This window comes from Nonomuraea roseoviolacea subsp. carminata (assembly GCF_024172185.1).
Classification (GTDB): domain Bacteria; phylum Actinomycetota; class Actinomycetes; order Streptosporangiales; family Streptosporangiaceae; genus Nonomuraea; species Nonomuraea roseoviolacea.
In genome coordinates, this window is the sequence record NZ_JAMZEC010000001.1 from 5,271,163 (window position 1) to 5,384,508 (window position 113,346).

Consider the following 113,346-nt stretch of genomic DNA (forward strand, 5'->3'; position numbering starts at 1 on the left):
GCGAGGTCATCGGCCTGGTGTCGGTCGGCGTGCTGCAGACCACCGTCACCGGCCAGCTCGCCGACGCGCTGCCGCCGCTGCTGTGGACCGCGCTGGCCGTCCTGGTGTCGGGGCTGGCCGCCGCCGCGCTGATCACCGCGCGGGTGCGCAGGCAGACGTTCGGGCTGGAGCCGGGGGAGATCGCCGCGCTGCTGGAGCAGCGCGAGGGCGTACTGCACGGCGTGAAGGAGGGCGTGCTCGCCCTCGACCTCGCGGGCCGGGTGACACTGGTCAACGACGCCGCCCGCGAGCTGCTCGACCTCGCGGGCGACGACCTCGTGGGCGCGGACCTGACCCGCCTGCCGGTCTCCGGCCGCATGCGCGACGTGCTCGGCGGCGCCGACCCGGGCGAGGACCGGATCGTGCTGCACGGCGACCGCGTGCTGGTGCTCAACCGCACTCCCGTGTCCGTACGCGGCCAGCACCGCGGCTGGGTGGTGACCCTGCGCGACCGCACCGAGCTGGTACGCCTGGCCCGCGAGCTGGACGACACCAGCAGCGCGACCGAGGCGCTGCGGGCCCAGGCGCACGAGTTCGCCAACCGCATGCACACGGTCGTCGGGCTGCTGGAGCTGGGGGAGCACGACGCCGCGATCGGCTTCATCACCCGCGGCACCGGCACCGCGTATGCCGCCGACCTGCGCGAACGGGTCCAGGAGCCGACGCTCGCCGCGCTGCTGCTGGCCAAGTCCGCCGAGGCGGCCGAGCGCAGCGCCCGGCTGGTCCTGGCCGACGACTCCGCCGTGCCCGAGGGCTCGCTCGGCGACCCGCGCGACGCCGTCCTCGTGGTCGGCAACCTGGTGGCCAACGCGATCGACGCGCTGGACGGCGCGCCCGGCACGATCGAGGTGTCCGTACGGGCCGGCGCGGACGGGCTGCGGGTGCGGGTGGGCGACTCCGGCCCCGGCATCGCGCCGGACCTGGTGGAGGAGGTGTTCCGGGAGGGGTTCACCACCAAGGCCGCCCATTCGGGGCCGCGCGGGCTCGGCCTGGCGCTGACCCGGCAGGCGTGCCTGCGCCGGGGCGGCTGGGTGAAGGTGCGCAACGAGCGGGGCGCGGTCTTCACGGCCCTGCTGCCGCCCCCGGCCGAGGCGGTGGCGGCCCGATGACGCGCGACCCGGAGGCCACAGTGCCGCCCGTGTCACCGGCGCCTCCCGTGCCGCCCGCGTGGGACGAGCGGACCGAGATCCGGGTGCTCGTCGTGGACGACGACTTCATGGTGGCGCGCATCCACAGCGGGTACGTGGCCCGCGTCCCCGGCTTCCGGGTGGTCGCGACGGCGCACACCGGGGCCGACGCGCTCGCCGAGGCGGCCCGGCACCGGCCCGACCTCGTCCTGCTCGACATCTACCTGCCCGACATGTCGGGTCTCGACGTGCTGAAGGACCTGCGCGACACCGACGCCCTGGTGATCAGCGCGGCCCGCGACGTGCCCACGGTCCGGGAGTCCATGCGGCGCGGCGCCGTCAACTACCTGATCAAGCCGTTCACCGCCGACGCCCTGGCCGAGCGGCTCCGCCAGTACGCCGAGACCAGGAGGCAGCTCACCTCCATCGGCCCCGAGGCCCGGCAGGACGAGGTGGACCGGCTGTTCGGCACGCCTTCCTCGGCCGCGTCCCTGCCCAAGGGCCTGTCGCCGGCCACCTGCGCGCTGGTCGCCGAGACGCTGCGCGAGGCGGGCGGCGACCTGTCGGCGGCGGAGACGGCCGAGCTGGCCGGCCTGTCGCGGGTCAGCGCCCGCCGGTACCTGGAGTACCTGTGCGCGGAGGGCCGGGCCGAGCTGAGGCCCAGGTACGGCACGGCGGGACGTCCCGAACATCGCTACCAGTGGAGAGGTTGACACCCATCCGTAGCCGTATTCCGTGACATATCCAGATGCGCGTGCCTTACTGTTGCCTGAAGATGTGGCAGCGTAGCGGGAGGAGATTGAGGCGTGCGTAACGCCGGGCCGATCGACTCGCCGACAGACCCCTTCTCCTCGGTCCCCCTGCCCAGCTCGGGCACCACGAGCAGGAGGCCGCGGATCGAGGGCCTGCCTCCCGGCGTGTCACCCGACATCTTCGGCCCCCCGGCGCCGCAACCGCGCCCCGCGCCGCCCCCCGGACAGGGCGGCCCCGCGAACGGCTCCCAGAACGGCGGCGCCCCGGACGGCGCCGACGACGGCCCGGCCGGCGGCCCCGGCAAGAGCGCGCTGCCCCCGATGGCGGCCCCCGTGCAGCCATGGCCGGTGAGCCGGCCCCGGGCCGAGACCTCCCGCGCCGCCACCTTCGGCCTTCCCGAGCAGCCCGACCCGTCGCCCGTCCTCCTCGAACCCGAGCCCTCGCGCCGCGGCCGCCTGCTGCCCGCCGTGCTGGTGGTCGTCGTGGTGCTGGCCCTGCTCGCGTACCTGGTGCCGGCCGTGCTGATGGCGGGATCGGTGTTACGCGGCACCCGCGTCGGCGGCGTGGACATCGGCGGTCTGACGGTCACCCAGGCGGCCGACAAGCTCCGTGACAAGCTGGGCGTCAAGCTCAACAAGCCCGTCACCGTGGACATCGGCGGCCAGAAGGAGATCATCCAGGCCGAGGACGCCGGGCTGGAGCTCGACGTGGTCGGCACGATCGGCCAGGCCCGCAGCGGCTTCCCCGGCCCCATGGAGGTGTGGCGCGGGCTGACCGGCACCACCGACCTGGAGCCGAAGGTCACCCTCGACCTCTCCCAGCTCACCCGCACCGTCGAAGGGCTCGCCGAGAGCCACGACAAGGTCCCGCGCGAGGGCAGGGTGGCCTTCGCGGGACTGCGCCCGGTCGTGACCGAGCCGCGCGACGGCGTGCTGCTCGACCGCGACGACGCGGTCCGCGCCATCGACGCCGCCTTCCGCGCCGGCCGCAATTCGGTCGTCCTCGCCCTGCGGCCCGCCCACCCCGAGAGCACCCCCGCGACCGTCGCCAAGGCCAGGGCCCTGGCCGAGCGGGCCGTCGCGGCCCCCATCACGCTGGCGCTCGGCGGCAGGCAGGCCCAGATCCCGCCCGCCACGATCGCCGCCAGCCTCACCTTCACCGCCGGCGAGGACGGCGAGCTCGTGCCGCGCTTCGACGCCGAGAAGGCTCTGGCCACGGTGGAGAAGGGCCTCATCGACGAGGCGCAGGCCCCCCGCGACGCCACGTACGACATCGTCAACGGCAGGCCCGTCCTCGTCCCCGCCCGCGCCGGCCGGGGCGTGGACCCCGAGCGGCTCGCCGACGACGTGGCCAAGGTGGTCGCCGGGCAGGGCAGCCGGGTCATCCCCGTGAAGCTGGCCACGGTCAAGCCGGCGGTCGCGACCAGCCAGGTGAGCGGCCTCGGCATCAAGGAGAACGTGGGGGAGTTCACCACCACGTTCGAGTGCTGCCAGCCGCGCGCCACCAACATCCAGCGGATGGCCGCCGACCTCGACGGCGTCGTGGTGCGGCCGGGCCAGACGTTCTCCCTGAACGACGCCACCGGCGAGCGCACCCGCGAGGGCGGCTACGTCGAGGCCGGGCAGATCGTCGGCGGCCGGCTCGTCAACATCGTCGGCGGCGGCGTCTCCCAGTTCGCCACCACCCTCTACAACGCGGCCTACTTCGCCGGGTTCGAGGAGGTCGAGCGCACGCCCATGGACTACTACGCCGTCCGCTACCCGGCCGGCCGCGACGCGGCGCTCCTCTACCCGGACCGCGACCTGAAGTGGCGCAACGACTCCGACTACGGGGTGCTCATCAAGACCGCCGCCACCGGCACGTCGGTGACGGTCACCCTGTGGAGCACCCGGCGCTACGACAAGGTCCAGGCGGTCGAGTCCGAGAAGCGGGACTTCACCCCGTTCCGCACCCAGACCAGCAGCCAGCCGGGATGCGTGCCCACCGCCGGGGCGCAGGGCTTCACGATCGACGTCACCCGGGTGTTCGTCAACGACGGCAAAGAGGTCAAACGCGACCGCAAGCAGACCACCAAGTACCGCCCGCAGGCCCAGGTGATCTGCGCCGCCGAGTAGGGCGCTACGGGGTGCGCAGCGGCACCGACAGGATGCGGTCGTCGCCCGCGCGGGGTGAGCCGCGCCCGTCCTTGTTGCTGGTCGACACCCACAGCGTCCCGTCGGGCGCCGCCGCCACGCCGCGCAGCCGGCCGTAGACGTCCGTGAAGCGGGCCACGGGACGTCCCACCCGCCCGTTCGCGTCCAGCGGGATCTGCCACAGCCGCCGGCCGCGCAGCGCGCCCATCCACAGCGACCCGCCCGCGTAGGCCAGGCCCGACGGCGACGCCTCGGAGGTGTGCCAGGTCAGCACGGGGTTGGTGAAGCGCGGGTCGTCGCCGCGGCCCTCGACCTCCGGCCAGCCGTAGTTGGCGCCCGGCCTGATGAGGTTGAGCTCGTCCCAGGCGTTCTGGCCGAACTCCGAGGCGTACAGGCGGCCCGACGGGTCCCAGGCCAGGCCCTGCACGTTGCGGTGGCCGAGGCTGTACACGAGCGTGCCGAACGGGTTGCCGGGCGCGGGCGCGCCGTCCGTGGTCATGCGCAGGATCTTGCCGCCCAGGGAGTCACGCCGCTGGGCGAGCTGGTCGTGGCCGGTCTCGCCCGTGGTGGCGTACAGGTAGCCGTCGGGACCGAACGCGAGCCGGCCGCCGTTGTGGATGCCGCCCTTGGGGATGCCCCGCACGATCACCCTGGGCGCGCCCAGCCGGCCGCCGGCGAACGGGTAGCGCACGATCCGGTTGTCCTCGGCGGCCGTGAAGTAGAGGAACACCTCCTCGCCCTTCACCGCCACGCCCATCAGCCCGCCCTCGCCGTGGGGCTCCACTCCGTCCACGGTCGCCACCTCGGTGACGCGCCCCCGGGGCGTGACCCGCAGCAGCCGCGCCGTGTCGCGCTCGGTCACCAGGGCGTCGCCGCCCGGCAGGAACGCCATCGCCCAGGGCACCGCCAGGTCGCGGGCGACGGTGCGCGGCTCGCCCGGCTGCGCGATGTCGCGCGGCGGGGAGCCCCTGCCCGGGTCATCCGCCGCCGTCGAGGGCTGATCAGCGGGGGGCGGCGCCGTCGCGGCCTCGCCGCTCGCCGTTCCGCCCGTGGCCGAGCACGCCCCCACGGCCACCGCCAGCCCCGCCACCAGAAGGATCTTCCTGAGCTTCCGCATATGGTTCATACTTCCCCGCAGGTCGTAAGGTTCTCGGCATGAGGATCTGGGTTCCTTCCGACGCGGTGGCCGATGTCCTGTCCGACCTCCCCGGCGTGGAGTGCGTGGTCTACGACGGCTCCGGGCCTCTGCCCGAGGGCGTCGAGGAGGTCGAGGTCTGGATCCCGCCGCTCGTCACGGTGCCCGACGTGCCGGGCATCCTGGCCCGGATGACCTCGCTGCGCCTGCTGCAGACGGTGACGGCCGGCGTGGAGCCGTACCGGCCGTACGTGCCGCACGGCGCGGTGCTGTGCAACGCCCGCGGCGTCCACGACGCGGGCACGGCCGAGTGGGCGGTCGGCGCCATGATCGCGGTGCTGCGGGAGTTCCCCGGGTTCGTGGACGCGCAGCGGCGCGGCGAGTGGACCTACCACCACACCGGCGTGCTGGCCGACGCCACCGTGCTGATCGTCGGCTACGGCTCCATCGGCGCCGCGCTGGAGCGGCGGCTCGACGGCTTCGAGGTCGAGGTCGTCCGCGTGGCGCGCACGGCCCGCGACGGCGAGCACGGCCGGGTCCACGGCATGGACGAGCTGCCCGCGCTGCTGCCCGAGGCCGACGTAGTCGTCCTGCTCGTGCCCGCCACGGCCGACACGGCCGGCATGGCCGACGCGGCGTTCCTGTCCCGGATGAAGGACGGCGCGGTGCTGGTCAACGCCGCCCGCGGCGGGATCGTCGACACCGACGCGCTGGTCGCCGAGCTGAAGACCGGGCGGCTGCGCGCCGCCCTCGACGTGACCGCGCCGGAGCCGCTGCCCGCCGGGCACCCGCTGTGGAGCGCCCCCGGCGTGCTGATCACGCCGCACGTCGCCGGCAGCACCCCCGCCTCCGGCCGCCGGCTGCTGCGGCTGGTCCGCTCGCAGCTCCTGCGCCACCTCGCGGGAGAGCCGCTCAACAACGTCATCACGGACGCGTACTGACCCCCGGAGCGGGCATAGGCCGACAAGCAGCGGCGACGCGTACTGAGAGGATTCCGGAAAGTGGCTGCACCGTGACCTTCGGTGCGTACGGTTGCTTCTACCAACGATTCCTGACTCACTGTCAAGATAGTTCTCGGAGCAGATTGGTCCGCGCGGTTATCAGATCGGTGACGACATAGGCGTTGTCACCACCCGGGCCCGCGCGACCGCACACACTGGCGATGTGGCCGACGGCCTTCGGCGGTCACTGAGCGAGTTCGAGACGGGATGGGCGACGACTGTGATCCGCTGGCGTGATCCACGTGCACCGCTGACCGCCGCCGCGGCGACCGGTGTGGCTGGGTTCGCGGCTGCGCTCCTCGTGGGCGGTCAGACCTCGGTCACCGGCGCGGTCGCCGGCGTCCTCGCGGCGCTGCTCGCCGCCGTCTCCCTGCTCACCACCTCCGCGCGGCTGGGCGACCACCGCGCGACGGCGACGGGCACCCGCTGGATGGGCGGCGGCGCCGTCGTCTGGGCCGGCGGCGTGGCCCTGCGGCCGGTCGCCGAGAACACCGGCCTCATGGTGAGCTTCGCCGACCTGCTCGTCCTGGTCGGCACTGTCCTGCTGGCCGGCGGCGCGCTCATCGCGAGCGGCCGTTCCCTGTCGGGCACCGCCGTTTTACGGCTCGTCACGGACTCCTACCTGTGCGCGGTCTCGCTGTTCCTGATCGGCTGGGTGGTGGCGCTGCGCCGGGTGTACGAGCAGGCGGACCCGGCGACGTTCACCTTCACCATGCTCCCGCCGATGCTGGCGCTGCTCGTGACCTGCGCGGCGGTGCCGTCGGCCGTCAGGGGGCGCGCGGCGCCGCCGGCCGTGGCCGGGGTGGGGGTGCTGGCCACCACCACGGTCGCCGGGATCGCCGAGGCCGTCGCCCGGCTGACCGACACCGTGCCGCCGGTGTGGAGCGTCATGCTCGCGCCGATGGCGTTCCTGCTGCTGGCCGCCGTGCCGTGGGCGGTGCGCGAGTCCGGTCCGCCGTCCGGCGGGACGTCGGTCGGCAACGTGATCGCGCTCGTGCCGCTGGTGCTCGTGGGCGTGGCCACCGTCACGCTGCTCGTCCACCTGGCGGGCATGCGGGCCTTCCAGCCGGTCACCGGCGTGGTGCTGCTGGCGGGCTCGGCGGTCCTGCTGCTGCTGTTCCGGGTGTTCGTGCTGTCGGGCGCCAACGTCCGGCTGCGCCGCCTGGTCGCGCTCGGCGACCGGCAGCTGCGCGAGCTGGCCGAGAGCACCGGCGACGTGGTCCTGCTCTGTGACTACGAGGGCATCGTGCGCGAGATCGGCGCCGGCGTCGAGGTCACCTACGGCTACCGCCCCGACGACCTGGTCGGTGGCACGATCTTCGAGTACATCCATCCCGAGGACGTGCCGGGCATCCAGGCGGCGCTGCGCGCGATGGGCTTCGACGACGAGGGCGGCAGCCCCGGCGCCTGCATGATCGCCTGCCGGGTGCGGGCCGCCGACGGCACCTGGCGGCCGACCGAGTCGGTCGCCACCCGCCACGTGGGCGGCGAGGACCTGCTGCTCGTCACCACGCGCGACGTGAGCGACGAGGAGGCCCTGCGCAACCAGGTGGCCCACCTGACCTTCCACGACGGCGTCACCGGCCTGCCCAACCGCGCCTACTTCGAGGAGCGCACCCGCGAGGTGCTCTCCGGCCGCGCCGGCCAGGTCGCGGTCATCTTCCTCGACCTCGACGGGTTCACCTCGGTCAACGACTCCGTGGGCCACGCCAGCGGCGACTACCTGCTCGGGCAGGCCGCCCGCCGGCTGCGCGGCGCCGTACGAGCCGACGACACGCTCGCCCGGTGGGGCGGCGACGAGTTCGCGGTGCTCGTGGAGACCGGGGGAGAGGCGCAGATCGCCGTCGACATGGCCGAGCGGCTGCTGCGGGCGGTCTCGCAGGAGCCGTTCCGGGTGGCCGACCGCGACGTGGCGCTGACCGCCAGCGTGGGCGTCGCCTTCGCCGAGGACGAGCTGCCCGCCGGCGACCTCATCCGCAACGCCGACGTGGCCATGGCCCGGGCCAAGGAGCTCGGCGGGCGCCGGGTCGAGGTGTTCGCCGCGCAGATGCACGCCGACGTGGTGCGCCGCCTGGAGCTGGCCGCCGACCTGCAGCGGGCGTTGATCGAGCAGCAGTTCGCCATCGAGTACCAGCCGGTCGTGGACCTGGCCACCTCCCGCGTGACCGCCGTCGAGGCGCTGGTGCGCTGGTGGCGCGGGTCGGTGTTCGTACCGCCGGAGCAGTTCCTCGGCCCGGCCGAGGACACCGGGCTCATCGTGCCGCTGAGCGAGTGGATCCTGCGCGAGGCGTGCCGCGAGGTGGCCGCCTGGCGGGCCTCCTCCTGGGACATCGGCCTGTCGGTCAACCTGTCGGCCCGGCAGATCACCGCGCCGCGCTTCGTCGAGACGGTCGAGGAGGCGCTGAGCGAGAGCGGGCTGCCCGCCTCGGCGCTCACCCTGGAAGTGATCGAGGAGATGCTCGTCGAGGACGCCGAGGAGACCATCCGGCGCCTGTCGGAGCTGCGCGCCCTCGGCGTGCGGCTGGCGATCGACGACTTCGGCACCGGGTACGCCTCGCTGGCGTTCCTGCGGCAGCTCCCCGTCGACATGATCAAGATAGACCCGTCGTTCGTGTCCGGGCTGGGCCGCGACGACACCCTCACCCTGCTCACCCGGACCATCGTCCGGCTCGGCCACGACCTCGGGCTCATCGTGGTCGCCGAGGGGATCGAGCGGCCCGAGCAGCTCGAACTCCTCCGTGAGATGGGCTGCACCCGAGGCCAGGGCTTCCTCGTGGCCAGGCCGATGGCGGCCCGCGGAGTGGACTCGCTGATGAGGACTAGTCTCACGGTGTGAGACACGTGTCCCATCAAGTTGACACCCACCCGCGGCGAGGGACTATGGTGAGGCCATGCTTCGCATGCAGATCCTCGTAGTACTTCGCCGGCGCGCAGGCCGATAGCGAAGCACTTCGACCTGCGCGCCGCCCCTTGGTCCCGCCTCTCCGGTGGGGCAGGGGCATTTTTTATGTCCTCACGAGACAGCCACGCAAGGAAACGAGCCGATGACCGAACGGATGACAGGTGCACAGGCCCTCGTCAGGGCTCTGGAGCACGTCGGAGTCGACACCGTGTTCGGGATCCCGGGCGGCGCCATCCTCCCGGCCTACGATCCCCTCTACGACTCGACCAAGGTCCGGCACGTGCTCGTACGGCACGAGCAGGGCGCGGGCCACGCGGCCGAGGGCTACGCCCAGGCGACCGGCCGGGTCGGCGTCTGCATGGCGACCAGCGGCCCCGGCGCCACCAACCTGGTGACGCCGCTGGCCGACGCCTACATGGACTCCGTGCCGATCGTGGCGATCACGGGACAGGTGGCCAGCAAGGCGATCGGCACCGACGCCTTCCAGGAAGCGGACATCTCCGGCATCACGATGCCGATCACCAAGCACAACTTCCTGGTCACCGACCCGGCCGACATCGCCCGCACGATCATGGAGGCGTTCCACATCGCCTCCACCGGCCGCCCCGGCCCCGTGCTCGTGGACATCTCCAAGGACGCCCTCCAGGCCGAGACGACCTTCTCCTGGCCGCCGGTCATGCAGCTGCCCGGCTACCGTCCCGTCACCCGGCCCCACTCCAAGCAGATCCGCGAGGCCGCCAAGCTGATCGCCGAGGCGCGGCGCCCGGTCCTGTACGTCGGCGGCGGCGTCAACAAGGCCGGCGCGGCCCCCGAGCTGCGCCGCCTGGCCGAGCTGACCGAGATCCCCGTGGTCACCACGCTGATGGCGCGCGGCACGTTCCCCGACAGCCACCCCCAGCACCTGGGCATGCCCGGCATGCACGGCACCGTGGCCGCGGTCGGCGCGCTGCAGAAGGCCGACCTGCTCATCGGCCTGGGCGTGCGCTTCGACGACCGGGTGACCGGCGACCTGGAGACGTTCGCGCCGTACGCGAAGGTGGTCCACGCCGACATCGACCCGGCCGAGATCTCCAAGAACCGCCACGCCGACGTGCCGATCGTGGGCGACTGCAAGGAGGTCATCGGCGACCTCATCGCCGCCATCGAGGGCTCCGACCAGCGGGGCGACTACTCCGCCTGGTGGACGCTGCTCAACGGCTACAAGGAGACCTATCCGCTGGGCTACGACGACTACGACGACGGCTCGCTGGCGCCGCAGTACGTCATCGAGCGGCTGGGCGCGATCGTCGGCCCCGACGCCTTCTACGTGGCGGGCGTCGGCCAGCACCAGATGTGGGCCTCGCAGTTCGTCAAGTACGAGAGGCCGGGCTCGTTCATCAACTCGGGCGGCGCCGGCACCATGGGCTTCGCGGTCCCGGCCGCGATGGGCGCCAAGATGGGCCGGCCCGAGTCCACGGTGTGGGCCATCGACGGCGACGGCTGCTTCCAGATGACCAACCAGGAGCTGGCCACCTGCGCCCTGGAGGGCGTGCCGGTCAAGGTCGCCATCATCAACAACGGCAACCTGGGCATGGTCCGCCAGTGGCAGACGCTGTTCTACGACCAGCGTTACTCCAACACCGACCTGCAGTCCGTGCGCCGGATCCCCGACTTCGTCAAGCTGGCGGAGGCCTATGGTTGTGTGGGGCTGCGGTGCGAGCGTCCGGAGGACGTCGACGCCATCATCGAGAAGGCCATGGAGATCAACGACGTGCCCGTCGTGATCGACTTCGTCGTCCACGCGGACGCGATGGTGTGGCCGATGGTGGCGGCGGGCACCAGCAACGACGACATCAAGATCGCCCGTGACATGGCGCCGACGTGGGAGAACGAGGATGAGTAGGCACACGCTGTCCGTGCTTGTGGAGAACAAGCCCGGTGTGCTCGCCAGGGTGTCCGCGCTGTTCAGCCGGCGCGGGTTCAACATCGACTCGCTGGCGGTCGGGCAGACCGAGCACGACGACATCTCCCGCATGACCATCGTGGTCAACGTCGAGGAGCTGCCGCTGGAGCAGGTCACCAAGCAGCTCAACAAGCTGGTGAACGTCCTCAAGATCGTCGAGCTCGACCCGGCGCAGTGCGTCCAGCGCGAGCTGATGCTGATCAAGGTCAAGGCCGACGCCGAGAACCGTTCCAGCGTGCTGGAGCTCGTCCAGCTCTTCCGCGCCCGCTGCGTCGACGTGGCGGCCGACGCCGTGACCATCGAGGTCACCGGCACCACCGACAAGCTCGACGCCTTCGTGAAGGTCCTCGAGCCGTTCGGGATCAAGGAGCTCGTCCAGTCGGGCATGGTGGCCATCGGCCGCGGCGCCCGTTCCATCACCGACCGGTCCCTCAGGGCACTGGACCGTACCGCCTGAAAGGTTTAATGCAAGTGACCGAGATCTTCTACGACGATCAGGCCGACCTGTCGATCATCCAGGGGCGTCACGTGGCCGTGCTGGGGTACGGCAGCCAGGGCCACGCCCACGCGCTCTCCCTGCGTGACTCCGGCGTCGACGTGCGCGTCGGTCTTCCCGAGGGCTCCAAGAGCCGCGAGAAGGCGGAGAACGACGGCCTGCGCGTCCTCACGCCGTCGGAGGCGGTCGAGGAGGCCGACCTCACGATGATCCTGGCGCCGGACCACATCCAGCGCCACCTGTACGCCGAGCACGTCGCGCCCAACCTCGTCGAGGGTGACGCGCTGTTCTTCGGCCACGGCCTCAACATCCGCTACGGCCTCATCGAGGCGCCCGAGGGCGTCGACGTCTGCATGGTGGCCCCGAAGGGCCCCGGCCACCTCGTGCGCCGTCAGTTCGAGGCGGGCCGCGGCGTCCCGTGTCTCGTCGCCGTCGAGAAGGACGCCTCCGGCAAGGCGCTCGACCTCGCCCTGTCGTACGCCAAGGGCATCGGCGGCACCCGCGCCGGCGCGCTCAAGACGACCTTCACCGAGGAGACCGAGACCGACCTGTTCGGCGAGCAGGCCGTGCTGTGCGGCGGCGTGTCCGAGCTGATCAAGGCGGGCTTCGAGACCCTGATCGAGGCCGGCTACCAGCCGGAGGTCGCCTACTTCGAGTGCCTGCACGAGATGAAGCTCATCGTCGACCTGATGTACGAGGGCGGCATCTCGAAGATGTACTGGTCGGTGTCCGACACCGCCGAGTACGGCGGCTACACCCGCGGCCCGCGCGTCATCACCGACGAGACCCGTCAGGAGATGCGCCGCATCCTCGGCGAGATCCAGGACGGCACCTTCGCCCGGCAGCTCGTCGAGGAGTTCGACGGCGGCCAGAAGGAGTTCCAGCGCCACCGCGAGGAGCTCGCGGGCAACCCGATCGAGAAGACGGGCGCCAAGCTGCGTCCGATGATGAGCTGGCTGAAGGCCTAGTCGGCCGCCCGCCGACGCGGGGCCCGCATAGGGTCCCGCGCCGGCGTACGCGCGCCGGGCCCTACGGGCTTTCGCGCCGATGTACGCGCGGCGCGAAGCTCAGGACGAGGCGTCCACCGGGACGAACGACGCCTCGAACGAGTTGCGGGCGATCCGGTCGAGCTGCTCGTCCGTCATGCCGAGCTCGTCGCGCAACGCCCGGTAGTTGTCCTCCACGTACCCGCCGAAATAGGCCGGGTCGTCGGAGTTGACCGTCACCATCAGCCCCTCGTCCAGCATCGCGGGCAGGATGTGCTCGCGCAGCGTGGGCACGACCCGCAGCCGCACGTTCGACAGCGGGCACACCGTCAGCGGGATCCGCTCCTCGCGCAGCCGCGCCACGAGCTCGGGGTCCTCCATCGAGCGGATGCCGTGGTCGACCCGCTCGACCTTGAGCACGTCCAGCGCCTCCCACACGTAGTCGGGGCCGCCCTCCTCGCCGGCGTGGGCGACCCGCCGCAGCCCCTCTCCGGCGGCGATGTCGAACACGCGCCGGAACAGCGACGGCGGGTGCCCCACCTCCGCCGAGTCCAGCCCCACGCCGATGAACTGCTCACGGAACGGCAGCGCCGCGCGCAGCACGGCCTCGGCCTCCTCGGCGCCCCGGTCGCGCAGGAAGCACAGGATGAGCGCGGACGACACCGGGCTGTCGCCGAGTGCCGCGCTCAGCCCGGAGAAGACCGCCTCCAGCGGGACACCGCGCGTCAGGTGCGCCTGCGGGTCGAAGAAGATCTCCGCGTGGCGCACGCCCTGCTCCTCGGCGCGGCGCAGGTAGGCGGCGGCGAGGTCGTGGAAATCCTGCTCGGTGCGGAGCACCGCCATGTTGTCGTAGTAGACGTCCAGGAACGACTGAAGGTCGGCGAAGTCGTAGCGGGCCCGGATCTCCTCGGTGTCGAAGGTGGGCAGCTCGACCCCGTTGCGCCGGGCGAGCTCGACGACGAGCTCCGGCTCAAGGGTGCCTTCGATGTGCAGGTGGAGTTCCGCTTTGGGCCGCATGGAACCGAGTAAACCGGACCGGGGGCTGCGGCGATATCGTGCGAACCTCTAAATTGCCGCCCCCTGACCTGGCACAACGCCAAATTTCGGGAAATCGGAAAGGCAAAGGCCTTCACGAGGGAGTCCGATGGGGGGCGCCCAGCGCATTCGCCAGGGAGACCCACTCCCGCACCCGCGTGGCGCAGACCGGCCTTGCGAAACCGACCGGTGTTGGCGGCACCGCGCCGACGATGAGCCCCGGCCCGTTCTGACATCACTGTCCGAAAAGCCGGATAAATCCCTGACGCCTTCCCTAAGATCATCTCCATGAAGAAGACGATCATGGCCGTGATGACGGCCGCGACCGTGGGGATCCTCGTTCCCGCCGCCCCCGGCACAGCCTCTGCCGAACCGGTCCCGTCCGGGTGCCACAGCGGTTGGTACTACCAGAACTACAAGACGTGGGCCAGCTGCGACAGGGGCTCCGGGTACGTGCGAGCCGTCGCCACGTGTCCCACCAGCTCGGGCTCCAAGAAGGTATACGGCCCGTGGCGCGTGGTGCAGCCGGGCATCGACGGCCAGTCGGTCGCCGTCTGCCCGGACCACAACCGCAAGGCCCTCGCCCACGACTGGGACATCAAGAAGTACTGACAGAACCCCGAAGCAAGGTCTTCACGAGGGGGCGCGCTTCGCGCGATTCGACGTTCAGGCGTGCTCCCCAGGGGGCTTCGCCCCCTTCGACCCCCAGGCGGGGGCCTGCCGGCCCCCGCACCCCCGCGACGCCGGCCGCTCAGCGGAACCCGATGGGGAGCGCCCGGCGCATCCGGCGGGAAGACCCACTCCGGCACGCGTTGTGCCCACCGATCCTGGCGAAGCCGACCGGCGTTGGGGGCCGGCGTTGGGGGAAGCCGACCGGCCTTGGCCAAGCCGACCGGCCTTGGCCAAGCCGACCGGCCTTGGCGAAGCTGACCGGCCTTGGCGAAGCCGACCGGTGTCGGGGGAAGCTGCCGGGCTTGGGCAAGCGGGGCCAGGGAGCCGGTACGACCAGGACGCGCTTCCAGGGCTTCCGTCGCTGGTGACGGCACCGCGATGACGATGAACATCGCCCGTTCTGCCGGTGCGGGCGGGTCAGCGGACGACGGCGCGGGCGAGGAGGCGTTGGAGAGTGTCCTGCTCCTCGGGGGCGAGCGGGGCCAGTGGGGAGTCCTCGGAGAGCAGGCCCAGGAGGCGTTCGCGCAGCTCGGCACCCGCGGGCGTCAGGACGAGCTGCTTGGCGCGGCGGTTGCCGGGGTGCGGGTGGCGTTCGAGGTAGCCCTGCTCTTCCAGGCGGTCGGCGACGAAGGTGGCGTTGGAGGGCTCGCAACTCATCCGTTCGGCGAGCTCGCGCAAGGTCATGGGGCCGGTCAGCTCGCGCAGCGCGACGCCCTGTGAGGCGGTCAGGCCCAGGGTGGCCGCGCGGGACCGGACGTGCGCCTCGATCTGTTTGGCCAGGCCGTTGATCAGTCCGCAAAGCTCGCGATCGGCCTGGGACTGAGTCTCGCGCACATCGGTCATGACCCGAGTCTACTGCAACTCGAATGATTGCAATTAGAACCGTTCTAGTTGTAACGTCCTGCTCGTGCCGCCGTCCCGGCGGCGTCCATGACGCATGAGGCAGGAATCATGACCACCACCACGACTCCTTTCGACCGCGCCCGACTGAGCCGCGCCCCGCGCGTCCGCTCGCTCCACCTGGGCGACCTGACGCTCACCTACGTCCCGGACGGGCTGGTCCGGCTCAAGCCGTACGGCTGGCTGCCGGCCGCCACCGCCGCCGACTGGTCGAGCCACCGCGAGCACCTCGACGACGACGGCTTCCTGGTCGCGGGGATCGGTGGGCTGCTGGTCGAGCGAGGCGACCGGGCGCTGCTCATCGACGCCGGATTCGGACCCGAGTCCCATCCCGACGACCCGGCCAACCCGCTGCTCGGCCGGTTGTACGGCGGTGAGCTGCTGGACAGCCTGCGGCGGCTGGGCCGTACGCCGGAGCAGATCGAGGCCGTCGCCATCACCCACCTGCACAGTGACCACCTGGGCTGGGCCTGGAGCGCCGCGCCCGGTGACGACGCGCCGCCCTTCGCGCACGCCGCCCATCTGGTCGCGGCGCCCGAGTGGGAGGGGCGAGACCTCGCCGCCGAGCCGCGGCTCGCCGTCATGGAATCCCGGGTACGCGCGATCGGGGACGGCGAGGAGATCTTCCCCGGTGTCCGGGCCTCGTTCGCGCCCGGTCACACCGTCGGCCACACCACGTACACCATCACCGGCGGCGGCAGGCGGCTCATCGCGTTCGGCGACGCCCTGCACGCGCCGATCCAGGTCACCCACCCCGAATGGTCCTGCGGGATCGACCACGACCCGGCCGAGTCCGCCGAGCACCGCCGCCGCCTGGTCGAGGAACTGAGCCACCCCGACACCATCGGCTACGGCGGCCACTTCGCCGACGTGGTCTTCGGGCGGGCCGAACCGCAGGCCGGCGGCGGGTTCACGTGGATCCCCGTCGCCTGACCGCCTGCCACCGGCGGTGCGGTTTCAGAGCGGACCGCGCTCCCGTGTGCCGAAGGAGATGATCTTTTCACCGCCCGCCGCGCCCGGCAGAAGCACGGTGTCACTGCGCGTACCGATGGCTGGGACGGGCGGTCCCCGCTCGATGGTGGGCAGCGGGGCGGCGGACCGGGCACGGGTGCGCCGTGTGCCGGTTCGGGCAGCAGATCATCGCGATGCTCGCGAACCGTCCGCCCGTCAGCCACTCGCCCCACACCACGTCCACCCCGCGCGGCAACGCGTCGGCCGCACCGTCGAGCCGTGCCCGCAATCCCACCCGGTCCGGCAGCGGGAACGACCTCTCGACCCGGCGGTACTGGCCCGACAGCCACTCCAGCGCGTGGCCGGGCTCGTCGAAGGTCGCGGCGACGCGGGAGGCGGGCCGGGCCAGCCAGTCGCCGGTCAGCATGGGCGGCAGGTCGGACGCGCCGAACTCCGGCGAGCCGGGGCGCCGCTCGTCCTCGCGCTCGCGGTCCTCGCCGTTCCCGACCCAGACGTAGGCATGCCAGTGCACCGGCCACCCCCAACGGTCATGGCTCTCACCAGAGGTTCTTCCCGCCCGGGCCGCTCATGTCCCACCCCGTCACAGGGGAGGTGGCGGGCCCGGTCGCGAGTCCGTGTGCGGGGGGAGTCGCGGCCGGGCCCGCCGGGGAGGGGAGCGCCGTGGCGGGCGGTGGGAACCGGCGCGGTGGCGCGCTCGGCGAAGGCCAGGCGCTCCCTGGCTCGGCGGCCCGACGCCCGATCCGCCGGAGAGCAGCGGAGAGGGAACGGGGCGGGAGTGGAAGGAGAGGAGCGGTGAGGAGACGGGGCGAGAGGAGCGGTGAGGAGACGGGGCAGGAGGAGCGGGCGGACCAGCGGACCGGAGTGGGGCCGGCTGCTGGGGCGGGGGCGGGTGGGGTCAGTGGGTGGCGAAGTCCTGGGTCCAGTACGGGCCCTTCGCCGCGTGACCGACGCCGATGTGGGTGAACGAGCAGTTCATGATGTTGGCCCGGTGCCCCGGACTGTCGAGCCAGCCCTGGACGACCTGGGCGGCGGTCCGCTGTCCCATGGCGATGTTCTCGCCCCACGCCCGGACCGGGGTGAATCCGGCCGCCCGGATGCGGTCGCCGGGGTCGGTGCCGTCCGGGGCGGTGTGGTCGAAGAAGCCTTGGGCGGCCATGGCGGCCGAGTGGCGTTCGGCGGCGAGGTGGAGCTTGGGATCGTGGGTGAGGGGGCGGCAGCCGTTCCCGGTCCTCGCCTTGTTGGTCAGCGCGACCACCTCCTCCTCGACGGTGGAGGCGCCGCCGCCGGTGGTGGTGGGCGGGGTCACGCGGGCACAGGACAGGCCGACCGTGCGGGATCGGCTGGTCCGGCCGCCCTCCTCGACCGCGACCACGTAATAGCGGGCCGGGGTGCGGACGCAGCGCAGGCCGGCCGCGATCGTGCCGTTGGCGAGGACGCGCGAGCCGCTCTTGACGACGCGGTCCGGGCCGGGCGTGACCTTGGTGATCCGTACCCGGAGGCGGGTGTGGTCGCCGCAGCCGGACCTGGTGGCCGCTCCCCGGATCATGCCCTGGGCGTCGACGAGCGGCTTGGCGGCCACGACGCGGCACGCGGCCGCACCGGAGACGCCGGCCGCACCGGAGACGCCGGCCGCTCCGGCGGCGGAGGAGGAGACGGCGGTGTCCGCTGCGGCCGGGACGGGGAAGCTCAATGCCGCGAGACTTCCGAGGCAGGCCAATGCCTGGAGTGGTCTGCGCACGATGTCCTCCGATGGGGGGTTAGACACTGCGTCGAACCCGCATTCTGGTGGGTGCGCATCGGGCATGTCATGAAAAATGAGGCCATACCTGGAGCTCCAGGTGTCCCAATCGTGATCGAAAGCTGTGCGACCTCGGTAAACCACGGCGACGGACAAGGCGTCTGGAAACGCCTCAGCCCGAGCCCCGTCCACGCGGGAGGGCTCGGGCTGAGCGGGTCACGACGAACCAGGCCGGATCAGCACTCGGCGGGCTTGAGCCAGGAGCACTCGAGGTCGGGGGCGTCCGTCGCGGCCTGGCGGAGCTGCGGGACGGCGTCCACCGTGGCGGTGCGGGAGAACTGCGCCAGGCGGATCGCGATCTTGTCCTCGATGTCCTTCGGCGAGCCCGACAGGAACTGGTTCAGCATGATCGAGAAGATCAGCGGCTCGCCCTCCGCGCTGGTGACGTACCCCGACAGCGAGGTCACGCCGGTCAGCGAGCCCGTCTTGGCGTGGACGTTCCCGGCGGCCGGCGTGTTGCGCATCCGGCTGCGCAGCGTGCCGCCGACGAAGCGCTCGGCGTTGCCGGCGACGGGCAGGGCCTCGTACCAGGTCTTGAACCACGGCTTGCCGCGGACGGCGGTCAGGAGCTGCGCGATCGAGCCGGGGGAGAAGCCGTCGCGGCGCGACAGACCCGAGCCGTCCCGCATGTTGATCACCTGGACGCCGTTCGCCTTGGCGAAGTCCGTGGCCACCTTGAGGCCGGCCGCCCAGGTGCCCTGGCCGGAGACCTTGCGGCCCATCGCCTTGGTGAGGATCTCGGCGTGGATGTTGTTGCTCAGCTTCAGGAACGGCACCAGCAGCTCGCTCAGCGGCATCGACTCGTGCTTGGCCAGCTCGGCCGCGCCCGACGGGGCGGCGCCGGTCACGGTCGGGCCGAGCACGCGGACGCCGTGCTTGTCCAGCGCCTTGCGGAACAGCGAGGAGGCGTAGGCGGTGGCGTCGTCCACGGCGACCCACTCCTGGTACGGGTCGGCCACGGTGCCGGTGATGACGACGGTCCGGCTGTTGTGCTGGCGCTCGATGAGCACGTCGGTGGACGAGCCGACCGTCGCCTTGTTGACGATCTTCAGGTAGTCGGTCTCCGGGGTGGTCGAGACCTTGACCTTGTCGCCGTCGGCCGCCACCGAGACGATCACCGATCCGGCGTCGTAGTCGCGGTCGGGCGCGGCGGTCAGCGCCGAGATGGGCGCCGCGTAGTACGCCGTCTCGTCGTCCCACGCCCAGTCGCTGCCGAGCCGGGTGGAGTCGAACCAGGTGTCGTCCGCGACCAGCTTGCCCGTGACGAGCTTGACGCCCGCCGCGGCGACCTTGGCGGCCAGCGCGTCGTAGTCCTCGGCCAGCATGGTCGGGTCACCGGTGCCGCGCAGCACCAGGTCGCCGGTCAGCGCCGAGCCGATCTTGCGGCCGGCCGACAGGACCGTGGTGGGGAAGCGGTAGTCGAGGCCGAGCGTCTCGGCGGCGGCGGCCGAGGTGAAGAGCTTGGTGTTGGAGGCCGGGATCAGCTGCTTGCCGGCGTCGGTGGAGTAGAGCTCCTCGCCGGTGGCGGCGCTCTTGACGACCACGCCGGCCCGGGCGATCGTGAGCCGCGAGTCGGAGAGGATCTTGTTGATGTCCTGGGTCAGGTCGGCCACGCCGGCCGACGGTTCGAGCGCGATCGCGGATGTCGAGGGGCTGGACGCCCACGCGACGGCCGCGACGAGCGCGCCCGCGACGAGGGAGGCTGAGGTGCGCCGCATGGAGTCTCCAAAGAGCTGGGGGTCTCGCCCTGGATCATCAGGCAGCGCGTACGCGGTGTAATCCGCAAATATCCGTATCTTTCGGCGTTCCGGCGAGAGCCATGGACGAAAGCGCCCCCGGAAGGCGGCGAGCCGGAAGGCGATGCGGGCTCGCCGTTCGCTGGGCAGGTCCACTACTTCGTGCTACTGTGTAGTGGTACTCGGTACTACAAAGTACCAGGAGATCGAAGAGGACCCACGATGGACGACCTGACGGAGATGCTGAAGGGCACGCTCGAGGGCTGCGTGCTGGAGATCATCGGCGGCGAGGAGACCTACGGGTACGCCATCACGCGTCGGCTGAACGAGCTCGGCTTCACCGACGTCGTCGAAGGGACGGTTTACACCATCCTGCTGCGGCTGGAGAAGAACGGGCTCGTCCAGGTGACGAAACGACCGTCCGGGATGGGCCCGCCGCGCAAGTTCTACGCCCTCAACGACGCGGGGCGCGAAGAGCTCGCAACGTTCTGGGCGAAGTGGGAGTACCTCTCATCGCGGATCAACAACCTCAGGGAGGGTGGGCGATGAAGTTCTGGGAGACCATGACAGGCAGTGATCTCACCAGGGAATGGAAGGCGTTCGAAGCGCGGGCCCAGGCGTTGCCGGCCGACCATCGGGCGGCGTGGGAGGAGATCAAGGCGCACCTTTCCCTCTACGCGGACTTCACCGGCCGAAACCTGATGCCGATTCTCGACAATGCTCTGGCGCTGCTCGAAGAGACGGCATCCGATGGGCAGAGCATTCACGAGGTGCTGGGCGACGACGTCAAGGGCTTCTGCGCGGCACTGGCCGGCGGAGAAGGGGCCCGGGGCTATCGCGACCGGTGGCGCGAGCAGTTGAACAGGAACGTCGCGAGGAAACTGGGCCGGCTGGGAGGCTGACGTGGGCATCCGGGACATCATCGAGGGCAAGAAGCAGTGGCGGGCGCACATGGCGCGGGTCAGGGCGCTCCCGCCGGACTATCAGATCGTCTACAAGGAGATGCAGAAGTACCTGTTCAAGGTCGGACCGATCGACTTGGTCGACGGGTCGCTGCTCTCGGGGATCCTCGACTTCTTCGAGGAGGGCGTCGCGGCGGGCAGGGGAGTCCTGGAACTCGTCGGCGATGACGTCGCCGCCTTCTGCGACGACCTGATCAAGGACTCGCACACCTACGCGGACATCTACCAGGAGTCCGTCAGCGGGAAGCCCGGCACGACCGAGAAGTGACACCCGCCGACCGGTGCCGGCGAAGAAGAGCACCGGATCCCCGGCCGTCGACGGCCTGCTCGCCGCCGCGCGCCGAGACGCGCCGGTGGCCTCCCGCCGGTGGTCTCCCGCCGGTGGCCTCCGGCCGGTGGTCTCCCGCCGGTGGCCTCCGGCCGGTGGTCTCCCGCCGGTGGCCTCCGGCCGGTGGTCTCCCGCCGGTGGCCTCCGGCCGGTGGTCTCCCGCCGGTGGCCTCCGGCCGGTGGTCTCCCACCGAAGCCGTCGTCGCAGTGGCCCACGACGCTCGGCTGACGGGTCAGCCGAGCGCGCCTGGCCCGGCCCCCACCCACCCACCCACCCCTGAGGCGACCTGCCGCGACGCCCGCGAGCGAAAAACCACGCGCGCGGCTTCCGCGAGCGGGGCGCCGTCCGCTTGGGCGGCCCTCGGGAGGGTGCCGGGCCACCCCTTCCGAGACCGCGCCCGCCGCGGCGGAGCACGGCCGACGCACCCCGATCCGCGAGGCGAGCAGCCTGCTGCCGGGTCGTGTCGGCGGCCGTGTCAGCACGGCGACAGGCCGGTATCAGCGCTTCCGGTGATGGTGGATGCCATGAGCGGTTCGGCGCTCAGGTCACCCGTCCCCCCACGCTCAAGCCTCCGCCGGCACCGGGCCCGCCGACGCGACCGCTTCGCCCGCGCCGCCGGCGCCACCACCCCCACCACAGGACAGGACAGAGTGATGACGACCCAGCAAGCCCCGGCGATCCAGGTGCACGGCCTGGAGAAGTCGTACAAGGAACTGCACGTGCTGCGCGGCGTGGACTTCGAGGTGGCGCGGGGCAGCATCTTCGCCCTGCTCGGCTCCAACGGAGCGGGCAAGACCACCGCCGTGAAGATCCTGTCCACGCTGCTCAAGCCCGACGCGGGCACGGCCCGCGTGAACGGCTTCGACGTCGCCACGCAGGCCGCGAACGTGCGGGAGTCGATCAGCCTCACCGGGCAGTTCGCCGCCGTGGACGAGATCCTCAGCGGGCGGGAGAACCTGGTGCTGGTCGCCCGGCTGCGGCACCTCAAGAACCCGGGCAGGATCGCCGACGAGCTGCTGGAGCGGTTCTCGCTGACCGACGCGGGCGGCCGGAAGGCGGCGACGTACTCGGGCGGCATGCGCCGCCGCCTCGACATCGCGATGAGCCTGATCGGCGACCCGCCGATCATCTTCCTCGACGAGCCGACGACCGGGCTCGACCCCCAGGCGCGCATCGAGGTGTGGCAGGCCGTCAGAGAGCTCGCCGACCGGGGCACGACGGTGCTGCTCACCACGCAGTACCTGGACGAGGCCGAACAGCTCGCCGACCGGATCGCGATCCTCCACGAGGGCCGGATCATCGTGAACGGCACCCTCGACGAGCTCAAGCAACTGCTCCCGCCCGCCAAGGTCGAATACGTCGAGAAGCAGCCGACCCTCGAGGACGTCTTCCTCACCCTCGTCGGCACGAAGGCATAAGGAACAAACGATGAGCAAGCATTTCTTCGGCGACACCACCGTCCTGCTGGGACGCTCCCTGCGTCACATCACGCGCAGCCCGGACACCATCATCACGACCGCGATCATGCCGATCGCCATGATGCTGATGTTCGTGTACGTGTTCGGCGGCGCGATCAGGACAGGGTCGGACTCCTCGTACGTGAACTACATGCTGCCCGGCATCCTGCTCATCACGGTCGCCTCGGGCATCGCCTACACCGCGTACCGGCTGTTCATGGACATGAAGGGCGGCATCTTCGAGCGCTTCCAGTCGATGCCGACCGCCCGGTCGTCGGTGCTGTGGGCGCACGTGCTGACCTCGCTGGTCGCCAACCTGATCTCGCTCGTGGTCGTGGTGCTCGTGGCCCTGCTCATGGGCTTCCGCTCGGGGGCGGGAGTGCCGGCCTGGCTGGCGGTCGCCGGCATCCTGATCCTGTTCACCCTGGCGCTGACCTGGATCGCCGTCATCCCCGGCCTGTCCGCCAAGACCATGGAAGGTGCGAGCGCGTTCTCCTACCCGCTCATCTTCCTGCCCTTCCTCAGCTCGGCGTTCGTGCCCACCGCCAGCATGCCCGGCCCGGTGCGCTTCTTCGCCGAGCACCAGCCGGTGACCTCGATCGTCAACGCCATCCGCGCCCTGTTCACCGGGCAGCCGGTCGGCACCGACATCTGGGTCGCCCTGGCGTGGTGCGTCGGCATCCTCGTCGTCGCGTACGCCTTCGCCATGAGGACCTACCGCCGCAAGATCTCCTAGTCCCGCGCCCCAAGCCGACCTCCTCGCCGTGTCCGCGAGGAGGTCGGTCCGCGTTCGGAGGCCGGGGGCATCCGCGGGGTGAAGAGGCTCGCGGTCAGGTGGAGGGCAGCCCCGAGCTGAGCAGGAAGCCGCAGTCGCCGAACGAGATCTCGTCGCCCGACTTGACCCGGGCCGGCCCGACGAGCCGCCAGCCGTTGAGCCGGGTGCCGTTGAGCGAGCCGAGATCGACCAGCATCCAGCCGCCGTCGGCCTCGCGGCGCAGCTCGGCGTGGACGCGCGAGACGGTGAGGTCGGACAGGACGAGGTCGCACGCCGCGCCCCGCCCCACCACGTAACGGAGGCGGTCGTCGTCGGGCAGCGCCAGCCGGGGCAGGCGCGGCCGGCGCCAGGCCGCGCGCAGGCCGGTGGTGAAGTCGGAGGCCGAGGCCACCACGTCGGTCACCCGCTGCCGGAACGTCCTGCGGCGCGGCAGGTCGGCCACCAGGCGGTCGAGCTCGTCGCGACTGCGGGCCCGCAGGGCCTGGTCCACCCGGCCGACGAAGGTGTCGTGGGAGATGCGGCCCTCCACGGCCCGGTCGCGCAGCTCGCCGATCGCACGATCACGTTCTCCGTCGGAGGCGCGAAACGGAGGATGCGTCGAGCTCATGTCCCGAGTATCGGGCCAGTGCGCGTTCTCTGTCCAGAAACCGCGCATTCCGCGGGCGTTCGGGCGTCCGGCTTGCGGCGACCATACCGAGTATGCATACTCAGTATTCATGTCGATCAGACACGGACTCCTCGCCCTGCTGAGCAAGGGGCCGCGGTACGGCTATCAGCTCCGGGTGGAATTCGAGGCGTCGACGGGGGCGACCTGGCCGCTCAACATCGGCCAGGTCTACACGACGCTCTCGCGGATGGAGCGCGACGGCCTGGTCGCCCCTGGCGGCACCGACGACCAGGGCCGGGCGGTCTACACGATCACCGAGGCCGGCCGGGACGAACTGGGGCGATGGTTCAGCACCCCCGTCGACCAGGCCGGCCGGCCTCGGGACGAGCTGGTCATCAAGGTGGCCATGGCCGTCGCCATGGGGGGCGTGGACGTCCAGGCCGTCATCCTGGCCCAGCGCATGGCCGCCATGCGGACGCTCCAGGACCTCACGCGGGCCAAGCGGGCCGCCTCGGGCGAGCCGGCCGAACGGCTCGTCCTCGATTCGTTGATCTTCAAGGCCGAGGCGGAACAGCGCTGGCTGGACCACTGCGAGGCCGTTCTCAGGGAGAAGCGCTCATGACTGTGGTGAAGCTGCGGGACGTGACACGCGTCCACGGCGACGTACACGCCCTGAAGGGGGTGAGCCTCGACGTCGCGCGCGGCGAGCTGGTCGCCGTGATGGGACCGTCCGGCTCGGGCAAGTCCACGCTGCTGAACGTGGCGGGCGGCCTGGACCGCCCCACCTCGGGCAGCGTGACCATCGGCGACACCGACGTGGCCACCGTCAAGGACCTGTCGGCGCTGCGCCGCCGCGAGGTCGGTTACGTCTTCCAGGACCTCAACCTCATCCCGTCCCTCACGGCGGCCGAGAACGTCATGCTGCCCCGGGAGCTCGACGGGGTGCGAACGGGCCGGGCACGGACCGAGGCGCTGGACGCCCTGACCGAGGTCGGGGTGCGGGAGGTCGCCGACCGCTTCCCCGAGGAGCTGTCCGGAGGACAGCGGCAGCGGGTCGCCATCGCGCGGGCGCTCGCGGGGGAGCGCCGGCTGCTGCTGGCCGACGAGCCGACCGGCGCGCTCGACACGGCGACCGGCGACGACATCATGCGGCTGCTGCGCGAGCGCTGCGACGCGGGCGCGGCGGTGCTGCTGGTCACCCACGAGCCCCGGTACGCGGCCTGGGCCGACCGGGTCGTCTACCTGCGCGACGGCGAGATCGCCGACGCCGCCGCGGTCCGCCTGGAGAGCGCCCGATGAGCGCCCTGACCGCCGCGCTGCGCCTCTCCCGCAGGGACGCCCGGCGCTTCAAGGGACGCAGCGCCCTGATCGTGGTGATGATCGGCTTACCGGTGCTCGTCTTCACCGCCCTGTTCACCGGGTACCGCACGCTGGAGGTGAGCCCGCTCGAAGGGTTGACGACCCAGCTCGGCGCGGCGGACGCGCGGATCTTCCCCGTGGGCTCCGGCGCCACCCCCATCCGCCAGGACTCCTCCGGCGACATCTGGGAGCTCCGGTCGGACCCGGGCCCGCGCGAGCCACGACCGTGGACGACGGACAGGCTTCGCGCCTCCCTCCCGGGCGCCCGGCTCCTCCCGCTCTGGAGCACCGAGGTGGAGGCGCGCCTGGCCGGCGGCTACGACCGGCTGCGCCTGCTGGAGGGCGATCTGCGCGATCCGATCGCCCGAGGGGTCCGCCGGCTCACCCAGGGCAGGTTCGCCGCCACACAGGACGAGATCGCCATCACGCCGGCGCTGGCGGACGCGGGCGTTCGCATGGGTGAGGTGCTCAAGGTCACCCGGTGGGACCGTCCCCGGAAGGTGGTCGGCATCGCCGTGGACCCGAACCGGCCCGGCGAGATGGAGATCATCGCCCTGCCCGGCTCGATCCTGAAGGATGAGAGCCTCGCCCCCTCCTGGCTCGCCGACACGCCCGCCGCACTCCAGTGGGACGACGTGCGCAGGTTGAACGCCGTGGGCCTGCGGGTCGCCTCCCGCGCCGTCATCGAGGCCCCCGAACCGCCCAGGGACTCCTTCCTCCGGAACGAGCGGCTGGACAGGGAAGCGCTGCTCTGGATCGCCACCATCGTGATCCTCGTCGTCATGGAGACCGTGCTGCTGGCCGGGCCGGCCTTCGCCGTGGGCCTGCGGCGGCGCCGGCGCGAGCTGGCCATGATCGCGGCTCAGGGCGGCTCGGCCGCCCATCTCAGGGCGATCGTGCTGGCGGACGGCCTGGTGCTCGGGGGCGCCGCCGTCCTGCTGGGCGTCCCGCTGGGGATCGGCGGCGCCTGGCTCGCGGCGCCGATCATCGCGCGCTGGGGAACGCCGCTCGGACCACTGGACGTGCCGTGGGGGCAGGTGCTCGGCGTGGCCGCGCTGGGCCTGGTCAGCGGCCTGGTGGCGGCCGTCGTGCCGGCGGTGCAGGCCGCACGGCAGAGCCCGGCCCAGGTGCTGGCGGGCCGCGAGGGCGAGGTCGGTGAGATCCGCGCCAGCGGCGGCCGGCCCGTCCTGGGGCTCGTCCTGGTGCTGCTCGGCCTGGGGGCCACGGCGGCGGGAATGTTCCTGAGCCGCGGCAACACGCTGCCCATCGTCATGGCCTCGGTCATGGTCGTGCTCGGGCTGGTCGCGCTGATGCCGTGGCTGGTCCGGTTCCTGGGGCGGCTGGCCCCCCGGCTGCCCCTGCCGGCCCGGCTGTCCGTGCGCGACGCCGTGCGGCACCGCGTCCGTACGGCGTCGGCCGCGGCGGCGGTCATGGCCGCCACGATGGCGGCGGTCGCGATGGGCGTCGCCGCCGCCAGCGAGAACGCGACCTCCGAGGCGCGTTACCGGCCGCACATGCCCGTCGGCTCCACCAGGGTGATCGCGACGAGCCCGATCGACGACGCGGCCTGGGCCAGGGTGCGGGACGCCGTCCGCCTGCGGCTCCCGGGCGTGGACGTGGCCGCCGGTCAGCGGCTTCGTGACGCCAAGGGGCGGGACGCCTCGGCGATGATCGTGAATGTCGCGCCCGGGTGCCCCCATGAGTGCAGCATCGAAGAGGTGATGATCGGTGACACGCGCCTGCTCGCCTTCCAGCAAGGTCGGCGCGACGACCGCGCCGCGGCAGCCTTGGCGCAGGGCAAGGCCGTCGTCTTCGACCGGACCCTCCTGCGCGAGGGCATGCTCGTGGTGGAAGTGGACGGCGAGGGACAGGACCGCCGCAGGCTCCGGATCCCCGCCGTGACGGCTCAGGGCGCCGACCCGAGACAGCGCGGCGCGGTCGTCTCTCCCACGGTGTTCACCCGGGCGGGCTACACGACGGCCGAGCAGGAGCTGTACGTCCGCTATCGCCCCGCCGACTGGGATCAGTTCGAACGCGACATCAGCGCGGTCGACCGCAGGACGACGTCCGTCACCGAGTTCGGCCGCGACCGCGGCGTCGACCCGATGACGCTGGCGGCCTTCGGGCTGGCCCTGGTCCTCGGACTCGGCGGCACCCTCGCCGCCACCGGCCTGGCCGCCGCCGACATGCGCCGTGACCTCGACACGCTCTCGGCCGTCGGCGCCGCCCGGCGGACCCGCCGGCTCGTCGTGACCGCGCAGGCAGGGTTCGTCGCGGGCGCGGGAGCGCTCGTGGGGCTGGTCGGCGGGTTGGCCGTCGGTGTCGCGCTGGCCTTCCCCGTCGTCCGCACCATCGGGTCAGACGGCGAGTCCCCGACCGACTCCCCCGTCTTCGCGGTCCCGTGGCTCCCCGTCGCCGCCATCGTGCTCGGCCTGCCCCTGCTGGCGGCCCTGGTGGCGGGCGTGTTCACCCGGACGCGCTGGACACCGGCGCGCCGCCTGGCCTGAGCCGGTACTTCAGCGTCATCAGCACCGCCAGGAGCAGCACCAGCGCCGGGATCGCGGTCTCTCCGACGAGGACCGCGGTCACGGCGCTGTCCGGTTGCGCCACCGGCCGGCCGGCGTCCGACTCCACGAACCCGCCCAGCGTCAGCACCCCGCCGAAGATCAACGCACCGAACGAGCTGACCCCGCTCTCGATCGCCGTCCACAGCCCGGTGAACACCCCGGCCCGCCGCCTGCCGGTCGTCTCGGCGTCCACGGCGATCACGTCGGCCAGCATCGAGAACTCCAGGAGCTGGACGCCCGCGTAGCCGAGGCCCACGACCAGCAGCATCGTGTGCGCGTACCAGGAGCCGAACAGCGGCGTGGCGAGGTTGGCCAGCGTGCCGCCGCCGAACAGCAGCCCGGCCAGGATCATCGCGCCGCGCTTGTCGTAGCGCCTGGCCAGCCACACCCAGGCCGGCATGGCCAGCAGCATCGGCCCCACGAACACCGCGAACAGCGTGCTGGTGGTCTTCGGGTCGTCCAGGATGTACGCGGCGAAGTACGGCGCCCCGGCCAGCAGCATGCTGACCGCCATCATCTGCAGGCAGCTCAGCGCGAGCAGCCAGACGAACGCCGCGTTGCCCCGGGCGGCGGCGAACTGCTCGCGCAGGCTCCCCGGGTCGGGCTCGGGCGCGCCGGTCATGGGGGCGCGGGCCGTGCCGAAGAACGAGCCGAGCATCGAGGCCAGCAGCACCGACGCGACGGTCACCGCCATGAGCCGGTAGCTGTCCAGGGTGCCGGCGTGGCCGTCGCTGTTGACGATCGCCGGCGCGACGATGCCGCTGATGACGGTGGCGGCCCCGATGAAGACCATCCGCCACTGCAGCAGCGAGGTCCGCTCGTGGTAGTCGCCGGTCATCTCGGCGGGCATCGCCTTGTAGGGCACCTCGAACAGCGCGTACCCGGTGGCGGCGGCCATGAAGCAGGCCCCGACGTACAGGGCGGCGGGCACACCGGTCAGCGGCGGCCCGGCGAAGACCAGCACGAACGCGACGGGTAACGTGCACGCCCCGGCCAGCAGCCACGGCCGCCGGGGGCCGAGCCGCGAGGTGGTGCGGTCCGACCAGCGGCCGACCAGAGGGTTGATCACCAGGTCCCACACCTTGGGGGCGGCGACCACGGCCCCGGCCAGCCACGCGGGCACCGCCAGGAAGTTGGTCATGTAGTACAGCAGCAGCAGGCCGGGCACGGCGTTGAAGGTGGCCGTGCAGAACGACCCGACGCCATACCCGAGGCGCACGCCCCTGGACACGGTGGGGACGCCGGTGGGCGTTGCGATCATGCCCCTCATCTAAACCGAGCGAGGGCTTGTTCGGTAGGGCCCACTTCCGGCGGACCCGCCCGGCCTGCCGCGAACGCCCGTCCTGCTGCGCAGGCCGGGCCTGCCGCGTACGTCCGGCTAGTCGATCACGTTCGCGCACACCACGTGCGCGCCGATCTCGATCATGCGGCGCTCGCTGCGCGCGTCGGCCACCCGCGCCATCAGGATCGGCGCCCCGCTGGCCGCGAACTGCGGCAGCCGGGCGCGCACCCCGCGGTGCAGGTCGCGCACCACGTCCTCGGCCGCCGACATGTGCACCTTGACGTGCAGCATGATGCCGGGGACGCCGGAGGCGGTGCGGGCCTCGGAGATCCAGACGTGGTGGACCAGCGGGAAGTCCGCCAGCAGGTGCGCGATGGCGCGCCGCAGGGCGGGCAGGATCGGGTGCGTGCAGCGCCGGTAGCCCGGATCGACCTGCTGCATCGGGCCCGACAGGTGCGGGCGCGGCGCGGGGATCCACGGCATGGGCGGGGACTCGGGGGCCGGCGGGGCCACCTGGGCGAGCGCGGGCGCGCCGCGCGACACCGTGGCCATGGCGCCGGTCGCGTACGCGGCGGGGGCGGCGCCCGACAGGACGGGCGTCGGCCCGCTGCGCGTCGAGGTCAGGAACCGCTGCAGGTCGTCGATCGGCACGGCGGCCGCGGCGGGGCCGGCCGCGTCGATGACGATCTCACGCACGCCCGTGACGCGCTGGATGTCGAGAATGGTGTCGGCGTCGCAGGCCGACAGGGAATGGCACCCGCGGTGCCGGGCGTAGGAGCCCGGTCCGGTGTAACCGAGCAGAACCCGATCGCCGGCCTGCGTGGTACCCAGGACGACGGACCGGTCGGGCCGCACGGCCACCAGGACTCCGCCGTCGGCCAGGGCCGCGAGCAGGCGGTGCGGGGTGCCGTGCTGAGCGAGCACGTCGGCGAGCGCAGGATTCCCGATGCTCATATGACGAACCATAGGTAGTGGGCCACGGCTTATCAGGCTAATGGCGAAGAAAACTCCTGAGCAAGACAAAGATGGGCGCGACGTGGATGACCTTGGAGCGGGGCGGGTAGGGCGGCGTCCGTCTCACATTCCGGGTCCCTCGTGAACGCGTTCACAAGCGCGGATAGACTCTGTGGGACTCCGAGGGGCTCGCCGACGTGCCCCTCCAGCCCGCCGCTCGCCGTAAGGATCCACCCGTGACAAAGCCTGTCGTCCTGGTAGCAGAGGAGTTGTCCGAGGCCGGCCTCGCCGTGCTCGGCGCCGACTTCGAGGTCCGCCACACCGACGGCGCCGACCGCTCCCAGCTTCTGCCCGCGCTCGCGGACGTGGACGCGCTGATCGTCCGCTCCGCCACGCAGGTGGACGCCGAGGCGATCGCCGCCGCGCCCAAGCTGCGCGTGGTGGCCCGCGCCGGCGTGGGCCTCGACAACGTCGACGTCGAGGCGGCCACCAAGGCCGGTGTGATGGTCGTCAACGCGCCCACCTCCAACATCACCAGCGCCGCCGAGCAGACCGTCGCCCTCATCCTGGCCAGCGCCCGCAACACGGCGCAGGCCCACGCCGCGCTCAAGAACGGCGAGTGGAAGCGCTCGAAGTACACCGGTGTCGAGCTCGATGAGAAGGTCATCGGCATCCTCGGCCTCGGCAAGATCGGCCAGCTCGTGGCCCAGCGCCTCCAGCCGTTCGGCGTCGAGCTGATCGCCTACGACCCCTACCTGCCGCCGGCCCGCGCCGCGCAGATGGGCGTCAAGCTGGTGAGCCTCGAAGAGGTCATCAAGCAGGCCGACTTCATCACGGTCCACCTGCCCAAGTCCAAGGAGACCCTCGGCCTCATCGGCGACAAGGAGCTGCACGAGGTCAAGCCGTCGGTGCGGATCATCAACGTGGCCCGCGGCGGCATCGTGGACGAGGCGGCGCTCTACTCGGCGATCAAGGAGGGCCGCGTCGCGGGCGCCGGCCTCGACGTCTTCGCCAAGGAGCCCTGCACCGACAGCCCGCTGTTCGAGCTGGACCAGGTCGTCGTGACGCCGCACCTCGGCGCCTCCACCCACGAGGCCCAGGAGAAGGCCGGCACCCAGGTGGCGCGCAGCGTGAAGCTGGCGCTGGCGGGCGAGTTCGTGCCCGACGCGGTCAACGTCCAGGGTGGCGCGGTCGCCGAGGACGTCAAGCCGGGCCTGCCGCTGGCCGAGAAGCTCGGCCGCGTCTTCACCGCGCTGGCCGGCGAGGTGGCCACCAAGCTGGACGTCGAGGTGCGTGGCGAGATCGCCGCGCAGGACGTGCGGGTGCTGGAGCTGGCCGCGCTCAAGGGCGTCTTCACCGACGTGGTCGAGGACTCCGTGACGTACGTCAACGCGCCGCTGCTGGCCAAGGACCGCGGGGTCACGGTCGAGCTGGTGACCAGCTCCGAGAGCCCCGACTGGCGCAACGTGGTGACCGTGCGCGGCGTGCTGGCCGACGGCCGGCAGGTCTCCGTGTCCGGCACGCTGTCCGGTCCGCGGCAGATCACGAAGATCGTCGAGGTCAACGGCTACGAGATGGAGATCGAGCCGACCGAGCACCTGTCGTTCTTCACCTACACCGACCGGCCCGGCGTCGTCGGCGTCGTCGGCCGCCTGCTCGGCGAGCACGGCATCAACATCGCCTCGATGCAGGTGGCCCGTGACGTCAAGGGCGGCAAGGCGCTCATCGCGCTGACCGTCGACTCGGCCATCCCGGCCGACGTGGTCGAGCAGATCGTCGCCGAGATCGGCGCCGACAGCGGCCGCTCGGTGGACCTCGAGGGCTGACGTCCCGAACCGATCCAGAACGGCCGCCGCCGGACCTCATGTGTCCGGCGGCGGTCGTTTTTCGTCTCACGATGCGAGATATTAGGACGTCCAACGAGACAGCCCGATGGCCGGAAGGTACATTGGCTGTCAATGCGCCAGGTTCTCGTACTCATTACCTGCCGCGGCGGGGCCTGTTAGGGCAGGCCGGCGACCCGCCGCGGTGCGTGGCGTTGCGTCGGCCGTCAGTCCCATCGCCCGGTCCGTGATCCGGACCGCGCGCCGCAGGCCCGGGTCGGGTTCGCGACCGGGGTCCGGCCTCCGTCCGTACGACGCCCCGCGAAATGAGATGAGCCACATGTATGAGATGTACGCCTGGAACGGCGCTGAAGAGCACGACGACGAGGCCGCCGAGGCCCTGCAGACCGCGCTGGACCGCCGCGACAACGGCGGCGCCCCGGTGAGCGCCGACTACCGCTAACTGCCGCTGACCATCGCTGACCCGAGCGCCCCGGCCGGGGACCGCCCGCACGGTCCCCGGTCATCCGGTGCGCCCTCCGGCCGGAGGCGCGGTCAGAAGGCCAGCCGGTAGAAGACGGCCATGCTCCGCAGGGTGCGCGACACCCTGGCCAGCGCCGCCGACAGCCGGTGCGACAGCGACAGCCCGGCGAACCCCTCCACGTCGAACGCGCTGAGCGCGGTCACGCACCGGAGCCGTGGACTGATCGACAGCAGGTCCGCGGGGCCCTCGATGCCCCAGCGCATCGTCGCGCCCGCCTTCCGCACGGGCCGGTTGACCACCTGCAGCGCGATGCCGCGGCGGTTGAGGGCGTCGAAGACGAGCTGTCCGGAGGGGAACCCCTCGGCGACGGCCCGCACGAGCGCGCGCCCCTTCTCCCGGTCGAGGTAGTAGAGCAGCCCCTCGGCCACGACCAGCACGGGCCGGTCGCGCGGGACCCGCTCCAGCCAGCCGAGGTCGGTCACCGACGTGCCGATCGTCGTGCAGCCGGGCGGTTCGGGGTAGAGCCGCCGGCGCAGTTCGACGACGTCGGGATAGTCGACGTCGAACCACCGCACGCCGGCGGGCGGCCCGAGCCGGTGCACCCGGGTGTCGAGGCCGCAGCCGAGGTGCAGCACGGTCGCCTCGGGCGTCGTGGCGAGGAACTCCCGCGCCCAGTCGTCGATGAGGCGCGCCCGCAGGGCCACGGACGCGGCCGTGCGCGGGCCCACGCCGACGCGGCGGAAGTCGTGGTCGATCCTGGTGACGGTCTCGGCGGCCATGGTGTCGCCGAGGATCGGCCGGGGCGAGCGGGCGTCCAGCGCCCTGCCGTACAGGGTGGCGAGCAGGGTCGCCTTCTCCTCGCTGAGACGCACCTTTTCGGCAGCCATACGGATCACGCTACGCCCGCGCCGCCGTGCGGGCGGGCCGGCCGCGTTCGAGTGCCGCCCGAACGCGGCCGGCCCGCCGGGCGTGGGTTACAGGATCGTGGCGATGGGCATGGCCGGGGCGGGCTCCTCGGTCGTCGCCTTCCTGGCGGCCCAGGCCTTGACGCCCTTCGGGTCGGGGCGGACGGCGCCGACGAAGGAGGAGCGGCGCCAGGCCGACAGGCGCTCGACCTTGACGACGTCGCCGGTGTGCGGGGAGTGGACCATGTACCCGGGCTTGGAGATCATCCCGACGTGCCCGAGGCCGTGGAAGAAGACGAGATCGCCGGGCTTGAGGTTCTTCCAGGAGATCTTCCGGGAGAACGCGTTGTACTGCTGCGCCGCGGTGCGCGGGAGGGTGATGCCGGCGTGCTGGTAGGCGCGCAGCATCAGGCCGGAGCAGTCGTAGCCGGCGGGGGAGGCGCCGCCCCAGACGTACGGGGTGCCGCGCTTGTCGAGTGCGTACTTGAGCGCCCGTTTCCAGGCGGGGAGGGGGGTCTTCTTCTTGTCGCGGGCGGCCTTGACGTCCGCGCCGGTGAGGGTGACGACCGGCGAGGTCAGCCGGGCGGTGGAGGTGTCCTCCTGCGAGCTTCCGGGGACGGAGGACGAGGCGTTCTGGAACGTTCCATGTGGGGGGAGGAGGGGGGCGCTGGGTCGCGTGGAGGCGAGGGAGACACCGGCCGGGGCGGCGATGGCGATCCCGGCGGTCGCGACGGCGGCGAGCATGGCGAAGCGAGACACGAAGGTCCTTCCATACGGCCTACCGGGTTAGCTGACGGGCTCGGGCCTGGAAGCGGCCCTACGGCGGTGACATGCCGATTCGCCCCATGAGGGGAATGGGTCCCCGGCTCCACGCAACCGCTGCGTGGATTCGGCCCGAGGGACTCTAACGAAACGGTCAAATCAGCGCAATCCCCCTCAAAACGGATGTCCGGTGAGTGAGATGGTGTGTTCGGCAGCCGAGACGACCCGGTAAGGTACCGGCCATGGATTCGCGCGACATTCGCCTGGCAGTGATCCCCGGTGACGGCATCGGCACCGAGGTCGTGGCAGAGGCGCTCAAGGTGCTCGAAGCCGTCGGCACGAAGATCGAGGCCACTCACTACGATCTCGGCGCCGCGCGCTACCACCGCACCGGCGAGACCCTGCCCGACTCCGTTCTGGAGGAGCTGCGCGGCTACGACGCGATCCTGCTCGGCGCGGTCGGCGACCCCAGCGTCCCGCCGGGCATCCTGGAGCGCGACCTGCTGCTGCGTCTGCGCTTCACCTTCGACCACTACGTCAACCTGCGCCCGGTCAAGCTCTACCCGGGCGTCGAGACGCCGCTGGCCGACACCCGCCCCGAGGACATCGACATGATCGTGATCCGCGAGGGCACCGAGGGCCTCTACGCCGGCACGGGCGGCGTCATGCGCGCCGGCACCCCGCACGAGATCGCCACGCAGGAGTCGCTCAACACCGCCCACGGCGTCGAGCGCGTGGTGCGCTACGCCTTCGCCAAAGCGCAGTCAAGGCCGCGCAAGAAGCTCACGCTCATCCACAAGACCAACGTGCTGACCTACGCCGGAGACCTCTGGCAGCGCACGGTCAACCGGGTGGCCGAGGAGTTCCCCGAGGTCACCACCGACTACGCGCACATCGACGCGGCGTCGATGTACTTCGTCAGCCAGCCCGAGCGCTTCGACGTGATCGTCACCGACAACCTCTTCGGCGACATCATCACCGACCTCGGCGCGGCCATCGCGGGCGGCATCGGCCTGGCCGCCAGCGGCAACATCAACCCCGACCGCACCGCGCCCAGCATGTTCGAGCCGGTCCACGGCAGCGCGCCCGACATCGCGGGCCAGGGCAAGGCCGACCCGACCGCCACGATCCTGTCCGCCGCCATGCTCCTCGACCACCTCGGCCGGCACACCGAGGCCGCCCGGATCGAGCAGGCCGTCTCCGAGGACATCCTGGAGCGGCTGAGCGGGTGGGCGAGCCGCACGACCCACGAGATCGGCGACGACATCACCGCGCGAGTATCGAGCTAGGGCCGCCCTAGCTTCACCAGCGCCTGGCGGTCCGACCACGGACCCGCCAGGCGCTTTTCGCATGTTCGGCGGCATAACCACCCCGCTGCCCCCTTGCCATCCCAAATAGCGAGACAATAGGAAGTACGGACTGCCGTCGCGCAGTGCCGCCGGCACCACCCCGTCGTAGAGAGAAGGACCATCGTCATGACCATCGCTCAGAAGCTCAGCTTCGACGTGCAGCTGTCCGACCATGCGCGCACCGCGGCGGAGCGCGAGCAGGTACTGGCGAACCCGGGCTTCGGCGCGACCTTCACCGACCACCTGGTCTCCATCGACTACACCGAGGGCAGGGGCTGGCACGACGCCCGTCTCCAGGCGTACGAGCCGCTCACCCTCGACCCCGCCACGGCGGTCTTCCACTACGCGCAGGAGCTGTTCGAGGGCCTGAAGGCGTACCGGCAGATCAACGGCTCGGTCGTGACGTTCCGCCCGTACGCCAACGCCGCCCGCTTCAACCAGTCGGCGGCCCGCATGGCGATGCCGGAGCTGCCCGAGGAGACGTTCGTCGAGTCGCTGGAGCAGCTCGTGCAGGCCGACCGCGACTGGGTGCCGACCACCGAGGGGCACAGCCTCTACCTGCGCCCGTTCATGATCGCCACCCAGGTGGGGCTGGGCGTCAACTACCCGTCGCGCACCTACAAGTACATGGTGATCGCCTCGCCGGCGGCCTCGTACTTCAGCGGCGGCGTCAAGCCCGTCTCGGTGTGGCTGTCCACCGAGTACACCCGCGCCGCGCCCGGCGGCACGGGCTTCGCCAAGTGCGGCGGCAACTACGCCGCCGCCTTCGTCGCCCAGCGCCAGGCCGTCGAGAACGGCTGCGACCAGGTGGTGTGGCTCGACGCGGCGCAGCACGCGTACGTCGAGGAGATGGGCGGGATGAACCTGTTCTTCGTCATCGGCGGCAAGCTCGTCACCCCCGCGCTGACCGGCACGCTGCTGCCCGGCATCACCCGCGACTCGATCCTCGCGCTCGCCGGCGACCTCGGCCTGGAGGCCGAGGAGCGGCTGATCAGCGTCGAGGAGTGGGCGGACGGCTGCGCGTCCGGCGAGATCACCGAGGTCTTCGCCTGCGGCACGGCCGCGGTCGTCACCCCGGTCGGCTCGGTCAAGGGCGCCGACCGGTCCTGGACGATCGCCGACGGCACGCCCGGCCCGGTCACCCTGCGGGTGCGCGAGGAGCTGCTCGGCATCCAGTACGGCGCCCGCCCCGACATGCGCGGCTGGATCCACAAGGTCCTCTGACCACGTCACCGCCGGCCATCACTGCCGGCCATGTCACCGCGCGACCGGCCCTGGCCCCGGGCCGGTCGCGCCATGCACGCCATGCGCACCATGCACGAAGGCGGATGCCCGATTCAGGGGATTCTCAGGTGATTCCGGTAGGGTCGCGGCGATCGGATCAAGGGACGGGGCGAATGACGAAGAGGGTGGCGGCCGTGCTGGCCGCCTTGGCGGTGCTGGCCGCGCTCGTGGTGTTGCAGACCGTGGCGGGCGACGGGCCGTCGCGGGGCGTGCGGCTGCTGAGGCAGCCCGACGGCAGCATGGTGCTCGCCGACACCGGCGCCAGCGCGCCGGTGCTGGACCTGTACGAGGACTTCGACTGCCCAATCTGCAAGGACCTGCACACGCGGGTGGACGCCACGATCCGCCGCCTGGCCACGGAGGGCAAGGTCAAGGTCGTCTACCACCCGGTCACGATCTTCCAGGACGAGCCCATGCACTCGAACTCCGTCCGCGCCGCCGCCGCGGCCCGCTGCGTCCCCGAGGACAACTGGCTGGCCTTCCGCGACGAGCTGTACAGCATGCAGCCCGCCCCCCACGGCGTGGCCTCCGGCTTCACGCTGGAGGAGCTGGCCAGGGCGGCCCGCCAGGCCGGCGCGTCGGTCGACCAGTGCGTCACCTCCCAGACCTACGCCGAGGACCACCTGAAGCAGAGCGCCAGGATCCGCCTCGAAGGCACCCCCACGGTCGTGCTCGACGGGCAACTGCTCGGCGACGAGGCGTTCGACCCGAAGGCCCTGGAAGCGGCCATCACCGGGGGCTCCGGCGTCACGGTGTGACACCGGGTGTCCAAACCCTGAGACCGATGTGCCGAATGCTGAGTCGGTATGGCAGACTGCTGAGCACCATGTTCTACGGTCTGCTCATTATCGGCAGGCGCGCTGGCTGACACAGGGACATAGCCAGCGCGCAGACCTCTCACGTCCGTGAGGGGTCTTTTTGTTTTCCAGGGAGAGGACACCATGGCCGACGACCGGTTCCACGTCTATGACACGACGCTGCGTGACGGCGCACAGCAGGAGGGGCTCAACCTCACCGTCGCCGACAAGCTCGCTGTCGCGCGCCATCTGGACGGGCTGGGCGTCGGCTTCATCGAAGGGGGCTGGCCCGGCGCCAACCCCAAGGACACAGAGTTCTTCCGGCGGGCTCGGACCGAGCTCGACCTGAAGCACGCGCAGCTAGCCGCGTTCGGCGCGACCCGCCGGGCCGGTGTGAAGGCAGCCGACGACCCATTGGTGGCCGCTCTGCGCGAATCCGGCGCGCCGGTCGTGACCCTTGTCGCCAAGAGCCACGACCGGCACGTGGAGCTGGCCCTCCGCACGACCCTCGAGGAGAACCTCGCGATGATCCGCGACACGGTCTCCCACCTCCGTGCGGAGGGACAGCGAGTCTTCCTGGACGCCGAGCACTTCTTCGACGGCTACAAGTCCAACCCAGCGTACGCCCTCGAAGTGCTCAGGACCGCAGCCGAGGCGGGCGCCGACGTCGTCGCCCTGTGCGACACCAACGGCGGCATGCTGCCCGACGAGCTGGCCGACGTGGTCCACGCGGCCGCGCTGACCGGCGCCCGCGTCGGCATCCACTGCCACGACGACACGGGCTGCGCGGTCGCCAACACCCTGGCCGCGGTCAAGGCCGGCGCCACCCACGTGCAGGGCTGCGCCAACGGCTACGGCGAGCGCTCCGGCAACGCCAACCTGTTCACCGTGGTCGCCAACCTCCAGCTCAAGCGCGGCTTCGACCTCGTGCCGCCGCAGGCGCTGGCCGACATGACCCGCATCGCCCACGCGATCACCGAGGTCACCAACGTCACGCCCAACTCCCACGCCCCGTACGTCGGCGCGTCGGCCTTCGCCCACAAGGCCGGCCTGCACGCCAGCGCCATCAAGGTCGACCCCAACCTCTACCAGCACATCGACCCTGCCCAGGTGGGCAACGACATGCGCATGCTGGTCTCCGACATGGCGGGCCGCGCCTCGGTCGAGCTGAAGGGCCGCGAGCTGGGCTACGAGCTGACCCCCGAGCACACCAAGACCCTGGTCGAGCGGGTCAAGGACCTGGAGTCCCAGGGCTTCACCTTCGAGGCGGCCGACGCCTCCTTCGAGCTGCTGCTGCGCGACACCGTCCACGGCGAGCGGCGCCGCCACTTCGAGGTCGAGTCGTGGCGCGTGATCGTCGAGCGCACCAAGGGCGGCGAGCTGGTCAGCGAGGCCACGGTCAAGCTGCACGCCAAGGGCGAGCGCATCGTCGCCACGGGCGAGGGCAACGGCCCCGTCAACGCGCTGGACAAGGCGGTGCGCCTCGGGCTGGAGAAGCTCTACCCCGAGCTGGCCAGGCTGGAGCTCATCGACTACAAGGTGCGCATCCTGGAGGGCACGCACGGCACGGGCGCGGTCATCCGCGTGCTCATCACCTCCAGCGACGACACGGCCGAGTGGGCCACGGTCGGCGTCGCCGAGAACATCATCGACGCCTCCTGGCAGGCGCTGGAGCAGGCGGTCACCTACGGCCTGCTGCGCGCGGGCCGCGAGCCCGACTGACACCGGCTTCAGACTGGGCAAGCTCAGGGGCGAAAAGCACGGTCCTCCGCAGGGGGCGCTTCGCGCCATGAGCTCCGGGCAGCGCCCTGTGGGGGCCGAGCCCCCACACCCCCCACCTGGGGGTCTCCCGACCCCCAAGACCCCCGGTCGTACGCCCGATCACGCCAAGATGTTCCGGGCGCCGGTAGCACGGTATGGAGTGAGCCGGGGGAACGCGGCAGGGAGTGAGCCGGTGGAGCACGGCGGGTGGAGAGCCCATGGTGGCCGCGGAGTCTCGGCTGCGTGGTCATGGGCAACGGGGCGAGGCGCGGACGGCACGGTCGGCACTCCACTTGACCTCGTCCGGTGTGAGCGACCAGGTCAGGCCGGGCGCGTGGTGGCGAGGCCGGCCAGGGTGAGGGTGATGAGGCGGTCGGCCTCGGCCGCGGAGCGGTGCTCGTGGAGCGAGGCCGCCGCGGTCGTCAGCGCGATGATGTCGTCGCCCGTCGCGTCGGGGCGTACGGCGCCCGTTTCGCGGGCGCGGGCGACGAGTCGTTCTCCGATGTCGGCCATGCGCCGGCAGGAGGCGTGCAGTTCGGATGTCTCGTCGTCCAGGCCGTCGGCGAGGAGGGCGGCCAGGCCGCTGTAGGCGGCGGCGTGCGCGGTGGCCGCGCGGACCCAGGTGGCGAGCGCGTCCGGCGCGGGGTGGGCCAGGAGCCGGTCGCCGAGGTCGAACAGGCCCTCGTTGCGTTCACGCAAGAGCGCGCCGACCAGGGCCCGGCGGGTGGGGAAGTGGCCGTAGAGGGTGCCGATGGCGACGCCGGCGCGGCGGGCGACGCTCTCCAGGCTGGACTCGATGCCTCCTTCCCGGAAGGCCGCGTCGGCCTCGGCCAGCAGGCGTTCGTAGTTGCGGCGGGCGTCGGCGCGGGGCCGGCGGGTGGTGGTCATGTGGAGTCCCTGTTAATTCGAGGCAGCCTCAGTATAGTTTAGTCGAGGCTGCCTCAGAATACTGTGGGCCGCCTGCCCTCTCCTGGACGGAATTGACATGATCTTGGTTACCGGGGCCACCGGATCGATCGGACGCCACCTCGTACGCCTGCTGCGCGACCAGGCCACACCCTTCCGCGCGCTGGTCCGCGACGAGGCCAGGGCGAGCGGCCTGGGTTGCGACGTCGTCGTGGGGGACTTCGACGACCCGGCCTCGCTGATCCCCGCCATGGAGGGGATCGACCGGCTGTTCCTCAACGCGGGCGGAGCCCAGCCCGTGGCCGGCGAGCAGCCGATGATCCGCCGGCAGAAGGCGGCCATCGACGCCGCGCGCGCCGCCGGCGTCTCGCAGGTGGTGAAGGTGTCGGTCTGGCACGCCCGGCGCGGCGGCCGGCTGGCCGAGGGCGCGCACTGGGAGGTCGAGGAGTACCTCAAGGGGTCCGGTCTCGGCTGGACGATGCTTCAGCCCAGCGGGTTCATGCAGAACTTCATCACCGGGGCCGGCGCCTTCTCCGCCGACGGGAGGCTCGTCGACCCCTACGCGGGCGCCCCGGTGTCGTACATCGACTGCCACGACATCGCCGCCTGCGCCGCCGCGCTGCTCACCGGATCACGCGCCCCAGGGGAGACGCACGTGCTGACCGGACCGCGGGGGCTGACTCATGCTCAGATCGCGGAGGAGCTCTCGGCGGTGCTGGGCCGGACCGTCGGGTGCGTCGCGCTGCCTCCGGAGGAGCTGGCCGCGGTGCTGCGGGCCCGGGGGCTGCCCGCGTCCTTCGCCGACGACGTCGCCGAGCTGTCCCGGCAGGTCGCGTCCGGCTACCTGGCGGCCACGACGACGGCCGTCCAGGAGCTCACGGGCCGCCCGCCGCGTACGTTCGCGCAGTTCGCGGCCGCCAACGCGGAGGCGTTGCGGACCGGGCTCGCCGCCGTGACAAGCTGAGACGACCTGAGACGACCTGAGACGAGCCCGCGGTCGCGCGGGCCCCTCAGAGCGGGCTTCTCAGAGCGGGCCGGTCAGAGCAGGCCGGCCGAGAAGGACACGCCCTCGACCTTGACCTTGCCGCCCGAGCACGACACCTTCGGGTCGTCCGTGCCCGGCACGATCACCGTCAGCAGCGACGCGGCGTCCGGCGACACGACGACGGACGTCGGCAGCTTGGACAGGTAGGTCGGCGACACCCAGCCCAGCTTCCCGCCGCGCTCCACCTTCTGCCCGCCCACCGGGCGGCAGGACGGGCCGAACTGGAGCATCGTCACCCGGAACTTGCCGTCGGCCAGCACCACCCGGCCGCCCTCGTTCGAGACGACCTTGAGCGACGGGGCGAACCGCCACAGGTTGCGCACCTTCTTGCCGCCCGCCGCCGTGTCGAGCACCGCCATCAGGTCGTCGCCGTGGTTGACGAGCACCGACCGGGTGCGGGCCGTCCCGTACGCCTTGTCGGTCAGGCGGAACGCCTGCCGGTCGGCGCCGATCACCGACTTGGTCAGCTTGCTGGCCGTGCGCGGCCGGAACCGCTGCCCGACGACCGTGGGGACGTTGTGCGCCTCGGGGGAGAGCGTCCAGTAGCGGTAGGCGCTCTTCTCGTAGGAGTGGAAGCCGGCGTCCATGAGGATGTCGCGGCCGTGCGCGTAGTACGTCACGCCCAGGTGGTCCTCGTGGCCGTGGAACTTCAGGCCGGGGCCGAACCTGATCGAGTAGTACGCGGAGTCGGGCTTGTTCCAGGCGGTCCGGCCGTAGACGTAGCCGGCCCGGTAGACCTTGACCTCCTGCTTGGGCGTGCCCGTCTCCACCCGCGGCTCGGTCTCGGCGCTGCCGTCGCCGAGGGGTGCCATGTAGCCGTTGGGCATGGTGGAGTGGGCGATGAAGTCCTTGAGGGCGTCGGCCCGGCGGGAGATGTCGGCCGGCACCCTGCGCCCGCAGTCCTTCATGTTGGCGATGGCCACCTGGAGCCGGCCGTACACGTAGACGGCGTAGCGCGGAGCCTGCTCCATGAGCGCACCCTGCGAGTCCACGTCGAGCTTGACGGTGCCGGTCAGGCGCCTGGAGGCCAGGCTCGCCCAGTCGGAGCGGCCGTAGCGGCAGCCGATGCCCATGAGCGCGATGTCCTGGTCCATCCCGTGGTTGTGGCCCTTCTTGTAGAGCCTCGGGTCGGCCAGCAGTCGGGCGTGGTCGGCCAGGCTGTCCTTCAACCAGGAGTCCTTGACGTGCATGCTCAGGCAGACCAGCGCCTGCGAGCGCAGGGAGACAGGGTGGTCCTTCCAGGCGTACGCCGGCGTGCCGCGGGCGCCGCGCCGGTTGCTCGCCACCCAGTCCTTGGTGATCTCCTTGGCGCGGTCCAGGTAGCGCTCGTCGCCGCTGTTCTCGTAGGCCACGACGAGCGTGCCCATCCAGCGCAGCGACTGGAAGACGAACTCCCACGAGCGGTTCCGGTACGGGCTGGCGGCCCAGTTGATCTTGCTGCCGAGCTTGTACGGCGGCAGGCCGACCAGGGAGATCTCGCCCCGCATGACCTCGTCGGCCGTCGGCGTGGCGGGCAGCCAGTCGCCCTGGCACTGCGCGGTCCGCTTCACCTTCTCCGCCCCGTCCGTGGGCGTGTCGGCGTACGCGGAACGTGCCAGCCCGCACAGGAGAAGCAGGGAGGCGAGGGAGATCGCGAGGCGGCGCACGCCGGTTTCCTTCCGGACCACGAAATGGGGGCGGAACATGCTGTCCGAATCGCGATCAACCGGTCAAGTCGGGCGACAGAGCGGGTGCCAGATCGTTAGCGGCCCGATAGCTGTTCGCCCTTTGTATCCTGTTTGCTCGCCGAGAGGCTGGGGAGGCCGCTGATGTCGTTGGTACGCGCGCACGGGGCGTTCCTCCTTGCCGTGCTCGCCGGGGTCGTGCTGCGCGGCCTCGCCCTCCTCGGCTACCGGCCGGCGATCTGGTTCTGGGCCGACTCCTTCGCCTACCTCAACGCCGCGCTCGACCCGCGCCCGCTGGAGTCGCGCACGTCCGGCTACTCGTTCTTCCTGTGGGCGCTGCGCCCGCTGTCGAGCATCGAGGCGGTCGTGGTCGTGCAGCACCTGCTCGGGCTCGGCATCGGCGTCATGGTGTACGCGCTGCTGCGCCGCCGCCTGCCCGGCTGGGCCGCGGCCCTGTTCGCCCTGCCGGTGCTCGTCGACGCGTACCAGATCCAGCTCGAACACATGATCATGGCCGATCTGCTGTTCGTGTTCCTCACCATGGCCGCGGTGACCCTGGTCCTGTGGCGGCCCCGCCCCTCGGCGGGCACGGCCGCCGCGGCCGGGGTCCTGCTGGCCGCCGCCACCGTCACCCGCACGATCGGGCTCCCGCTGATCGCCGTGGTCGCGGTCGCGCTGCTGCTGCGCCGCGCCGGCTGGCGCGCCGTCGCCGCGCTCGCCGTGGCCGCCGCGATCCCGCTCGCCGGTTACGCCTCGTGGTTCGCCTCCGTGCACGGCACGTTCGCGCTGAGCCGCGGCGGCACGTTCCTGTGGGCGCGCACGCTGACCTTCGCCGACTGCGCGCGCATCCAGCCGGACCTGCCGCGGCTCTGCCCGAAGGAGCCGCCGGGGCAGCGCCGTCAGCCGCCCGAGTACATCTGGGACGCCGACTCGCCGATCACCACGATCAAGGGCGGCAACGCCGCGCGCGACGAGGCCGCCGGCCGCTTCGCCCGGCAGGCGATCCTCGCCCAGCCCCTCGACTTCCTCGCCGCGGGGCTCGCCGACTCGGCGCACATCTTCAGCTGGGAGCGCTGGGTGTACCCGGTGGACGGGCCGCAGAGCGCCTACTCCTTCCCCGAGCGTGTCCCGCCGTTCAAGGACGTGCCTGCCTCCAGGGACCGCACCGCCGCCGAGATCACCACCGACTACCAGGGCGCCTCCGGCCAGACCGCGGTCGTCGAGCCCTACGCGGGCCTGATCCGCGGCTACCAGGGGTGGGGCTTCCTGCGGGGGCCGCTGCTCGGGGCGCTCCTGCTGGTCGGCCTGGCCGGGGTCGTGATCAGGTGGCGGTCACTGGGCGGCGACGTGCTGCTGCCCTGGGCGGCCTCGGTGACGCTGCTCCTGCTGCCCGTGCTCATCGCCGCCTTCGACCACCGGTACGTGCTGCCCGGCGTGCCGCTCGCCTGCCTCGCGGCCGGCCTGGCGCTCGCCCGCCGCACGCCGCGCGCGGAGGAGGCGGACGCCACGCCGGGCCGCGCGGGCGCCGCCGCCCAGCCCGCCGGCCGCACCCGGTGAGCCATGATGACCCCATGAAGCTGAACGACCTGGTGATCCCCGACACCGCCGCCTGCCGCGGCGCGCTGGAGGTGGCGGCCAGATACCACACGCCCTCGCTGCTGAACCACTCCGTCCGGGCCTACCTGTGGGCCGCCGCCTACGCCAGGACACACGGCATCGGCTTCGACGCGGAGCTGCTCTACGTCTCCGCCATGCTCCACGACCTCGGGCTGACCGCCGAGTTCGACAGCCACACCGTGCCGTTCGAGGAGGCGGGCGGACACGTGGCGTGGGCGTTCTGCGCGGGCGCCGGCTGGTCGCGCGAGCGCAGGCAGCGCGCCCTCGAAGTGATCGTCCGGCACATGTGGGACGAGGTGTCCCTGGACGAGGACCCCGAGGGGCACCTGCTGGAGCTGTCCACGGGCATGGACATCTCGGGCCGGCGCACCGAGGAGATCCCGCCCGGCCTGCGGGAGGAGGTCCTGGCCCGGCATCCGCGCCTGGACATCGCCAAGGAGTTCGCCGCCTGCATCGCCGAGCAGGGCGAGCGCAAGCCGTCCAGCCTGGCGGGCGGGTTCGTCCGGTCGGGGGTCGCGGAGCGCATCGCCCGCAACCCCCTCGACGCCTGACGATCCCGGACGCGCCGGCTACGACTTCGGGCCGGCGCTCTGCACCACCTCGAAGGACCACACCTCCGAGCCCGAGGCGGCCGGCCCCTGCCCGTGGCCGTGTCCCTGTCCCTGTCCCTGCCCTGGGCCCTGCTCCTGCCCGCCGGCGCGGCCCGCGTCGGCGGCGGCCTGGGCGTGGCCCCGCTGGAACGCCATGCCCTTCTGCCAGTTCTGGAAGTCGTCCTCGCTGCGCCAGCGGGTGTACACCAGATAGCGGTCGGTGCCCTCGACCGGCCGCAGCAGCTCGAACCACTCGAACCCGTCGGACGACTCGACCATCCCCGCCCGGTTGGCGAACCGGCGCTCCAGCTCCTCCCGCATCTCGGCGGGAACCGTCAGCACATTGATCTTCACGACGGACAACGCGACCCCTCTCGCGGCAGCTCACCGCACCGGGCGCCCCGTCGCGACCCGGTGCCGTTGCCAGGCTAACCCGCCGCACCTCCGGGGGGCGGACCGGCTCGGCGGCGGCGATAGCCTTGTCGGGTGCGTATAGCGAGGTTCTCCACAGGCGAAGGCGTCACGTTCGGCGTGGTCGAGGGCGGACCGGGCGAGGAGTTCGTCTCCGCCATCACCGGTCACCCGTTCGGCGAGGTCCAGTTCACCGGCGAGCGATACCCGCTGTCCCAGGTGAAGCTGCTGGCCCCCATGCTGCCGAGCAAGGTGGTCGCCATCGGCCGCAACTACGCCGAGCACGCCCGCGAGCTGGGCAACGAGGTGCCCGACGAGCCGCTGATCTTCATGAAGCCGTCCACCTCCGTCATCGGCCACGGCGAGGCCATCGCCTACCCCACCTCGCTGTCCCACCGGGTCGACTACGAGGGCGAGCTGGCCGTGGTCATCGGGCGGCTGTGCCGCGAGGTCCCGGTCGAGCGGGTCAAGGACGTCATCTTCGGCTACACCTGCGCCAACGACGTGACGGCCCGCGACCTGCAGAAGCGCGACGTGCAGTTCACGCGCGCCAAGAGCTTCGACACGTTCTGCCCGCTGGGCCCGTGGATCCGCACCGACCTCGACCCGGCCGACCTCGCGCTCACCACGACGGTCAACGGCGAGGTGCGCCAGAGCGGCCGCACCAGCCAGCTCATCCACGACATCCCCGCGCTCGTCGCCTACGTCAGCGCGGTCATGACCCTGATCCCCGGCGACGTGATCCTGACCGGCACCCCGGCGGGCGTCGGCCCGGTCGAGATCGGCGACGAGGTCAGCGTCGGCATCGAAGGCATCGGCACTCTGACGAACAAGGTGGTCGCTCGTGACTGACATACGGGTGCGGTTCGCCCCGTCCCCCACCGGCATGTTCCACGTGGGCGGCGCCCGTACGGCGCTGTTCAACTGGGCGCTGGCCGAGCAGGCTGGCGGCCGGTTCGTGCTGCGCGTCGAGGACACCGACGCCACGCGCAACCGGCCCGAGTGGACCGAGGGCATCATCTCGGCGCTCGACTGGATCGGCATCAACGGCACCAACCCGGCGTTCGAGGGCCCCTACTTCCAGTCGGCGTACGAGCCGCAGCACCGCGAGGCCGTGGCCAAGCTGCTGGCCGACGGCAAGGCGTACTACTGCGACTGCACCCGCGAGCAGCTCGTCGCCCGCACCGGCTCCGAGCACCGCGGCTACGACGGCCACTGCCGCGAGCGCGGCCTGACCGAGGGCGCGGTCCGCTTCCGCACCCCCGACGAGGGCGTCACGGTGGTCGACGACCTGATCCGCGGCCGGGTGGAGTTCCCCAACGACGCCCAGGAGGACTTCGTCATCGCCCGCACCGACGGCTCGCCCCTCTACGTGCTGGCCAACGCGGTCGACGACATCACCCAGGCCATCACCCACGTCGTACGCGGCGAGGAGCACCTGGGCAACGCGGCCAAGCAGGAGCTGCTGTGGCCCGCGCTCGGCGCGACGCCGCCGGTGTGGGCACACCTGCCGGTCATCGTCAACGAGCAGCGCAAGAAGCTGTCCAAGCGGCGCGACAAGGTGGCGCTGGAGGACTACCGCGAGGAGGGTTACCTGGCCGAGGCCATGGTCAACTACCTCATGCTGCTCGGCTGGGGCCCCGGCGACGACCGCGAGATCATGCCGTGGTCGGAGATGGTGCCGCTGTTCCGCCTGGAGGACGTCAACAGCTCCAGCGCGTTCTTCGACGAGAAGAAGCTGCGCGCCTTCAACGGCGAGTACATCCGGGCGCTGCCGATCCACGTGTTCGAGGAGCGCTGCTCGCCCTACCTCGACCCCGAGTGGGACCGCGAGACCTTCAGCAAGGTCGCCGCGCTCGCCCAGACGCGCATCACGGTGCTGTCGGAGATCCGGCAGAACGTCGACTTCCTCTTCCTCGACCAGCCGGTGTTCGACCAGGCGTCCTGGGACAAGGCGATGAAGAACTCCCCGGTCGAGATCCTCACCGGCTACCTGGAGCGCCTCGACACGGTGAGCTGGGACCCCGAGTCGCTGAAGGAGGCGCTGGAGGAGGTGGGCGCCGCCCACGGCCTCAAGCTGGGCAAGGCGCAGGCCCCCGTCCGCGTGGCGGTCACCGGCCGGACGGTCGGTCTTCCGCTGTTCGAGTCGATCGAGGTGCTCGGCCGCGAGCGGAGCCAGGAGCGGCTGCGCGCGGCGCTAGCGCGCCTGCGAGGCTGACGGCCGCCCCGGCGGCCATCGCCAGCCACACCCCGGTGACGCCGGCGTGCGCGCTCAGCGCGTACGCCAGCGGCACCTGCACGCCGAACCCGGCCAGCGTGGCGGCCAGCAGCCGGCCGCCCCTGCCGCTCGCCTGGAGCACCCCGCCGACGGCGATGAGCCCGCCGAAGGGCACCAGGTAGAGGGTCATCCAGCGCAGGAAGCTCACGGCGGGCCCCGGGTCCGCCGTGAAGAGCGCGGCGGCGGGCGCCGCCACGACGTTCACCGCGAGGGCCACGGCCGCCCCGGCGCCGAGGCCGAGCAGCAGCGGCGAGCCGGCCGGCTCGGAGCGCGCGGTGCGGATCATCGCGGCCTGCCGCAGCGCGTAGAACACCATGACGCCGGCGAGCATGATCTTCTGGCCGATGCCGTAGCCGGCCAGCTCCCGCGTGCCGAACCCGGCCACGAGGTCGACCAGCGCCATGCCCACGGCCGAGCGGGCGAGGAAGTCGCCGGACATCGGCAGCCCGGTCCGCACCACGTCCCACGCGACCGCCGCGCCCCCGTCCCCGTTCGCGTCCCCACCCGCTTCGCCGACCGGGGACGGCGACTGGATGAGGCGGCGCGAGGTCGCCAGCGCCACGACCAGGGTCAGCAGCCGGGCCGCCACGGTCGCCAGCGCGGCCCCCTGCACTCCCAGGTCCAGCCCGTAGATGAACAGCGGGTCCAGCGCGACGACCAGCACGTTGCAGAGGATGGCGTGCCGCATCGGCCGCCGGGTGTCCCCTCGGCCCTTGAGGATGCCGTCCACGACGGTCTGGGCGAAGTACACGGGCAGGCCGCCGAGCGAGACCAGGAAGAAGCCGGCCGTGAGCCGCCAGTCGTCGGCGAACAGCGCGGCCAGCGGCTCGCGCAGCAGCACGCCCGGCACCGCGATCGCGACCGACAGGACCGCCCAGAGGGCCCAGCCGGCGCGGACGACGGGCGTGACGGGCGCGTGCCCGTCGCGGCGGCCGACCAGCACCGTGACGCCCGTCGGGACGGCCAGGAAGAGGCCGTAGGCCAGGTACTCGACGGTGGTGCCCACGGTCACGGCGGCGACCGCGGCCTCGCCGAGGCCGGAGACCCACAGCAGGTCGATCAGGCCCACCGCCACGACGGCCGTCAGCAGTTCCACGTACACGGGCATCGCCAGCCGGATCATCACTTACCTCGTTTCGTTATATAGCGATTAGAGGTATAGCGGTACGATGCGGCCTATGGCAAGCGGCGGCGATCTGGCCCTGACGATCCTGGGCTTCCTCAACGAGCGGCCGATGCACGGCTACGAGCTCAAGTCGCGCATCGCGGCGCTCTCCGGGCACCTGCGCCCGGTCAGCGACGGCGCCCTCTACCCGGCCATCTCACGGCTCGAAGCGGCGGGCCTGGTCGAGCGGCACGAGGAGGCGGGCGCCGCGGCGGCGCGCCGCTACGTGCTCACCCTCACCCCGGCCGGCCGCGAGGAGCTGCTCGACCGCCTGCGCCGCCCCGCCGACCTCCAGATCAGCGACCAGGCGCGCTTCTTCGTCCTGCTGACGTTCCTGTCGGCCCTGCCCGACCCCGCCGACCGCGCCGCGGTGCTCCGGCGCCGCCTCGACTTCCTGGAGGCGCCGGCCGGCTTCTTCTACGAGGGCGGCCGGCCGGTGCGCGCGGAGGAGGAGCCCGACCCGTACCGGAAGGGCATGCTGCTGGTCGCGCGGGCCATGAGCCGGGCGGAGAAGGAGTGGCTGCGTGAGCGCCTCGCCGAGCTGCCGAGCCCGCCCGCGTGAGGACCCCGCCCCGCGGGGCGGGGTCCGGGACCGGTCAGACCAGGCCGCGGCGCTTCAGCAGCGGCTCGATGGACGCCTCACGGCCGCGGAACTCGCGGAAGGCCGTCAGCGGGTCGGTGGCGCCGCCCCGCGACAGCAGCGTGCGCCGGAAGTGGTCGCCGTTCTCGCGCCTGAGCCCGCCGTTCTCCTTGAACCACTCGACGCTCTCCGCGTCCAGCACCTCGCTCCAGATGTAGGAGTAGTAGCCGGCGCTGTAGCCGCCCGAGAAGATGTGCGCGAAGTAGTTGGTCCGGTAGCGCGGCCGGACCGGCGGGAAGGCGATCCCGGCCGCCTCCAGGGCCGCCTGCTCGAACGCCTCGGCGTCGGCCACCTCCTGGCCCGGCTCCAGCTTGTGCCAGGCCCAGTCGAGCAGCGTGGCCGCGAGGTACTCCACGGTCATGAAGCCCTGGTTGAACTGCTCGGCCGCCTTCATCTTCTCGACCAGCTCGGCCGGCATCGGCTCGCCCGTCTCGTGGTGGCGCGCGTAGTTGGCCAGCACCTCCGGCCAGGTGACCCACATCTCGTTGACCTGCGACGGGTACTCGACGAAGTCGCGCGGCACGCTGGTGCCGGAGACGCGCGGGAAGCGCACCTCCGAGAACAGCCCGTGCAGGGCGTGCCCGAACTCGTGGAAGGCCGTGTTGACCTCGTCGTAGGTCAGCAGCGTCGGGCCCGAGGCGGGCTTGGTGACGTTGAGGTTGTTGACCACGACCGGCTTCTCGCCGAACAGCAGCGACTGGTCGACCAGGTTGTTCATCCACGCGCCGCCGCGCTTGCCCTCGCGGGCGTACGGGTCGAGCGCGAACAGGCCGAGGGCGCTGCCGTCCTCGTTGAACACCTCGAAGATCCGCACGTCCTCGTGGTAGCCGCGCAGCTCCGGACGTTCGGTGAACGTGAGGCCGTACAGCAGGGTCGCCGCGTGGAAGACGCCGTCGCGGTAGACGCGGTCGAGCTCGAAGTACGGCCGCATCGCGCTCGCGTCGAAGTCGTAGCGGGCCTGGCGCACCTTCTCGGAGTAGAACGACCAGTCCCACGGCTCGATCGGGAACCCGGCCTGCTCGGCCAGCGCCTCGGCCTCCTTGCGGGCGTTGCGCACGGCCGGGCCGACGAGCTGCCCGAGCATCTGCTCGACCGCCTCGACGGTCTTGGCCGTCTGGTCGGCCACCGAGTACGCGGCGTGGTTCGGGAAGCCCAGCAGCCGGGCCCGCTCGGCGCGCAGCGTCGCCATGCGGACCGCCAGGTCGAAGTTGCCCGGCGCCCGCCCGACGCTCAGCGTGTAGAGCCGGCGGCGCACGTCGCGGTCGGTGAGCTGGGCCAGGCCCGGCTGGTTGGTGAAGTTCAGCAGCGGCAGGACGTACGTGCCGTCGCGGCGCAGCGACGCGATCCGGTCCTCGTCGAACCCGTCGAGCTCCTTGGGGTCGTCCACCACGAGCGCGGACTCGGTGGAGGCGCGCATGAGGTTCTGGGCGAACTCCGTGGACAGCCGCGCCAGCTCCTCGTTGAGCCCCCTGAGCCGCTCCTGCTCGGCCTCGGACAGGTCGGCGCCGGCCCGGACGAAGTCCTCGCGGTACTTCTCCAGCAGCCACGCCTCCTCGGGGTCGGCGGTGGCGACCCGCTTGACGCGGGCCCACAGGGCGCGGTTGAGGCGGATGGCGTCGCTGTGCTTCGTCAGCTCGGGAGAGATCCGCTTCTCGATCTCCATGATCCCGTCGGTCGAGGCGGACGCGGCGACGCTGTAGAACGCCGTGGCCGTCCTGGCGAGCAGCCGGCCGGAGCGTTCGAGTGCGGCGATCGTGTTGTCGAACGTCGGCGGTTCGGCGCTCCCGGCGATCGCGTCGACCTCGGCCAGTTGCTCGGCCATGCCCCGCTCGAAGGCGGGCAGGTAGTGCTCCTCGCGGATGTCCGCGAACGGCGGCAACTGGTACGGCAGGGAACTAGGGGCGAACAAGGGGTTCTCAGCCAACGCTCGGGCTCCTCCACATGGTGTTTTGTCCCCCTCAGCTTGGCACGGGGAGGAGCCCGCCGGGCGGCTCGGGGGAATCGTTTTGGTCTTCTCCCCAAGCTGGGCTATTCTTTCGGACGTCGCCGAACGCGCCCCACGGGGCTCGGAGCGGTGGGGTATGGTGTAATTGGCAGCACGACTGATTCTGGTTCAGTTAGTCTAGGTTCGAGTCCTGGTACCCCAGCAGTGAGCAGCGGATGTCTCGGAAACCGAGGCGTCCGTTTTTCATTTCGCCAGCCGATCCAGAATGTCGCTGATCTGCCGGTACACCGCCGCCGTCGGCGCGTGGGTAGCCTCCACCGTGTGCACGTCGAACGGATTGCCCGGGGTCGCCGCGTCGGCCTCCCTGATCATCCGATCCTGCAGCGCCGGCGGGATCGTCCGGTCCCGCGCGTGCCTGATGTAGGTGCGCGGCACCCGTCCCCACGCCTCCGCGCGGCCACGCGCGTCACCGCCCGACACCAGCAGGCTCTCGTCGGGCAGCAGCCCGTTCACCATCGCGAGGAACTCCCCGTCGCTCGCGTCGGCCATGTACGCCTCCTTGGCCGCGTCCAGGAACACCGGGTCGGCCGAGCGCCAGTTGACCCGGATCGCGCCGATCTCCCGAGGGTCGCCGACCAGCCCGCCCAGCACGCTGGAGGCCAGGCTGCCCGCCGCCTCGGGGGTGCCCAGGTAGTCCGCCGGCGAGCGCAGGGCCGTGCAGCAGAACGCGGCGTCGTACACCAGCCGGTCGATCAGTCCGGGCACCTCGTCGGCGGCCCTGGTGATGGCCGCGCCGCCCAGACTGCCGCCCACCAGGATCACCGGACCGTGCTCCGCGACGCGGCGCACGACGTCCACGGTGGCCGCGACGTGGTCGTCCAGCGTCACGGCCGACACCGGGGAGGGCAGGGCAGCCAGCGCCGCCAGGTCCTGGGGCGCCTGGTAGGCGCGGTGGAACTGCTCGGCGGCGCCGTGCCCGGGAAGCTGGACGCCGACCGTCCGGTGGCCGCGCAGGGTCAGCTCGGGGTCCTGCGAGGCGGTGCCGTTCGCGCCCGTCACGAAGACGAACGTGGTGACCCGGCGCGGCCGGGCGGTCTCGGTCTGTTCGCTCATGTGACGATGCTCTCCCGGGGCGGAGGGGGCGCACATCGCCCGGGCGGCTCGTCGTCCGGTGGAGGCCCGGCATCCACCGATCGGTTGACCCGCGAGGGCGGGCCGCGCTCGTGAAGGAGGCCGTCCCGACCGCTTCCGCTTCCGCTTCCGTGAGAGGAGAGCCGGAGGCGCGCGAGCGGCTCGTGCACGTGGCGCTCGCGTACGGCCTGCTCGTCGTCTCCACGGCGGCCGCCGCGCTGACCGGGGACGCCGGGGGAGCGCAGGGCGCCGGCGATGCGGCCACCACGGGGCACTCCGGCGACCCGGGGAACGTCGTGCTCGCGGTGGCGCCCTGGCTCGCTCCGGTGCCCTGGCCGGCCGTGGCGGGGCTGACGGCCCTCTGGCTGGCGCCGCTCCCGTGGTCGTACGCGCGCCGCCACGACGCGCCCGCGCTCGCCGCCGCGCACTACGCCGGGTTCCTCGCCCTCGCCGGGATCCTGGCCGCGCGCCACCCCGCCTTCACCCTGCTCGCCTCCGCCGGATACCCGCTGGCCGTCGCCCTGCTGCCGACCCGGCTGGTCATCGCCGGGATGACGCTCACCGCCGCCGTGATCGTCGCCGCCCAGGCCGGGGCGGGCGACCCCGCGGGGCTGCTCACCGTGATCGCCGGCATCGCCGTCCCGCTGGTGGCCGCCGGCTGGTACGTCAGCGCCGAGAGCGACCGGCGCCGCCGCCTCATCGGCGAGCTGCGCGCCGCCCTGGCCGAGAACGCCGACCTGCACGCCCGGCTCCTCGGCCAGGCCAGGCACGCGGGCGTGCTCGACGAGCGGCAACGGGTCGCGGGCGAGATCCACGACACGGTCGCCCAGGACCTCGTCGCGCTGATCGGTCAGCTCGACGCCGCCGGCCGCGCCGACCTGGCCGGCCATGACGCCGACCGCCGGCGCCGCCTCGCCCACGCCTCCGAGCTGGCCCGGCGCGGGCTGAGCGAGACGCGCCGGGCGGTGAGCGCGCTGCGCCCCGGACTGCTGGAGGACTCCCGGCTGCCCGACGCGATCGGCCGCCTGGCGGACGACTGGAACCGCGCCGCGCGCGCCGAGCTGAGGTTCGAGCTGACCGGCACGCCGGTGGCGCTGGCCTCCGGCGTGGAGGACACGCTGCTGCGGGTGGCCCAGGAGGCGCTGGCCAACGTCGCGAAGCACGCCGAGGCCACCAGAACGGTCCTGACGCTCTCGTACGAGGACGACACGGTGATGCTGGACGTCCGAGACGACGGGACCGGCTTCGACCCGCAGGCGGCCACTGACGGCTTCGGGCTGGACGGGATGAGGCGGCGGGTGCGGGGCGTCGGCGGGACCCTGGAGATCGAGTCGGGAGCGGGGGAGGGCACGGCCGTCGCGGTGACCGTTCCGGCCCTGCCCGCGGCGCCCGGCCAAGCGACGCGTACGGGGGACGAGGCGGCGGGCGGCGCGGGAGACAGGGCCGGAGACGAGGCTGGAGAGGGAGCGGGAGGGGAGGCGTGGAGCGAGGCATGAGGCTGCTCCTGGTGGACGACCACCCGATCGTGCGCGACGGCCTGCGCGTGGCGCTGGACGCGGAGCCGGACCTGGAGGTCGTGGGGGAGGCGTCCGACGGGGCCGAAGCGGTCAGGCTGGCGGCCGAGCTGACCCCCGGCCTCGTCCTCCTGGACCTGCGCATGCCCGGCATGGACGGCGTCACCGCCATCCGCCGGCTACGGGCGCTCGGCCCGGCGGCGCCGCGGGTGCTGGTGCTGACCACGTTCGACACGGACGTGCTGAGCGCGCTGGAGGCGGGCGCGGCGGGCTACCTGCTGAAGGACGCCCCGGCGCACGAGCTGGTGCGCGCGGTCCGCGCCGCCGTCCGCGGCGAGACGGTCCTCGCGCCCGCCGTCGTGGGCCGCCTCGCCGAGCAGGTGCGCAGGCCAGCGCGGGGCGCGCTGAGCCCCCGTGAGCTGGAGGTGCTGCGGCTCGTGGCGGGCGGGGCGACCAACCAGCAGGCCGCCGCGCGGCTGTTCATCAGCCAGGCCAGCGTCAAGACCCACCTCCTGCACGTCTACGCCAAGCTCGACGTCCACGACCGCGCGGCCGCCGTGGCGGAGGCCTACCGCCGCGGCCTGCTGACCCCCTAGCCGCGCTCCCCACCGCATGGCGGCCGGTCGACCGCGTCACGATCTACCGCCCCGCTCCACGCGCCTGATCGCGGTTTGGTTGTGGTCTCGGAGGTGCGGTAGAGTTACGTCCGTCGCCGGGGCAGCCCGGCGGATTGCTTGTGGGACGCGGTCCCGTCGTCTAGTGGCCCAGGACGCCGCCCTCTCAAGGCGGTAGCGCCGGTTCGAATCCGGTCGGGACTACCACAGTCGCACAAGTACAACTGAAGGTCCCGTCGTCTAGTGGCCCAGGACGCCGCCCTCTCAAGGCGGTAGCGCCGGTTCGAATCCGGTCGGGACTACGTTCTCTCTCCCAACGCCCCGCGCGCTTCCGCGCCGGGGCGTTTTTCGTGTTCCCGTTCGATACGGCTTTACGATTTCCCGTTACAATCAGTACTCGACTGATAACGTACAGCGATGTGCCATCCATCATCCATGACACGCTGAACGCGCTCTTCAGGAGCCGCCCGGCGTTCGCTGTCGAGATCCTTCAGCGGATCTACGACCCCGACCTCTCGACGGACACCTACGTCGAGGTCACCTCCGGCGAGTTCAACGACCGGCACTTGCGTGACTTCTACGCCGACACGGTGATCACCCTCGGGCCACCGAAGAGTCCCGAGCTGGCTATCGTCGTCGAGGTCCAGCTGAACCCCGTCGAGGAGAAGCGGCTCGCCTGGGCCCGCTACGCAGCCTCCCTGTGGCTGCGGCTCGACTGCCCGGTCGTCGTGCTCGCCGTGTGTGCGACGGACAAAGTGGCGGCCTGGGCCGCCGCGCCGATCGTCACGAAGCTGCCGGGCTACTCGTTGACGCCTCTCGTCATGGGGCCGGACCAGGTGCCGGCCATCACCGACCCCGTCGAAGCCGCCGCATGCATGGAACTGGCCACAGTATCCGTGATGATCCACGGCCAGAGCCGCCCCGTCGTGGAGGCGTTCGTCGCCGCGTTGGCGAAGGTCGGCGGCGAACACGCTCCGCAGTACTATGAATACGCTTATGACCTCGCCTCTGTGGGCGTGAAGCAGAACCTGGAGGAGATCATGTCGTCAACGGCGTGGCCGGTCTACAGTCCCTTCGCTCGTGAGCACTTCGGCAAGGGTAAGGCGGAGGGCGAGATCGAGGCCCTGATCACCTTTCTGGAGGCGCGCGGCCTCACCTTGACCGAGCAGGCCAGGCTGCGCATCGCCGGCTGCACCGATCTCGCCCAGATCCAGGAGTGGATCCGCCGGGCCGCCACCGCCGACTCCCTCGACGACGTCCTCGCTCCCTAGGCAGGACCACAAACCGAGAACCGCTGTGCCCCGAGCCGCGAAAGGCGGTCACGGGGCACAGCGGCGCAAGCGGACGGCTACTGGTGCGAGCGGGCCTTGAACAGTGCCCGGCGGGCCGCCTTGGCGACCTGCTTGTCCGGGTGCACCTGGGAGATCAGGTCCAGCAGCTCCTCCACGTGAGCGTGCGGGATCTTCCAGATCACTTCCAGCAGGTTGTTGAGCAGGTCCGGGCCGATGTCGCGCAGGCTGCTGACGAACTCCGAGCGGCCCAGTCCGGCGGAGATGGTCCACATGTCCAGGATCAGCCAGTGGGTGTCGTCCTGGGTCGGCTCGGGCGCCCCCTCGACCCCGAGCTGGCTCAGGTGCGTGGCCGCGTACGGGCGCAGCGACGGCTCCTTCAGCGCCGCCTGCCAGGCCGGTACGGCGTCCTCGCCGAGCGTGCCCACCACGCTGGCGGCCTGGACGCGGATGAGCGCGTCGCTCTCGTCCTCGGCCGCCGCCTCCAGCAGTTCCTCGGCCGCCCGGCCCGGCTCGCGCAGCCGCATCCAGGCGGCGAACTCGGCGTCGGCCTCCTCCTCGGGCAGCTCGGCGCTGAGCGCGAGCAGCTCGTGGGCGCTCATCGACTCGATGGCGGGCCGGGCGTCGATCTCGATGTCGGCGTCGTCCACGAGGTGGATGACGCCCTCGGTGCCGAGCGCCGTCAGGCTGAGCGTCCCGCCGGCCCCCGATGACGCGTCCAGGGCGACCATGCCGTAGCCGGTGAGCCACTCGACGGCCGTGGCCAGCGGGTCGCCGGCGGCCTCCCACGCGTCGGAGCCGAGCTCGTCGAGCTCGGCGGCGGCGTCGGCGAGCTCCTGGCGCAGGCCGTCGAGCTCGCGCGAGCCGCCGGCCAGCAGCAGCCGCACCAGCACGCCCCGGGTGAGCCCCGCGAGGGCCATGGTCAGGTCGTCGTCGGGCAGCTCGGGGTCGCCGTAGTCGATCGAGTGGAGGCCGAGCATCCAGGCGTCGAGCACGTCCTCGTCGTCGTCGAACGGCCACTCGGACGTGTCGTCCTGCACGGCCACCGTGTTGCCCTCGCCCGGCTCAAGGAACTCCAGGTCGACGGCGAGGTTCCAGACGTTCCAGAGCTGGGGGACGGCCTCGGCGAGGGAGCCCTCGGTCTCCGGTCTGGGCAGGCCGACGGCGGCCAGCGCCTCCTCGACCTCGGCGTCGGACAGCAGGGTGTCCTCGCCGACGCGGCGGCCGGAGCCGACCCACACGGCCAGGTCGCGGGCCTTGGCGATCAGCGGCGCCTGGCGGGCGGCGGCTGCCAGCTCGGCGTCGGGGCGCAGCCGGATCGTGGGCAGGTCGGCGAGCTGGTCCGCGAACGGCTCGAAATCACCCAGATCGCTGGTCTCCTCCTCGCCCTCGTCGTCGCCCTCGGCGTCGTCGAGGAGCTCCTCCATCAGCTCGACGAACTCGTCCTCGACGTCGTCGAGCTCCTCCCGCAGGCCGTCCAGGGAGTCGGAGCCCTTGGTCAGCCTCCCGGTCTGGGAGAGGAAGGTGAGGTACGCGTCCACGGCCGGCAGCATGCCGTCGGCCGCGGAGTCGGGGTCCTCCACGACCTTCGGCATGCGGTCCAGGAGCAGGTTGCGCAGGTCGGCGCGCTTCCACGTGCCGAGGTCGCTGGAGAAGGCGAGACGGTGCCACAGGGCGGCGGGCCCGACGAGCTCGGGGTCGCTGTCGGGCGCGTTGACCCGCGCCCACATGATGAACTCTTCGAGCAGGGGTCGCAGCTCAGTGGCGGCTACCTCGATGCGATCTGTCACGCACTCAGGCTAGTGCGCCGACGGCGCGCTCGGCCCCCCAAATCCGTGCTTTTGCCGATCATGACGTGCGGCGTCTCGTGATCACGACACCGGCCGGGCCGTGGCGGGCGCCCCGATCACGACGCCGGCCGGGTTCGGCGTGTGCCCCGATCACGACGCCGGCCGGGCCTCGGCGCGTGTCCCGATCACGACGAGCGGCGCATCGATTCGGTGATCCGCTCGGCGGCGGCCATCACCGGTACGGCGTGCAGGCGTCCGGGCGCCCGCGTGAGCCGCTCGATGGGGCCCGACACCGACACCGCGGCGATGACCTTGCCGCCGCTGCCCCGTATGGCCGCCGACACGCTCGCCACGCCCTGCTCCCGCTCGCCCACGCTGTGGGCCCAGCCGCGGCGGCGCACCGACGCGAGCGTCGCGGCGGTGAACTTGGCGCCGCGCAACCCGCGGTGCAGCCGGTCGGGCTCCTCCCAGGCCAGCAGGATCTGCGCCGCCGAACCCGCCGTCATGGGCAGCGCCGATCCCACCGGGACGGTGTCACGCAGGCCGCTGGCGCGTTCGGCCGCGGCCACGCACACCCGCTCGTCACCCTGGCGGCGATAGAGCTGCGCGCTCTCGCCCGTCAGGTCGCGCAACTGCATCAGCACCGGCGCGGCCACCGCGAGCAGCCGGTCCTCGCCGGCGGCCGTGGACAACTCCGAGAGCCGCGGACCCAGCACGAATCTGCCCTGTGTGTCACGGCTCACAATGCGGTGGTGTTCGAGGGCGACCGCGAGCCGATGCGCGGTGGGGCGGGCCAATCCGGTGGCCTGAACGAGCTGGGCCAGCGAGGCCGGGCCGGCTTCGAGGGCGTTGAGCACCAGAACGGCCTTGTCGAGTACTCCGACTCCGCTAGAGTTGTCCATAGGCCGATACTGCCGTCTCGACATATGAGAAAGCAAGTTGGAGGTCAAGCTACACCGCGAGGACCCCGCGAGGGAGCGCCGGTCTCTGGACTGAGGAGCGAAGGGAGCGCAGCGACCGGAGCGACGAGGGAAGAGACCGGGAGTGAGCGACCGAGCCGCGATGCGGAGCATCGCCGGAAACAGCACTGCGATGGAGCAGTCGCGCACAAGCAGGAGGAAGATCATGGGCCGCACACTGGCGGAGAAGGTCTGGGAGCAGCACGTCGTGCGCCGCGCCGACGGCGAGCCCGACCTGCTCTACATCGACCTGCACCTCATCCACGAGGTGACCAGCCCGCAGGCGTTCGACGGGCTCCGGCTCGCCGGCCGCAAGGTGCGCCGGCCCGACCTCACCATCGCGACCGAGGACCACAACGTCCCGACCGTGCTCGGCCCTATCGCCGACCCGGTCTCCAAGACCCAGGTCGAGACGCTGCGCAAGAACGCCGCCGAGTTCGGCATCCGGCTGCACCCGATGGGCGACGCCGGTCAGGGCGTGGTGCACATCATCGGCCCGCAGTTCGGCCTGACCCAGCCGGGCATGACCATCGTCTGCGGCGACTCCCACACCTCCACGCACGGCGCGTTCGGCGGCATCGCGTTCGGCATCGGCACCTCCGAGGTCGAGCACGTGCTGGCCACGCAGACCCTGCCCGCCTACCGGCCGAAGACCATGGCCATCGAGGTCTCGGGCGAGCTGCCCGTGGGCGTCACCGCCAAGGACCTCATCCTGGCCATCATCGCCAAGATCGGCACCGGCGGCGGCCAGGGCTACATCGTCGAGTACCGCGGCGAGGCCGTCCGCAAGCTCTCCATGGAGGGCCGGATGACGGTGTGCAACATGTCGATCGAGGCCGGCGCCCGGGCGGGCATGATCGCCCCGGACGAGACCACGTTCGCCTACCTCAAGGGCCGCCCGCACGCGCCGTCCGGCGAGCTGTGGGACCAGGCGGTCGAGTACTGGTCGTCGCTGCGCACCGACGACGACGCCGTCTTCGACAAGGTCGTCGAGATCGACGCCTCGACGCTCACCCCGTACGTCACGTGGGGCACCAACCCCGGCCAGGGCCTGCCGCTGGACGCGTCGGTGCCCGACCCGGCGAGCTTCACCGACCCGATCGCGCGCTCCGCCGCCGAGCGCGCCCTGGAGTACATGGGCCTGACGGCCGGCACCCCGCTGCGCGAGATCGAGGTCGACACCGTCTTCGTGGGCTCCTGCACCAACGGCCGCATCGAGGACCTCCGCTCGGCCGCCGAGATCCTGCGCGGCCGGCAGGTGAAGACGCGCACGCTCATCGTGCCCGGCTCGATGCTGGTCAAGCTGCAGGCCGAGCAGGAGGGGCTGCACGAGGTGTTCAAGGCCGCCGGCGCCGAGTGGCGCGAGGCCGGCTGCTCCATGTGCCTCGGCATGAACCCCGACACGCTCCAGCCGGGCGAGCGCAGCGCCTCCACCTCCAACCGCAACTTCGAGGGCCGCCAGGGCAAGGGTGGCCGCACCCACCTGGTGTCGCCGCAGGTCGCCGCCGCGACCGCCGTCACCGGCCGCCTCACCGCTCCCGCCGACCTCTAGGAGATCCACGATCATGGACGCGTTCACCACCCACACCGGTACGGCGGTGCCGCTGCGCCGCAGCAACGTCGACACCGACCAGATCATCCCGGCCGTCTGGCTCAAGCAGGTCAGCCGCACCGGCTTCGAGAACGGCCTGTTCGCCGCCTGGCGCGAGGACCCCGGCTTCGTCCTCAACGACCCGGCCTACCAGGGCGCCTCGATCCTCGTCTCCGGGCCCGACTTCGGCACCGGCTCCTCGCGCGAGCACGCCGTCTGGGCGCTGCAGCAGTACGGCTTCCGCGTGGTGATCGCCGCCCGGTTCGGCGACATCTTCCGCAACAACTCCACCAAGATGGGCCTGCTGCCGGTCGTCCTGCCGGGCGAGAAGGTCGAGGCGCTGCAGGCCGCCGTCGAGGCCGACCCGTCGCTCCAGGTGACGGTCGACCTGGAGGGCCGCGAGGTCCGGTGGGCCGGCGAGGCGGTCGGCTTCGAGATCGACGACTACACCCGCTGGCGGCTCATGGAGGGCCTCGACGACATCGGCCTGACCCTGCGGCACGCCGACGACGTCGCGGCGTACGAGAATGAGCGGCAGCCATGGCTGCCGACGACCGTCTAGACGACGACGAGCTGGCGCGGCGGCTGCGCGAGGCGCACCGCCGCGTCAGCGCCGTGCTCACCGGGCTTCCCGCCGCCGAGAAGGAGCGGCTGGCGCGGCGATACCTGACGATCTGCGACCTCGCCAAGCACGATCCGGCACGGGCGGCGGCCCGTCTGGATCTTCTCCTGGCCTCCCTGGACGGCGATCTCGACACGCCACGCGCACCCGAAAGCACGCCGGGTGATTGAGTTCGCCCGCAATCCGGCCTAGTTTCGGGAGAGTAAGGGGTTTCTACGTCGAACTTCGTTAGCTGGAACCCCGAGCCGTAACGGGGGGAGCACAACTTACATGAACAAGCGAGAGCTCGTCGACGCCATCGTCGAGCGCGTCGGCGACCGGAAGACGGCGACCGAAGCGGTCAACGCGATCATCGACGTCGTCCAGAAGGCCGTGGCCGGCGGTGACAAGGTCTCGATCACCGGTTTCGGTGCGTTCGAGATGGTCCACAAGCCGGCCCGCTCGGCCAGGAACCCGTCGACCGGCGCGGAGATCAAGGTCGCGGAGAGCTGGGGGCCGAAGTTCCGGCCTGGTTCGGACTTCAAGGAGCTGGTGAACGCCGGCGGCAAGAAGGCCGCGAAGAAGAAGTAACGACGTCGCACCCGCCCGGTCCCCGTCTCGGGGACCGGGCGCTCCGCGTTCTCAGGGGGTCGTCCCGGGGACGGGGAACGTGGACAGCGTCACGTAGCTGATCTCCCCGTCCGTCATCGCCAGCCGCACCCGCTGCCCCGAGCGCAGCAGCCGCAGCGGGCCCGCGTCGAAGGCGTGGGTGCCGAAGGACAGCACGGTCCCGTCGTCGAGGAAGACCGTGCCGGAGCGGGTGACCTCGTCGAAGGTGCGCACCGTGGCCTGCACGCGTACCAGCCTAATCCGTTTGCCATCGGGGAGCGGAACCCCCGAGTATCGCTACCTATGCGCTCGACCCCCGACTTCTGGCGCTTCGTCTGGGCGAACGGCGTGACCCAGATGGGCACGCAGGTCACCACCGTCGCACTTCCCCTGGCCGCCGTCCTCGCGCTGCACGCCGGAGCGCTGGAGCTCGGCCTGCTCTCCGCCGCCCAGATGGCCGCCTTCCTGCTCGTGGGGCTTCCTGCGGGCGTCTGGGTGGACCGGGTCCGCCGGCTGCCCGTTCTCGTCTGGTCCGACCTGCTGCGCGGCCTGGCGCTCGTCACGGTGCCGCTGGCGGCCTGGGCGGGCGTGCTGACCCTGCCGCAGCTCTACGCCGTGGCGCTGATCCTGGGGTTCGGCACCGTGTTCTTCGACGTGGCCCACATGAGCGTGCTGCCCGCCGTCGTGCCCGAGGACCGGCTCGAACGCGGCAACAGCGCTCTGGAGGTCACCCGCAACGTCACGCTCCTCGCCGGTCCGGGCGTCGGCGGCTGGCTGGTCAACCTGCTGACCGCGCCCGTCGCCCTGCTCGCCGACTCGGTCAGCTACCTCGTCTCCGCGCTGCTCCTGTCCCGCGTACGGGCCGAGGAGCGCCCCGCGGAACGGCCGGAACGGGGCGAGCGGCGGCTCCGGCGGGAGATGGCCGAGGGCCTGGCCTTCGTCGTCAGGGAGCCGGTGCTGCGCCGCGTCGCCGTCGGCGGGGCGCTGGTCATGGCCGCCAACAGCATCTGCGCGGTCGGCTTCCCGCTCTACCTGGTCAAGGAGCTCGGAGTCGGCCCCGGCGCGTACGGCCTGCTGCTGTCGGGCGCCGCCTGCGGCGCGCTGGCCGGCGCCGCGCTCGTGCCCTGGTTGACCGCCCGCTTCGGCACGGGCGCCACCCTGTACGGCTCGGCGGTGCTGGCCACGGTGCTCTACCTGCCGGCGCTGGCCACCGGCCCCGGCTGGCGCCTGGCGTTCCTGCCCGCGGCCGGGGCGCTGTTCGGCGCGGCGAGCTCGGTGTTCGGGGTCGCCCAGCTCAGCCACCGCCAGCGCGTCACCCCCACGCACCTCCTGGGCCGCGTCAACGCCGCCATGCGCTTCCTCATGTGGGGCGCCTTCCCCCTGGGCGGGCTGCTCGGCGGCGCGCTGGGGGAGCGGACGGGCGGCTACGCGGTCTTCGCCGTGGGCGTCGCCGCGCTCGGCCTGGCCCACCTGGCGGTCGTGACCGCGCCCCGCATCAGGACGGCCACAGCTCCGCCACCACGGCCGCGGTGTGCCGACCGAGACCCAGCCTGACGGCGGCGCGCAGGTCGTCGGGGGTGTCGACGTCGCGCCGGACCGAGTCGATGCCGTCCAGGCACAGCTCCTTGGCCCCGCCCGCCAGGTGCTTGGCCCGCGACTCGCCGCCGAAGCGGGGCGTGAACGGCAGTCCCGGCCGTACCCCGTAGAAGGTGGTGCCCACGTCGAGCGCGTCGGGCACGAACGCCTGGTCGAACTCCGCCGCCGCGGCCAGCGCCACGGCCAGCTCGGCGGGCCGCAGCGCGGGCAGGTCGGCCTGCAGGGCGCCCACGGGGTCGCCGGGGGCCAGCCGTACGGCGTGGGCCGCACCCGTGCGCAGCGCGGTGTTGAGCCCGCGGTCGGGGTCGTGCACCACGTCGGCGCCCAGCGCGGCCAGCGGCCCGGCGGCGCAGGGGTCGGCGGTGACGACGACCACCCGCGCCACGGCCGCGCACTCCAGCGCCGCCGACACCGTGTCGCAGGCCACGGCGACGGCCAGCCGGGTGCGGTGCGGGCCGGCCGCGGCGGCCATCCGGGTCTTCGCGGCGACCAGTGTCTTCACCGGGATGACCAGTGACCAGCGGTTGCTCATAGGGTTAAGCATCGCGCCTCGACATCCCGCGCGGCCAACCGGGAGACTTGGGGCGCACACCACGTTCGGTTGGAGGAGAGCATGAGGCGCCTGACGCGGCCATCGCGTTTCTGGGAGTCCCTGGCCGTGGTGATCGTGAAGCCACTGTCGCGGCTCCTGGTCAGCCGTGACTGGCGCCACGGGGAGCGGGTCCCCCGCACGGGCGGGGTGATCATCGCCGCCAACCACCTGTCGTGGACCGACCCCGTGCTGCTGTCGCACTTCCTGTACGACCAGGGGCGCTGGCCGGTCATCCTGGCCAAGGCGGGCCTGTTCAACGTGCCGGTGCTCGGCCACGCCGTGCGTTCGCTGTGCGCCATCCCCGTCGAGCGGGCCAGCAGCGAGGCCGCCCGCTCGCTCCAGGTGTCGTCGCAGCGGCTGCGCGACGGCGGGGCGATCCTGTTCTACCCCGAGGGCACCTGCACGCGTGACCCCGACCTGTGGCCGATGGTCGGCAAGACCGGCGCCGCCCGGCTCGCCCTGGAGAGCGGCGCCCCGGTGATCCCGGTCGCCCACTGGGGCGCGCATGAGCTGCTGCCGTACGGGGAGAAGAAGCCCAGGCTCTTCCCGCGCAAGACGTTCCGGGTGTCGGTGGGGCCCCCGGTCGACCTGTCCAGGTACGCCGGTCAGCCGCCGCAGGGACAGGTGCTGCGCCAGGCGACCGCCGACATCATGGCGGCGATCACCGCGCAGCTCGCCGAGCTGCGCGGTGAGAAGGCACCCGAGACTCCCTACGATCCTGCCGGGCGGTGACGACGATGACGAAGGCGGCGGTGTTCGGCACCGGTTCGTGGGGCACCACGTTCGCGATGATCCTGGCCGAGGCCGGCAACGAGACCACGCTGTGGGGGCGCCGGCCGGAGCTGGTCGAGGCGATCGACCGCACCCACACCAACCTCGACTACCTGCCGGGCGTGGCGCTGCCCGCCTCGCTGCGGGCCACGACCGACCCGGCCGTGGCGCTGGACGGCGCCGACTTCGTGGTGCTGGCCGTGCCGTCGCAGTCGCTGCGGGCCAACCTGGCGGTCTGGCGTGAGCACATCCCGCCGGACGCGATCCTGGTCAGCCTGATGAAGGGCATCGAGCTCGGCACCACCAAGCGGATGAGCGAGGTCATCCGCGAGGTGGCGGGCGCGGGCGAGGACCGGGTCGCGGTCGTGTCCGGCCCCAACCTGGCCAAGGAGATCGCCCAGCGCCAGCCCGCGGCGACCGTCGTGGCCTGCGCCGACGAGGCCGTGGCCGAGCGGCTGCAGAAGGCGTGCCACCTGCCGCCGTGGTTCCGCCCGTACACCAACCACGACGTGGTGGGCGTGGAGCTGGGCGGCGCGGTCAAGAACGTCATCGCCCTGGCCGTCGGCGTCGCCGCGGGCATGGGCATGGGCGACAACGTGGGCGCGATGCTGATGACCAGGGGCCTGGCCGAGATCTCCCGCCTGGGCGCGGCGCTCGGAGCCGATCCGCACACCTTCGCCGGGCTGGCCGGCATGGGCGACCTCGTGGCGACCTGCACCTCGCCGCTGTCGCGCAACCGCACCTTCGGCGAGCGCCTGGGCCGCGGCATGACGCTGGAGGAGGTCGTCGCGGCCACCCGGCAGACCGCCGAGGGCGTCAAGTCGTGTGAATCGGTGCTGGAGCTGGCCAGGAAGCACGACGTCGAGATGCCGATCACCGAGGTCGTCGTGGGCGTCGTCCACGACGGCATGTCGCCCAGCGAGGCGGGCATGCTGCTGATGTCGCGTTCACCCAAGCCTGAGCGCTATGGGGTCTGACCATTACGGACATCACCGGCGTGCTTGGCTCGCTGTGGTGCGGACACGCCGGTAGATTCGGACGTCATGAGCAAGCCACGCGTCGCCGTCGTTTTCGGGGGTCGTAATTCCGAGCACGCCGTCTCCCTGATGGGGGCGGGCAGCGTGCTGGAGGCGATCGACAAGGACAAGTACGAGGTGATCCCCATCGGGATCGCCCAGGACGGCAGGTGGGTGCTCGCCGCGGCCGGCCAGCGGTTCGCCATCGAGGAGGGGGAGCTGCCCAGCGTCGACACCTCCGGCGCCGCGCTGGCGCTGCCGCCCGGTCAGGGCTCGATCGTGGCCTACGACCCGGGCAGCATCCCGGTCGAGCTGGGCGCGGTGGACGTGGTGTTCCCGGTGATGCACGGGCCGTTCGCCGAGGACGGCACCATCCAGGGGCTGCTGGAGATGGCCGGCGTGCGCTACGTCGGCTCCGGGGTGCTGGCCAGCGCCGTCGGCATGGACAAGGCGTACATGAAGACCGTCATGGCGGCGGCTGGGCTGCCGATCGGGCGCTACCTCGTGGTGCGCGAGCGCGACTGGCGGCTCGACCGCGAGCGGGTGCTGAAGGAGAGCGAGGAGCAGCTCGGCTGGCCGGTGTTCGTCAAGCCGGCCAGGGCCGGCTCGTCCCAGGGCATCTCCAAGGCGTACGACCGGGCGACGCTCGCCGAGGCGGTCGAGGAGGCCCGCCGGCACGACCCCAAGGTGCTGGTCGAGGCGGCCGTGAGCGGGCGCGAGGTCGAGTGCGCGGTGCTGGAGTCGCTCGGCGACGAGCCGCCGCGGGCGTCGCGGCCCGGCGAGGTGAAGGTCGAGGGCGGCCAGGAGTTCTTCGACTTCGAGGCCAAGTACTACCCCGACCAGATGTCGCTGACCGTGCCCGCCGACCTGCCGGGCGAGGTGGCGGAGGAGCTGCGCGCGATGGCCGTGCGGGCGTTCGAGGCGCTGGAGTGCGAAGGGCTCGCGCGGGTGGACTTCTTCTACACGCCCGAGGGCCGGATCGTCTTCAACGAGATCAACACGATGCCCGGGTTCACGTCGCTGTCGGTGGCGCCGCAGTTGTGGGCCGCGTCGGGGATGAGCTATCCGGAGCTGGTGGACCATCTGGTGCAACTGGCCCTGCACCGGCCGGCCGGGCTGCGCTGACCGCGAGGCTACTTGGGCACGACCTGGCTGATCGGGCCCGAGAGGTCGGCGAGCACCTGGGGCGCCACGTGCGTCCCGGCGATCGTCGCCTCGACGTACAGCGGGGCCGCGACGGCGGTGTAGAGCGTGGGCTTGTCGGGGTCGGCGAACCAGCCGACCCCGTCGATCTCCTGGAGCTGGTCGGTCGGCGCCATCCGGGCCGGCCGCGGCACGCCGCACCGCACCGCGATCTCCCCGTCGCCCCAGACGGCCACGTAGGGCGACTCGGGCACGGACGTGCCGCGTCCGGCGCCGTCCAGCGTGCGGGGCAGCAGCCCGGACAGCCGCTGACAGGCCGTGGCCGCCTCACCCTGCGGGGCGGGCGGCTCGACCTGGACGGCGCCGCACGCGGCGAGCGCGAGCAGCAGCAGCGAGAGGGCGGCGGCACGCATGGACGGCGAGTTCTCCCGGAAAGATCTACCTCAGATGTGTACGATCGGGCATGTCAGGGTCCGCGTGATCCCCTCGACGCCCTGGATCTGGGCCACGACGAGTTTGCCCAGTTCGTCGACGTTCCGGGCCTCCGCGCGCACGATGATATCGTACGGTCCCGTCACGTCCTCGGCCTGCGTGACTCCGGGGATGCCGGAGATCTCCGCGGCCACGCTCGCCGCCTTGCCGACTTCGGTCTGAATAAGGATGTAGGCCTGCACCATTACGTCCTCCCGGGCGATTGGATCACGCCGAAGGGCCACCGTACCCTGTGTGGGTCAGGAGGTGTGTCATCAGAGTCGGAGATCTCGGCGAATTCGGAGCGGTAAGTCGTATTTCCGGACGTCTGCCGCAAGGAGCCAGTGTTCTGCTCGGACCGGGCGACGATGCCGCCATCGTGAGTGCGCCGGACGGGCGCGTCGTGGTGTCAACGGACCTCTTGCTTGAGGGTAGGCACTTCCGCCGCGATTGGTCCAGCGGCTACGACGTCGGCCGGAAGGCCGCGGCGCAGAACCTCGCCGACATCGCCGCCATGGGCGCCGTTCCGACGTCGCTGGTGGTCGGGCTGGGTATACCGGCGGATCTGCCGGTCGGCTGGCTCGACGCGCTGACCGACGGGTTCCGCGACGAGTGCGCGGTCGTGGGGGCGAGCGTGGTCGGGGGCGACATCGCGCGCGGCGACCTGGTGGTGCTGGGCGTGACCGCCCTGGGCGACCTGGGCGGACGGCCTCCCGTGACCCGGTCGGGGGCGCGTCCCGGCCAGGTGGTGGCCGTGGCGGGGCGGCTGGGGCACGCCGCGGCGGGCCTGGCCCTGCTGGAGGCCGGCCGGGACGTCCCGCGTGACGCGGGGGCGCTGTTCGAGGCGGTGGAGGCGCACCGGCGGCCGTGCCCGCCGTACGCGTGCGGGCCGGCGGCGGCGCGGCTGGGCGCCACCGCGATGCTCGACGTCAGCGACGGGCTCCTGCAGGACCTCGGGCACCTCGCGCGGGCCGGCGGGGTGCGGATCGAGGTGGACCCGGGCGCTTTCACGGTGGGTGAGCCGGTGGCCGCCGCCGCCAAGGAGCTCGGGGCCGATCCCGTCGACTGGGTGCTCACGGGCGGTGAGGACCACGCGCTGGCGGCCGTGTTCCCGGCCGGTGTGGCGCTGGGCGACGCCTGGCAGGTCGTGGGGGCCGTCGTGGCGGGTGAGGGCGTGGCCGTACGGGGCCGCGACGTGGAGCGCGGCGGCTGGGATCACTTTCAGTAACGAGATGTCCCGATTTGCAGGAAAATTTCCCACTATGAGATGTGACTCACGGGAATGCTGGGACAAAGTCGTAGCGAAGGTGTTATGAAGATTGGCGGCCATCGTAACCGGCAAGAAAGGGCTGCCATGGGCCGCCACACAGGTGGAGCCGACGACGCGAGCGAACGGGGGAACGGCACGTCCGACGATTCTCACGACGAGGAGTTCGGACTCGCCGACCGCGCCGCGCAGTGGGCCGCCGCGCCGGATCCGACCACCAGGAGCTCCTTCTGGGACACCGATGACGAGCGGGCCGAGCCGGGCTGGCCGGAGCTGCCGGACCAGGCGGGAGTGACGGGCCAGTGGGCGCCGATGCCCCAGCGGGACCCCGGTGCGGCCGTCCGCCCGCCGGAGAAGGACCCGTTCGAGACGACCGGCGCCTTCCAGCCGCCCCCCTCGCGGGGCCGCGCCGGCTCCGGGCCGGCCGCTGACCAGCCGTTCGAGACGACCGGCGCCTTCGCGCGCCCCGCGAACTGGGACGAGCCCGGGCAGGGCGGCGAGGTCGGCGACAGCACCCAGACCTTCGGCATGCCCCACGACTTCGGCGGCGACGCGTCCTCGGGTCAGAACGCCTTCGGGGCCGCCGGTCCGCGTCCCGCGGGCGGTGAGGGGCCCTCGGGTCCGCACGCGTTCGGCGGTGACGGCCCCTCCGGACCGCAGGGGTTGGGCGCCGACGGGCCGTCCGGTACGCGCATCTACAGCGGGAGGCAGGCGCCCATCCGCCGCGCGTTCGAGGACGGCAGGCCCTCCTCGACCCCGGGCTTCGTGGGCGACGACCCGTACGGCGGCGACCGGCCGTCCGGCCCGCGCGGCTTCGGCGACGACGGGCCCTCGGGGCCCCACGCCGTCGGCACGGGCGAGACCCACGTGTTCGGCGAGCCGCCGCAGGCGTTCGGACCGGCCGGGACCCAGGCGTTCGGACCGGCCGCCAATCAGGCGTTCGGTGACGGGCCGCAGGGGCGCGGCGGCGACGCCACGCAGGTGTTCGGCCACGACGGAGCCGCCTCCGAGCAGACCCGTGGCCAGGCCGCGGCGGACGGGGCGCCCGAGCCGGGCGACGTCAAGGTGTTCGGCAACCCGACCCTGGTCGACGCCCCCGCTCCCGCGTGGTCCGAGGGCGCCGACAACGGCTTCCTGGGCTCCGGCTGGTCGGGCGACGAGCCCGGCGGCGACCGGGACGGCGGGCGCGACGACGAGCCCGAGCCGCGCCGCCGCGGGCGCCGCAAGCCCCCGTCCGGCGACGCCGACCCGTACGCCGACCCGCCGGCCAGGAACCGGGGCCGTCTCGCGCTGCTCTCGGTGGCCGCCGTCGCAGTCGTGCTCGGCGGCACCGTGGCGGGCGTGAAGCTGATGAGCGGGTCGTCGCAGCCGTCCGGCTGCCCCGCCGACGGCTGCGCCGCCGTACAGGCGACGAACCAGCCGGGCCCGCAGAGCTCCCAGCCCGCCGAGGACGAGACCGAGGACCCGGCGGAGGACGAGACCGAGGAGCCGTCGCCGACGGACGAGCCCACGACCGCGAAGACGCAGCCCACCGGCACGCCGGGCCCGCAGACCACCACGGGAGTCCGCACGCCCCGCCGGTCGGCCACGCCCGACCCGAAGCCGACCAAGACCAAGAAGTCGGCCAAGCCCACCCAGGAGCCGCTGCCGACTCCCGAGGAGACCGCGCTGGAGACCCCGTCCGAGGAGCCCAGCACGATCACGGTCACCGACCCCGCCGACAACTCGACGGGCAACCCCGTCCCCACCGCCACCGAGACCACGGGTCCCAGCGGCGGCGGCTCGGTGAGCGTCGGCTTCGACGTGGTCCGCCAGCGGATCACCGGCTACACGGCCCACCTCGACGTGGTCAACTCCTCGCCGCAGGCGCTCAAGTCGCTCACCGTGTCGGTGCCGGTGAAGGGCCGGGTGCTTAACCTGACGGGCGCCGAGTACACGCAGGACGGCGACCTGCTGATCATCGACCTGCCGGACACGCTGGCCGAGGGCGGCTCGACCGAGATCACCTTCACCGCCACGGGCCGCGCCACCGAGCCGGAGAACTGTGGTCTGGTGGGCGGCGACTGCGCCGTCAGCTAGCAACTCCGGGCGGGCGCCCGTCACGGCGCCCGCCCGCGCGCGATGGTTGGATGGGGGCATGACCGCTACGACCCCTCCGCGCGTGCTGACCGTCGCCGGATCCGACTCCGGCGGCGGGGCGGGCATCCAGGCCGACCTCAAGACCATGCTGGCCCTGGGCGTCCACGGCATGAGCGTGATCGCCGCCGTGACGGCGCAGAACTCGCTCGGCGTCCAGGGCTACTGGGAGCTGCCCGCCGAGGCCGTGCGCGCGCAGCTCGACTCCGTGCTCGGCGACATCGGCGCGCAGGCGGTCAAGACGGGCATGCTGGCCTCGCCCGAGCTGGTCGAGACCGTGGCCGCGACGCTCGGCGCGTACGAGGCGCCGGTCGTGGTCGATCCCGTGGGCGTCTCCAAGCACGGCGACTCGCTGCTCGCGCCCGAGGCCGTCGAGACGATGCGCACGCGGCTGCTGCCCGTCGCCACCGTCGTCACCCCCAACCTGTGGGAGGTCGAGCAGCTCACCTCGGTCAAGGTCGAGGACGAGGACGACCTGCGGCGGGCCGCCGACGCGATCCTGGAGTTGGGGCCCGCCTGGGCGCTCGTCAAGGGCGGCCATCTGCCGGGCGAGCCGGTGGACCTGCTGACCGACGGCACCCGCGAGTACCGCTTCACCGCCGAGCGGCTCGACAACCGCCACACCCACGGCACCGGGTGCACGCTCGCCTCGGCGATCGCCTCCCACCTGGCGATGGGCGAGGACGTGCCGGGGGCGGTGGGCAGGGCCAAGGAGTACGTCACGGGGGCGATCCGGCGCGGCTTCCCGCTCGGCGACGGCATCGGCCCGGTCGACCACGCCTGGCGGTGGCGCTGACCGGCCGCGCGGGCTCCCGGGCGCGCGGCACGACGCTCGCCCGGGCCTGCCGCGCGAGGTCCGGGTGGGAAGCGGCCCCGGGCATGACGAAAGCCCGCCGCTCGGCCGGGAGCGGCGGGCTTTCGTGGAGGTCGAAGCTAGCGGGTGACCTTGCCCGCCTTGATGCACGAGGTGCACACGTTCAGCTTCTTCGGCGTGCCGCCGACGACCGCGCGAACCGTCTGGATGTTGGGGTTCCAACGACGACGGGTGCGGCGGTGCGAGTGGGACACGTTGTTGCCGAAGATCGGGCCCTTGCGGCAGACATCGCAGACGGAAGCCACGGTATCGCTCCTTAAAACAGTCGATGTAGCCCTGTCCGCTGATGTTCGTCGGGCGGAGGGCATGCCGGGACAACCGGCCAGCCAGACGAGGATATCCGATCCGCGGCACCAGGTGCGAACTCGCGCCACTGGACGAGGACGGATGCGGCGATATCCTCCTTCTTTAACCGTAGCGCACTCGAGAGGGCGGAGCGTCGCGTATGGAGGTTCTCGACCCGCCCCGGGTACGCCGCTGGGCCCGTCTGGCCGCGGACGCGCTGGGCAGGTCGCGGGCGGAGATCGACGCGCTCAACGTCTTCCCCGTCGCCGACGGCGACACCGGCACGAACCTCCACCTCACCATGCTGGCCGCCGCCGAGGCCGTCGAGGCGCTCCCCGACGACGTGGACCGCGCGGTCGTCTGGCAGACGCTCTCGTACGGGGCGCTCGTCGGCGCGCGCGGCAACTCCGGCGTCATCGTCAGCCAGGCCCTGCGCGGCCTGGCCGAGGTGCTGAAGGACGGCTCCGACCTGCGCGCCGGGCTGGTCAGGGCCGCCTCGCTGGCCCGGGACGCGGTCGCGCGGCCCGTGGACGGCACGGTGCTGAGCGTGCTCGCCGCCGCGGCGGGGGCCGTGCGCGACGCGGACGGCGACCTGGCCGACGTCGCGCGGCGGGCGGCCCGCGAGGCCCGCGCGGCGCTCCGCCGCACCCCCGAGCAGCTCGACGTGCTGGCCCGCAGCGGCGTCGTGGACGCGGGCGGCGCCGGTCTGGCGATCATCCTGGAGTCGCTGGCGACCGCGGTGACCGGTGACTCCGGCGACCGCTACGAGGTGCCCGCGCCGACGTCGCGCGTCTCGCCGATGACCGAGGTGGGCGCGGGCTACGAGGTGATGTACCTGCTGGACGCCGACGACGCCGCCGTGGCCAAGCTGCGCGAGGAGCTCGACGCGATGGGCGACTCGCTCGTGGTCGTCGGCGGCGACGGCCTGTGGAACGTCCACGTCCACGTGGACGAGGCGGGCCCCGCGGTGGAGGCGGCGCTGCGGGTGGGGCGGCCGTACCGGATCAAGATCACTTATCTCGCCGGGCGGACCCACCGCGGGGACGCGGGGCGGGGCGTGGTGGCCGTCGCCGCGGGCGACGGCATCGCGGCGCTGTTCGAGGAGTGCGGCGCGGTGGTGGTTCGTCGGGAGCCGGGCACGCGCCCGTCGCTGCCGGCCATGCTGGCCGCGATCAGGCAGGCGGGCGGCGAGGTCGCCGTGCTGCCGAACGACGAGGGCGCCGAGGCGGTCGCCACCGCCGCCGCGGAGATCGCCAGGGAGGACGGCGTCGTCGTCAGCGTGCTGCCGACCCGCGCGACCGTGCAGGGGCTGGCGGCGCTGGCCGTCCACGACCCGCTGCGCCGCTTCGACGACGACGTCGTGGCCATGACCGGGGCGGCCGGGCACACCCGCCACGGCCACCTGGCGGTCGCCCGCGGGGAGGGCGTCACGAGCGTGGGCGTGTGCCGGCCCGGCGACGTGCTGGGACTTATCGACGGCGACGTGGCCGTGATCGGCCGCGAGCTGGGGGAGGTGGCCGTCGCGGTCGTGGGCCGGATGGTGGCGGGCGGCGGCGAGCTGGTCACGCTCGTGACGGGCGCGGACGCTCCCGAGGGGCTGGCGGACGAGGTGGGCGGGCGCCTGCGCGCCACCCGGCCCGACGTGGACCTCGTCGTGTACGCGGGGGAACAGGGCGGCTACCCGCTCCTCATCGGCGTGGAGTGACCCGGCGGCGGATCCCGCGCGGCGACCCGGCGGCGGAGTCCGGGCGGCGACCCGGCGGCGGAGTCCGGGCGGCGACCTGGCGGCGGAGTCCGGGCGGCGGCCCGGCGATCCCCGCGTCGGCGTGATCTGACGGCGGCTCCCGGGGCGGGGCATGCGGTTCCTGTCGGTCTCAGGCGGTAGAACATAGTGCCGTGAGCCGATTCGACGAGCCCCTGACCAAGGCGCTCGACCCGAAGACCGCCAAGCTGCTGCACAGCGTGCTCGGCCTGGAGACGGTCGGCGACCTGCTGCGCCACTACCCCCGCCGCTACGCCGAGCGCGGCGAGCTGACCGCGCTCGACGCACTGGAGGTCGACGAGCACGTCACCGTGGTCGGCGAGGTGAGCCGGCTCATGCGCAAGCCCATGCGCAACCGCGGCGGCACCTGGCTGGAGGTCGAGGTCGTCGACGCCGACCGCAACAAGATCTACCTGTCGTTCTTCGGCAAGGGCTCCCACGTCGCCGAGTCCCGGCTCAAGCCGGGCAGGCGCGGCATGTTCGCCGGCAAGGTCGGCCTGTTCGGCTCGCGGACCCACCCCCGCTGGCAGCTCACCCACCCCGAGTTCGAGCTGTTCGAGGAGAACGAGGCCGGCGCCGAGGAGTTCTCCGCCGCGCCGGTGCCGATCTACCCGGCGGGCAAGGACCTGACCCCGTGGGTGATCAGGCGCGCCATCGGCGTCGTGCTCGACACGCTCGGGCCGCTGGCCGACCCGCTGCCCGCCGCCCTGCGCGCCCGCCACAAGCTGCGCGACCTGGACGAGGCGCTGGAGGCCATCCACCGGCCGAAGGACTTCGGCGACGTGCAGCGGGCCCGCGACCGGCTCAAGTTCGACGAGGCGTTCGTGCTCCAGTCCGTGCTCCTCCAGCGCAGGCAGGCGGCGACCGCCTGGCCCGCCAAGGCGCGCCCGCGCCGCGACGACGGCCTCCTGAGCGAGTTCGACGCGCGGCTGCCGTTCGCGCTCACCGAGGGGCAGGCCGCGGTCGGCGAGGAGATCGCGGCCGACCTGGCCCGCGAGCACCCCATGCACCGGCTGCTGCAGGGCGAGGTCGGCGCGGGCAAGACCGTGGTCGCCCTGCGCGCCATGCTCCAGGTGGTCGACGCGGGCGGCCAGGCCGTCCTGCTCGCCCCCACCGAGGTCCTCGCCCAGCAGCACCATCGCTCGATCACCGCGATGCTGGGCGACCTCGCGCAGGGCGGCATGTTCGGCGGCACCGCGGTCACGCTGCTCACCGGCTCCATGGGGGCCGCCGCCCGCCGCGCGGCGCTGCTCGACGCGGCCTCGGGCACGGCCGGCGTCGTCGTGGGCACCCACGCGCTGCTCCAGGAGCACGTCCAGTTCGCCGACCTCGGGCTGGTGGTGGTCGACGAGCAGCACCGCTTCGGCGTGGAGCAGCGCGACGCGCTGCGCGAGAAGGCGGGCGGTGGGCGGCCGCACGTGCTCGTCATGACCGCCACCCCGATCCCCCGCACGGTCGCCATGACGGTCTTCGGCGACCTGGAGGTCTCCACGCTGTCGCAGCTCCCGTCCGGGCGCGCCCCGATCACCACCCACGTGGTGCCCGCCGCCGACAAGCCCCACTACCTGGAACGCACGTGGGAGCGGGTGCGCGAGGAGGTCGCCCTCGGCCGGCAGGCGTACATCGTCTGCCCGCGCATCGGCGACCTGGAGGGCGACGAGGGCGACCTGGAGCCCGGGGCCGGCCGGTCCGGCGAGGGGGCGTCGGGGGAGGAGCGCCGGCCGCCGCTGGCCGTCTTCGACGTCGCGCAGCTCCTGTCCGAGGGGCCGTTCCACGACCTGCGGCTCGGGATCCTGCACGGCAAGCTGCCGCCGGAGGAGAAGGACGCGGTCATGCGGGCGTTCAGCCGGGGGGAGCTGGACGTGCTGGTGGCGACGACGGTGATCGAGGTCGGGGTCGACGTGCCCAACTCCTCCGTCATGATCATCATGGACGCCGACCGGTTCGGGGTCTCGCAGCTCCACCAGCTCCGCGGCCGGGTCGGCCGGGGCGGGCTGCCGGGGCTGTGCCTGCTGGTGTCCGACTTCCCGGAGGGCACGCCCGCGCGGGCGCGGCTCGACGCGGTGGCCGCCACCCTCGACGGGTTCGAGCTGTCGCGGGTGGACCTGGAGCAGCGGCGGGAGGGCGACGTGCTCGGCGCCGCCCAGTCGGGGCGGCGCTCGTCGCTCAAGCTCCTCCAGCTCCTGCGCGACGAGGACGTGATCGAGGCGGCCCGCGAGGAGGCGGCGCGGCTGCTGGCCGACGACCCGGAGCTGGCCGGGCACGAGGCCCTGCGCGCGGAGATCGACCGGTTGCTGGCCGACCAGCGCGCCGAGTACCTGGAGAAGACGTAGGCCGCCGGATGTCTGCCTGAGGCGGCCTCCCGCGCGCTCGTCGCCGCGTGCGGCTCCGGCCGCGGAGGCGACGTCGAGGGCCTGGCAGGCGCGCGCGGGGCGGCGCGAGCGGCGGGCTGCCTCAGCGCGCCCTCGGGAGGGCCGGTCGCATACCTGTGAGGCGTCACGTGCGGAGGGGGCACGGCAGAGGAGAGCGGGAAACCGGAGGCCGGGAAGGGCGAGGCGCGGGAGAGCCGCTCGAAAGCCGGAAAGGCCGGAGGGGCCGGAAAGGCCGGAGGGGCCGGAAAGGCCGGAGGGGCCGGAAAGGCCGGAGGGGCCGGAAAGGCCGGAGGGTCGAGAGCGGCCGGACAGCGGGAACCGCCGGACAGCGGGAACCGCCGGACAGCGGGAACCGCCGGAAAAAGGTGTTGGGCCCAGCCGCGGGGACGGCCTCCCCCCGAATGCCGTCCCCGGCTGGGCCCACCCCTCGGGTCAGGTGCCGAGGGAACCGGCGTGCGGAAGGGCTCACGACCACGCCGGTCGGCCTTCTACTGGGTCACCTCGAAGGCCGCAGCACCCATCATGCGTGGCCGGTGGGGCCATGTGAATCACCCTTGCGTTGTCGAGGCCGACACTTGTCCACTCTTGACCTGCGCCGACGTGCGCGAGAATGGCTCACATGACTCGGATCATCGCGGGGAGCGCGGGCGGGCGTCGTCTGGCGGTCCCGCCGGGGCGCGGCACGAGACCGACCAGCGACAGGGCTCGCGAAGGCATCCTCTTGACGCTCGACTCGCTGCACGGGGTGCGGGGCGCCCGGGTGCTCGACCTGTACGCCGGGTCGGGGGCCGTCGGGCTGGAGGCGCTGTCGCGGGGGGCCGAGCGCGCGGTGCTCGTCGAGTCCGACCCCAAGGCCGTGCGGGTGATCAGGACGAACGTGCGGGAGCTGGGCCTCGCCGGCGCGCACGTCGTGGCGGACAAGGTCGAGCGGTTCCTGGGACGGCCGGCCGGGGAGCCTTCAGGCGAGGGTGGTCAAACTCACATCGGGGGGCCGGAGCCGTACGACATCGTGTTCGCCGACCCGCCGTACGCGGTGCCCGACGAGGAGGTCGCGCGGGTCCTGGAGCTGCTGCGCGATCGCGGATGGCTGGCCGAGGACGCGCTGGTGGCGTTCGAGAGGGAGACCCGGGGAAAGGCGGTGGTATGGCCGGATGGTTACGTTGAGGAGAGGGTTCGCCGTTATGGCGAAGCGTCCGTTTGGTACGGTCGCGCCGCCGGTAATCCGTAGACCTGCCCCATGACCAGGGAGGCGTCTTGCGCCGCGTTGTCTGCCCGGGGTCCTTCGACCCCATCACCAACGGCCACCTCGACATCATCGCCCGGTCCGCCCGGCTGTACGACGAGGTGACCGTGGCCGTGCTCATCAACCTGGAGAAGAGCAGCCTCTTCACGGTCGACGAGCGGATCGAGATCCTGCAGGCCGTGACCAAGGACTTCCCGAACGTCAAGGTCCGGAAGTTCCACGGCCTCCTCGTCGACTTCTGCAAGCAGAACGACATCCCCGCCATCGTCAAGGGCATCCGCGTGGTCAGCGACTTCGACTACGAGCTGCAGATGGCCCAGCTCAACTACCGGCTGTCCGGCGTCGAGACGCTGTTCATGCCGACCAACCCCGAGTACTCGTTCCTGTCGTCGAGCCGGGTCAAGGAGATCGCGCGGTACGGTGGGGACGTGTCCGGGCTGGTTCCCGACCTGGTCCACAAGCTGCTCGTCGAGCGGCTCAGGGGCTGACCGCCACCTGGTATCCTTTCATTTCGGCCTTGTACGACGGCGACAGTTCCGCCATGCCTAGCGAGAGCAGGATGACTCAGCACCTCGACCCCCGCTCGCCTTGGGTGATCTCCACCCACGACCTGGGAAAGCGGCCGGGCACGATGCGGCAGATGAGCCTCACTCTCCCGGCTCCGGCAGATCTCGGCGTCGACATGATCGGTGTCCGCAAGGACACCGAAGTCGAGCTGGACCTCCGGTTCGAAGCAGTGATGGAAGGCGTGCTCGTGTCGGGCACGGCGCAGGCCCCGCTGTCCGGGGAGTGCGCGCGGTGTCTCGACCCGCTGTCCTCGGACATCGAGGTCGATCTGCAGGAGCTGTTCTTCTACTCCGACGAGGACGCCTCCGAGGACGACTCGCTGATGGACGGGGAACTGCTCGACCTTGAGCCGACGTTCCGCGACGCGGTGGTGCTCGCACTGCCGTTGAGCCCGGTCTGCCGTGACGACTGCCCGGGGCTCTGCACGGAGTGCGGGATCAAGCTGGCCGAGGCCGGAGCGGATCACCGGCACGAGAAGATCGACGCTCGCTGGGCGTCGTTGCAAGGTCTGGTTTCCGAGAACGATAACGATCAGGAGAAGTGACGTGGCCGTCCCGAAGCGAAAGATGTCGCGGAGCAACACCCGCGCCCGTCGCTCCCAGTGGAAGACGACTGCTGTCGCCCTGGTGAGCTGCCCGCAGTGCCGTTCGCCCAAGCAGCCGCACATCGCGTGCCCCACCTGCGGCACCTACAACCGTCGTCAGGTCATCGAGCCGTCCGCCTGATCTCGCAGTTGACGTGATGCCGACCGGGTGCCATTGTGCCCCGGTCGGCGTGAACGTCTCAGTCGCGTGCGGCGGCGGCTCGCCCGCGGCCGTGGTGGACGCCGGGGCTCTGTACCCCCCGACGCCCACCACGTTTTCGGGCATCCTCCGCAGCCGTCGCGCCAGGTGAAGGTGTCCGAGGAGGAACCCGTGGGCGCAGGTCCCAAGCCGGTGGCCGTGGAGGTCGCCAGAGCAGAGCTGGAGCGAGTGCTGTCGATCAGCCTCGATCCCGACATTCTCGAGCGGGCGCTGACGCACCGCTCCTACGCGTACGAGAACGGTGGCCTGCCCACCAACGAGCGCCTGGAGTTCCTCGGCGACTCGGTGCTGGGCTTGGTGGTCACCGACACCCTCTACCGCAACCACCCCGACCTGCCCGAGGGTCAGCTCGCCAAGCTGCGGGCCGCGGTGGTCAACATGCGCGCGCTGGCCGACGTGGCCCGCGGGCTCGGCCTCGGCCGGTTCCTGCGGCTCGGCAGGGGCGAGGAGGGCACCGGCGGGCGCGACAAGTCGTCGATCCTGGCCGACACCCTGGAGGCGCTGATCGGCGCCGTCTACGTCGACAAGGGCCTGGACGAGGCGTTCCGCGCGGTCCACCTGCTCTTCGACCCGCTGATCGTCCGCTCGGCCTCGCTCGGTGCCGGGCTCGACTGGAAGACCTCCCTGCAGGAGCTCACCGCCTCCGAGGCGCTCGGCGTGCCCGAGTACCACGTCGAGGAGAGCGGGCCCGACCACGCCAAGTCGTTCACCGCCGAGGTGCGCGTGGGCGGCGAGTCCTACGGCGCGGGCCACGGGCGCAGCAAGAAGGAGGCCGAGCAGCAGGCGGCCGAGGCGGCCTGGACCCGCATCCGGGCCCGCCGCGAGCAGCGCGAGAGTCAGCCGGCGGGCTAGGTTGCCTGAACTGCCGGAGGTCGAGGTCGTCCGGCGCGGCCTCGCGCAGTGGGTGGCCGGCCGCGAGATCGCCGCGGCCGAGGTGCTGCACCCGCGGGCGGTGCGCCGGCACGTGCCGGGCGCCGAGGAGTTCGCCGCGCGGCTGAAGGGCCGGGTGCTGCTGTCCGCCGAGCGGCGCGGCAAGTATCTGTGGCTGCCGCTGTCGGGCGCCGAGGAGGCGCTCATGGCCCATCTGGGCATGAGCGGGCAGCTCCTCGTCGTGGATGCGGACTCCCCGCTGGAGAAGCACCTGCGCGTACGGCTCTCCTTCGCCGACGGCGGTCCCGAGCTGCGCTTCGTCGACCAGCGCACCTTCGGGCACGTCATGCTGACGCCGATGGAGGGCGGCGTGCCCGCGCCGATCTCGCACATCGCCCCCGACCCGTTCGAGGAGGCCTTCGACGACGACCGGTTCGCCGCCGCCCTGCGGCGCAGGCGCACCGAGGTCAAGCGGGCCCTGCTCGACCAGACGCTGATCAGCGGCGTCGGCAACATCTACGCCGACGAGGCCCTCTGGCTGGCCCGGCTGCACTGGGCGCATCCCACGCAGTCGCTCACCCGGCCCAAGATCGCCGAGCTGCTCGCCGGGGTCCGGGAGGTCATGACGGCCGCCCTGCGCCAGGGCGGCACGTCGTTCGACAGCCTGTACGTCAACGTCAACGGTGAGAGCGGCTACTTCGAGCGCTCCCTGGAGGCGTACGGCCGCCGCGACCTGCCCTGCTCCCGCTGCGGCACCCCCATCGTCCGCGACGCGTTCATGAACCGCTCGTCGTTCTCCTGCCCGACATGCCAGCGACGGCCGCGGCGGCCAGCGACAGCCCCGCGCCGAGCCACATGACGGCGGGCGCCGACGCCCCGTCCACCACCCGCCCGCCGGCGAACGCGCCGAGCGAGATGGCCGCGTTGAAGACCGAGGTCAGCATGGCCATGCCCGCCTCGCCGCCGCCGGCCCGGACGATCCACATCTGCAGGGTCACCGACACGCCCCCGTAGGCCACGCCCCACAGCACGAGCAGGGCCGTCGCCGGGCCGATCGAAGCGGGCGTGGCGGCGAGCGCCGCGGTCGCGGCCCCGATGAGCAGGGCGAGCGTCACGAGCACGCCTCGGGGCCGCCGGGCCGCCCGCGCGCCGGCCGCGAAGTTGCCCGCCACACCGGCGACGCCGTACCCCAGCAGGACGGCGCTCACGGCCGTGGCGCCCGCCCCCGCGGCCTGCTCCAGGAACGGCCGGACGTAGGTGTAGGCCGCGAAGTGGCCGGTCACCACGAGCGCGGTCACGACCAGCACGACCCTGAGCGGGCCCGCGCGCCACACCCGCCACAGGTCCGACAGGCGCGCGGGCCGCTCGGCGGGCAGAGCCGGCAGCAGCCGGGCCAGCGCGACGCACAGGACCACGGCGAGCAGCGCGACCGCCGCGAACGCCGCCCGCCAGCCCGCGACCGAGGAGACGAACGTCCCGGCGGGCACGCCCAGCACGGACGCCACCGCGATGCCCGACGCGATCGTCGCCGCGGCCCTGCCGACCAGCGGCTCCGGCGCCAGCCGCACCGCGAGGCCCACCGCGAACGCCCAGAACCCGCCGATGCTCACCCCCGTCAGCACCCGCGCCGCCAGCATGACCGGGTAGCCGGGCGCCAGCGCGGCCAGCAGGTTGGCGGCGGCGAGCAGCGCCATCAGCCCGCACAGCACCACGCGGCGGTCCAGGCTCCGCGCGGCCAGCGTGATCAGCGGCGCGGCGACGGCGGCGACGAGGCCGGGGGCGGTCATCATCAGGCCGGCCGTGCCGTCGGAGACGCCCAGGTCGGCGCCGATGGGGGTGAGCAGGCCGACGGGAAGCATCTCACTGGTGACAATGGTGAAGGTGCCCGCCGCGACGGCGGCCACGGCGAGGGGGCGCGCCTTCACAGGCGCGGCATCGGAGACGGTGGAGGTCATGACCCAAGCCTTCGGCCGTGGCCCCGGGGGAACAATGACGGGACGCTCAGGCAAGCTTTAGCTGGACTAAGGGGTGAGGATGGAGTTCAGGGAACTGGAGTGCTTCGTGGTGCTCAGCGAGGAGCTCCACTTCGCGCGGGCCGCCGACCGGCTGTACCTGTCGCCGGGCCGGGTCAGCCAGCTCGTCCGCGCCCTGGAGACGCGGATCGGCGCCCGGCTGTTCGACCGGACCAGCAGGCGGGTGCGGCTCACGCCGCTCGGCGAGCGCTTCCTTGCGGACCTGCGACCGGCGTACGACGGGCTGCGCGACGCGGTGGACCGGGCCAGGGCGGCGGCCCGCGAGGTGACGGGCGTGCTGCGCGTCGGCTTCCTCGGCACGCCCACCGACCTCGTCACCGCGTCCGTGCGGGCCTTCGAGGCGCTGTACCCGTCGTGCGAGGTACGGCTGGTGGAGGTGCCGCTGTCCGACCCGTTCGGGCGGCTGCGCGGCGGCCTGGTGGACGTGACGTTCACGCTGCTGCCGGTGGACGAGCCCGACCTGGAGACGGGGCGCGGCCTGAACCGGGTGCCGGTGAGCCTGGGCCTGCCCGCCGGCCATCCGCTCGCGGTCCGGCGCGCCGTGGACGCGGAGGAGCTGGCCGGCCTGCCGCTGATCGAGCCGGCCGGCCCGGCGCCGCGGGCCTGGCGCGAGCTGGTCGCGCCCGAGCGCACCCCGGCGGGCCTGCCCATCCCGCGAGGGGGTACGGTCGCCACCAGCCAGGAGGGCATCACGCTGGTCGCGCTGGGCCGCGGCGGCATGCTGTTCTGCACGCCGACGGCGGCCTACCACGAGCGCCGCGACGTGGTGTTCGTGCCGGTGACGGGCCTGCCGGCGTCGGTGCTCGGGCTGGCGTGGCCGCGGGCCGGTGCGACGGCCGCGGTACGCGCCTTCGCCGAGAGCGCCGAGACCGCCGCGGGCGTGGCGGGCCCGGAGGCGCGCCGCAAGGTGGCGTGACGCCGGGTGTCCGGAGAGGGGTGGAGCGTGGAGGAGAGCGTACGGCTGACCGCCTGGGTCAGGGGACGCGTGCAGGGTGTGGGCTTCCGCTGGTGGACCCGGGCGCGGGCGCTGGAGCTCGGCTTGGCCGGCTGGGCGCGCAACACGGACGACGGCCGGGTCGAGGTGGTCGCCGAGGGGCCGCGCGCGGCGTGCGTCAAGCTGCTGGAGTTGCTGAGGGGTTGCGACACGCCGGGAAGAGTCGATGGAGTAGTGGAGAGGTGGAGCGAAGTCCGAGGTGGTTTGGGGGGTTTCCGGGAGCGCTAGCCGGTTTCACTAAACCGCCCAAATGGGGTATAGTTATATGCCGGGAGTGCCCCGCGAGGGGCGTGACGGTCCGATCGACTTGACCGCCCTCACTGCCGGTGCGACTCTTGTTAAGTACCACGCGCACCCCTCCCGCGGAATATGAAGTGCGCGAACCAGTCTGGTCACTCAGCGTGGAGGACCCTTTACCATGGCGAAGGCTCTACTCGGCCACGTCGGTGGTCCTGACCCTCGAATGGTCTCGGAGATGCGGCGTCTGCAGCAGCGGATCCGTGACCTGGAGGCAGAACTCATCCGACTTCAGGCTCAGAATGACGCTCTTGCGGCGCAAACCCGCGATGAGGCGATCAGCCGCATGCAGGAGCGCGAGCCGGCACTCACCTGAGAGTGATCGGAACGCAAGACTGAGGGACGTCTCAACGAGGCGTCCCTTGTTATTTGCCCTCGTTCGCAATGATGTGAAACCCCTTTTCCGTCTCCGAACGACGACGCCACCGTGGTGGCCTGCGACGAGGCGCGCGGACCAGTAGGCTTTCCCGAAGTCCGTTCAGGGAGAAGGGGGCCGCTCTTGCACTTGAAGACCCTCACCCTGCGCGGCTTCAAGTCCTTCGCCTCCGCCACCGCCCTGCGCTTCGAGCCGGGCATCACCTGCGTGGTCGGCCCCAACGGCTCGGGCAAGTCCAACGTCGTCGACGCCCTGGCCTGGGTCATGGGCGAGCACAGCGCCAAGTCGCTGCGCGGCGGCAAGATGGAGGACGTCATCTTCGCCGGCACCTCGTCCCGGCCCCCGCTGGGCCGCGCCGAGGTCACGCTCACCATCGACAACACCGACGGCGCGCTGCCCATCGACTACACCGAGGTGACGATCAGCCGGCTGATGTTCCGGTCCGGGCAGAGCGAGTACGCCATCAACGGCGACACCTGCCGGCTCCTCGACATCCAGGAGCTGCTGTCCGACTCGGGCATCGGCCGGGAGATGCACGTCATCGTCGGCCAGGGCCAGCTCGACGCCGTGCTGCACGCGGGCCCCGAGGACCGCCGGGCGTTCATCGAGGAGGCCGCGGGCGTCCTGAAGCACCGCAAGCGCAAGGAGAAGGCGCTGCGCAAGCTCGACGCGATGCAGGCCAACCTGACCCGCGTCCAGGACCTCGCCACCGAGCTGCGCCGCCAGCTCAAGCCGCTGGGCCGCCAGGCCGAGATCGCCCGCAAGGCCGCGGTGATCCAGGCCGACCTGCGCGACGCGCGGCTGCGGCTGCTGGCCGACGACGTGTGCATCCTGCGCGCCACGCTGGAGCGCGAGGCGGCCGACGAGGCCGCCGTCCTGGCCCGGCGCGCCCAGGTCGAGGCCGAGCTGGCCGAGGGCCAGCAGCGCGAGGCCGCACTTGAGACCGCCGAGGCCGAGGCCCAGCCGCGGCTGAGCGCCGCCCAGCAGACCTGGTTCCGGCTGTCGTCCCTGCGCGAACGCCTGACCGGCCTGGAACAGCTCGCCGCCGAGCGCCACCGCCATGCCCTCGACGCCGCCTCCATCGAGCGCCGCGGCCGTGACCCCGAGGACCTCGAACGCGAGGCCGGCGAGGCGCGCGAGCGCGAGCTGGTGCTGCGCGCCGAGCTGGAGGCGGCGCAGGAGCTCCTCGACGGCGCCGCCGAACGGCGCGCCGAGGCCGAGTCCGAGCTGGCCGCCGAGGAGCGGCGGCTCGCGATGGCCGCCCGCGCCGCCGCCGACCGCCGCGAGGGCCTGGCCCGGCTGCGCGGCCAGGTCGACTCCGTACGCAGCAGGTCACGCGCGGCCGAGGACGAGATCGGCCGCCTGACCAAGGCGGTCGCCGACGCGGCCGAGCGCGAGCGGCGCGCCCTCGACGACCTGGAGGAGCGGCGCGGCGAGGAGCCCGCCGCCGACCCGGCGCTGGCCGAGGAGCTGGCCACCGCGCAGGCGGTGGTCGAGGAGGCGCGCGCCGCGGCGGAGGAGGCCAGGGCGGGCGTCGAACAGGCGCGGGGGGCGCTCGGCGGTCCGCGTGAAACGCTCCAGGCGGCCAGGTCGCGGGTCGGCACGGCCCGCGCCGCCGACCAGGAGGCTCAGCGGGCCGTGGCCGCGCTGCGCGCCCGCGCCGAGGCGCTGGAGCTGGGGCTGTCCCGGGGCGCCGACGGCGGCGCGGCGCTGATGGAGACGGGCCTGTCCGGGGTGCTGGGGCCGCTGGCGGCCTCGCTCCAGGTCGCGCCGGGCGCCGAGGCGGCCGTCGCGGCCGTGCTCGGGCCGGTGGCCGAGGCGGTCGCGGTCGAGTCGGTGGGCACGGCCGTGGAGGCGCTCGAACTGCTCCGCCTCAAGGAGGCCGGCCAGGCCACCCTCCTCGTGACGGGCTCTCCCGGCGGAGGGGTCGCCGAGCGCGGGGCGGCGCCCGAGGGCGGGGAGTGGGCGGCCGACCTGGTCGGCGTGCCCGCGCCGCTGAGGGACGCCGTCGCCCGGGTGCTCGACGGCGTCGTCGTCGTCGGCGACCTGGCCGCCGCGCGCCGTCTCGCCGAGGCGCACCCCGACCTGCGGGCCGTCACCAGGGGAGGCGACCTGGTCGCCGCGCACCTGGCCAGCGGCGGCTCCGAGGGCGGCACGTCCGTCCTGCAGGTGCGCGCCGCTCTCGACGACGCCCTCGCCGACCTGGAGGAGGCCGAGGCGCGCGCCGCGAGCACGGCCGTCGGCCTCGACGAGGCGCTGGGCGCCGAGCAGGAGGCGCAGGCGGCCGTGGAGGCCGCGCAGACGGCCGTCGGCGAGGCCCAGAGCGCCGCCGACACCGCCCAGGCCGCCGTGAGCGCCGCCCAGGCCACGCTCGACCAGGTCAGGGCCCGCCAGCGCGAGGCCGACCGGCGCAGCGCCGACGTCGCCCGCCGCCTCGCGCAGCTCGAAGCCGCCGCCAAGGCCGCCCACGACGAGGCCGAGCGGCTGGCGCGCAGCGTCACGGCCGCCGAGGAGGCCCGCGCCGAGGGTCTGGAGGAGCTGGCCGAGCTGGAGATGCGGCTCGCCGAGGCCGAGTACGCCCAGGAGCTGGAGACCGAGCCCACCACCGACGCCCGTGACGAGCTGGCCGCGACCTGCCAGGCGGCCCGCCAGCGGGAGATGGAGGCGGGCCTGCAGGTCCGCACGGCCGAGGAGCGCGTCAAGGGCATCGAGGGCCGCGCCGACGGCCTGCTGCGGGCCGCGCAGCGGGAGCGCCAGGAACGCGCCCAGGCGGCCGCCCAGCGCGCCCGGCGGCGCCGTCAGGCGAGCGTGGCCGAGGCCGTCAGCCGGGGCGCGAAGCAGGTGCTGGCCGCCCTGAGCGCGTCCGTCGAGCTGGCCGCGCGCGAGCGCGACGACGCCGACCTCGCCCGGGTCGCCGTCGACGCCGAGCTCAAGCAGGTGCGCCTGCGGGTGCGCGAGCTCACACAGGAGCTGGACAAGCTGGTCAACCGCGTCCACGGCAGCGAGGTGGCCCGCACCGAGCAGCGGCTGCGCCTGGAGCAGATGGAGCAGCGGGCCATGGACGAGTTCGGCGTCGAGGCCGAGGCGCTGATCGCCGAGTACGGGCCCGAGGCCCCGGTGCCCGGCGAGCCGCCCGTGCCGTACGTGCGGGAGGAGCAGGAGAAGCGGGCCCGCGCCGCCGAGCGGCAGATGCAGCAGCTCGGCAAGGTCAACCCGCTGGCGCTGGAGGAGTTCGCGGCGCTGGAGGAGCGGCACGCGTTCCTCAACTCCCAGCTCGAAGACCTCAAGAAGACGCGGCGCGACCTGCTGACCGTGGTCAAGGAGGTCGACGACCGGGTGCAGCAGATGTTCGCCTCCGCCTACGAGGACGTGGCGCGCGAGTTCGACCAGGTCTTCGGCCGGGTCTTCCCGGGCGGCGAGGGCCGGCTGGTGCTCACCGACCCCGAGGACATGCTGACCACCGGCATCGAGGTGGAGGCCAGGCCGCCGGGCAAGAAGGTCAAGCGGCTGTCGCTGCTGTCGGGCGGCGAGCGGTCGCTGACCGCGGTGGCGTTCCTGGTGTCGATCTTCAAGGCGCGGCCGTCGCCGTTCTACGTCATGGACGAGGTCGAGGCGGCGCTCGACGACACCAACACGCAGCGGCTGCTCACGCTGTTCGAGGAGCTGCGGCAGAGCTCCCAGCTCATCGTCATCACCCACAACAAGCGGACGATGGAGATCGCCGACGCGCTGTACGGCGTGTCGATGCGCGGCGACGGCGTGACCCAGGTGGTCAGCCAGCGCCTGCGCGAGCGCGAGCCGGCCTGACGCGCGGCGGTGGCCGGCCGCTGCCGAGGGCGGGCCCGACCGACGCGCGGAGCGGCCGACCGGCACCGAGGGCGGGCCCGGCGGACGCGCCCGTCGCGCCGCCCTGGGCATGAGCACGACAGTCGATCTGGAAAACTGACATCTTGTGGATGGTTACCTCGGCGTCATAGTCATCGTGGTCGTCGTCGCCCTGCTGGCGGCCGGCGGCCTCTTCCTGCTCTTCAGACCGGGCGGCAAGTCCGCGCCGCCGGTCGAGCCGCCCGAGACGGCGCCCCTCCCGGAGGAGGAGAAGGAACGCCCGAAGACGGGGACCGAGGAGGGCGAAGGAGGAGCGACCACCACGCTCCCCCCGCCGGTCAAGCCGGCCGAGCCGATGGTCGTCGCGCCCGAGGTGGAGGTGCCGCCGCCGTCCGCGGGCCGGATGGTGCGGCTGCGGTCCCGGCTGGCCCGCTCGCAGAGCGCGCTCGGCCGCGGCCTGCTCGACCTGCTCTCCCGCGACCGCCTCGACGACGAGGTGTGGGACGAGGTCGAGGAGCTGCTGATCAAGGCCGACGTCGGCGTGGCGCCCACCCAGGCGATCGTCGAGGAGCTGCGCACCAAGGTCAAGGTGCTCGGCAGCCGCACCCCCGAAGAGGTGCGCGCGCTGCTGCGCGAGCAGCTCCTCATCCAGGTCAACCCCGACCTCGACCGCACCCTGCACGTCAAGCCGCACGGCGAGCGGGCCGCGGTGGTGCTGGTCGTCGGCGTCAACGGCACCGGCAAGACCACCACCACCGGCAAGCTCGCCCGCGTCCTCGTCGGCGACGGCAAGAAGGTCGTGCTGGGCGCGGCCGACACGTTCCGCGCGGCGGCGGCCGACCAGCTCCAGACCTGGGGCGAGCGGGTCGGCGCCGACACCGTGCGCGGCCCGGAAGGCGGCGACCCGGCCTCGGTGGCCTTCGACGCCGTCACCAAGGGCATCGAGGACAAGGCCGACGTGGTCATCGTCGACACGGCGGGCCGGCTGCACACCAAGACGGGCCTGATGGACGAGCTGGGCAAGGTCAAGCGGGTCATCGAGAAGAAGGCCACGGTCGACGAGGTGCTGCTCGTCCTCGACGCGACCACGGGCCAGAACGGCATGCGCCAGGCCCAGGTGTTCGGCGAGGTGGTCAACATCACCGGCATCGCGCTGACCAAGCTCGACGGCACGGCCAAGGGCGGCATCGTCATCTCCGTCCAGCGGGAGCTGGGGGTTCCGGTCAAGCTGGTCGGCCTCGGCGAGGGGGCCGACGACCTGGCGCCCTTCGATCCCGAGGTCTTCGTGGACGCGATCATCGGCGAATAACGGGCGCATTATTTTCGGATACGGCCATTCCTGTTAAGGCTATTTCCGAAAATTGGACAGGAAATTTTACTTACCCGGAAAAGCCTTGATCGCCCTCATCGGCGTGTGTTCACATGAACCGGTCATCCGAGAGATCGCCCCGCGACGGGTTCGCGCCGGTCTCGTCATGTTGGTACACGAGAGGCACCCCCGATGAAGAAGGTCGTCGTCCACAAGCCCGGAACCGTGAAGCCCTCCGGTGCGGCCGCCCCGCGGCACGGTCACTGATCCCCGCCCGACCGGCGTCCCGTGAAGGGACGCCGGTCGGGGCGCGACCGGAGACGGATCACGGAAGAAGGTTCGGGTGGAATCTATCGTCCTGGACGCCGACCGCAGGCTGCGCGGCCCCTACACGCTCGCCGCGGCACTGCTGGACCGCCTCGTCCCAGAAGCACTGGGCCGCGGGCCCGACCTCGTCGCCGCGCACGACATCGAGATCGGCGTCGCGGCGCCGCACCTGAGCGTTCCCCGGCGCAGGCGCTCCCTCGCCGAGACGCTGCCGAGAGCGCAGCGCATCCTCATCCCCGGCCCCCGCCGCACGCTGCGGATCGCGAACGGGCTGGCCGAGTTCGTCCGCGACCACCTGACCCGCACCCGGCCCCTCACCGTCACGGTCGACAACCTCGACGAGGCCGACCCCACCGACGCCGAGCTGGTCGAGGTGCTGCGCAGGCGGGTGGACCCCGGCCTGCTGCGGATCGTCCCCGGCCGGTCCGCGCCGTCCGGCGGCCCGCTCAGCGCCGACTTCGACCGCTTCCGCGACGAGGGCTTCCATCACGCCATGGCCGAGGCCGGCCTTGAGGCGCTGCGCGGCATGACGTACGAGGCCGACCCGGACCGCTGGCGGACCCTCGTGCAGCGCGTGGGCGGCTCGCTGGAGGCCATCGAACGCGAGGACGAGGCCCGCGCCCTGTACGACCGGGCCCGCCGCCTGACCGTCGACCCCAGGCACCGCGCCACGATCGCCTACGCCACCGCCATGCTGCTGGTGCGCCACCACGACCTCGCCCGGCGCGACCCCGAGGAGGCCCTGTCCTGGGCCAACGAGGCCGTCACGATCACCTCGCTGCTGCCCGACGCCCGCGAGCGCGCCTTCCACCTGGGCTTCGACCTCAACGGCAAGGCCCTGGTCGAGGTGCGCAGGGGCAACCTCGACAACGCTCTCGACCTGGTGCGCGAGGCCATCGACCTGGCCGAGGAGCACCTGGCCGGCACCCACCCGATCCACCGGCTCGTGCTGTACGCCAACCGCGCCCAGCTCCTGGCCGCCACCGGCCGCACCCAGGAGGCGCTGGCCGACTACGCGATCGCCATCGGCGCCGACCCCGGCTACCCCGACTACTACCTCGACCGCGGCACCCTGCTGCACAAGCTGGGCCGCCACGAGGACGCGCGGGCCGACTTCGAGGCCGCGATCCGCCTCAGCCCCCCGTTCCCCGAGGCGTACTACAACCGCGCGGAGGTCCGGTACACGACCGGCGACCTCGACGGCGCGCTCGCCGACCTCGACCACACGCTCGACCTCGACCCGCGCTTCGCCCCCGCGTACGTGAACCGGGCGGGGCTGCTGGCCGCCGCCGGGGAGAACGCCGCGGCCCGGCGCGACGCCGAGCGCGGGCTCGCCCTCGACCCGCGCAGCCCCCACCTCAGGTGCGTGCTCGGCCAGGTGGAGGCGGCCGAGGGGCGCCGGTCGGAGGCCGTCGCCGCGTTCGACGCCGCCCTGGAGCTCGACCCGGACCTCGTGGCCGCCTGGGCCGGCCGGGCCGCCGTCGCCTACGACGAGGGCGACCACGCCGCCGCCCTGTCCGACCTCACGCGGGCGCTGAAGCTGGAGGAGACGGCCGAGCTGCTGTTCAACCGGCATCTGGTGCACAGCGCGGCGGGACGGCCGGACGAGGCGCGCCGCGACCTCCTGCGGGCCGCGCGGCTGGCCCCGGGAGACCCCGACATCCGGCGGGCGCTCGCGGAGGCGTGAGGCGGTGGGCCGGTCCTACTGGCTCCTGCTGACCGGGTTCCTGGCGTCCTCGCTGGGCACGTGGATCTACCGCCTGGCGCTGCCGCTCCTGGTCTACGACCTCACGGGGTCGCCGCTCGGGACCGGCCTGGTCTACGTGATGGAGTACGTGCCGTACCTGCTGCTGGGGATGGTCGGCGGGGTGCTGGCGGACCGGTACGACCGGCGGCGGCTGCTGGTGGTGGGCGACACGGCGTCCGCGGTGGTCACGCTGGTGCTCGCCGCGATGGTGGCCCTGGGCGTGGGGCGGCTGTGGCCGATCTACCTGGTGGCGCTGCTGCTGGCGGCGGTCGATCCGCTCTACCAGCCGGCGTTCCGGGCGCTGGTGCCGGCCCTGGTGCCGGCGGAGCGGCTGCCGCAGGCCAACGCGCGCGTCCACATCGGCGAGCACGCGGTGGGCATGGCGGGGCCGATGGCGGGCGGGGCGCTGGTGGTGGCGTTCGGCTACCACGTCGCGGTGTACGTGGACGCCGGGTCGTTCCTGCTGTCGGCGCTGCTGATCGCCCTCATCGGCGGGCGCTTCACCGCCACGGCCGCTCGCGACCGGCGGCGGCCCGAGGAGGGAGAGCCGGGACCGGTGACGGCGGGCGCGGGGGAGGGGCGGGCGCGATGGCCGACGGCGGCGGGTGCGGAGGAGGGGCGGGCGCGGTGGTCGATGGCGGCGGACCTGCGGGAGGGCCTGCGGTTCCTCTGGCGCGGCGACCGGGCCGTCCTCACGACCGCGATCATGTCGTCGGCCTGCAACTTCGGCGTGTGGCTGCTGCTGGCCGACCTCGTCTACTACCTCAGCTCCTACCACGGCTTCACGCCGGGCGAGATCGGCGTCGTCTACGCCTTCCAGGGGGCGGGCGCGGTGGCGGGGGCGCTGCTGGGCGGGTGGCTGGTCCGGGTGTGGCCGCCGGGACGGATCATGACCTGGTCGCTGGTGGCCGGGGGAGCGTCGATGCTGCTCATGACCGTCGCCCGGGGCCCGGTCCCGATCGGGCTGGCGTGGACGGGGCAGTTCGCGGCGGCGGGGACGATGATCGTGGCCACGGCGACCGTACGGCAGCGCCTCATCCCCGACCACCTGCTCGGACGGGTCCTCGGCACGGCCCGGATGATCGCCTTCGCGTCCATCCCGCTGGCGGCGCTGGCGGCGGGGCTGTTCGAGGCGAGGGCGCGCGACGCGTACGCGATCATGGTGTTCGCCGGCCTGAGCTGGGCGGTCATCGCGGTCGCGGTGGCCCGCTCGCCCCTGCGGCGGCTGACCGTCGAGGACGTCAGGGCCGGGACAGCGGCCGGATCGGCACCACCATCGGAGTCCCCGCCACCGGATCGGCGATGACCTTGGCGTCCAGCTCGAACACCTCGCGCATCAGCTCCTCGGTCAGCACCTCGTGCGGGCCGCCCGCGGCCACCACGCGGCCGCCGCGCATGGCCACCAGCCGGTCGGCGTAGCGGGCCGCCAGGTTGAGGTCGTGCAGGACCATGACGATGGTCCGCCCCGCCTCCTGGTGCAGGTTCCGTACGAGCTCCAGCACCTCCACCTGGTGGGCCAGGTCGAGGAACGTGGTGGGCTCGTCGAGCAGCAGCAGGTCGGTGCCCTGGGCGAGCGCCATCGAGATCCAGGCCCGCTGCCGCTGGCCGCCCGACAGCTCGTCCAGGGGGCGCTCGGCGAGGTCGGTCAGGCCGGTCAGCTCCAGGGCGAGGGCCACGGCGCTCTCGTCGTCGGACGACCACTGCCGGTACCACGTCTGGTGCGGGTGCCTGCCCCGCGCGACCAGGTCGGCCACGGTCAGCCCCTCGGGCGCGGTGGGCGCCTGCGGCAGCACGCCGAGCACCTTGGCCACCTCCCGCGTCGGCATGCCGTCGATGCGCCTGCCGTCGAGCAGCACCTCGCCGCCGCGCGGCTTGAGCAGCCGGCCGAGGGCGCGCAGCAGCGTGGACTTGCCGCACCCGTTGGGCCCGATGATCGTGGTCACCGTGCCGGCCTCGATCCCGAGGTCGAGCCCGTCGACGACGACCCGGTCGCCGTAGCCGAGCGTGACACCGGCGGCCTGGAGCCTCATTTGCGTGCCCTCCAGATGAGGTGGATCAGGTACGGCGCGCCGAGCACCGCGGTGACGACGCCCACGGGCAGCTCGATCGGGGAGAAGGCGGTGCGCGCGATCAGGTCGGCCCCGGTCGCGAGGACGGCGCCGGTGACGGCCGACGACAGCAGCGGCGGCTGGGCGCACCGCACCACCCGCAGCGCGATCTGCGGCGAGGCGAGGGCCACGAACGCGATCGGCCCGGCCGAGGCCGTCGCCACGGCCGCCAGCAGCACGGCGGCGAGCAGCATGAGCGCGCGCGCCGGGTTGACCCGGACGCCGAGGGCGGTGACGGTGTCGTCGCCGTAGCGCAGCGCGTCGAGCGAGCGGGTGCCGATCAGGGTCAGCGGGACGAGCACGGCCAGGGCCAGCCCGACCGGCACGACGTGCTCCCAGCCGCGGCCGTTGAGCGATCCGCTGATCCACACCATGGCGCGGCCGGTGTCGTTGACGTCGCCGACGGTCAGCAGCCAGTACTTCACGTTCGTGAACACGGCCGCCACGCCGATGCCCACCAGCACCAGCCGGTAGCCGTCGAGGCCGCGCCGCCAGGCCAGCGCGTACACGATGGCGGCCCCGGCCAGGCCGCCGAGCAGCGCGAGCGCCGGGATGCCGAGGGCGGAGAACAGGCCGCTGACGCCGCCGTACGCGCTGCCGCTCATGACGACCCCGGCCACCACGGTCACGGAGGCGCCGGTGGTGACGCCGAGGATCTCGGGGCTGGCCAGCGGGTTGCGGGCGATGGACTGGATGATCGCGCCCGACAGGGCGAGCGCGGCGCCGACGAGCGCGCCGGTCAGGGCGCGCGGCAGCCGCAGCTCCATCACCACGAAGTGCTCGGGCACGGACGGGTCGAACGTGGCGCGCACGACGTCCGCCAGACCGAGGGGCAGGTCGCCGAGGCGCATGTTCAGGGCCATGAGCAGGGCGAGCGCCAGCAGGCCGCCCACGGTGACGGCGACGCCGCGCGGGCGCACCCGCCAGGACAGCCCCGCCGCGCGCAGCGGGACCGACGCCCTGGTCCGCGTCCTGGTGGTCGTCGTCACAGCCGCACCGGCTTCCTGCGGCGGACGAGCGCCACGAAGAACGGGGCGCCGATCAGTGCCAGCACCACGCCGACCTCCAGCTCGCCGGGAGGGGCGACGACGCGGCCGATCACGTCGGCGACCAGCAGCAGGGCCGCGCCGATCAGCCCGGAGTACGGCAGCAGCCAGCGGTGGTCGGTGCCGGACAGCGGGCGGGCCAGGTGCGGCACCACGAGCCCGACGAACGCGAGCGACCCGCAGGAGGCCACGGCCGCCCCGGTGAGCAGCGTGACGGCGGTGACGCCGACGCCCCGGGTGAGGGCGATGTTCTGGCCGAGGCCGCGGGCGACGTCCTCGCCGAGGGAGAGGGCGTTCAGACCGGGCGCGTTGACCAGCGCCAGCACCAGCCCCACCACGATGAAGGGCAGCACCTGCCAGACCACGTCGGGGCCCCGGCCGGCGACGGAGCCGGACTGCCAGAATCGGAAGACGTCCATGGCCTGCTCGTCCAGCAGCACGATCGCGGAGGTCAGGGCGTACAGGAAGGCGCTGACGGCGGTGCCGGCCAGCGCGAGCGTGACCGGCGTGGGGCCGCCCCGTCCGCCGACCATGCCGAGCGTGAAGACGCACACGCTGGCGACCAGCGCGCCGGCCAGGCCGAACCAGATGTAGGCGAGCAGGCTCTGCGCGCCGAGCAGGATGATCGAGGCGACCATCGCGAACGCGGCGCCCTGGGTGACGCCGAGCAGGCCCGGGTCGGCGAGCGGGTTGCGGGTGTGGCCCTGCATGAGCGCCCCGGCCACGCCGAGCGCGATCCCGGCCAGCACGCCGAGGGCGGTCCTGGGCACGCGCAGCGAGCGGATGACGATGTCGTTCTCGGTGCCGGTGGGCGCGGTGAGCGCCGACCACGCGTCGGCGAGGGGCACGGGCTTGGCGCCGATCGTGACGCTCAGCACCACCGCGGCGCACACGGCCGCGAGCAGGGCGGCGAGCACGAGGCCGCGGCGCCGGCGGATGCCGTGGAGGCGCGGCGCGACGGCGGTTGCGCTCACGTGGTCCCCTTCCGGCAGTTGCCCGTCCCGCTGAAGTATGCCAGCTTAGGCAGGGCTAACCTAAATAAGGGTTGCCTAACTTTTTGCCGGAGAAGGGGTTTCGATGAGACGGTTGCGCGCTGTGGTGGCCGCGATGCTGGTGGCGGGTCTCGCCGCCGCCTGTGGTTCGGGCGGCACGGGGTCCACGAGCGCCGGCTCCCCGGCGACGAGCCAGGCCGGCAAGCCGTTCCGCACCGTCAAGCACGCCATGGGCGAGACGGCGATCCCCGCACAGCCCAAGCGGGTCGTGGCCCTCGACCAGAGCTTCGTGGACGCGGTCCTGACGCTGGAGACCCCGGTCGTCGGCTACACCACCTACCGCTCCATCGAGACCAAGCTGCCCGACTACCTCGGCGCGGTCGCCGGCCGGTACGGCAAGGAGGCCGTCCCGGTCGGGACGCTGGAGCAGCCCAGCCTGGAGAAGATCATGGCGCTCAAGCCGGACCTCATCGTCTCCGCCAAGGTGCGCCACGCGGCCCTCTACGACAAGCTCTCCAAGATCGCGCCGACCGTTTTCAGCGAGACCACCGGGGCCATCTGGAAGGACAACGTCCGGCTCATGGGCCAGGCGCTCGGCAAGGAGGAGCTCGCCGAGACCAGGGTCAAGGAGTACGAGGCCCGCGCCGCGAAGATCGGTGAGGAGATCAAGGCCAAGGAGGGCGGGAAGCTGCCCACCGTCTCGATCGTCCGCTTCGCCGGCGAGCCGACGGCCCGCCTGTACGTCGAGAAGTCGTACTCGGGCATCGTCCTGAAGGACGTCGGCTTCCCGCGACCGCAGGGCCAGCCCACGGTCACCGACTCGATCGTGGTGAACGTCAGCCAGGAGCGCATCGCCGACCTCGACGCCGAGCACATCTTCGTGGCCACCTACGGCGATCCCGAGGCGGCGAAGTACAAGGACAAGTTCGTCGCCAACCCGCTGTGGGGCAGGCTCAAGGGCGCCAAGCACGAGGTCGCCGACCAGACGTGGATGACGGCGGTCGGCATCCAGGGCGCGCACGCGATGCTGGACGACCTGGCCGGGTTCTTCTCCGTCGATCCGGCCAGGTCCGCCTAGGCGGCCTGCGCCTCAGCTCGCCAGGAAGGCGCGCAGGTCGTCCAGGTGGGGGTGGATGTCCAGCCCCTGGGCGGCCAGCCAGGCCGGCTCGCAGTACGTGCCCCGGTAGCGCTCGCCGCCGTCGCAGATGAGGGTCACGATGCTGCCCCGCTCGCCGGCGGCGCGCATCTCCCGGATCAGCTCGACGCAGGCGGCCACGTTGGTGCCGGTCGAGCCGCCGACGTCGCGGCCGGTCACCTCGCGCACCCAGTGCATGGCCGCGATCGAGCGGGCGTCCGGCACGGCCAGCATGCGGTCGATCACCGACGGCTGGAACGACGGCTCCACCCGGGGCCGGCCGATGCCCTCGATCCGCGAGCCCTTCGCGGTGACCGTGACGTCGCCCGACACCCAGGACGGGTAGAAGGCCGAGCCCTCCGGGTCGGCCACGGCCAGGCGGGAGGAGTGGCGCCGGTAGCGGATGTAGCGGCCGATCGTGGACGACGTGCCGCCGGTGCCGGCGCCGACGACGATCCAGGCGGGCACCGGGTGCGGCTCCATCGCCATCTGGGCGAAGATCGACTCGGCGATGTTGTTGTTGCCGCGCCAGTCCGTGGCCCGCTCGGCGTAGGTGAACTGGTCCATGAAGTGGCCGCCGGTCTCGGCGGCCAGGCGGCGCGACTCGTCGTAGATGGTCGTGGGATCGTCGACGAGGTGGCACTTGCCGCCGTGGAACTCGATGAGGTGACACTTCTCCGGCGAGGTCGAGGCCGGCATCACCGCGATGAACGGCAGGCCGAGCAGCCGGGCGAAGTACGCCTCGCTCACCGCGGTCGATCCGCTGGACGCCTCGACGATGGTCGTGTCGGGACCGATCCAGCCGTTGGCCAGGCCGTACAGGAAGAGCGAGCGGGCCAGGCGGTGCTTGAGTGAACCGGTGGGGTGCACCGACTCGTCTTTCAAGTAGAGGTTTACCCCCCACTGCGGGGGCAGCGGAAAGACATGAAGGTGCGTGTCACAACTCCGGTTGGCGTCGGCTTCCACCGTACGGATGGCCTCGGCCACCCAGTGGCGCGTCCTCGTGTCGTGACGATCCACAAAATCCATGTGCATACGCTATCTCATGTGACTCTGGCCACTTTTTCCGCAGAAATGGGTGGATAGTGTTATGGTACTGAGACAAGTCCAGCCGTGGACGTGATAACGCACGCCGCGAGCAGATGGACTTCTCACCTCTCTGACCAGGCGTAACCGTTAACGCGGCCCTTACGTGGGTGTTGACACCATGGTTTTGCTGCGGGCCGACCTGTGCCGAGATGGGATAGCGCAAGGGGGAAACTTGATCACTATGACCGAAGAGCAGCGTCAGGACTGGTTCGAGCGCGATGTCGTGCCCGTGACGTCGCAGCTGTTCGCCTCCGCCATGCGACTGACCCGTAACACGGCCGACGCCGAGGACCTCGTGCAGGAGACGGTGGCCAAGGCGTACACGTCCTACCACCAGTTCCGCGAGGGCACCAACCTCAAGGCGTGGCTGCACCGCATCCTCACCAACAACTTCATCAACGACTACCGCAAGCGGCAGCGCTCGCCCAAGCTGTCGGCCGCCGAGGAGATCGAGGACTGGCAGCTGCACGCCGCCGAGTCGCACTCCTCGACCGGGCTGAAGTCGGCCGAGACCGAGGCGCTGGAGCGGCTGCCCGACAACGTCGTGATGAACGCGCTGCGCTCCCTGCCCGAGGACTTCCGCGTGGCCGTGTACCTGGCCGACGTCGAGGGGTTCGCGTACAAGGAGATCGCCGAGCGGATGGGCACCCCCATCGGCACCGTGATGTCCCGCCTCCACCGGGGCCGCCGCCAGCTCCGGACCATGCTGGAGCCGTACGCCGTGGAAGAGGGCGCCTTCCGTCCTCCGGCCCAGCGCACGGCGGCCTGATCCCTCACCCCGCCCCCGTCCCCCGCCGCCCGCCCAGGCGCATGTGGAGCCGCACGCGCAGCGTCCCGTCATCCGTGCGCAGCTCCACCAGGTCGCAGAGCTGGCGGCTGATCCAGAGCCCGTATCCTCGCGAGGATTCGGGCTCCGGTGGTATGTAGCCCGGAAGCGGGTCCTCCAGCGCCCCGCCCGGGTCGGCCAGCTCGCAGATCAGCTCCCGCCCGTTGACCCACATCGTGATCGTCCCGTGCCCGGCGCCGTGCTCGACGCTGTTGGCGGCGATCTCCGACACGCTCAGCACCAGTGACGCGGCCCGGTCGCGGTCCATGCCGGCCGCCCGCGCGTAGTCGCCGACCGTGTGCCGCAGCCGCCGCAGCTCCGGCGCGGTGAACCGCACCGACTCCACCTGCCCGCTCGGGCCCGGCAGGGGCTGGTCGTCGCCGGTCAGCACCAGTTCGTGCGGCTCGACGAAGCCGGGGCTGGGCGTCTCGCCGTACGGGCCGAGCAGGTACGGGTGGGTGAGCGGGACGTGCGCGCGGGCCTCCTCCGGCACGTCGCGCGGGCCGTACAGGCAGAGCAGCTCGGCCGCCGCGCCGCCGAGCGCCGCGTTGACCACCGACTCGTAGCGGATCCACTCGCGCACCTCACGCTCGCCGTGCCCGGGCCAGGGCGGCTCGCCGACCACCAGGGTGCGCCGGCCCAGGGTGTACTCGTGACAGGCCGCGAGCGCGCGGTGCGGGTGGGCGTACCAGGAGGCGCGGGCGCGGCTGTCGAGGCGGCGCGCGTCGTCGCCGCCGAGCGCGTCCCGTAACAGCTCCAGCCGGGCGTGGGTGACGACCGCCAGCACCCGCCGGCCCTCGCGCAGCGCGGCGCGCACGCGCGGCAGGAGCAGCCGCAGGAGGTCGTCGTCCGAGTCGTACGGCACCGCGACATGCCTGAGCGACTCACCGTCGGGTCGTGCCCGGTCAGGGCGCACGGCCGAAACGTAGCAAGCGCTTGCCACCTGTGCAACGGGCCAGGCCACGCGGGGGTCGGAAGTGTCATGCCCCCGACGAGGCGAGGCGGATCTCAGGCCCCCGACGACGCGAGGCGGGTCTCAGGCCCCCGACGACGTGAGGCGGGTCTCAGACCCCCGACGACGTGAGGCGGGTCTCAGGTCCCCGACGAGGCGAAGGCGATGAGGGAGACGGCCGCGAGCGCACAGGTCACGCCGGTCACCTGGATGGGGCGCAGCCGCTCGCCCAGCACCTGCCGGGCCAGCAGCAGCGTGCTGGCCGGATAGAGCGCGACCAGCACCGCGACCAGGCTGACCAGCCCCTGCCGCTGGGCGAGCAGGTAGAGCACGTTGGCCAGCATGTCGAGCACCCCCGCGGCGGCGATCACGCGCCACGCGCCGCTCCCTGGCCGCAGCGCCCGCCGCGTGGCCAGGGCGACCAGCGCCACGGCGGCCACCGACGACAGGCGGGCACCCATGAGCGGCCACAGCCCCGAGTCGTCCGGAGCCAGGTCGAGCAGCACGAAGAACCCGCCGAACCCCGCGCCGGCGGTCAGCGCCATCAGCACCGAGCCCCGGGAGCCGCCCCGCCGCGCCGGCGACCGGTCCTGGCTGACGAGCAGGACCGAGCCGAGCGCGAGCACGACGCCGGCCATGGCCAGCGCCTGCGGACGCTCGCCCTTGGCCAGCCCCCACAGCACCGGCAGCGCCGCCGAGGTGACCGCGGCGACCGGCGCGACCACCGACATCACGCCGGTGGCCAGCGCCCGGTAGAACAGCACGAGCCCGCCCGCGCCCGCCAGCCCCGCCGCGAGGCCCCACAGCAGCGCCGGGCCACTCGCCAGGCCGGGCAGCAGCGGCAGCATGCCGGCGATCAGCGCCAGGCCGGCGAGCTGCGAGAGCACCACGACCGCCAGCACCGGCGATCGCCGGGTGGCCAGCCCGCCGAAGAAGTCGGCCGTGCCGTACACCACGGCGCACGCGGTCGCCAGGATCACCGCAGTCATGTGCTCTCACCGTCCAGTCCATTGTGTTGCACTCCCAGTACAACACATAAGGTGCACCAGACTGCAAATCGATATCACTACACTGCACTCATGGAAGACCCCGAGACGATCACGCAGGCCATCGCCAACAACGTGCGCGCCCAGCGCTCGCACCGCGGCCTGACCCTGGACGCGCTGGCCGCCCGGTCCGGCGTCAGCAGGGGCATGCTCGTGCAGGTCGAGCAGGGGCGGACCAACCCCAGCGTCTCGACGCTCACCCGGATCGCCTCCGCTCTGGGCGTCACCGTGGCGCGGCTGGTCGAGGTCTCCGACGTGCCGACGGTGCGGATCGTCGAGGAGGCCGACGTGGTGACGTTCGACCAGGGCGACGTGCGGGCCCGGCTGCTCGTCGGCGCGGACGAGCCGATGATCCTGGAGCTGTGGGACTGGCGGCTGGCCCCCGGCCGTCACCACGACGGCGACGCCCATCCGCCCGGCACCCGCGAGATGGTCACCGTGCTGGAGGGCGAGATGACCCTCACCGTGTACGGCCGCAGCCACCTGGTCCGGGCCGGCGCGGCCGTCCTGTTCACCGCCGACCGCCCGCACCGGTACGCGAACCTGGGCCACGAGGAGCTCCGCCTGATCATGGTGGTGGCCGAGCCGCGGGAGGCCCCCGACCACTGACCGGTTCCGGCCGTCCCGATGACGCCGAACGGCCTCCTCGTCACGCTCTGGAGCTGCATGATGACGACATGTCATTGTCGGCTGTGAGCCGTGGGTGGGTACATCCCTGTGTGTGCGTCCGATCGCCGGCAGGGGGTGACGCGTGACCGAGGCCAGCGCGGCGACGGAGCGGCTCCGGGCCGAGCTGCGCGTGCTCGGCGTGACGACCGCGTACGAGATGGGCGACGACGTCACGATGCCCGTCTGGATCGGGCTGGTCGTCCGCTACCGGGACGGGTTTTACCGATGGCAGGAAGGACCGGTCAAACGTCGGCATTTGGGTACGGATGCGGTCGGATGTGCCATAAGGGTGGCGCGTCGCTTCGCGGAACTCCAGGCTGATGTCCCACTGTGGTGGGATGACCTGGCCAAAGAGTCGCGCGGGCCCCTGGCGCAGGACTACCCGTAACCGGACCGTGGCGGTGCTGCTCGCGGCGATCCTGTGCGCGGGGTGCGGCACCACGTCCACGACGCCCGCCGCCGCCCCGCGCCCGCCCGTCATCGCCGACCCGGGCGTGCTCGCCCGCCGCCTGGCCGCCGTCCAGCCCGACTGGCCCGCCCGCCGGGTGGTCGACTGCCGGCGGCGCAAGTGCGTCGCGCTCACCTTCGACGACGGACCCGGCGAGTACACCGGCAGGCTGCTCGACATGCTGCGCGACCGGCACGTGCGGGCCACGTTCTTCGTGCTCGGCGAGATGGTGGCCGCCGACCACGCCGGGTACACCCGCCGCATGGTGGAGGACGGGCACGAGCTCGGCAACCACACGTGGAGCCACCCGCCGCTGACCGCCATGTCCGACGAACGGCTCAGGAGCGAGCTGGCCGACACCGAGGCCATCGTGCAGCGGACCACCGGCGTGCGCATGCGGCTCATGCGGCCGCCGTACGGGGCGACGGACTCCCGGGTCGCCGAGCAGGCGCGCCTGGAGGGGCTGGCGCAGATCCTGTGGAGCCTCGACACCCTCGACTGGCGCGACCGCGATCCCGGGATCGTGGCGCGGCGCGCCGGCGCGGCCGTCCCCGGCTCCATCGTGCTCATGCACGACATCCACCCGACCAGCGTCGCTGCGGTGCCCCGCGTGCTCGACACGCTGGCCAGGAAGGGCTACCGCTTCGTCACGGTGTCGGAGCTGTACGGCAGGGCGCCGCTGCCGGGCCGGACGTACACCGGCGCCGAGAACCCGAAGGAGCGGTGAGGGGTTGTCGGTGCGGCATGGCAGGCTGGCCCCATGGGTTTCACCGGCTTCCCCGACGAGGCGTTCGTCTTCTACGAGGGCCTTGAGGCGGACAACACGAAGACGTACTTCACCCGCCACCGCCACCTCTACGAGGAGGCGGTGCGGGCGCCCATGCTCGCGCTCACCGAGGAACTGGCCGCCGAGTTCGGGCAGGCCCACCTGTTCCGGCCGCACCGCGACGTGCGCTTCGCCAAGGACAAGTCGCCGTACAAGACCCACCAGGGGGCCTTCGTCGACCGCATGCCGGGCATCGGGCTGTACGTCCAGATCGGCGCCGACGGGCTGTTCACGGCGGGCGGCTGCTACACCCAGGCGCCCGACCAGATCGCCCGCTACCGCGCGGCGGTCGCCGAGGACCTGTCGGGCGAGCCGCTGGAGGCCGTGGTCGCCGAGCTGCGGGCGGCCGGCTACGAGCAGGGCGGCGACCGGCTGAAGACCCGGCCCCGCGACTACCCGCCCGACCACCCGCGCATCGACCTGCTCCGCCACCGCTCGCTGCACGCCGGCCGCCGCTTCCCGCCGGAGCCGTGGATCCACACGAAGGAGGTCGTGGAGCGGGTGCGCGAGGGCTGGCGGGCGTACGCGCCGCTGGTCGACTGGCTGGCCACGCACGTACGGGGGAGCGAGCTGCCCCGCCGCCGCTGACCGGACCCGCCACCGCTGCGCGGGCGCGATGATGGGGCATGTCGGGATCCGTCACGGCTGCCGCAGCGGCGACGGGAAAGCACGCCGAGCACGTCTCGCAGGCCACGCCGGGTACGGAGCGCGCCGCGTCGAGGCGTGCCGGCGCGGTGTCGGCAGGAGGAACGAGACGGCGTGACGGCGCAGCGGGCGGGGGAGCGTGACGGCGATGGGCGGCGTCCACCGGTATGGGTGCGGGAGCGGGGCGGCGTGACGGGTGCGGGCGGTGGCGTCCGGGTGGGGGAGCGGCGGGATCGGTGGGTCCTGGCGGCGATCACGGCTGTGGCGGCCCTGCTCTACGGCGCGGTGTCGTTCGTGCGGTTCGCGGGGTTCCGGGCCGGGGCGTACGACCTGGTGATCTTCGATCAGGCGGTCCGGTCCTACGCGCGGCTCGGCCTGCCGGTGGCCGTGATCAAGGGCGTCCACAACGACTTCGGACCCGGGTTCACCGTGCTGGGCGACCACTGGTCGCCCGTCCTCGCCGTGCTCGCGCCCCTCTACTGGATCCACGACGGCCCCGCCACGCTGCTCGTCGCGCAGGCCGTGCTGCTGGCGTCGGCGGCCGTGCCGCTGTGGGTGTTCACCCGGCGCGCCCTGGGCGTCCGCGCCGCGCACCTCGTGGCCGTCGCCTACGCGCTGTCGTGGCCGGTCGTGGAGACGGCGGCGTTCGACTTCCACGAGGCCGCGTTCGCGCCCCTGCTCACCGGGCTGCTGCTCGAACGGTGGCAGGCCGGGCGGCGCGTCCACGTCGTGCTCGCCGCTCTCGCGCTGCTGTGCGTGAAGGAGGACATGGGGCTGCTCGTCGCCGGGTTCGGGGCGATGCTGCTCGGCCGGCGCGGGTGGCGGGCGCTGGGCGCGGCCCTGGCGGCCGGCGGGCTCGCGGCCACGTGGCTGGCCTCGCAGGTGCTGATCCCGCTGTTCGGGGGCCGGGCCGACTACTACTGGGCGTACGGCGCGCTGGGGGCCGACGCGGGAGCCGCGGCCCGCACCGCGCTGACCGACCCGCTGGCGGTGGTGGCGCAGCTCGGCAGCCCGCCCGTGAAGCTGCTCACGCTGCTCCTGCTGCTCGGCGTCACGCTGCTGGCGGCGCTGGGGTCGCCGATCCTGCTCATGGCGGCACCCCTGCTGGCCGAGCGGATGCTGGCCAGCTCCTTCCCCAACTGGTGGGTGCCCGAGTACCACTACAACGCGTTCGTCGTGGTCGTCGTCCTCGCGGCGGGGGTGGACGGGGTCCGCCGCCTGTGCGACCGCCTGGAGGCGCGACGGGCGCCGTGGGGCGCGCGGGCGGCGCGGGCGTGGGCGGTCGGGGTGGTGGCGTTCGCCGTCGCGAGCGTGCCGTTCTTCGCGCTGGCCGACCTGGCCGACCCCGCCTCCTACCGGCGTGACGCGCGGGAGAGCGCCGCCGCCGCGGCCGTGGCCGCCGTGCCGGACGGGGCGCTGGTCGAGGCCGCCAACAACCTCGCGCCCGCGCTGTCCGGCCGCGCCACCGTGCTGCTGTGGGACCGCACCCCGCGCCGGGCGCCGTGGGTGGTGGCCGTGGTGGACCGCCGCACGTTCCCGTTCCCGGACGTGGCGGAGCAGCGGGCCCGCGTGCGGACGCTGCTCCAGCAGGGCTACCGGGTACGGTTCGCCGAGGCGGGCTACGTGGTGCTGTCCTCGGCGACGGGTTGGCCCGGGCGAAACGCCCGCGCCACCCGTGGGCCGCCCTACTTGGACGTCGAGGTGGTGACCTGTCCGTCGCCCTGGAGGATGCGGTCCACCGTCTGCCCGGCCGCCGAGGTGGCGGCCGCGGTGACCGCCGCGATGATCACCGCGAGCAGCGGCGTGGCCAGGCTGCGGACGCTGCGGATGTTGCGCACCCGCGCCCACGGCTCCCCGGCGAGGTGCATGATCCGCCACTCCCAGTACAGCCCGAGGCCGATGCACACCAGGGCCACCTCGCCGCCCACGATCGCCACGACCTGCACCTTGTCCAGTCCGCCGATGTCCGGCTCGACCAGCGTCGACAGGTAGCCGGACAGCTCGGTGGCCAGGGCGGCGGCCATGAGGTAGAGGGCCTTGGTCATGGGCTGGGTGCCCCGGATCCGGGGGTAGAAGTACCCGAACAGGAACCCGAAGGCGGGCAGCGCCAGCAGGTAGCGGATGTCGAACACGAAGCTGCTCAGGTCCACCCCGTTGGGCCGGCCGTACAGGAACGCGAACGGCAGGCTCAGCAGCAGGCTCACCACGAAGCCGTACACGCCGTTCACCCACGGCGGGCATCCGGCGGCGGTGGCGAAGGCCGTCTCCGGGTCGCGTCCGTGCAGGCGCAGCGCCTCCTCCAGGGCCTGCCGCCGCTCGTCGAAGTCGTCCATCGTCATCTCACCCGCGCCGATCTTGCCGCGGCCGATCCGGTACAGCTCCTGCTCGGAGATCAGCAGCAGCCGCTTGTGCAGCGCGGCCCTGATCAGCTCGCGGTGCTCGTCGGCGGAGGTGGGCTCGACCACCGACGGGTGCGGGGTGACCAGCAGCCAGCGCGCCGCGAGCCAGGCGACGATCGAGGTGATCGACAGCAGCGGCAGCGGCACGTCGCTGTCGGCGATCGTGATGCTGCCGCGCGGCGTCAGGTACAGCACCATCAGCCCGGCGATCATCGTGCCCTCGGCCGACGGCAGGCTGAGCGCCTGGAGCGAGCCGCCGAGGCGGCGCAGCCGCAGCACCAGCAGCCCGAACCCGAGCAGCAGCAGCCCCAGGATGCCCCGCATCAGCGGGCTCAGCGGCAGGTCGCCCAGCTTGGGCTCCACGCCCGGCGTGGCGAGGGGCAGGCTCCACGACCCGGCGTCCAGCCACTCGGTGGGCCAACCCTGCACCAGGAAGCTCGCGACCACGGCCACCACGACCGCCCGTCTCGACCACTGCCGCGTGGCCACGGCGACCGCGGCGATGGGGATGAGCGCCCAGCCGAGGGACAGCACGAGCCGCACGCTGTCGGGCGGGTAGACGCCGTCGGCCAGCGCCTTCGTCCACAGCCCGAGTGCCAGCAGCGCGACCGCCGACCCGGCGGCGAAGGCGGCCAGCCGTACCGCGACCATGCGGATGCCGAGGTCGGCGCTGAAGCCCACGGCGGAGCCGGCGGCGGCCAGCGCCGCGATGGCGGCGCCCGTCAGCAGCGTGCGGCCGGGGAGCTGCTCGTGCAGCCACGACCAGGACAGCATGCCGACGCTCAGCAGCACGCCGAGACCCGTCACGCCCAGCACCTCGCGCACCGTCCACGGCGGGCTCGTCGGCAGCACCCGGCCGGCGTGCCAGACGGCCAGCGCCGGCACCGCCCCGAACAGGATCACGTACGCGAACGGCGTGAACTCCTTGACCAGGAGCGGGATCAGCAGGGTCGGCGCGGCCAGCGCCAGGCCGATCGCGAACTCCCGGTTGACCGTCTGCCGCCACCAGGCCATGCCCATGGCCCGTAAGACGTACCAGGCGAGCACCACCGCGGTGCCGATGCCGAGCGCCGTCGCCCACGAGAAGTCGTCCTCCTCCTCGCGGTCGGGGAACCCGTAGGAGTCCTGGGCCAGCGTCACGCTCACCGGGTAGTACCCGACGGCGAACTCCAGCCGCTCCGGATCCTCCCGCGACGGCCGCACGCCCTGCACGCGCAGCGGCGTCCACTCGCCGGGGAACACCGTGACCGCGCGCCGCAGCACGATCAGCGGCCGGCCGGTGGGCGTGCGGAAGCCCAGCTCCATCAGCTCGCCGGGCTGGAGCTGGCGCAGCATCGTCACCCGGAACTCGACCGTGGTGTGCCCGGCGGAGGTGGTCAGGACCGGCGCGAGCCGCTTCGTCGGGGCCAGCACGGTGCCGAGCACCTTGATCGCGCCGAACCCGTCGTCGGTGAAGCGCTGGATGCCGCCGGGGAACTCGCTGCCCTGCCGCAGCGTCGCGGCCAGGTCGTCGGTGGCGCGCATCCGCAGCCGGTGCGTGATCGTCACCTTGACCTGGCTCTGCCGCTCGTCGATGCGCCCGGCGGGCACGCCGGTCAGGTCGGCGCGGCTCGCCCGGCTCAGCACGACCTCGGTCGTGGCCTCACGCTCGGCCGCGAACCCGGCCGCGGTGCGCCCGGCCGTCAGCTCCCACGTGTCGGGGACCTCGGGGCCCGCCGGACGCGCGGGCGCGACGACCGGCCGGGCCGCCACGACGCACCAGAGGATCGCCGCCAGCGAGACCATGGCCAGCCCGAACGCGACGACGATCCGGAGCTTCCCCACAGTGTGGATGATCCATGGGCAGGGCCGGATGTTCTGCGTAGTGGGGTAACGGTGTGGTCACACCTGTCCGAACAGCCGGAGAACCCGGCTGTCAGGACGCGGGCACGAGCACCGCCGACGGCCGGACGCGTCCACGTCCGGCCAGGTCACGGCTTCAGAGGCGCTCTGGTGTCAGGCGCTCTGGCGTCAGGCGCGCTTGGCGCGGGCGGCGGCGCGGTTGCGGGTGGCGGCGTCGAGGACGACCTTGCGGATGCGCACCGCGTCGGGCGTGATCTCCACGCACTCGTCCTCGCGGATGAACTCCAGGGCCTGCTCCAGCGACAGCACGCGCGGCGGGATCACCTTCTCGGTCTCCTCGCTGGTGGAGGAGCGCATGTTGGTGAGCTTCTTCTCCTTGGTGATGTTGACGTCCATGTCGTCGGACCGGGAGTTCTCGCCGACGATCATGCCCTCGTACACCTCGGTGGTGGGCGAGACGAACAGCGTGCCGCGCTCCTGGAGGTTGAGCATGGCGAACGCGGTGACCGGGCCGGAGCGGTCGGCCACCAGCGAGCCGTTGTTGCGGGTGCGCAGCTCGCCGAACCACGGCTCGTAGGAGTCGAAGACGTGGTGGACCAGGCCGGTGCCGCGCGTCTCGGTGAGGAACTCGGTGCGGAAGCCGATCAGGCCGCGCGCCGGGACCACGAACTCCATGCGGATCCAGCCGGTGCCGTGGTTGGTCATGTGCTCCATGCGGCCCTTGCGGACGGCCAGGAGCTGGGTGACCGCGCCGAGGTACTCCTCGGGGCAGTCGACGGTCAGCCGCTCGACCGGCTCGTGGACCTTGCCGTCGATGAGCTTGGTGACCACCTGCGGCTTGCCGACGGTCAGCTCGTAGCCCTCGCGGCGCATCTGCTCGACCAGGATGGCCAGCGCCAGCTCGCCGCGGCCCTGCACCTCCCAGGCGTCGGGGCGGTCGGTCGGCAGGACGCGCAGCGACACGTTGCCGACGAGCTCCTTCTCCAGGCGGTCCTTGACCATGCGCGCGGTGACCTTGGCGCCCTTGACCTTGCCGACCAGCGGCGAGGTGTTGGTGCCGATGGTCATCGAGATGGCCGGCTCGTCGACCGTGATCAGCGGCAGCGGGCGCGGGTCGTCGGGGTCGGCCAGTGTCTCGCCGATCATGATCTCGGGGATGCCGGCGATGGCGATGATGTCGCCGGGGCCCGCCTCCTCGGCCGGCTTGCGCTCCAGCGCCTCGGTCATCAGCAGTTCAGTGATCTTGACGCGCTGGATGGAGCCGTCGGTGCGGCACCAGGCCACCTGCTGGCCCTTGCGCATCACGCCCTGGTGGATGCGGCACAGGGCGATGCGGCCGAGGTAGGAGGAGGCGTCGAGGTTGGTGACGTGGGCCTGCAGCGGGGCGCTCGGGTCGTAGGTCGGGGCCGGGATCGTCGACTTGATGATGTCGAACAGCGGCTCCAGGTCGCCGGAGTCGGGCATGCCGCCGTCCTCGGGACGGTTGAGCGAGGCCCGGCCGGCCTTGGCCGAGGCGTAGACGATCGGGAAGTCGATCTGCTCCTCGGTCGCGTCGAGGTCCATGAAGAGCTCGTAGACCTCGTCCACGACCTCCTTGATGCGCGCGTCGGGCCGGTCGACCTTGTTGATGCACAGGATGACCGGCATCTTGGCCGACAGCGCCTTGCGCAGGACGAAGCGCGTCTGCGGCAGCGGACCCTCCGAGGCGTCCACGAGCAGCACGACGCCGTCGACCATCGACAGGCCGCGCTCGACCTCGCCGCCGAAGTCGGCGTGGCCCGGGGTGTCGATGATGTTGATGGTCATGCCGCCGTGCTGGACCGCCGTGTTCTTGGCGAGAATGGTGATGCCCTTCTCGCGCTCGAGGTCGTTGGAGTCCATCACGCGGTCGTCGACGTCCTGGTTGGCGCGGAAGGCCCCGGACTGCCAGAGCATGGCGTCGACCAGCGTGGTCTTGCCATGGTCGACGTGCGCGATGATCGCGATGTTCCGCAGGTCGTCGCGGCTGTTCAAGGGCATGATGACGTCTCGCTCTGTGTCGGTGGGGGCCGCCGCGCGATGTCGCGGCTCAGTCAAGTCTAGTTGATCCCTGGTCATGGCACGTGCGGACGCCCTGCCAAGGACGTACGACGCCATCTTGGACGAACCGGGGCAGGCTCGGCGCGGGACGGGCGCCGTCGGCCAGACGTACATAGCGGGATGCACAATTGTGCGCATGCCTCAGCCGTCTGGGGTCCCTACATTGTCGCCATGACCTGGACGGAACTGGTTATGGGGGCCGCGGCCGAGCACGACGGCGACCCGACGATGACCGACGTCCGCACGGGGGAGGTGCTGGCCCGCAGCGCGTTCGCGCGCCGCGTCGCGCACGTGGCGGGCGGCCTGCGCGCCGGCGGACTCCGCTACGGCGAGCAGGTGCTGATCGACCTGCCGATCGGCATCGACCTGGCCGTCGCGGTCCACTCCGTCGTCTGGGCGGGCGGCGTGGCGGCGCTCCACTTGCGCGGCCCCGCCCGGATGATGATCGCCCAGCGCCTCCAGGGCCCCGTCAGGGCCGACGTGGAGCACGTCTTCACCGTGGAGCCGTCACCGGGCGCGAAACCGTTCACCGACCTGGAAGGCGAGCGCACGGTCGACTTCGGGCCGCTGTGCGGCCCCGCGCTGGTCCTGTACAGCGGGCGCACCCTGCGGCTGGAGGAGCTGACCGGCCACCTGCGCGAGATCGACGAGGAACTGCTGCTGGAGGAGTGGGACACCGTGCTGGCCGCGGTGAGCGCCGAGCCCGACCCGTTCAAGGGGCTGTGGGTGGTGGACATCGCGATGACCGCGGGCTCCAGCGTGGTGATCGCGCAGGAGCCGTCGGTCCTCGGCTGCCGCATCCTGATCGCGGAGCACGCCGTCTCGGTCACGATCGCCTCCTCCGAGCTGGCCCGCAAGCTCTCCACGGATCCGGAAATACACGTTCTGGACGAAAGAGCGATCGTGAGGTCCCTCGGCCTCTGAGAAGTGCGACACTGTGGGAAAGTGTGATCGTTCCGTGACGCAGGGTGACCACATGTCGCAGCCCCCCATGCACAACCTTCCGGCCGAACCCAACCGCTTCGTCGGTCGCGAACGCGACCTCGGCGACCTGTGCGCGCTGCTCGCCCCCGACATACGCGCTCATGGGGGCCCGCCGGACGCGGGTCCCGGGGCCGCTCCGGCCGGCGGGGCCCTCCCGGTGCCGCGTCCGGGCGGCCACGACGGCCACGGGCGGAGCGAGCGGCCGGAACGGGTGGACGCGTTCGACCGGCTCGCCTTCGGACCGGGCGGGCCGAACGATGAGCGTGAGGACCACCCTCGCGAGGGAGAGGGCGGCTGGGCGCGGCTGGTGACGCTGTGCGGGGTCGGCGGCATCGGCAAGACCAGGCTGGCGCTGCGCGTGGCCGCCCGGCTCGTGCCGAGCCGTCCCGGCGGGGTCTGGCTGGTCGAGCTGGCCCGCATCACCCGGCCCGAGCTGGTCGCGGGCGAGATCGCCAGGGTGCTGGGCGTGCGCGAGGAGCCCGGCCGTCCGCTGCTCGACACCGTGACCGCCCGGCTGGGCGACACGCGCTGCCTGCTCGTGCTGGACAACTGCGAGCACCTGATCGACGCGTGCGCCCGGGTCAGCGCCGAGCTGGTGGCCTCGTGCCGGCACGTGGCGATCCTGGCGACCAGCCGCGAGCCGCTGCGCATCACGGGAGAGATCGTCTGGCGGGTGCCGCCCCTTGACCTCCCACCGCCTCTCGACCTCCCTCCGGCCCTCGACCTTCCCCCGGCTCTCGATCTCCCCGCGTCTCTGGGCCTTCCCGCGGCGTCGGGCCGCCCCGCGGCGTCGGGCGTCTCACCGGCTCTGGCCGCCGCGGCCTCCGCCTCATCCGTTCTCGGCCGGCTCCTCGTACGCGCCGCGCGGTCGGGGACGCCCGCCACGTCGGACGACGCCCTCCAGGGCGGCGCCATGCCCGCGGACGGCGCTGCGGCGCAAGGGGCTCCGCCCGGCCAGGACGCGTCCCCCGGGTGGGACGCCGTTCCCGCGGGGGTCGTCCTGTCCGGAGTCGGCTCCAGCGACGAGGCGCCCGCGTCGGCGACCCTTCCCCCCGGGGAGGACGCGGCGCCGGAACACTCCCTCGGGGCCGAGGAGCCTTGGGCCGGGCCGGACGAGGTACGGGCCGGGGCGTGCGCGAGCGGCCAGGACCACGACCCGTGGGCGGTCGCGAGGGCCTACGACGCCGAGTCCGTGCGGCTGTTCCGGGAGAGGGCCGCGGCCGCCGGGGCCCGGCTCGGCCTGGAGAGCCTGCCCGACGTGGTGCGGCTCTGCCGGGCCCTCGACGGCCTCCCGCTCGCGCTGGAGCTGGCCGCCGCCCGTACGAGCCTGCTCACCCCCGGGCAGATCGCCGACCGCGTCGACGACCGCTTCTCCCTCCTGACCACCGGCGGGCGCACCGCCCCCGAACGGCACCGCACGCTGCTGGCCACGATCGAATGGAGCCACGACCTGCTGTCGCCGCGCGAGCAGGTGCTGCTGCGGCGGCTGTCGGTGTTCGCCGGCCCGTTCGACCTGGAGCTGGCCGAACGGGTGTGCGCGCAGCCGCCCATCTCCGAGGCCGAGATCCTCGACCTGCTCGGCGGGCTGGTCGACAAGTCCCTGGTGCTGCGCGACGACGGCCGGGGCCGCTACCGCCTGCTGGAGACCATCAAGCGGTTCGCGGCGGGCCGGCTCCGCGAGGCGGGCGAGCGCGAGATGCTGCGCGAACGCCACCTCGACGTGCTCTGCGAGCTGCAGGAACGCCACTTCTCCGCGGAACTGGTCGAGCCGCGCCTGCCGTGGGCGCGGCGGCTGGCCGCCCTCGACGCCGGGCGCGCCCTGGCCGACGACCAGCGGGCGGCGCTCGACTGGGCGATCGAGTCCGGCGACGCGCGGCGCGGGCTGTGGCTGTGCTTCCACAGCACGAGCCTGCTGCCCGTCAGCGGTCCCACCGAGGTCGTCGGCTGGGTGGAACGGCTGCTCGCCCTCGACCTGACCGAGGTGCCGGACGAGCAGGTCGCGCGGGCCAAGGCGTACCTCGCCTACGGCCTGGAGGCGCGCGACGAGCTGGTCCGGGCGCTGGAGCTCGTCACGGAGAGCATGGGGCGGCTCGGCGACGCCGGGCCGTTCCCGACGGGCGTGATGCACAGCCTGTGCGTCATGCTGCTGCTGCGCCTGGGACGGCCGGACGAGGCGCTGCGCCACGCCCAGGAGGGGCTGGCGCTGGCCCGCGCCGCCGCCGACCCGTGGAACGAGGCGGCCGCCCTGGCCGGCCTGTCCGCGGTCGCGCTGGTCCACGGCCGGTTGCGCGAGGCGCAGCGCCACGCCGAGGAGGCGTTCCTGCGGGCCCGCGAGCACGGCCATCGCTGGATCATGGCCCGTACGGCGGCGCAGCTCGGCGCGGTGGCCGAGGCGCGCGGCGACCTGGTGACGGCGATGACCCACTACGACAGGGCCGTGCCGTGGCTGCGGGAGCTGGGTTGCGGGCCGAGCAGCGGGGTCGATCTGTCCCGGTGCCTGGCCAGGATCGGCCGGGTGGCGGCGCTGCTGGGCGAGTACGACGTGGCGCGGGAGCGGCTGGCGGCGAGCCTGACGCTCAGCACGCGCGCCGGTGAGCGGCGGGGAGTGGCCCGCTGCCTGGTCGGGCTCTCGGTGCTGGCCGAGGCCGAGGGCGACCTGGAGGGCGCGGTACTGGCCGCCGCGGCGGCCGCCGCGCTGCGCGAGACGATCCGCCAGCGTTCCGGCGGCACGCGGGTCGAGGAACTGCTCATCCGGGCGGGAGCTCGGCTGGGCGAGGGGCGTACCGCCGCGTTGTGGGCGGGTGGCCGGGAGGCCGACCCCCTTGACGTCGCCGGATTCGTCCTCGCGGGCCGGGAAGGGGCGCCGCGGCCGGGGGTTCCGTTCGGCGGCTCGGGGGACGCGCGCGGTCTGAGCGTGACGGACCTCGTGGCCGCGGGCGATCTCCCGGCGAGCGAGGTGATGGCCGCCGCCGGGGCGGTGCCTGGCGTGCCAGGGATGTCGGCCGGGGTGGTGTCCGGGGTGCCGGAGATGTCGGCCGGGGTGGTGTCCGGGGTGCCAGGGATGTCGGCCGGGGTGGTGTCCGGGGTGCCGGAGATGTCGGCCGAGGTGGTGTCCGGGGTGCCAGGGATGTCGGCCGAGGTGGTGTCCGGGGTGCCGGAGATGCCCGCCGGGATGGTGTGCGGGGTTCCGGGGATGTCGGCCGGGGTGACTCCCGGGGTGTCAGGGATGCCCGCCGGGGCGGTGTCCGAGGTGGTGAGGGTGCAGGCCACAGCGGTGTCCGAGGTGGCGAGGGGGCCGGTCTTGGCGGTGCCCAGGGCGGCCGACATACCGCCCGTGCCGCTGCAAGCGGGGCCGGTCGAGCCGACGGGTCAAGCGCCGCGAGCCGCGCCGGTGGCCATGGCGAGGCACGCTGGGGCCGCGAGCCAGGCGGGGCCGGGGTCGCTGGACCAACCAGGGCCTGTGGGGTCAGCAGGGCAAGAGGGGTCATTGGGGTCAATTGGTCAAGCGGGGCCGGTGGGGCCGGTGGCCGTCGCTCAGGTGCGGCGGATGTTGCTGACCGCGCGCGAGCAGGAGATCGCCGCGCTCCTCACCCGGGGCCTGTCCAACCGGGCCATCGCCGCCGAGCTGGTGATCAGTCCGGCGACCGTGGCCCGGCACATCGCCAACATCATGGAGAAGCTCGGCTACAGCTCGCGCGCGCAGATCGCCGTCTGGGCGACCCGGCACCTGGGCACTTCTGCATAGCGATCTGCATAATCCGCCCCATGCACGGCCGGCGGCCGGCACCTACCGTGGCGGCATGGAGGAGCGCATCGTCATGGTCGACTGGGGCACGGGCGTCGGCCTGACCGAGGGGCAGCTCGACGAGCGGTCGGCCGCGGCCTCCGCGCAGTTGCGGCGGCGGGGCGTGCGCGCGGGCGACACGGTGGTCATCTGCCTGCCGGTGGGGCCCGACCTGCTGGTGGCGACCGACGCGGTGATCGCCGCCGGGGGAGTGGCCTGGCCGGTGCCGGTCGAGCTCGACCCGTGGCACCTGCGCCGGCGCATCCTCGCCAGCCGCGCCCGCGTCATGATCTCCGATCTGCCGCAGGCCATGGACGCCGCCGACGGCTCCCACGTGCGGATGGTGGTCAGCGTGGCC

The 113,346-nt window shown here is 72.6% G+C and carries 101 protein-coding genes, 3 tRNA genes and 1 riboswitch (2 of these 105 cut by a window edge); of the genes, 72 read left to right on the top strand and 32 right to left on the bottom strand.

The window, feature by feature from the left end:
- The 3 genes from HD595_RS24545 to HD595_RS24555 form a co-directional block, all read left to right on the top strand.
- On the top strand, positions 1 to 1,148 hold the 3' portion of the coding sequence (locus HD595_RS24545; RefSeq protein ID WP_253772835.1) for an ATP-binding protein. The gene continues 454 nt to the left of window position 1, outside the view; the window shows 1,148 of its 1,602 coding nt (coding positions 455–1,602); its start codon lies beyond the left edge, outside the window; it ends in the stop codon at positions 1,146 to 1,148.
- Between the two features lie 107 nt (positions 1,149 to 1,255).
- Positions 1,256 to 1,879: a response regulator gene (locus HD595_RS24550; RefSeq protein WP_246366164.1), complete on the top strand. Its 624-nt coding sequence runs from the start codon at positions 1,256 to 1,258 to the stop codon at positions 1,877 to 1,879.
- Positions 1,880 to 1,972: 93 nt separating this feature from the next.
- The gene (locus tag HD595_RS24555; protein WP_253772836.1) at positions 1,973 to 4,033 is read left to right on the top strand and encodes a VanW family protein; all 2,061 of its coding nucleotides are present in this window, start codon (positions 1,973 to 1,975) and stop codon (positions 4,031 to 4,033) included.
- Between the two features lie 4 nt (positions 4,034 to 4,037).
- Here HD595_RS24555 and HD595_RS24560 read toward each other — a convergent pair whose 3' ends face one another.
- Positions 4,038 to 5,168: a PQQ-dependent sugar dehydrogenase gene (locus HD595_RS24560; protein WP_253772837.1), complete on the bottom strand. Its 1,131-nt coding sequence runs from the start codon at positions 5,166 to 5,168 to the stop codon at positions 4,038 to 4,040.
- 38 nt (positions 5,169 to 5,206) lie between these two features.
- On the opposite strand from HD595_RS24560, the gene HD595_RS24565 reads away from it, so the two are divergent.
- The 5 genes from HD595_RS24565 to ilvC all read left to right on the top strand — a co-directional run bounded on the left by HD595_RS24565 (position 5,207) and on the right by ilvC (position 12,495).
- Entirely contained in the window at positions 5,207 to 6,127 is a 921-nt protein-coding gene (locus HD595_RS24565) for a 2-hydroxyacid dehydrogenase (protein ID WP_253772838.1), read from the top strand.
- Positions 6,128 to 6,350: 223 nt separating this feature from the next.
- On the top strand, positions 6,351 to 9,023 hold the full coding sequence (locus HD595_RS24570) for a putative bifunctional diguanylate cyclase/phosphodiesterase (RefSeq protein ID WP_253772839.1): 2,673 nt from the start codon (positions 6,351 to 6,353) through the stop codon (positions 9,021 to 9,023).
- Positions 9,024 to 9,231: 208 nt separating this feature from the next.
- A complete protein-coding gene (locus HD595_RS24575; protein WP_253772841.1) occupies positions 9,232 to 10,971 on the top strand; it encodes an acetolactate synthase large subunit in 1,740 nt (579 codons plus the stop codon).
- Positions 10,964 to 11,488 carry an acetolactate synthase small subunit gene (gene ilvN, locus HD595_RS24580; protein WP_175592387.1) on the top strand — a complete coding sequence of 175 codons (525 nt, stop codon included), beginning with the start codon at positions 10,964 to 10,966 and terminating at the stop codon, positions 11,486 to 11,488. The genes HD595_RS24575 and ilvN overlap by 8 nt, the downstream gene beginning before the upstream one ends.
- A gap of 23 nt (positions 11,489 to 11,511) precedes the next feature.
- The gene (gene ilvC, locus HD595_RS24585; RefSeq protein WP_253781297.1) at positions 11,512 to 12,495 is read left to right on the top strand and encodes a ketol-acid reductoisomerase; all 984 of its coding nucleotides are present in this window, start codon (positions 11,512 to 11,514) and stop codon (positions 12,493 to 12,495) included.
- 99 nt (positions 12,496 to 12,594) lie between these two features.
- Here the strand turns inward: ilvC and HD595_RS24590 are convergent, their stop codons facing one another.
- Complete coding sequence (locus HD595_RS24590; protein ID WP_253772842.1) at positions 12,595 to 13,530, bottom strand: adenosine deaminase; 936 nt, start codon at positions 13,528 to 13,530, stop codon at positions 12,595 to 12,597.
- A gap of 306 nt (positions 13,531 to 13,836) precedes the next feature.
- Between HD595_RS24590 and HD595_RS24595 the strand changes: the two genes are divergently transcribed.
- A complete protein-coding gene (locus HD595_RS24595) occupies positions 13,837 to 14,160 on the top strand; it encodes a hypothetical protein (RefSeq protein ID WP_253772854.1) in 324 nt (107 codons plus the stop codon).
- 477 nt (positions 14,161 to 14,637) lie between these two features.
- On the opposite strand, the gene HD595_RS24600 is transcribed toward HD595_RS24595, so the two are convergent.
- The gene (locus HD595_RS24600; protein ID WP_253772857.1) at positions 14,638 to 15,063 is read right to left on the bottom strand and encodes a MarR family winged helix-turn-helix transcriptional regulator; all 426 of its coding nucleotides are present in this window, start codon (positions 15,061 to 15,063) and stop codon (positions 14,638 to 14,640) included.
- Positions 15,064 to 15,171: 108 nt separating this feature from the next.
- Between HD595_RS24600 and HD595_RS24605 the strand changes: the two genes are divergently transcribed.
- The gene (locus HD595_RS24605; protein WP_253772859.1) at positions 15,172 to 16,053 is read left to right on the top strand and encodes an MBL fold metallo-hydrolase; all 882 of its coding nucleotides are present in this window, start codon (positions 15,172 to 15,174) and stop codon (positions 16,051 to 16,053) included.
- Positions 16,054 to 16,153: 100 nt separating this feature from the next.
- On the opposite strand, the gene HD595_RS24610 is transcribed toward HD595_RS24605, so the two are convergent.
- The 3 genes from HD595_RS24610 to dacB form a co-directional block, all read right to left on the bottom strand.
- Complete coding sequence (locus HD595_RS24610) at positions 16,154 to 16,603, bottom strand: hypothetical protein (RefSeq protein ID WP_253772862.1); 450 nt, start codon at positions 16,601 to 16,603, stop codon at positions 16,154 to 16,156.
- A gap of 384 nt (positions 16,604 to 16,987) precedes the next feature.
- On the bottom strand, positions 16,988 to 17,782 hold the full coding sequence (locus HD595_RS24615) for a CAP domain-containing protein (RefSeq protein WP_253772864.1): 795 nt from the start codon (positions 17,780 to 17,782) through the stop codon (positions 16,988 to 16,990).
- 284 nt (positions 17,783 to 18,066) lie between these two features.
- On the bottom strand, positions 18,067 to 19,608 hold the full coding sequence (gene dacB / locus HD595_RS24620) for a D-alanyl-D-alanine carboxypeptidase/D-alanyl-D-alanine endopeptidase (protein ID WP_253772866.1): 1,542 nt from the start codon (positions 19,606 to 19,608) through the stop codon (positions 18,067 to 18,069).
- Between the two features lie 240 nt (positions 19,609 to 19,848).
- Here dacB and HD595_RS24625 point away from each other — a divergent pair, with 240 nt between their 5' ends.
- The 5 genes from HD595_RS24625 to HD595_RS24645 all read left to right on the top strand — a co-directional run bounded on the left by HD595_RS24625 (position 19,849) and on the right by HD595_RS24645 (position 23,110).
- The gene (locus tag HD595_RS24625) at positions 19,849 to 20,175 is read left to right on the top strand and encodes a PadR family transcriptional regulator (protein WP_253772868.1); all 327 of its coding nucleotides are present in this window, start codon (positions 19,849 to 19,851) and stop codon (positions 20,173 to 20,175) included.
- Positions 20,172 to 20,528, top strand: a complete 357-nt coding sequence (locus tag HD595_RS24630) for a DUF1048 domain-containing protein (protein WP_253772870.1) — start codon at positions 20,172 to 20,174, stop codon at positions 20,526 to 20,528. Before HD595_RS24625 ends, HD595_RS24630 begins: the two co-directional genes overlap by 4 nt.
- A 1-nt stretch (position 20,529) precedes the next feature.
- Positions 20,530 to 20,856 carry a DUF1048 domain-containing protein gene (locus HD595_RS24635; RefSeq protein ID WP_253772872.1) on the top strand — a complete coding sequence of 109 codons (327 nt, stop codon included), beginning with the start codon at positions 20,530 to 20,532 and terminating at the stop codon, positions 20,854 to 20,856.
- Between the two features lie 714 nt (positions 20,857 to 21,570).
- Entirely contained in the window at positions 21,571 to 22,335 is a 765-nt protein-coding gene (locus tag HD595_RS24640; protein ID WP_253772874.1) for an ABC transporter ATP-binding protein, read from the top strand.
- 10 nt (positions 22,336 to 22,345) lie between these two features.
- Positions 22,346 to 23,110 carry an ABC transporter permease gene (locus HD595_RS24645; RefSeq protein ID WP_253772876.1) on the top strand — a complete coding sequence of 255 codons (765 nt, stop codon included), beginning with the start codon at positions 22,346 to 22,348 and terminating at the stop codon, positions 23,108 to 23,110.
- A gap of 94 nt (positions 23,111 to 23,204) precedes the next feature.
- On the opposite strand, the gene HD595_RS24650 is transcribed toward HD595_RS24645, so the two are convergent.
- Entirely contained in the window at positions 23,205 to 23,756 is a 552-nt protein-coding gene (locus tag HD595_RS24650; protein WP_253772878.1) for a DUF1707 and FHA domain-containing protein, read from the bottom strand.
- A gap of 109 nt (positions 23,757 to 23,865) precedes the next feature.
- Here HD595_RS24650 and HD595_RS24655 point away from each other — a divergent pair, with 109 nt between their 5' ends.
- Genes HD595_RS24655 through HD595_RS24665 form a run of 3 tightly spaced genes read left to right on the top strand, consistent with a single transcriptional unit; the run spans position 23,866 to position 27,622 of the window.
- Complete coding sequence (locus HD595_RS24655) at positions 23,866 to 24,378, top strand: PadR family transcriptional regulator (RefSeq protein WP_253772880.1); 513 nt, start codon at positions 23,866 to 23,868, stop codon at positions 24,376 to 24,378.
- The gene (locus HD595_RS24660) at positions 24,375 to 25,055 is read left to right on the top strand and encodes an ABC transporter ATP-binding protein (protein ID WP_253772882.1); all 681 of its coding nucleotides are present in this window, start codon (positions 24,375 to 24,377) and stop codon (positions 25,053 to 25,055) included. The genes HD595_RS24655 and HD595_RS24660 overlap by 4 nt, the downstream gene beginning before the upstream one ends.
- Positions 25,052 to 27,622: an ABC transporter permease gene (locus tag HD595_RS24665; protein WP_253772884.1), complete on the top strand. Its 2,571-nt coding sequence runs from the start codon at positions 25,052 to 25,054 to the stop codon at positions 27,620 to 27,622. The genes HD595_RS24660 and HD595_RS24665 overlap by 4 nt, the downstream gene beginning before the upstream one ends.
- Here HD595_RS24665 and HD595_RS24670 read toward each other — a convergent pair.
- Both HD595_RS24670 and HD595_RS24675 read right to left on the bottom strand, forming a co-directional pair.
- A complete protein-coding gene (locus HD595_RS24670; RefSeq protein WP_253772886.1) occupies positions 27,582 to 28,943 on the bottom strand; it encodes an MFS transporter in 1,362 nt (453 codons plus the stop codon). The two genes, HD595_RS24665 and HD595_RS24670, sit on opposite strands and share 41 nt — an antisense overlap.
- 117 nt (positions 28,944 to 29,060) lie before the next feature.
- Positions 29,061 to 29,918 (bottom strand): hypothetical protein, encoded by an 858-nt coding sequence (locus HD595_RS24675; protein ID WP_253772888.1) that lies wholly within the window; start codon positions 29,916 to 29,918, stop codon positions 29,061 to 29,063.
- A gap of 236 nt (positions 29,919 to 30,154) precedes the next feature.
- On the opposite strand from HD595_RS24675, the gene serA reads away from it, so the two are divergent.
- Both serA and HD595_RS46035 read left to right on the top strand, forming a co-directional pair.
- On the top strand, positions 30,155 to 31,744 hold the full coding sequence (gene serA, locus HD595_RS24680) for a phosphoglycerate dehydrogenase (RefSeq protein WP_253772890.1): 1,590 nt from the start codon (positions 30,155 to 30,157) through the stop codon (positions 31,742 to 31,744).
- A gap of 328 nt (positions 31,745 to 32,072) precedes the next feature.
- On the top strand, positions 32,073 to 32,204 hold the full coding sequence (locus HD595_RS46035) for a hypothetical protein (RefSeq protein WP_301309588.1): 132 nt from the start codon (positions 32,073 to 32,075) through the stop codon (positions 32,202 to 32,204).
- A 92-nt stretch (positions 32,205 to 32,296) separates the two neighbouring features.
- Here the strand turns inward: HD595_RS46035 and HD595_RS24685 are convergent, their stop codons facing one another.
- Both HD595_RS24685 and HD595_RS24690 read right to left on the bottom strand, forming a co-directional pair.
- Positions 32,297 to 33,112, bottom strand: a complete 816-nt coding sequence (locus tag HD595_RS24685) for a class I SAM-dependent methyltransferase (RefSeq protein ID WP_253772892.1) — start codon at positions 33,110 to 33,112, stop codon at positions 32,297 to 32,299.
- Between the two features lie 87 nt (positions 33,113 to 33,199).
- Positions 33,200 to 33,889 (bottom strand): C40 family peptidase, encoded by a 690-nt coding sequence (locus HD595_RS24690; RefSeq protein WP_253772893.1) that lies wholly within the window; start codon positions 33,887 to 33,889, stop codon positions 33,200 to 33,202.
- A gap of 1 nt (position 33,890) precedes the next feature.
- A riboswitch (cyclic di-AMP (ydaO/yuaA leader) is annotated at positions 33,891 to 34,035 on the bottom strand.
- A gap of 99 nt (positions 34,036 to 34,134) precedes the next feature.
- On the opposite strand from HD595_RS24690, the gene HD595_RS24695 reads away from it, so the two are divergent.
- From HD595_RS24695 to cimA, 4 genes are all read left to right on the top strand, one after another.
- Positions 34,135 to 35,181: a 3-isopropylmalate dehydrogenase gene (locus HD595_RS24695; protein WP_253772895.1), complete on the top strand. Its 1,047-nt coding sequence runs from the start codon at positions 34,135 to 34,137 to the stop codon at positions 35,179 to 35,181.
- 186 nt (positions 35,182 to 35,367) lie between these two features.
- Positions 35,368 to 36,465 (top strand): branched-chain amino acid aminotransferase, encoded by a 1,098-nt coding sequence (locus HD595_RS24700; protein ID WP_253772897.1) that lies wholly within the window; start codon positions 35,368 to 35,370, stop codon positions 36,463 to 36,465.
- A 173-nt stretch (positions 36,466 to 36,638) separates the two neighbouring features.
- The gene (locus tag HD595_RS24705) at positions 36,639 to 37,283 is read left to right on the top strand and encodes a DsbA family protein (RefSeq protein ID WP_253772899.1); all 645 of its coding nucleotides are present in this window, start codon (positions 36,639 to 36,641) and stop codon (positions 37,281 to 37,283) included.
- Positions 37,284 to 37,466: 183 nt separating this feature from the next.
- On the top strand, positions 37,467 to 39,044 hold the full coding sequence (cimA, locus tag HD595_RS24710) for a citramalate synthase (RefSeq protein ID WP_253772901.1): 1,578 nt from the start codon (positions 37,467 to 37,469) through the stop codon (positions 39,042 to 39,044).
- A gap of 360 nt (positions 39,045 to 39,404) precedes the next feature.
- Here the strand turns inward: cimA and HD595_RS24715 are convergent, their stop codons facing one another.
- Positions 39,405 to 39,971 (bottom strand): TetR/AcrR family transcriptional regulator, encoded by a 567-nt coding sequence (locus tag HD595_RS24715; RefSeq protein ID WP_253772903.1) that lies wholly within the window; start codon positions 39,969 to 39,971, stop codon positions 39,405 to 39,407.
- Positions 39,972 to 40,068: 97 nt separating this feature from the next.
- On the opposite strand from HD595_RS24715, the gene HD595_RS24720 reads away from it, so the two are divergent.
- Positions 40,069 to 40,953 carry an NmrA family NAD(P)-binding protein gene (locus tag HD595_RS24720; protein WP_253772905.1) on the top strand — a complete coding sequence of 295 codons (885 nt, stop codon included), beginning with the start codon at positions 40,069 to 40,071 and terminating at the stop codon, positions 40,951 to 40,953.
- A 74-nt stretch (positions 40,954 to 41,027) separates the two neighbouring features.
- On the opposite strand, the gene HD595_RS24725 is transcribed toward HD595_RS24720, so the two are convergent.
- Positions 41,028 to 42,680, bottom strand: coding sequence for a heparinase II/III family protein (locus HD595_RS24725; RefSeq protein ID WP_253772907.1), 1,653 nt, complete (start codon positions 42,678 to 42,680; stop codon positions 41,028 to 41,030).
- A gap of 162 nt (positions 42,681 to 42,842) precedes the next feature.
- Here HD595_RS24725 and HD595_RS24730 point away from each other — a divergent pair, with 162 nt between their 5' ends.
- Positions 42,843 to 44,255: a hypothetical protein gene (locus tag HD595_RS24730; protein WP_253772909.1), complete on the top strand. Its 1,413-nt coding sequence runs from the start codon at positions 42,843 to 42,845 to the stop codon at positions 44,253 to 44,255.
- Between the two features lie 14 nt (positions 44,256 to 44,269).
- A complete protein-coding gene (locus HD595_RS24735) occupies positions 44,270 to 44,866 on the top strand; it encodes an HD domain-containing protein (protein WP_253772911.1) in 597 nt (198 codons plus the stop codon).
- 18 nt (positions 44,867 to 44,884) lie between these two features.
- On the opposite strand, the gene HD595_RS24740 is transcribed toward HD595_RS24735, so the two are convergent.
- The gene (locus tag HD595_RS24740; protein ID WP_253772914.1) at positions 44,885 to 45,268 is read right to left on the bottom strand and encodes an antibiotic biosynthesis monooxygenase family protein; all 384 of its coding nucleotides are present in this window, start codon (positions 45,266 to 45,268) and stop codon (positions 44,885 to 44,887) included.
- A 123-nt stretch (positions 45,269 to 45,391) separates the two neighbouring features.
- On the opposite strand from HD595_RS24740, the gene HD595_RS24745 reads away from it, so the two are divergent.
- Both HD595_RS24745 and gltX read left to right on the top strand, forming a co-directional pair.
- On the top strand, positions 45,392 to 46,168 hold the full coding sequence (locus tag HD595_RS24745) for a fumarylacetoacetate hydrolase family protein (RefSeq protein ID WP_253772916.1): 777 nt from the start codon (positions 45,392 to 45,394) through the stop codon (positions 46,166 to 46,168).
- A complete protein-coding gene (gene gltX, locus HD595_RS24750; RefSeq protein ID WP_308211227.1) occupies positions 46,161 to 47,534 on the top strand; it encodes a glutamate--tRNA ligase in 1,374 nt (457 codons plus the stop codon). The genes HD595_RS24745 and gltX overlap by 8 nt, the downstream gene beginning before the upstream one ends.
- Here gltX and HD595_RS24755 read toward each other — a convergent pair.
- Positions 47,428 to 48,717: an MATE family efflux transporter gene (locus tag HD595_RS24755; protein WP_253772918.1), complete on the bottom strand. Its 1,290-nt coding sequence runs from the start codon at positions 48,715 to 48,717 to the stop codon at positions 47,428 to 47,430. The genes gltX and HD595_RS24755 overlap by 107 nt on opposite strands.
- Positions 48,718 to 48,772: 55 nt before the next feature.
- On the opposite strand from HD595_RS24755, the gene HD595_RS24760 reads away from it, so the two are divergent.
- Positions 48,773 to 49,321, top strand: coding sequence for a PadR family transcriptional regulator (locus HD595_RS24760; protein ID WP_253772920.1), 549 nt, complete (start codon positions 48,773 to 48,775; stop codon positions 49,319 to 49,321).
- A gap of 34 nt (positions 49,322 to 49,355) precedes the next feature.
- On the opposite strand, the gene HD595_RS24765 is transcribed toward HD595_RS24760, so the two are convergent.
- Positions 49,356 to 51,323, bottom strand: a complete 1,968-nt coding sequence (locus HD595_RS24765) for a M3 family metallopeptidase (RefSeq protein ID WP_253772922.1) — start codon at positions 51,321 to 51,323, stop codon at positions 49,356 to 49,358.
- 151 nt (positions 51,324 to 51,474) lie between these two features.
- Between HD595_RS24765 and HD595_RS24770 the strand changes: the two genes are divergently transcribed.
- Positions 51,475 to 51,546, top strand: a tRNA-Gln gene (locus tag HD595_RS24770).
- Positions 51,547 to 51,587: 41 nt separating this feature from the next.
- Here HD595_RS24770 and HD595_RS24775 read toward each other — a convergent pair.
- Positions 51,588 to 52,457, bottom strand: a complete 870-nt coding sequence (locus HD595_RS24775; protein WP_253772924.1) for an alpha/beta fold hydrolase — start codon at positions 52,455 to 52,457, stop codon at positions 51,588 to 51,590.
- A 149-nt stretch (positions 52,458 to 52,606) separates the two neighbouring features.
- Here HD595_RS24775 and HD595_RS24780 point away from each other — a divergent pair, with 149 nt between their 5' ends.
- The 5 genes from HD595_RS24780 to HD595_RS24800 all read left to right on the top strand — a co-directional run bounded on the left by HD595_RS24780 (position 52,607) and on the right by HD595_RS24800 (position 55,874).
- Entirely contained in the window at positions 52,607 to 53,971 is a 1,365-nt protein-coding gene (locus tag HD595_RS24780; protein WP_253772926.1) for a sensor histidine kinase, read from the top strand.
- The gene (locus tag HD595_RS24785) at positions 53,968 to 54,585 is read left to right on the top strand and encodes a response regulator (protein ID WP_253772928.1); all 618 of its coding nucleotides are present in this window, start codon (positions 53,968 to 53,970) and stop codon (positions 54,583 to 54,585) included. The genes HD595_RS24780 and HD595_RS24785 overlap by 4 nt, the downstream gene beginning before the upstream one ends.
- Positions 54,586 to 54,734: 149 nt before the next feature.
- A tRNA-Glu gene (locus tag HD595_RS24790) sits at positions 54,735 to 54,810 on the top strand.
- A 22-nt stretch (positions 54,811 to 54,832) separates the two neighbouring features.
- Positions 54,833 to 54,905: transfer RNA gene (locus tag HD595_RS24795), tRNA-Glu, on the top strand.
- Positions 54,906 to 55,022: 117 nt separating this feature from the next.
- Positions 55,023 to 55,874, top strand: a complete 852-nt coding sequence (locus tag HD595_RS24800; protein WP_253772930.1) for an RpnC/YadD family protein — start codon at positions 55,023 to 55,025, stop codon at positions 55,872 to 55,874.
- Positions 55,875 to 55,951: 77 nt separating this feature from the next.
- On the opposite strand, the gene HD595_RS24805 is transcribed toward HD595_RS24800, so the two are convergent.
- Positions 55,952 to 57,682 (bottom strand): hypothetical protein, encoded by a 1,731-nt coding sequence (locus HD595_RS24805; protein WP_253772932.1) that lies wholly within the window; start codon positions 57,680 to 57,682, stop codon positions 55,952 to 55,954.
- A gap of 185 nt (positions 57,683 to 57,867) precedes the next feature.
- Positions 57,868 to 58,584 (bottom strand): IclR family transcriptional regulator, encoded by a 717-nt coding sequence (locus HD595_RS24810; RefSeq protein ID WP_253772934.1) that lies wholly within the window; start codon positions 58,582 to 58,584, stop codon positions 57,868 to 57,870.
- Positions 58,585 to 58,807: 223 nt separating this feature from the next.
- Between HD595_RS24810 and leuC the strand changes: the two genes are divergently transcribed.
- From leuC to HD595_RS24830, 4 genes are all read left to right on the top strand, one after another.
- A complete protein-coding gene (leuC, locus tag HD595_RS24815) occupies positions 58,808 to 60,193 on the top strand; it encodes a 3-isopropylmalate dehydratase large subunit (protein ID WP_253772936.1) in 1,386 nt (461 codons plus the stop codon).
- A 13-nt stretch (positions 60,194 to 60,206) separates the two neighbouring features.
- The gene (gene leuD / locus HD595_RS24820; RefSeq protein WP_253772938.1) at positions 60,207 to 60,794 is read left to right on the top strand and encodes a 3-isopropylmalate dehydratase small subunit; all 588 of its coding nucleotides are present in this window, start codon (positions 60,207 to 60,209) and stop codon (positions 60,792 to 60,794) included.
- On the top strand, positions 60,773 to 61,024 hold the full coding sequence (locus HD595_RS24825; RefSeq protein ID WP_253772940.1) for an SCO5555 family protein: 252 nt from the start codon (positions 60,773 to 60,775) through the stop codon (positions 61,022 to 61,024). Before leuD ends, HD595_RS24825 begins: the two co-directional genes overlap by 22 nt.
- A gap of 100 nt (positions 61,025 to 61,124) precedes the next feature.
- Positions 61,125 to 61,424, top strand: coding sequence for an HU family DNA-binding protein (locus tag HD595_RS24830; protein WP_175592343.1), 300 nt, complete (start codon positions 61,125 to 61,127; stop codon positions 61,422 to 61,424).
- A 51-nt stretch (positions 61,425 to 61,475) separates the two neighbouring features.
- Here HD595_RS24830 and HD595_RS24835 read toward each other — a convergent pair whose 3' ends face one another.
- Positions 61,476 to 61,688, bottom strand: a complete 213-nt coding sequence (locus tag HD595_RS24835; RefSeq protein WP_253772942.1) for a hypothetical protein — start codon at positions 61,686 to 61,688, stop codon at positions 61,476 to 61,478.
- 57 nt (positions 61,689 to 61,745) lie between these two features.
- Here HD595_RS24835 and HD595_RS24840 point away from each other — a divergent pair, with 57 nt between their 5' ends.
- On the top strand, positions 61,746 to 62,996 hold the full coding sequence (locus tag HD595_RS24840; protein ID WP_253772944.1) for an MFS transporter: 1,251 nt from the start codon (positions 61,746 to 61,748) through the stop codon (positions 62,994 to 62,996).
- Here the strand turns inward: HD595_RS24840 and cofC are convergent.
- Entirely contained in the window at positions 62,938 to 63,570 is a 633-nt protein-coding gene (cofC, locus tag HD595_RS24845) for a 2-phospho-L-lactate guanylyltransferase (protein WP_253772954.1), read from the bottom strand. The two genes, HD595_RS24840 and cofC, sit on opposite strands and share 59 nt — an antisense overlap.
- Positions 63,571 to 63,651: 81 nt before the next feature.
- Between cofC and HD595_RS24850 the strand changes: the two genes are divergently transcribed.
- From HD595_RS24850 to HD595_RS24860, 3 genes are all read left to right on the top strand, one after another.
- Positions 63,652 to 64,362, top strand: a complete 711-nt coding sequence (locus HD595_RS24850) for a lysophospholipid acyltransferase family protein (RefSeq protein ID WP_253772956.1) — start codon at positions 63,652 to 63,654, stop codon at positions 64,360 to 64,362.
- 5 nt (positions 64,363 to 64,367) lie between these two features.
- The gene (locus tag HD595_RS24855; protein WP_253781301.1) at positions 64,368 to 65,378 is read left to right on the top strand and encodes an NAD(P)H-dependent glycerol-3-phosphate dehydrogenase; all 1,011 of its coding nucleotides are present in this window, start codon (positions 64,368 to 64,370) and stop codon (positions 65,376 to 65,378) included.
- A gap of 66 nt (positions 65,379 to 65,444) precedes the next feature.
- Positions 65,445 to 66,542 (top strand): D-alanine--D-alanine ligase family protein, encoded by a 1,098-nt coding sequence (locus HD595_RS24860; protein ID WP_253772958.1) that lies wholly within the window; start codon positions 65,445 to 65,447, stop codon positions 66,540 to 66,542.
- Between the two features lie 8 nt (positions 66,543 to 66,550).
- On the opposite strand, the gene HD595_RS24865 is transcribed toward HD595_RS24860, so the two are convergent.
- Both HD595_RS24865 and HD595_RS24870 read right to left on the bottom strand, forming a co-directional pair.
- A complete protein-coding gene (locus HD595_RS24865; RefSeq protein WP_253772960.1) occupies positions 66,551 to 66,973 on the bottom strand; it encodes a DUF3515 domain-containing protein in 423 nt (140 codons plus the stop codon).
- 30 nt (positions 66,974 to 67,003) lie between these two features.
- Positions 67,004 to 67,237, bottom strand: a complete 234-nt coding sequence (locus tag HD595_RS24870) for an Lrp/AsnC family transcriptional regulator (protein WP_253772962.1) — start codon at positions 67,235 to 67,237, stop codon at positions 67,004 to 67,006.
- Between the two features lie 68 nt (positions 67,238 to 67,305).
- Between HD595_RS24870 and HD595_RS24875 the strand changes: the two genes are divergently transcribed.
- From HD595_RS24875 to thiD, 3 genes are all read left to right on the top strand, one after another.
- Positions 67,306 to 68,259: a thiamine-phosphate kinase gene (locus tag HD595_RS24875; protein ID WP_253781302.1), complete on the top strand. Its 954-nt coding sequence runs from the start codon at positions 67,306 to 67,308 to the stop codon at positions 68,257 to 68,259.
- Between the two features lie 126 nt (positions 68,260 to 68,385).
- Positions 68,386 to 70,377, top strand: a complete 1,992-nt coding sequence (locus HD595_RS24880; RefSeq protein ID WP_253772964.1) for a hypothetical protein — start codon at positions 68,386 to 68,388, stop codon at positions 70,375 to 70,377.
- A 58-nt stretch (positions 70,378 to 70,435) separates the two neighbouring features.
- The gene (gene thiD, locus HD595_RS24885) at positions 70,436 to 71,230 is read left to right on the top strand and encodes a bifunctional hydroxymethylpyrimidine kinase/phosphomethylpyrimidine kinase (protein ID WP_253772966.1); all 795 of its coding nucleotides are present in this window, start codon (positions 70,436 to 70,438) and stop codon (positions 71,228 to 71,230) included.
- 137 nt (positions 71,231 to 71,367) lie between these two features.
- Here thiD and rpmB read toward each other — a convergent pair whose 3' ends face one another.
- Positions 71,368 to 71,553: a 50S ribosomal protein L28 gene (gene rpmB, locus HD595_RS24890; RefSeq protein ID WP_253772968.1), complete on the bottom strand. Its 186-nt coding sequence runs from the start codon at positions 71,551 to 71,553 to the stop codon at positions 71,368 to 71,370.
- Positions 71,554 to 71,753: 200 nt separating this feature from the next.
- Here rpmB and HD595_RS24895 point away from each other — a divergent pair, with 200 nt between their 5' ends.
- The 8 genes from HD595_RS24895 to mutM all read left to right on the top strand — a co-directional run bounded on the left by HD595_RS24895 (position 71,754) and on the right by mutM (position 80,069).
- The gene (locus HD595_RS24895) at positions 71,754 to 73,298 is read left to right on the top strand and encodes a DAK2 domain-containing protein (RefSeq protein WP_253772970.1); all 1,545 of its coding nucleotides are present in this window, start codon (positions 71,754 to 71,756) and stop codon (positions 73,296 to 73,298) included.
- A gap of 191 nt (positions 73,299 to 73,489) precedes the next feature.
- Positions 73,490 to 75,688 carry an ATP-dependent DNA helicase RecG gene (recG, locus tag HD595_RS24900; protein ID WP_253772972.1) on the top strand — a complete coding sequence of 733 codons (2,199 nt, stop codon included), beginning with the start codon at positions 73,490 to 73,492 and terminating at the stop codon, positions 75,686 to 75,688.
- Positions 75,689 to 76,346: 658 nt separating this feature from the next.
- The gene (gene rsmD / locus HD595_RS24905; protein WP_253772974.1) at positions 76,347 to 76,955 is read left to right on the top strand and encodes a 16S rRNA (guanine(966)-N(2))-methyltransferase RsmD; all 609 of its coding nucleotides are present in this window, start codon (positions 76,347 to 76,349) and stop codon (positions 76,953 to 76,955) included.
- Between the two features lie 26 nt (positions 76,956 to 76,981).
- Positions 76,982 to 77,458, top strand: a complete 477-nt coding sequence (coaD, locus tag HD595_RS24910; RefSeq protein ID WP_175604793.1) for a pantetheine-phosphate adenylyltransferase — start codon at positions 76,982 to 76,984, stop codon at positions 77,456 to 77,458.
- A gap of 71 nt (positions 77,459 to 77,529) precedes the next feature.
- Positions 77,530 to 78,081 (top strand): YceD family protein, encoded by a 552-nt coding sequence (locus tag HD595_RS24915; RefSeq protein ID WP_253772976.1) that lies wholly within the window; start codon positions 77,530 to 77,532, stop codon positions 78,079 to 78,081.
- 1 nt (position 78,082) lies between these two features.
- Complete coding sequence (rpmF, locus tag HD595_RS24920) at positions 78,083 to 78,262, top strand: 50S ribosomal protein L32 (protein ID WP_033409409.1); 180 nt, start codon at positions 78,083 to 78,085, stop codon at positions 78,260 to 78,262.
- Positions 78,263 to 78,472: 210 nt separating this feature from the next.
- Positions 78,473 to 79,192: a ribonuclease III gene (rnc, locus tag HD595_RS24925; protein ID WP_253781304.1), complete on the top strand. Its 720-nt coding sequence runs from the start codon at positions 78,473 to 78,475 to the stop codon at positions 79,190 to 79,192.
- 1 nt (position 79,193) lies between these two features.
- Positions 79,194 to 80,069, top strand: coding sequence for a bifunctional DNA-formamidopyrimidine glycosylase/DNA-(apurinic or apyrimidinic site) lyase (mutM, locus tag HD595_RS24930; protein ID WP_253772977.1), 876 nt, complete (start codon positions 79,194 to 79,196; stop codon positions 80,067 to 80,069).
- On the opposite strand, the gene HD595_RS24935 is transcribed toward mutM, so the two are convergent.
- Positions 79,987 to 81,165, bottom strand: a complete 1,179-nt coding sequence (locus HD595_RS24935) for an MFS transporter (RefSeq protein ID WP_253772979.1) — start codon at positions 81,163 to 81,165, stop codon at positions 79,987 to 79,989. The two genes, mutM and HD595_RS24935, sit on opposite strands and share 83 nt — an antisense overlap.
- Positions 81,166 to 81,244: 79 nt before the next feature.
- Between HD595_RS24935 and HD595_RS24940 the strand changes: the two genes are divergently transcribed.
- From HD595_RS24940 to HD595_RS24970, 7 genes are all read left to right on the top strand, one after another.
- Positions 81,245 to 82,159 carry a LysR family transcriptional regulator gene (locus tag HD595_RS24940; RefSeq protein ID WP_253772981.1) on the top strand — a complete coding sequence of 305 codons (915 nt, stop codon included), beginning with the start codon at positions 81,245 to 81,247 and terminating at the stop codon, positions 82,157 to 82,159.
- 27 nt (positions 82,160 to 82,186) lie between these two features.
- Positions 82,187 to 82,465, top strand: coding sequence for an acylphosphatase (locus HD595_RS24945; protein ID WP_253772983.1), 279 nt, complete (start codon positions 82,187 to 82,189; stop codon positions 82,463 to 82,465).
- Between the two features lie 190 nt (positions 82,466 to 82,655).
- The gene (locus tag HD595_RS24950; protein WP_049556952.1) at positions 82,656 to 82,850 is read left to right on the top strand and encodes a hypothetical protein; all 195 of its coding nucleotides are present in this window, start codon (positions 82,656 to 82,658) and stop codon (positions 82,848 to 82,850) included.
- 183 nt (positions 82,851 to 83,033) lie between these two features.
- Positions 83,034 to 86,717 carry a chromosome segregation protein SMC gene (gene smc / locus HD595_RS24955; protein ID WP_253772985.1) on the top strand — a complete coding sequence of 1,228 codons (3,684 nt, stop codon included), beginning with the start codon at positions 83,034 to 83,036 and terminating at the stop codon, positions 86,715 to 86,717.
- Between the two features lie 145 nt (positions 86,718 to 86,862).
- Positions 86,863 to 88,044, top strand: a complete 1,182-nt coding sequence (ftsY, locus tag HD595_RS24960) for a signal recognition particle-docking protein FtsY (RefSeq protein ID WP_253772987.1) — start codon at positions 86,863 to 86,865, stop codon at positions 88,042 to 88,044.
- A 343-nt stretch (positions 88,045 to 88,387) separates the two neighbouring features.
- Positions 88,388 to 90,058, top strand: coding sequence for a tetratricopeptide repeat protein (locus HD595_RS24965; protein ID WP_253772989.1), 1,671 nt, complete (start codon positions 88,388 to 88,390; stop codon positions 90,056 to 90,058).
- Positions 90,059 to 90,062: 4 nt separating this feature from the next.
- Positions 90,063 to 91,424 carry an MFS transporter gene (locus tag HD595_RS24970; protein WP_253772991.1) on the top strand — a complete coding sequence of 454 codons (1,362 nt, stop codon included), beginning with the start codon at positions 90,063 to 90,065 and terminating at the stop codon, positions 91,422 to 91,424.
- Here the strand turns inward: HD595_RS24970 and HD595_RS24975 are convergent.
- Genes HD595_RS24975 through HD595_RS24985 form a run of 3 tightly spaced genes read right to left on the bottom strand, consistent with a single transcriptional unit; the run spans position 91,360 to position 94,246 of the window.
- Complete coding sequence (locus HD595_RS24975; RefSeq protein ID WP_253772993.1) at positions 91,360 to 92,148, bottom strand: ABC transporter ATP-binding protein; 789 nt, start codon at positions 92,146 to 92,148, stop codon at positions 91,360 to 91,362. The two genes, HD595_RS24970 and HD595_RS24975, sit on opposite strands and share 65 nt — an antisense overlap.
- Entirely contained in the window at positions 92,145 to 93,215 is a 1,071-nt protein-coding gene (locus HD595_RS24980) for a FecCD family ABC transporter permease (RefSeq protein WP_253772995.1), read from the bottom strand. Before HD595_RS24980 ends, HD595_RS24975 begins: the two co-directional genes overlap by 4 nt.
- Entirely contained in the window at positions 93,212 to 94,246 is a 1,035-nt protein-coding gene (locus HD595_RS24985; RefSeq protein WP_253772997.1) for a FecCD family ABC transporter permease, read from the bottom strand. The genes HD595_RS24980 and HD595_RS24985 overlap by 4 nt, the downstream gene beginning before the upstream one ends.
- Before the next feature lie 103 nt (positions 94,247 to 94,349).
- Here HD595_RS24985 and HD595_RS24990 point away from each other — a divergent pair, with 103 nt between their 5' ends.
- Entirely contained in the window at positions 94,350 to 95,342 is a 993-nt protein-coding gene (locus tag HD595_RS24990) for an ABC transporter substrate-binding protein (protein WP_253772999.1), read from the top strand.
- Between the two features lie 12 nt (positions 95,343 to 95,354).
- Here HD595_RS24990 and HD595_RS24995 read toward each other — a convergent pair whose 3' ends face one another.
- Positions 95,355 to 96,428 (bottom strand): PLP-dependent cysteine synthase family protein, encoded by a 1,074-nt coding sequence (locus HD595_RS24995; RefSeq protein WP_253773001.1) that lies wholly within the window; start codon positions 96,426 to 96,428, stop codon positions 95,355 to 95,357.
- Positions 96,429 to 96,669: 241 nt separating this feature from the next.
- Between HD595_RS24995 and HD595_RS25000 the strand changes: the two genes are divergently transcribed.
- Positions 96,670 to 97,257: a sigma-70 family RNA polymerase sigma factor gene (locus tag HD595_RS25000; protein WP_175592315.1), complete on the top strand. Its 588-nt coding sequence runs from the start codon at positions 96,670 to 96,672 to the stop codon at positions 97,255 to 97,257.
- Positions 97,258 to 97,261: 4 nt separating this feature from the next.
- Here HD595_RS25000 and HD595_RS25005 read toward each other — a convergent pair whose 3' ends face one another.
- Positions 97,262 to 98,230 carry an anti-sigma factor RsbA family regulatory protein gene (locus tag HD595_RS25005; RefSeq protein ID WP_253773003.1) on the bottom strand — a complete coding sequence of 323 codons (969 nt, stop codon included), beginning with the start codon at positions 98,228 to 98,230 and terminating at the stop codon, positions 97,262 to 97,264.
- A 176-nt stretch (positions 98,231 to 98,406) separates the two neighbouring features.
- Positions 98,407 to 99,255 (bottom strand): DMT family transporter, encoded by an 849-nt coding sequence (locus HD595_RS25010; protein WP_253773005.1) that lies wholly within the window; start codon positions 99,253 to 99,255, stop codon positions 98,407 to 98,409.
- A 90-nt stretch (positions 99,256 to 99,345) separates the two neighbouring features.
- On the opposite strand from HD595_RS25010, the gene HD595_RS25015 reads away from it, so the two are divergent.
- The 5 genes from HD595_RS25015 (at position 99,346) to HD595_RS25035 (ending at position 103,892) form a co-directional block, all read left to right on the top strand.
- Positions 99,346 to 99,921 (top strand): helix-turn-helix domain-containing protein, encoded by a 576-nt coding sequence (locus HD595_RS25015; protein ID WP_175604809.1) that lies wholly within the window; start codon positions 99,346 to 99,348, stop codon positions 99,919 to 99,921.
- A 142-nt stretch (positions 99,922 to 100,063) separates the two neighbouring features.
- A complete protein-coding gene (locus HD595_RS25020) occupies positions 100,064 to 100,369 on the top strand; it encodes a hypothetical protein (protein ID WP_253773007.1) in 306 nt (101 codons plus the stop codon).
- Positions 100,370 to 100,376: 7 nt separating this feature from the next.
- Positions 100,377 to 101,156 (top strand): polysaccharide deacetylase family protein, encoded by a 780-nt coding sequence (locus tag HD595_RS25025; RefSeq protein WP_253773009.1) that lies wholly within the window; start codon positions 100,377 to 100,379, stop codon positions 101,154 to 101,156.
- Positions 101,157 to 101,189: 33 nt separating this feature from the next.
- Positions 101,190 to 101,843, top strand: coding sequence for a DUF2461 domain-containing protein (locus HD595_RS25030; RefSeq protein WP_253773011.1), 654 nt, complete (start codon positions 101,190 to 101,192; stop codon positions 101,841 to 101,843).
- Positions 101,844 to 102,014: 171 nt separating this feature from the next.
- Positions 102,015 to 103,892 carry a DUF2079 domain-containing protein gene (locus HD595_RS25035; protein WP_253773013.1) on the top strand — a complete coding sequence of 626 codons (1,878 nt, stop codon included), beginning with the start codon at positions 102,015 to 102,017 and terminating at the stop codon, positions 103,890 to 103,892.
- Positions 103,893 to 106,309: 2,417 nt separating this feature from the next.
- On the opposite strand, the gene typA is transcribed toward HD595_RS25035, so the two are convergent.
- Positions 106,310 to 108,160 (bottom strand): translational GTPase TypA, encoded by a 1,851-nt coding sequence (typA, locus tag HD595_RS25040; RefSeq protein ID WP_253773015.1) that lies wholly within the window; start codon positions 108,158 to 108,160, stop codon positions 106,310 to 106,312.
- 231 nt (positions 108,161 to 108,391) lie between these two features.
- On the opposite strand from typA, the gene HD595_RS25045 reads away from it, so the two are divergent.
- The 3 genes in view from HD595_RS25045 to HD595_RS25055 are tightly spaced (at most 55 nt apart) and all read left to right on the top strand, a layout consistent with a single transcriptional unit that may run on beyond the window.
- Positions 108,392 to 109,144 carry a hypothetical protein gene (locus HD595_RS25045; RefSeq protein ID WP_253773017.1) on the top strand — a complete coding sequence of 251 codons (753 nt, stop codon included), beginning with the start codon at positions 108,392 to 108,394 and terminating at the stop codon, positions 109,142 to 109,144.
- Positions 109,145 to 109,196: 52 nt separating this feature from the next.
- Entirely contained in the window at positions 109,197 to 112,949 is a 3,753-nt protein-coding gene (locus HD595_RS25050; RefSeq protein WP_253773018.1) for a LuxR C-terminal-related transcriptional regulator, read from the top strand.
- A gap of 55 nt (positions 112,950 to 113,004) precedes the next feature.
- Positions 113,005 to 113,346, top strand: partial view of an AMP-binding protein gene (locus HD595_RS25055; protein WP_253773020.1) — the 5' portion only. Its footprint extends 30 nt past the window's final position; 342 of the gene's 372 nt are visible here — the first part of the coding sequence; it begins with the start codon at positions 113,005 to 113,007; its stop codon lies off the right edge, out of view.

Excerpts from the sequence above, each read along its gene's own strand:
- HD595_RS24550 (WP_246366164.1), top strand. The coding sequence starts at position 1,256 with ATGGTGGCGCGCATCCACAGCGGGTACGTGGCCCGCGTCCCCGGCTTC.
- HD595_RS24560 (WP_253772837.1), bottom strand. The coding sequence starts at position 5,168 with ATGCGGAAGCTCAGGAAGATCCTTCTGGTGGCGGGGCTGGCGGTGGCC.
- HD595_RS24565 (WP_253772838.1), top strand. The coding sequence starts at position 5,207 with ATGAGGATCTGGGTTCCTTCCGACGCGGTGGCCGATGTCCTGTCCGAC.
- HD595_RS24575 (WP_253772841.1), top strand. The coding sequence starts at position 9,232 with ATGACCGAACGGATGACAGGTGCACAGGCCCTCGTCAGGGCTCTGGAG.
- ilvN (WP_175592387.1), top strand. The coding sequence starts at position 10,964 with ATGAGTAGGCACACGCTGTCCGTGCTTGTGGAGAACAAGCCCGGTGTG.
- HD595_RS24590 (WP_253772842.1), bottom strand. The coding sequence starts at position 13,530 with ATGCGGCCCAAAGCGGAACTCCACCTGCACATCGAAGGCACCCTTGAG.
- HD595_RS24595 (WP_253772854.1), top strand. The coding sequence starts at position 13,837 with ATGAAGAAGACGATCATGGCCGTGATGACGGCCGCGACCGTGGGGATC.
- HD595_RS24600 (WP_253772857.1), bottom strand. The coding sequence starts at position 15,063 with ATGACCGATGTGCGCGAGACTCAGTCCCAGGCCGATCGCGAGCTTTGC.
- HD595_RS24605 (WP_253772859.1), top strand. The coding sequence starts at position 15,172 with ATGACCACCACCACGACTCCTTTCGACCGCGCCCGACTGAGCCGCGCC.
- dacB (WP_253772866.1), bottom strand. The coding sequence starts at position 19,608 with ATGCGGCGCACCTCAGCCTCCCTCGTCGCGGGCGCGCTCGTCGCGGCC.
- HD595_RS24625 (WP_253772868.1), top strand. The coding sequence starts at position 19,849 with ATGGACGACCTGACGGAGATGCTGAAGGGCACGCTCGAGGGCTGCGTG.
- HD595_RS24630 (WP_253772870.1), top strand. The coding sequence starts at position 20,172 with ATGAAGTTCTGGGAGACCATGACAGGCAGTGATCTCACCAGGGAATGG.
- HD595_RS24640 (WP_253772874.1), top strand. The coding sequence starts at position 21,571 with ATGACGACCCAGCAAGCCCCGGCGATCCAGGTGCACGGCCTGGAGAAG.
- HD595_RS24645 (WP_253772876.1), top strand. The coding sequence starts at position 22,346 with ATGAGCAAGCATTTCTTCGGCGACACCACCGTCCTGCTGGGACGCTCC.
- HD595_RS24650 (WP_253772878.1), bottom strand. The coding sequence starts at position 23,756 with ATGAGCTCGACGCATCCTCCGTTTCGCGCCTCCGACGGAGAACGTGAT.
- HD595_RS24655 (WP_253772880.1), top strand. The coding sequence starts at position 23,866 with ATGTCGATCAGACACGGACTCCTCGCCCTGCTGAGCAAGGGGCCGCGG.
- HD595_RS24660 (WP_253772882.1), top strand. The coding sequence starts at position 24,375 with ATGACTGTGGTGAAGCTGCGGGACGTGACACGCGTCCACGGCGACGTA.
- HD595_RS24665 (WP_253772884.1), top strand. The coding sequence starts at position 25,052 with ATGAGCGCCCTGACCGCCGCGCTGCGCCTCTCCCGCAGGGACGCCCGG.
- HD595_RS24670 (WP_253772886.1), bottom strand. The coding sequence starts at position 28,943 with ATGATCGCAACGCCCACCGGCGTCCCCACCGTGTCCAGGGGCGTGCGC.
- HD595_RS24675 (WP_253772888.1), bottom strand. The coding sequence starts at position 29,918 with ATGAGCATCGGGAATCCTGCGCTCGCCGACGTGCTCGCTCAGCACGGC.
- HD595_RS46035 (WP_301309588.1), top strand. The coding sequence starts at position 32,073 with ATGAGCCACATGTATGAGATGTACGCCTGGAACGGCGCTGAAGAGCAC.
- HD595_RS24685 (WP_253772892.1), bottom strand. The coding sequence starts at position 33,112 with ATGGCTGCCGAAAAGGTGCGTCTCAGCGAGGAGAAGGCGACCCTGCTC.
- HD595_RS24695 (WP_253772895.1), top strand. The coding sequence starts at position 34,135 with ATGGATTCGCGCGACATTCGCCTGGCAGTGATCCCCGGTGACGGCATC.
- HD595_RS24700 (WP_253772897.1), top strand. The coding sequence starts at position 35,368 with ATGACCATCGCTCAGAAGCTCAGCTTCGACGTGCAGCTGTCCGACCAT.
- HD595_RS24705 (WP_253772899.1), top strand. The coding sequence starts at position 36,639 with ATGACGAAGAGGGTGGCGGCCGTGCTGGCCGCCTTGGCGGTGCTGGCC.
- cimA (WP_253772901.1), top strand. The coding sequence starts at position 37,467 with ATGGCCGACGACCGGTTCCACGTCTATGACACGACGCTGCGTGACGGC.
- HD595_RS24715 (WP_253772903.1), bottom strand. The coding sequence starts at position 39,971 with ATGACCACCACCCGCCGGCCCCGCGCCGACGCCCGCCGCAACTACGAA.
- HD595_RS24720 (WP_253772905.1), top strand. The coding sequence starts at position 40,069 with ATGATCTTGGTTACCGGGGCCACCGGATCGATCGGACGCCACCTCGTA.
- HD595_RS24730 (WP_253772909.1), top strand. The coding sequence starts at position 42,843 with ATGTCGTTGGTACGCGCGCACGGGGCGTTCCTCCTTGCCGTGCTCGCC.
- HD595_RS24735 (WP_253772911.1), top strand. The coding sequence starts at position 44,270 with ATGAAGCTGAACGACCTGGTGATCCCCGACACCGCCGCCTGCCGCGGC.
- HD595_RS24755 (WP_253772918.1), bottom strand. The coding sequence starts at position 48,717 with ATGATCCGGCTGGCGATGCCCGTGTACGTGGAACTGCTGACGGCCGTC.
- HD595_RS24760 (WP_253772920.1), top strand. The coding sequence starts at position 48,773 with ATGGCAAGCGGCGGCGATCTGGCCCTGACGATCCTGGGCTTCCTCAAC.
- HD595_RS24775 (WP_253772924.1), bottom strand. The coding sequence starts at position 52,457 with ATGAGCGAACAGACCGAGACCGCCCGGCCGCGCCGGGTCACCACGTTC.
- HD595_RS24785 (WP_253772928.1), top strand. The coding sequence starts at position 53,968 with ATGAGGCTGCTCCTGGTGGACGACCACCCGATCGTGCGCGACGGCCTG.
- HD595_RS24810 (WP_253772934.1), bottom strand. The coding sequence starts at position 58,584 with ATGGACAACTCTAGCGGAGTCGGAGTACTCGACAAGGCCGTTCTGGTG.
- leuC (WP_253772936.1), top strand. The coding sequence starts at position 58,808 with ATGGGCCGCACACTGGCGGAGAAGGTCTGGGAGCAGCACGTCGTGCGC.
- leuD (WP_253772938.1), top strand. The coding sequence starts at position 60,207 with ATGGACGCGTTCACCACCCACACCGGTACGGCGGTGCCGCTGCGCCGC.
- HD595_RS24825 (WP_253772940.1), top strand. The coding sequence starts at position 60,773 with ATGGCTGCCGACGACCGTCTAGACGACGACGAGCTGGCGCGGCGGCTG.
- HD595_RS24830 (WP_175592343.1), top strand. The coding sequence starts at position 61,125 with ATGAACAAGCGAGAGCTCGTCGACGCCATCGTCGAGCGCGTCGGCGAC.
- HD595_RS24840 (WP_253772944.1), top strand. The coding sequence starts at position 61,746 with ATGCGCTCGACCCCCGACTTCTGGCGCTTCGTCTGGGCGAACGGCGTG.
- cofC (WP_253772954.1), bottom strand. The coding sequence starts at position 63,570 with ATGAGCAACCGCTGGTCACTGGTCATCCCGGTGAAGACACTGGTCGCC.
- HD595_RS24850 (WP_253772956.1), top strand. The coding sequence starts at position 63,652 with ATGAGGCGCCTGACGCGGCCATCGCGTTTCTGGGAGTCCCTGGCCGTG.
- HD595_RS24855 (WP_253781301.1), top strand. The coding sequence starts at position 64,368 with ATGACGAAGGCGGCGGTGTTCGGCACCGGTTCGTGGGGCACCACGTTC.
- HD595_RS24860 (WP_253772958.1), top strand. The coding sequence starts at position 65,445 with ATGAGCAAGCCACGCGTCGCCGTCGTTTTCGGGGGTCGTAATTCCGAG.
- HD595_RS24865 (WP_253772960.1), bottom strand. The coding sequence starts at position 66,973 with ATGCGTGCCGCCGCCCTCTCGCTGCTGCTGCTCGCGCTCGCCGCGTGC.
- HD595_RS24870 (WP_253772962.1), bottom strand. The coding sequence starts at position 67,237 with ATGGTGCAGGCCTACATCCTTATTCAGACCGAAGTCGGCAAGGCGGCG.
- HD595_RS24880 (WP_253772964.1), top strand. The coding sequence starts at position 68,386 with ATGGGCCGCCACACAGGTGGAGCCGACGACGCGAGCGAACGGGGGAAC.
- thiD (WP_253772966.1), top strand. The coding sequence starts at position 70,436 with ATGACCGCTACGACCCCTCCGCGCGTGCTGACCGTCGCCGGATCCGAC.
- HD595_RS24895 (WP_253772970.1), top strand. The coding sequence starts at position 71,754 with ATGGAGGTTCTCGACCCGCCCCGGGTACGCCGCTGGGCCCGTCTGGCC.
- rsmD (WP_253772974.1), top strand. The coding sequence starts at position 76,347 with ATGACTCGGATCATCGCGGGGAGCGCGGGCGGGCGTCGTCTGGCGGTC.
- HD595_RS24915 (WP_253772976.1), top strand. The coding sequence starts at position 77,530 with ATGACTCAGCACCTCGACCCCCGCTCGCCTTGGGTGATCTCCACCCAC.
- HD595_RS24935 (WP_253772979.1), bottom strand. The coding sequence starts at position 81,165 with ATGACCTCCACCGTCTCCGATGCCGCGCCTGTGAAGGCGCGCCCCCTC.
- HD595_RS24940 (WP_253772981.1), top strand. The coding sequence starts at position 81,245 with ATGGAGTTCAGGGAACTGGAGTGCTTCGTGGTGCTCAGCGAGGAGCTC.
- HD595_RS24950 (WP_049556952.1), top strand. The coding sequence starts at position 82,656 with ATGGCGAAGGCTCTACTCGGCCACGTCGGTGGTCCTGACCCTCGAATG.
- HD595_RS24975 (WP_253772993.1), bottom strand. The coding sequence starts at position 92,148 with ATGAGGCTCCAGGCCGCCGGTGTCACGCTCGGCTACGGCGACCGGGTC.
- HD595_RS24990 (WP_253772999.1), top strand. The coding sequence starts at position 94,350 with ATGAGACGGTTGCGCGCTGTGGTGGCCGCGATGCTGGTGGCGGGTCTC.
- HD595_RS24995 (WP_253773001.1), bottom strand. The coding sequence starts at position 96,428 with ATGGATTTTGTGGATCGTCACGACACGAGGACGCGCCACTGGGTGGCC.
- HD595_RS25000 (WP_175592315.1), top strand. The coding sequence starts at position 96,670 with ATGACCGAAGAGCAGCGTCAGGACTGGTTCGAGCGCGATGTCGTGCCC.
- HD595_RS25010 (WP_253773005.1), bottom strand. The coding sequence starts at position 99,255 with ATGACTGCGGTGATCCTGGCGACCGCGTGCGCCGTGGTGTACGGCACG.
- HD595_RS25015 (WP_175604809.1), top strand. The coding sequence starts at position 99,346 with ATGGAAGACCCCGAGACGATCACGCAGGCCATCGCCAACAACGTGCGC.
- HD595_RS25030 (WP_253773011.1), top strand. The coding sequence starts at position 101,190 with ATGGGTTTCACCGGCTTCCCCGACGAGGCGTTCGTCTTCTACGAGGGC.
- typA (WP_253773015.1), bottom strand. The coding sequence starts at position 108,160 with ATGCCCTTGAACAGCCGCGACGACCTGCGGAACATCGCGATCATCGCG.
- HD595_RS25045 (WP_253773017.1), top strand. The coding sequence starts at position 108,392 with ATGACCTGGACGGAACTGGTTATGGGGGCCGCGGCCGAGCACGACGGC.
- HD595_RS25050 (WP_253773018.1), top strand. The coding sequence starts at position 109,197 with ATGTCGCAGCCCCCCATGCACAACCTTCCGGCCGAACCCAACCGCTTC.